The organism is Azospirillum formosense, from assembly GCF_040500525.1.
GTDB lineage: Bacteria > Pseudomonadota > Alphaproteobacteria > Azospirillales > Azospirillaceae > Azospirillum > Azospirillum formosense_A.
Genome location: NZ_CP159403.1, coordinates 1535001 through 1646248 on the forward strand (window position 1 = coordinate 1535001; position 111248 = coordinate 1646248).

The 111248-nt window shown below is 70.3% G+C and carries 105 protein-coding genes, 1 tRNA gene, 2 pseudogenes and 1 riboswitch (2 of these 109 cut by a window edge); of the genes and pseudogenes, 44 read left to right on the forward strand and 64 right to left on the reverse strand.

Annotation, left to right across the window (positions count from 1 at the left end; all coding sequences use genetic code 11):
- Window positions 1-151, forward strand: the end of a protein-coding gene (locus tag ABVN73_RS20120; protein ID WP_353859999.1) for a peptidoglycan DD-metalloendopeptidase family protein. Its footprint begins 1217 nt before the window's first position; only the last 151 of its 1368 coding nucleotides appear in the window; its start codon lies off the left edge, out of view; it ends in the stop codon at window positions 149-151.
- A 13-nt stretch (window positions 152-164) separates the two neighbouring features.
- On the opposite strand, the gene ABVN73_RS20125 is transcribed toward ABVN73_RS20120, so the two are convergent.
- The 5 genes and pseudogenes from ABVN73_RS20125 to ABVN73_RS20145 all read right to left on the reverse strand — a co-directional run bounded on the left by ABVN73_RS20125 (window position 165) and on the right by ABVN73_RS20145 (window position 5597).
- Window positions 165-338 (reverse strand): hypothetical protein, encoded by a 174-nt coding sequence (locus ABVN73_RS20125; RefSeq protein WP_175428775.1) that lies wholly within the window; start codon window positions 336-338, stop codon window positions 165-167.
- Between the two features lie 176 nt (window positions 339-514).
- Entirely contained in the window at window positions 515-1507 is a 993-nt protein-coding gene (locus tag ABVN73_RS20130) for a peptidoglycan bridge formation glycyltransferase FemA/FemB family protein (RefSeq protein WP_353860000.1), read from the reverse strand.
- A 14-nt stretch (window positions 1508-1521) separates the two neighbouring features.
- Complete coding sequence (motA, locus tag ABVN73_RS20135; RefSeq protein ID WP_353860001.1) at window positions 1522-2382, reverse strand: flagellar motor stator protein MotA; 861 nt, start codon at window positions 2380-2382, stop codon at window positions 1522-1524.
- A gap of 279 nt (window positions 2383-2661) precedes the next feature.
- Window positions 2662-4494 (reverse strand): annotated as a pseudogene (locus tag ABVN73_RS20140) (phosphoenolpyruvate carboxykinase (GTP)); the annotation flags it as partial.
- 323 nt (window positions 4495-4817) lie between these two features.
- Window positions 4818-5597 (reverse strand): DUF2470 domain-containing protein, encoded by a 780-nt coding sequence (locus ABVN73_RS20145; RefSeq protein WP_353860002.1) that lies wholly within the window; start codon window positions 5595-5597, stop codon window positions 4818-4820.
- Between the two features lie 384 nt (window positions 5598-5981).
- On the opposite strand from ABVN73_RS20145, the gene ABVN73_RS20150 reads away from it, so the two are divergent.
- The 10 genes from ABVN73_RS20150 to ABVN73_RS20195 all read left to right on the forward strand — a co-directional run bounded on the left by ABVN73_RS20150 (window position 5982) and on the right by ABVN73_RS20195 (window position 14912).
- Window positions 5982-6677 (forward strand): response regulator transcription factor, encoded by a 696-nt coding sequence (locus ABVN73_RS20150; protein ID WP_353860003.1) that lies wholly within the window; start codon window positions 5982-5984, stop codon window positions 6675-6677.
- Entirely contained in the window at window positions 6649-8421 is a 1773-nt protein-coding gene (locus ABVN73_RS20155) for a stimulus-sensing domain-containing protein (RefSeq protein ID WP_353860004.1), read from the forward strand. Before ABVN73_RS20150 ends, ABVN73_RS20155 begins: the two co-directional genes overlap by 29 nt.
- A 153-nt stretch (window positions 8422-8574) precedes the next feature.
- Window positions 8575-8988 (forward strand): hypothetical protein, encoded by a 414-nt coding sequence (locus ABVN73_RS20160; RefSeq protein WP_353860005.1) that lies wholly within the window; start codon window positions 8575-8577, stop codon window positions 8986-8988.
- Between the two features lie 169 nt (window positions 8989-9157).
- The gene (locus tag ABVN73_RS20165; protein ID WP_353860006.1) at window positions 9158-9649 is read left to right on the forward strand and encodes an HPr kinase/phosphatase C-terminal domain-containing protein; all 492 of its coding nucleotides are present in this window, start codon (window positions 9158-9160) and stop codon (window positions 9647-9649) included.
- Window positions 9646-10569, forward strand: a complete 924-nt coding sequence (gene rapZ / locus ABVN73_RS20170) for an RNase adapter RapZ (protein ID WP_353860007.1) — start codon at window positions 9646-9648, stop codon at window positions 10567-10569. The genes ABVN73_RS20165 and rapZ overlap by 4 nt, the downstream gene beginning before the upstream one ends.
- A gap of 112 nt (window positions 10570-10681) precedes the next feature.
- Window positions 10682-11083: a PTS sugar transporter subunit IIA gene (locus ABVN73_RS20175; RefSeq protein ID WP_014199776.1), complete on the forward strand. Its 402-nt coding sequence runs from the start codon at window positions 10682-10684 to the stop codon at window positions 11081-11083.
- Window positions 11084-11087: 4 nt separating this feature from the next.
- Window positions 11088-11429, forward strand: coding sequence for an HPr family phosphocarrier protein (locus ABVN73_RS20180; RefSeq protein ID WP_353860008.1), 342 nt, complete (start codon window positions 11088-11090; stop codon window positions 11427-11429).
- Window positions 11419-13191, forward strand: coding sequence for a phosphoenolpyruvate--protein phosphotransferase (ptsP, locus tag ABVN73_RS20185; protein WP_353860009.1), 1773 nt, complete (start codon window positions 11419-11421; stop codon window positions 13189-13191). The genes ABVN73_RS20180 and ptsP (ABVN73_RS20185) overlap by 11 nt, the downstream gene beginning before the upstream one ends.
- A gap of 447 nt (window positions 13192-13638) precedes the next feature.
- On the forward strand, window positions 13639-14337 hold the full coding sequence (locus ABVN73_RS20190; RefSeq protein WP_353860010.1) for a hypothetical protein: 699 nt from the start codon (window positions 13639-13641) through the stop codon (window positions 14335-14337).
- 8 nt (window positions 14338-14345) lie between these two features.
- Window positions 14346-14912 carry a hypothetical protein gene (locus tag ABVN73_RS20195; RefSeq protein WP_353860011.1) on the forward strand — a complete coding sequence of 189 codons (567 nt, stop codon included), beginning with the start codon at window positions 14346-14348 and terminating at the stop codon, window positions 14910-14912.
- 44 nt (window positions 14913-14956) lie between these two features.
- Here the strand turns inward: ABVN73_RS20195 and ABVN73_RS20200 are convergent, their stop codons facing one another.
- Both ABVN73_RS20200 and ABVN73_RS20205 read right to left on the reverse strand, forming a co-directional pair.
- Window positions 14957-15736, reverse strand: coding sequence for a hypothetical protein (locus ABVN73_RS20200; RefSeq protein WP_353860012.1), 780 nt, complete (start codon window positions 15734-15736; stop codon window positions 14957-14959).
- Window positions 15737-15935: 199 nt separating this feature from the next.
- Window positions 15936-16982: a TerC family protein gene (locus ABVN73_RS20205; RefSeq protein WP_353860013.1), complete on the reverse strand. Its 1047-nt coding sequence runs from the start codon at window positions 16980-16982 to the stop codon at window positions 15936-15938.
- Window positions 16983-17519: 537 nt separating this feature from the next.
- A riboswitch (cobalamin riboswitch) is annotated at window positions 17520-17739 on the forward strand.
- A gap of 115 nt (window positions 17740-17854) precedes the next feature.
- On the opposite strand from ABVN73_RS20205, the gene ABVN73_RS20210 reads away from it, so the two are divergent.
- The 5 genes from ABVN73_RS20210 to ABVN73_RS20230 are packed head-to-tail and all read left to right on the forward strand — an operon-like array spanning window position 17855 to window position 23157.
- Complete coding sequence (locus tag ABVN73_RS20210) at window positions 17855-19783, forward strand: TonB-dependent receptor (RefSeq protein WP_353860014.1); 1929 nt, start codon at window positions 17855-17857, stop codon at window positions 19781-19783.
- Complete coding sequence (locus ABVN73_RS20215) at window positions 19780-20640, forward strand: ABC transporter substrate-binding protein (RefSeq protein WP_353860015.1); 861 nt, start codon at window positions 19780-19782, stop codon at window positions 20638-20640. Before ABVN73_RS20210 ends, ABVN73_RS20215 begins: the two co-directional genes overlap by 4 nt.
- Window positions 20637-21644: an iron ABC transporter permease gene (locus ABVN73_RS20220; RefSeq protein ID WP_353860016.1), complete on the forward strand. Its 1008-nt coding sequence runs from the start codon at window positions 20637-20639 to the stop codon at window positions 21642-21644. The genes ABVN73_RS20215 and ABVN73_RS20220 overlap by 4 nt, the downstream gene beginning before the upstream one ends.
- Window positions 21644-22444, forward strand: a complete 801-nt coding sequence (locus tag ABVN73_RS20225) for an ABC transporter ATP-binding protein (RefSeq protein ID WP_353860017.1) — start codon at window positions 21644-21646, stop codon at window positions 22442-22444. The genes ABVN73_RS20220 and ABVN73_RS20225 overlap by 1 nt, the downstream gene beginning before the upstream one ends.
- Complete coding sequence (locus ABVN73_RS20230; protein ID WP_353860018.1) at window positions 22444-23157, forward strand: hypothetical protein; 714 nt, start codon at window positions 22444-22446, stop codon at window positions 23155-23157. Before ABVN73_RS20225 ends, ABVN73_RS20230 begins: the two co-directional genes overlap by 1 nt.
- An 11-nt stretch (window positions 23158-23168) precedes the next feature.
- Here the strand turns inward: ABVN73_RS20230 and ABVN73_RS20235 are convergent, their stop codons facing one another.
- Genes ABVN73_RS20235 through ABVN73_RS20245 form a run of 3 tightly spaced genes read right to left on the reverse strand, consistent with a single transcriptional unit; the run spans window position 23169 to window position 25431 of the window.
- Window positions 23169-23495 (reverse strand): DUF3325 domain-containing protein, encoded by a 327-nt coding sequence (locus tag ABVN73_RS20235; protein WP_353860019.1) that lies wholly within the window; start codon window positions 23493-23495, stop codon window positions 23169-23171.
- Complete coding sequence (locus tag ABVN73_RS20240; RefSeq protein WP_353860020.1) at window positions 23492-25111, reverse strand: PepSY-associated TM helix domain-containing protein; 1620 nt, start codon at window positions 25109-25111, stop codon at window positions 23492-23494. The genes ABVN73_RS20235 and ABVN73_RS20240 overlap by 4 nt, the downstream gene beginning before the upstream one ends.
- Window positions 25108-25431: a DUF3649 domain-containing protein gene (locus ABVN73_RS20245; RefSeq protein WP_353860021.1), complete on the reverse strand. Its 324-nt coding sequence runs from the start codon at window positions 25429-25431 to the stop codon at window positions 25108-25110. Before ABVN73_RS20245 ends, ABVN73_RS20240 begins: the two co-directional genes overlap by 4 nt.
- 282 nt (window positions 25432-25713) lie before the next feature.
- Here ABVN73_RS20245 and ABVN73_RS20250 point away from each other — a divergent pair, with 282 nt between their 5' ends.
- Complete coding sequence (locus ABVN73_RS20250; protein WP_353860022.1) at window positions 25714-26061, forward strand: hypothetical protein; 348 nt, start codon at window positions 25714-25716, stop codon at window positions 26059-26061.
- A 124-nt stretch (window positions 26062-26185) separates the two neighbouring features.
- Here ABVN73_RS20250 and ABVN73_RS20255 read toward each other — a convergent pair whose 3' ends face one another.
- From ABVN73_RS20255 to ABVN73_RS20265, 3 genes are read right to left on the reverse strand one after another with little or no spacing between them, the layout of a single operon-like run.
- Window positions 26186-26968: an ABC transporter ATP-binding protein gene (locus ABVN73_RS20255; RefSeq protein ID WP_353860023.1), complete on the reverse strand. Its 783-nt coding sequence runs from the start codon at window positions 26966-26968 to the stop codon at window positions 26186-26188.
- A complete protein-coding gene (locus tag ABVN73_RS20260; RefSeq protein ID WP_353860024.1) occupies window positions 26962-27966 on the reverse strand; it encodes an ABC transporter permease subunit in 1005 nt (334 codons plus the stop codon). The genes ABVN73_RS20255 and ABVN73_RS20260 overlap by 7 nt, the downstream gene beginning before the upstream one ends.
- Window position 27967: 1 nt before the next feature.
- On the reverse strand, window positions 27968-29005 hold the full coding sequence (locus tag ABVN73_RS20265) for an ABC transporter substrate-binding protein (protein ID WP_353860025.1): 1038 nt from the start codon (window positions 29003-29005) through the stop codon (window positions 27968-27970).
- A 132-nt stretch (window positions 29006-29137) separates the two neighbouring features.
- On the opposite strand from ABVN73_RS20265, the gene ABVN73_RS20270 reads away from it, so the two are divergent.
- Window positions 29138-29449, forward strand: coding sequence for a hypothetical protein (locus ABVN73_RS20270; protein ID WP_353860026.1), 312 nt, complete (start codon window positions 29138-29140; stop codon window positions 29447-29449).
- Window positions 29450-29464: 15 nt separating this feature from the next.
- Here ABVN73_RS20270 and ABVN73_RS20275 read toward each other — a convergent pair whose 3' ends face one another.
- From ABVN73_RS20275 to ABVN73_RS20295, 5 genes are all read right to left on the reverse strand, one after another.
- Window positions 29465-30664: a hybrid sensor histidine kinase/response regulator gene (locus ABVN73_RS20275; RefSeq protein ID WP_353860027.1), complete on the reverse strand. Its 1200-nt coding sequence runs from the start codon at window positions 30662-30664 to the stop codon at window positions 29465-29467.
- Window positions 30661-33717 (reverse strand): ATP-binding protein, encoded by a 3057-nt coding sequence (locus tag ABVN73_RS20280; RefSeq protein ID WP_353860028.1) that lies wholly within the window; start codon window positions 33715-33717, stop codon window positions 30661-30663. The genes ABVN73_RS20275 and ABVN73_RS20280 overlap by 4 nt, the downstream gene beginning before the upstream one ends.
- Complete coding sequence (locus tag ABVN73_RS20285) at window positions 33717-35234, reverse strand: 5'-nucleotidase C-terminal domain-containing protein (protein WP_353860029.1); 1518 nt, start codon at window positions 35232-35234, stop codon at window positions 33717-33719. The genes ABVN73_RS20280 and ABVN73_RS20285 overlap by 1 nt, the downstream gene beginning before the upstream one ends.
- Window positions 35235-35378: 144 nt before the next feature.
- A complete protein-coding gene (locus tag ABVN73_RS20290) occupies window positions 35379-35705 on the reverse strand; it encodes a DUF2218 domain-containing protein (RefSeq protein WP_353860030.1) in 327 nt (108 codons plus the stop codon).
- A gap of 28 nt (window positions 35706-35733) precedes the next feature.
- The gene (locus tag ABVN73_RS20295; protein ID WP_353860831.1) at window positions 35734-36333 is read right to left on the reverse strand and encodes a PadR family transcriptional regulator; all 600 of its coding nucleotides are present in this window, start codon (window positions 36331-36333) and stop codon (window positions 35734-35736) included.
- 304 nt (window positions 36334-36637) lie between these two features.
- Here ABVN73_RS20295 and ABVN73_RS20300 point away from each other — a divergent pair, with 304 nt between their 5' ends.
- From ABVN73_RS20300 to ABVN73_RS20315, 4 genes are read left to right on the forward strand one after another with little or no spacing between them, the layout of a single operon-like run.
- Entirely contained in the window at window positions 36638-37537 is a 900-nt protein-coding gene (locus ABVN73_RS20300; RefSeq protein WP_353860832.1) for a siderophore ABC transporter substrate-binding protein, read from the forward strand.
- A 36-nt stretch (window positions 37538-37573) separates the two neighbouring features.
- Window positions 37574-38524, forward strand: a complete 951-nt coding sequence (locus ABVN73_RS20305) for an ABC transporter permease (RefSeq protein WP_353860833.1) — start codon at window positions 37574-37576, stop codon at window positions 38522-38524.
- Window positions 38514-39497 carry an iron chelate uptake ABC transporter family permease subunit gene (locus ABVN73_RS20310; protein ID WP_353860031.1) on the forward strand — a complete coding sequence of 328 codons (984 nt, stop codon included), beginning with the start codon at window positions 38514-38516 and terminating at the stop codon, window positions 39495-39497. The genes ABVN73_RS20305 and ABVN73_RS20310 overlap by 11 nt, the downstream gene beginning before the upstream one ends.
- Window positions 39494-40252 (forward strand): ABC transporter ATP-binding protein, encoded by a 759-nt coding sequence (locus ABVN73_RS20315; protein WP_353860032.1) that lies wholly within the window; start codon window positions 39494-39496, stop codon window positions 40250-40252. Before ABVN73_RS20310 ends, ABVN73_RS20315 begins: the two co-directional genes overlap by 4 nt.
- 7 nt (window positions 40253-40259) lie before the next feature.
- Here the strand turns inward: ABVN73_RS20315 and ABVN73_RS20320 are convergent, their stop codons facing one another.
- From ABVN73_RS20320 to ABVN73_RS20355, 8 genes are all read right to left on the reverse strand, one after another.
- A complete protein-coding gene (locus ABVN73_RS20320) occupies window positions 40260-41348 on the reverse strand; it encodes an alpha-hydroxy acid oxidase (RefSeq protein ID WP_353860033.1) in 1089 nt (362 codons plus the stop codon).
- Window positions 41349-41396: 48 nt separating this feature from the next.
- Window positions 41397-42086, reverse strand: a complete 690-nt coding sequence (locus ABVN73_RS20325; protein WP_353860034.1) for a sel1 repeat family protein — start codon at window positions 42084-42086, stop codon at window positions 41397-41399.
- A complete protein-coding gene (locus ABVN73_RS20330; protein WP_353860035.1) occupies window positions 42086-42772 on the reverse strand; it encodes a Fe2+-dependent dioxygenase in 687 nt (228 codons plus the stop codon). The genes ABVN73_RS20325 and ABVN73_RS20330 overlap by 1 nt, the downstream gene beginning before the upstream one ends.
- A gap of 80 nt (window positions 42773-42852) precedes the next feature.
- Entirely contained in the window at window positions 42853-45156 is a 2304-nt protein-coding gene (locus ABVN73_RS20335; RefSeq protein ID WP_353860036.1) for a TonB-dependent siderophore receptor, read from the reverse strand.
- A gap of 506 nt (window positions 45157-45662) precedes the next feature.
- Window positions 45663-47195: a glycosyl transferase family protein gene (locus tag ABVN73_RS20340; RefSeq protein ID WP_353860037.1), complete on the reverse strand. Its 1533-nt coding sequence runs from the start codon at window positions 47193-47195 to the stop codon at window positions 45663-45665.
- Between the two features lie 137 nt (window positions 47196-47332).
- Window positions 47333-47704 carry a hypothetical protein gene (locus ABVN73_RS20345; protein ID WP_353860038.1) on the reverse strand — a complete coding sequence of 124 codons (372 nt, stop codon included), beginning with the start codon at window positions 47702-47704 and terminating at the stop codon, window positions 47333-47335.
- Between the two features lie 21 nt (window positions 47705-47725).
- Complete coding sequence (locus tag ABVN73_RS20350) at window positions 47726-48319, reverse strand: hypothetical protein (RefSeq protein ID WP_353860039.1); 594 nt, start codon at window positions 48317-48319, stop codon at window positions 47726-47728.
- 53 nt (window positions 48320-48372) lie between these two features.
- Window positions 48373-49131, reverse strand: a complete 759-nt coding sequence (locus ABVN73_RS20355; protein ID WP_353860040.1) for a phosphatase PAP2 family protein — start codon at window positions 49129-49131, stop codon at window positions 48373-48375.
- 232 nt (window positions 49132-49363) lie between these two features.
- Here ABVN73_RS20355 and ahcY point away from each other — a divergent pair, with 232 nt between their 5' ends.
- Window positions 49364-50668, forward strand: a complete 1305-nt coding sequence (ahcY, locus tag ABVN73_RS20360; RefSeq protein WP_353860041.1) for an adenosylhomocysteinase — start codon at window positions 49364-49366, stop codon at window positions 50666-50668.
- Between the two features lie 214 nt (window positions 50669-50882).
- On the opposite strand, the gene ABVN73_RS20365 is transcribed toward ahcY, so the two are convergent.
- From ABVN73_RS20365 to ABVN73_RS20385, 5 genes are all read right to left on the reverse strand, one after another.
- Window positions 50883-51470: a hypothetical protein gene (locus ABVN73_RS20365; RefSeq protein WP_353860042.1), complete on the reverse strand. Its 588-nt coding sequence runs from the start codon at window positions 51468-51470 to the stop codon at window positions 50883-50885.
- A gap of 94 nt (window positions 51471-51564) precedes the next feature.
- The gene (locus tag ABVN73_RS20370; RefSeq protein WP_353860043.1) at window positions 51565-52512 is read right to left on the reverse strand and encodes an Hsp33 family molecular chaperone; all 948 of its coding nucleotides are present in this window, start codon (window positions 52510-52512) and stop codon (window positions 51565-51567) included.
- A 113-nt stretch (window positions 52513-52625) separates the two neighbouring features.
- Complete coding sequence (argF, locus tag ABVN73_RS20375) at window positions 52626-53540, reverse strand: ornithine carbamoyltransferase (protein WP_353860044.1); 915 nt, start codon at window positions 53538-53540, stop codon at window positions 52626-52628.
- On the reverse strand, window positions 53540-54694 hold the full coding sequence (locus ABVN73_RS20380; protein WP_353860045.1) for an aspartate aminotransferase family protein: 1155 nt from the start codon (window positions 54692-54694) through the stop codon (window positions 53540-53542). Before ABVN73_RS20380 ends, argF begins: the two co-directional genes overlap by 1 nt.
- A 150-nt stretch (window positions 54695-54844) precedes the next feature.
- Window positions 54845-55648 carry an ABC transporter permease gene (locus ABVN73_RS20385; RefSeq protein ID WP_035678066.1) on the reverse strand — a complete coding sequence of 268 codons (804 nt, stop codon included), beginning with the start codon at window positions 55646-55648 and terminating at the stop codon, window positions 54845-54847.
- Between the two features lie 80 nt (window positions 55649-55728).
- Between ABVN73_RS20385 and ABVN73_RS20390 the strand changes: the two genes are divergently transcribed.
- Together ABVN73_RS20390 and ABVN73_RS20395 are read left to right on the forward strand one after the other, a co-directional pair.
- Entirely contained in the window at window positions 55729-56289 is a 561-nt protein-coding gene (locus ABVN73_RS20390) for a RecX family transcriptional regulator (protein WP_103040682.1), read from the forward strand.
- 86 nt (window positions 56290-56375) lie between these two features.
- The gene (locus tag ABVN73_RS20395; RefSeq protein WP_353860046.1) at window positions 56376-57149 is read left to right on the forward strand and encodes a hypothetical protein; all 774 of its coding nucleotides are present in this window, start codon (window positions 56376-56378) and stop codon (window positions 57147-57149) included.
- A gap of 196 nt (window positions 57150-57345) precedes the next feature.
- Here ABVN73_RS20395 and rpmB read toward each other — a convergent pair whose 3' ends face one another.
- The 5 genes from rpmB to ABVN73_RS20420 all read right to left on the reverse strand — a co-directional run bounded on the left by rpmB (window position 57346) and on the right by ABVN73_RS20420 (window position 62297).
- Window positions 57346-57648: a 50S ribosomal protein L28 gene (gene rpmB / locus ABVN73_RS20400; RefSeq protein WP_149471876.1), complete on the reverse strand. Its 303-nt coding sequence runs from the start codon at window positions 57646-57648 to the stop codon at window positions 57346-57348.
- Between the two features lie 164 nt (window positions 57649-57812).
- A complete protein-coding gene (locus ABVN73_RS20405; protein WP_353860047.1) occupies window positions 57813-58637 on the reverse strand; it encodes a phasin family protein in 825 nt (274 codons plus the stop codon).
- Between the two features lie 196 nt (window positions 58638-58833).
- Window positions 58834-59838, reverse strand: coding sequence for a methylmalonyl Co-A mutase-associated GTPase MeaB (gene meaB, locus ABVN73_RS20410; RefSeq protein WP_353860048.1), 1005 nt, complete (start codon window positions 59836-59838; stop codon window positions 58834-58836).
- A 68-nt stretch (window positions 59839-59906) separates the two neighbouring features.
- Window positions 59907-60464 carry a biliverdin-producing heme oxygenase gene (locus ABVN73_RS20415; RefSeq protein WP_353860049.1) on the reverse strand — a complete coding sequence of 186 codons (558 nt, stop codon included), beginning with the start codon at window positions 60462-60464 and terminating at the stop codon, window positions 59907-59909.
- A 42-nt stretch (window positions 60465-60506) separates the two neighbouring features.
- The gene (locus tag ABVN73_RS20420) at window positions 60507-62297 is read right to left on the reverse strand and encodes an ABC transporter ATP-binding protein/permease (RefSeq protein WP_172428699.1); all 1791 of its coding nucleotides are present in this window, start codon (window positions 62295-62297) and stop codon (window positions 60507-60509) included.
- A 313-nt stretch (window positions 62298-62610) separates the two neighbouring features.
- Between ABVN73_RS20420 and ABVN73_RS20425 the strand changes: the two genes are divergently transcribed.
- Window positions 62611-64668, forward strand: a complete 2058-nt coding sequence (locus ABVN73_RS20425) for a methyl-accepting chemotaxis protein (protein ID WP_353860050.1) — start codon at window positions 62611-62613, stop codon at window positions 64666-64668.
- Window positions 64669-64817: 149 nt separating this feature from the next.
- On the opposite strand, the gene ABVN73_RS20430 is transcribed toward ABVN73_RS20425, so the two are convergent.
- From ABVN73_RS20430 to ABVN73_RS20440, 3 genes are all read right to left on the reverse strand, one after another.
- Complete coding sequence (locus tag ABVN73_RS20430; protein WP_353860051.1) at window positions 64818-65279, reverse strand: SH3 domain-containing protein; 462 nt, start codon at window positions 65277-65279, stop codon at window positions 64818-64820.
- A 134-nt stretch (window positions 65280-65413) separates the two neighbouring features.
- Complete coding sequence (locus ABVN73_RS20435) at window positions 65414-65737, reverse strand: AzlD domain-containing protein (protein ID WP_109069212.1); 324 nt, start codon at window positions 65735-65737, stop codon at window positions 65414-65416.
- An 11-nt stretch (window positions 65738-65748) separates the two neighbouring features.
- The gene (locus ABVN73_RS20440; RefSeq protein WP_353860052.1) at window positions 65749-66477 is read right to left on the reverse strand and encodes an AzlC family ABC transporter permease; all 729 of its coding nucleotides are present in this window, start codon (window positions 66475-66477) and stop codon (window positions 65749-65751) included.
- A 225-nt stretch (window positions 66478-66702) separates the two neighbouring features.
- On the opposite strand from ABVN73_RS20440, the gene ABVN73_RS20445 reads away from it, so the two are divergent.
- Window positions 66703-67590 (forward strand): phytanoyl-CoA dioxygenase family protein, encoded by an 888-nt coding sequence (locus ABVN73_RS20445; protein ID WP_353860053.1) that lies wholly within the window; start codon window positions 66703-66705, stop codon window positions 67588-67590.
- A gap of 69 nt (window positions 67591-67659) precedes the next feature.
- The gene (locus tag ABVN73_RS20450) at window positions 67660-68319 is read left to right on the forward strand and encodes a hemolysin III family protein (protein WP_353860054.1); all 660 of its coding nucleotides are present in this window, start codon (window positions 67660-67662) and stop codon (window positions 68317-68319) included.
- A 53-nt stretch (window positions 68320-68372) separates the two neighbouring features.
- Here the strand turns inward: ABVN73_RS20450 and clpB are convergent, their stop codons facing one another.
- On the reverse strand, window positions 68373-71003 hold the full coding sequence (gene clpB / locus ABVN73_RS20455; RefSeq protein ID WP_353860055.1) for an ATP-dependent chaperone ClpB: 2631 nt from the start codon (window positions 71001-71003) through the stop codon (window positions 68373-68375).
- A gap of 238 nt (window positions 71004-71241) precedes the next feature.
- Between clpB and ABVN73_RS20460 the strand changes: the two genes are divergently transcribed.
- Complete coding sequence (locus tag ABVN73_RS20460) at window positions 71242-71784, forward strand: NUDIX domain-containing protein (RefSeq protein WP_353860056.1); 543 nt, start codon at window positions 71242-71244, stop codon at window positions 71782-71784.
- A 57-nt stretch (window positions 71785-71841) separates the two neighbouring features.
- On the forward strand, window positions 71842-72636 hold the full coding sequence (locus ABVN73_RS20465) for an MOSC domain-containing protein (RefSeq protein ID WP_353860057.1): 795 nt from the start codon (window positions 71842-71844) through the stop codon (window positions 72634-72636).
- A gap of 79 nt (window positions 72637-72715) precedes the next feature.
- On the opposite strand, the gene ABVN73_RS20470 is transcribed toward ABVN73_RS20465, so the two are convergent.
- Both ABVN73_RS20470 and prmC read right to left on the reverse strand, forming a co-directional pair.
- Entirely contained in the window at window positions 72716-73156 is a 441-nt protein-coding gene (locus tag ABVN73_RS20470) for a DUF4167 domain-containing protein (RefSeq protein ID WP_353860058.1), read from the reverse strand.
- Window positions 73157-73442: 286 nt separating this feature from the next.
- A complete protein-coding gene (gene prmC / locus ABVN73_RS20475; protein WP_353860059.1) occupies window positions 73443-74297 on the reverse strand; it encodes a peptide chain release factor N(5)-glutamine methyltransferase in 855 nt (284 codons plus the stop codon).
- A gap of 119 nt (window positions 74298-74416) precedes the next feature.
- Here prmC and ABVN73_RS20480 point away from each other — a divergent pair.
- Window positions 74417-74731 (forward strand): annotated as a pseudogene (locus ABVN73_RS20480) (endonuclease domain-containing protein); the annotation flags it as partial.
- Between the two features lie 78 nt (window positions 74732-74809).
- On the opposite strand, the gene prfA reads toward ABVN73_RS20480, so the two are convergent.
- The 7 genes from prfA to ABVN73_RS20515 all read right to left on the reverse strand — a co-directional run bounded on the left by prfA (window position 74810) and on the right by ABVN73_RS20515 (window position 84796).
- Window positions 74810-75883, reverse strand: a complete 1074-nt coding sequence (gene prfA, locus ABVN73_RS20485) for a peptide chain release factor 1 (RefSeq protein ID WP_353860060.1) — start codon at window positions 75881-75883, stop codon at window positions 74810-74812.
- Window positions 75858-77171: a glutamyl-tRNA reductase gene (gene hemA / locus ABVN73_RS20490; protein WP_353860061.1), complete on the reverse strand. Its 1314-nt coding sequence runs from the start codon at window positions 77169-77171 to the stop codon at window positions 75858-75860. The genes prfA and hemA overlap by 26 nt, the downstream gene beginning before the upstream one ends.
- Window positions 77172-77286: 115 nt before the next feature.
- Window positions 77287-78423 (reverse strand): flavodoxin-dependent (E)-4-hydroxy-3-methylbut-2-enyl-diphosphate synthase, encoded by a 1137-nt coding sequence (gene ispG, locus ABVN73_RS20495; RefSeq protein WP_353860062.1) that lies wholly within the window; start codon window positions 78421-78423, stop codon window positions 77287-77289.
- 118 nt (window positions 78424-78541) lie between these two features.
- On the reverse strand, window positions 78542-79894 hold the full coding sequence (locus ABVN73_RS20500) for a helix-turn-helix domain-containing protein (protein ID WP_353860063.1): 1353 nt from the start codon (window positions 79892-79894) through the stop codon (window positions 78542-78544).
- 217 nt (window positions 79895-80111) lie between these two features.
- A complete protein-coding gene (gene ptsP / locus ABVN73_RS20505; protein WP_353860064.1) occupies window positions 80112-82412 on the reverse strand; it encodes a phosphoenolpyruvate--protein phosphotransferase in 2301 nt (766 codons plus the stop codon).
- 1 nt (window position 82413) lies between these two features.
- Entirely contained in the window at window positions 82414-83535 is a 1122-nt protein-coding gene (locus tag ABVN73_RS20510) for a nitronate monooxygenase (protein ID WP_353860065.1), read from the reverse strand.
- 25 nt (window positions 83536-83560) lie between these two features.
- Window positions 83561-84796 (reverse strand): aspartate kinase, encoded by a 1236-nt coding sequence (locus ABVN73_RS20515; protein WP_353860066.1) that lies wholly within the window; start codon window positions 84794-84796, stop codon window positions 83561-83563.
- Window positions 84797-84952: 156 nt separating this feature from the next.
- On the opposite strand from ABVN73_RS20515, the gene ubiG reads away from it, so the two are divergent.
- Window positions 84953-85714: a bifunctional 2-polyprenyl-6-hydroxyphenol methylase/3-demethylubiquinol 3-O-methyltransferase UbiG gene (gene ubiG, locus ABVN73_RS20520; protein WP_353860067.1), complete on the forward strand. Its 762-nt coding sequence runs from the start codon at window positions 84953-84955 to the stop codon at window positions 85712-85714.
- Window positions 85715-85848: 134 nt separating this feature from the next.
- On the opposite strand, the gene ptsN is transcribed toward ubiG, so the two are convergent.
- The 9 genes from ptsN to ABVN73_RS20565 all read right to left on the reverse strand — a co-directional run bounded on the left by ptsN (window position 85849) and on the right by ABVN73_RS20565 (window position 93215).
- On the reverse strand, window positions 85849-86307 hold the full coding sequence (gene ptsN, locus ABVN73_RS20525; protein ID WP_014198055.1) for a PTS IIA-like nitrogen regulatory protein PtsN: 459 nt from the start codon (window positions 86305-86307) through the stop codon (window positions 85849-85851).
- Window positions 86308-86341: 34 nt separating this feature from the next.
- Entirely contained in the window at window positions 86342-86938 is a 597-nt protein-coding gene (gene raiA, locus ABVN73_RS20530) for a ribosome-associated translation inhibitor RaiA (RefSeq protein ID WP_353860068.1), read from the reverse strand.
- A 123-nt stretch (window positions 86939-87061) separates the two neighbouring features.
- Window positions 87062-88639, reverse strand: a complete 1578-nt coding sequence (gene rpoN, locus ABVN73_RS20535; protein WP_353860069.1) for an RNA polymerase factor sigma-54 — start codon at window positions 88637-88639, stop codon at window positions 87062-87064.
- 16 nt (window positions 88640-88655) lie between these two features.
- Entirely contained in the window at window positions 88656-89480 is an 825-nt protein-coding gene (gene lptB, locus ABVN73_RS20540; protein WP_353860070.1) for an LPS export ABC transporter ATP-binding protein, read from the reverse strand.
- Window positions 89481-89498: 18 nt separating this feature from the next.
- Window positions 89499-90389 carry an LptA/OstA family protein gene (locus ABVN73_RS20545; RefSeq protein WP_353860071.1) on the reverse strand — a complete coding sequence of 297 codons (891 nt, stop codon included), beginning with the start codon at window positions 90387-90389 and terminating at the stop codon, window positions 89499-89501.
- Window positions 90386-91123, reverse strand: coding sequence for an LPS export ABC transporter periplasmic protein LptC (gene lptC, locus ABVN73_RS20550; protein ID WP_353860072.1), 738 nt, complete (start codon window positions 91121-91123; stop codon window positions 90386-90388). Before lptC ends, ABVN73_RS20545 begins: the two co-directional genes overlap by 4 nt.
- A 26-nt stretch (window positions 91124-91149) precedes the next feature.
- Window positions 91150-92178 carry a KpsF/GutQ family sugar-phosphate isomerase gene (locus tag ABVN73_RS20555; protein WP_353860073.1) on the reverse strand — a complete coding sequence of 343 codons (1029 nt, stop codon included), beginning with the start codon at window positions 92176-92178 and terminating at the stop codon, window positions 91150-91152.
- Between the two features lie 200 nt (window positions 92179-92378).
- Window positions 92379-93005 carry a ribonuclease H-like domain-containing protein gene (locus tag ABVN73_RS20560; RefSeq protein ID WP_353860074.1) on the reverse strand — a complete coding sequence of 209 codons (627 nt, stop codon included), beginning with the start codon at window positions 93003-93005 and terminating at the stop codon, window positions 92379-92381.
- Between the two features lie 123 nt (window positions 93006-93128).
- Window positions 93129-93215 (reverse strand) — tRNA-Leu (locus tag ABVN73_RS20565).
- A 228-nt stretch (window positions 93216-93443) separates the two neighbouring features.
- On the opposite strand from ABVN73_RS20565, the gene ABVN73_RS20570 reads away from it, so the two are divergent.
- Window positions 93444-94433: a complex I NDUFA9 subunit family protein gene (locus ABVN73_RS20570; protein ID WP_353860075.1), complete on the forward strand. Its 990-nt coding sequence runs from the start codon at window positions 93444-93446 to the stop codon at window positions 94431-94433.
- A 202-nt stretch (window positions 94434-94635) separates the two neighbouring features.
- Entirely contained in the window at window positions 94636-95811 is a 1176-nt protein-coding gene (locus tag ABVN73_RS20575) for an MFS transporter (RefSeq protein ID WP_353860076.1), read from the forward strand.
- A 27-nt stretch (window positions 95812-95838) separates the two neighbouring features.
- Here ABVN73_RS20575 and ABVN73_RS20580 read toward each other — a convergent pair whose 3' ends face one another.
- Window positions 95839-96639 carry an undecaprenyl-diphosphate phosphatase gene (locus ABVN73_RS20580; RefSeq protein ID WP_353860077.1) on the reverse strand — a complete coding sequence of 267 codons (801 nt, stop codon included), beginning with the start codon at window positions 96637-96639 and terminating at the stop codon, window positions 95839-95841.
- Window positions 96640-97031: 392 nt separating this feature from the next.
- Here ABVN73_RS20580 and ABVN73_RS20585 point away from each other — a divergent pair, with 392 nt between their 5' ends.
- The 5 genes from ABVN73_RS20585 (at window position 97032) to ABVN73_RS20605 (ending at window position 104883) form a co-directional block, all read left to right on the forward strand.
- On the forward strand, window positions 97032-98480 hold the full coding sequence (locus ABVN73_RS20585) for an NAD(P)-dependent oxidoreductase (RefSeq protein ID WP_353860078.1): 1449 nt from the start codon (window positions 97032-97034) through the stop codon (window positions 98478-98480).
- A 128-nt stretch (window positions 98481-98608) separates the two neighbouring features.
- Window positions 98609-103156, forward strand: a complete 4548-nt coding sequence (gene gltB, locus ABVN73_RS20590) for a glutamate synthase large subunit (RefSeq protein WP_353860079.1) — start codon at window positions 98609-98611, stop codon at window positions 103154-103156.
- A 187-nt stretch (window positions 103157-103343) separates the two neighbouring features.
- On the forward strand, window positions 103344-103799 hold the full coding sequence (locus ABVN73_RS20595) for a GNAT family N-acetyltransferase (RefSeq protein WP_353860080.1): 456 nt from the start codon (window positions 103344-103346) through the stop codon (window positions 103797-103799).
- A 101-nt stretch (window positions 103800-103900) separates the two neighbouring features.
- Window positions 103901-104569, forward strand: a complete 669-nt coding sequence (locus ABVN73_RS20600; RefSeq protein ID WP_353860081.1) for a glutathione S-transferase family protein — start codon at window positions 103901-103903, stop codon at window positions 104567-104569.
- Between the two features lie 143 nt (window positions 104570-104712).
- Window positions 104713-104883, forward strand: a complete 171-nt coding sequence (locus tag ABVN73_RS20605) for a hypothetical protein (RefSeq protein WP_014198041.1) — start codon at window positions 104713-104715, stop codon at window positions 104881-104883.
- Window positions 104884-104940: 57 nt separating this feature from the next.
- Here the strand turns inward: ABVN73_RS20605 and chrA are convergent, their stop codons facing one another.
- The 4 genes from chrA to ABVN73_RS20625 form a co-directional block, all read right to left on the reverse strand.
- A complete protein-coding gene (gene chrA, locus ABVN73_RS20610; RefSeq protein WP_353860082.1) occupies window positions 104941-106332 on the reverse strand; it encodes a chromate efflux transporter in 1392 nt (463 codons plus the stop codon).
- A gap of 92 nt (window positions 106333-106424) precedes the next feature.
- Window positions 106425-107783: a sensor histidine kinase gene (locus ABVN73_RS20615; protein WP_353860083.1), complete on the reverse strand. Its 1359-nt coding sequence runs from the start codon at window positions 107781-107783 to the stop codon at window positions 106425-106427.
- On the reverse strand, window positions 107780-108439 hold the full coding sequence (locus ABVN73_RS20620) for a response regulator transcription factor (RefSeq protein WP_353860084.1): 660 nt from the start codon (window positions 108437-108439) through the stop codon (window positions 107780-107782). Before ABVN73_RS20620 ends, ABVN73_RS20615 begins: the two co-directional genes overlap by 4 nt.
- A 5-nt stretch (window positions 108440-108444) precedes the next feature.
- Window positions 108445-108798, reverse strand: coding sequence for a PepSY domain-containing protein (locus ABVN73_RS20625; protein WP_353860085.1), 354 nt, complete (start codon window positions 108796-108798; stop codon window positions 108445-108447).
- A gap of 155 nt (window positions 108799-108953) precedes the next feature.
- On the opposite strand from ABVN73_RS20625, the gene ABVN73_RS20630 reads away from it, so the two are divergent.
- The 5 genes from ABVN73_RS20630 (at window position 108954) to ABVN73_RS20650 (ending at window position 110784) form a co-directional block, all read left to right on the forward strand.
- Complete coding sequence (locus ABVN73_RS20630) at window positions 108954-109109, forward strand: hypothetical protein (protein ID WP_353860086.1); 156 nt, start codon at window positions 108954-108956, stop codon at window positions 109107-109109.
- On the forward strand, window positions 109096-109635 hold the full coding sequence (locus ABVN73_RS20635) for a hypothetical protein (RefSeq protein WP_353860087.1): 540 nt from the start codon (window positions 109096-109098) through the stop codon (window positions 109633-109635). Before ABVN73_RS20630 ends, ABVN73_RS20635 begins: the two co-directional genes overlap by 14 nt.
- A complete protein-coding gene (locus tag ABVN73_RS20640; RefSeq protein ID WP_353860088.1) occupies window positions 109632-110054 on the forward strand; it encodes a DUF1924 domain-containing protein in 423 nt (140 codons plus the stop codon). Before ABVN73_RS20635 ends, ABVN73_RS20640 begins: the two co-directional genes overlap by 4 nt.
- Before the next feature lie 24 nt (window positions 110055-110078).
- Window positions 110079-110513, forward strand: coding sequence for a diheme cytochrome c (locus tag ABVN73_RS20645; protein ID WP_353860089.1), 435 nt, complete (start codon window positions 110079-110081; stop codon window positions 110511-110513).
- A gap of 64 nt (window positions 110514-110577) precedes the next feature.
- Complete coding sequence (locus tag ABVN73_RS20650; RefSeq protein ID WP_014198035.1) at window positions 110578-110784, forward strand: DUF6494 family protein; 207 nt, start codon at window positions 110578-110580, stop codon at window positions 110782-110784.
- Window positions 110785-110905: 121 nt separating this feature from the next.
- Here the strand turns inward: ABVN73_RS20650 and ABVN73_RS20655 are convergent, their stop codons facing one another.
- Window positions 110906-111248: the 3' end of a 3-oxoacyl-ACP reductase gene (locus tag ABVN73_RS20655; RefSeq protein ID WP_353860090.1), read on the reverse strand. 425 nt of this gene lie beyond the right edge of the window; only the last 343 of its 768 coding nucleotides appear in the window; the start codon falls outside the window, past its right edge — the gene reads right to left on this strand; the stop codon is at window positions 110906-110908.

Sequence of the window (111248 nt, forward strand, 5' to 3'; positions counted from 1 at the left end):
CGACAAGCTGGAGGGCCGTGAGCTGCAAGCCTTCGAACAGACCGTGCGGTCGCTGGAGAAGACCTTCGAGCAGGCGCGCAGCGGTCTCCAGCTCGCCCGCACCCCGGGCACGCACGAGGACAAGGGCTGCACCAAGGCGACGACCTGCTGAGGCGCCGCCCCGCCTACTCCTGGTGAAGGAAGCGGCGGATGGCGCTGGCGAGGATCTGGACGCCCTTCTCCTCGTCGTCCGCCATCTTGCGGAGACGGTCGCGCATGGCCTGAACCTGCGGCTTCATCTGGGCCGCCTTGGCGATGGCCAGTTGCGCCTCTTCCGGTTTCATGTCGTTGTCGGCCATGGCGTGCTCCTTCCACTCGCAACCAGGATGAGACAGTCGGCGCCGTCTTTCAACGGTCCCTTCACTAAAGCGAACTTCCGTTCGCTTTAGACTCACATCGCCTCACTTGCCGGCGGGCTTCGGCCGCATGTGCGGCCGGGACCGCCGTCGCGATCCAAAGCGGATTGCAATCCGCTTTAACGGAACAGGCCGACGCTCTCCACCGCCTGGCCGCCGGTCCCCAGCTTGAATTCCGTGACGCCCGGCGCGCTGTCCGGGTTGATGCCGCCGAGGTCGAGCCAGCCCACGCCGCGCGCCTTCAGCGCCAGCGCTGCCCGCCACAGCACCAGCCGCATCGCGCCGCTCTTGCGCCCCGACTCGCTGGACCAGCCGATCTGGTAGGTGGCCGAACCGCCATGGATGTAGAAGAGCGCGCTCGCCGCCGGAGCGGCGGATTTCGAACGGTCCTCCAGCGCGGCGGCCATCAGCACCCCGTCGCCTTTCCCGCCGCCTTTCAGCAGCCCGTTGCGGATGCGCACGGCCAGCGCGCCGGTCATCGGGCGGAACTGTTTGGTCAGGGCCTGCTCATGCTCCTGCTTCATCAGCCAGGGCAGGTTCTTGGCCTCCCAGTCGAGGTCGATGACCAGACCGGCCTTTTCCGCCCCCTTGAGGCGCTGGCGCCAGTCGCGGGCCATCGCCGCGCGCAACTCCTCCTCGCCGCGGGACAGGTCGAGCCAGACCGTGCGGTAGCCGGGGCCGAAGCGGCGGAAGCCGCAGCGTTGCAGCATCGCCTCGGCCTCCGGCCCGGCGGCAAGTTCCGGCAGCAGGCTGGCCCGGTTCAGCGGGTTGTCGGAACAGGCGCGGCGGAGCAGGCGGAAAACCGCCTCCTGAGTCCCCAGATCCGGCTCCGCCCCGTCAAGCCAGAGCGGGCCACGATGGATCTGGCGCTGGTGGAACAGGCGCAGCGTGCGCCGCTCCAGAAGCTGGACGATTCCGATGGGCGCGCCGTCCCGACGGATCAGGCCGAGCCGCGGCACGAAGCCGTGGGTGCGCCCCATGGCGCCGGCGTAGGCGAAGCACTGCGGCAGGGTGGAGCGGGGAACGCGGGCAAAGAGCGCGCCCCATTCACCCACCGTCCCCTCGTTCCACAGGATGGTGACGGCGCCTTCGCTGGAAATCGGTGACGGCATGGGCGGGGCCGGCCTCAGGCGGGCGGCAGGGCCGAGGTGGCCTCTTCCACCTGGGCGAAGCTCGGCCGGTATTCGGGCTCCAGCACGTTTCGCGAATATTCGACCGAGATGGCCGGCGCGTAGCCGGACAAATGCGCGATCAGGCCGATCTTCATCGCCTGATAGTATTTCCCTTCGGCGTGGTAGATGTTTTTCAGGCCGCTGGCGATCGGCGCCAGGAAGCCGTAGGCGACGAGAATGCCGGTGAAGGTGCCGACCAGCGCGCCGCCGATCAGCTTGCCCAGAACCTCCGGCGGCTCGGTGATCGATCCCATGGTGTGGATCACGCCCAGCACCGCCGCCACGATGCCCAGCGCCGGAACGGCGTCGGCGACCGCCTGGATGGCGTCGGCGATCCGCTGGTGCTCGTGGTGCATGGTCTCGATGTCCTCGTCCATCAGGTCGACCAGCTCGTGCGGGTTGTCGGCCCCGAGCGACATCAGACGCAGGTAGGTGCAGAGGAAGGATATGGCGTGGTGGTCGCCGTAGAATTTCGGGAACTGCTGGAAGAGTGGTGAATCCTCGGGTTTCTCGATGTGCTGTTCAAGGGCGAGCAATCCCTTGGTCTTCGCGATCTTGAAGACCTGATACATCATGGTGAGAAGTTCGAGAAAATCGTCCTTCTTGTATTTTGGCCCTTTGAACAGATGGCCGAGTTCCTTGCCGGTGTGTGTCACCACCGCTTTTGGATTGGCGATCAGGAACGCGCCGGCGGCGGAGCCCAGGATGATCATGAACTCGAAGGGCATCCACAGCACGCCCAGATGGCCGCCGCCCAGGACATAGCCCCCGAAGACGCTGAACACCACGACGCCGAAGCCGATCATCACGAACATGTCTTCCGTCCTCCAGCGTCATTTTCCGTGCCTTGGCCGGTCCGCGTCGCGGAACGCCGGCCAGGCGGGGGTGCTTGCGTTCTGCCGGCCCAGTGACGCAGCAATCCCTTGAGTTTTTGTAAATCACCCGGCGTCGGACGCGATCCTAGCCGTGACAAAGGATCGTGTCACGAAAGGAGTACCCGAAAAGCGACCCGCCGCCGTAGCGCGCGCAAAAGAAAAGGGGCCGCCCGCGGGCGGCCCCTCTTCACGCGCTCGGACGATTCGGCGACGGCCGGCTCAGCCGATCCGCCAGGTGTCCGGCGCCTTCTCCAGACGCTTGAGGAGCGCCACGCGCTGCTGCTCGATCTCGTCCGGCAGGTGGCTGCCGAAGCGGTTGAACAGCTCCTCCTGGTCCTTGGCCTCGGCCTCGGCTTCCTTCCGGTCGATGTCCATGATCTTCCGGAACTTGTCCTCGGCGAAATCGAGACCGGCCCAGTTCAGGTCCTGGTAGCGCGGCATGTAGCCGAACGGGCTCTCCGCCGCATCCACCGCACGGCCGCGGACGCGGTCGACGATCCAGCGCAGGACGCGCATGTTGTCGCCGAAGCCCGGCCAGACGAACTTGCCGTTCTCGTCCTTGCGGAACCAGTTGACGCGGTAGATGCGCGGCAGGTTCTCCACCTTGCCTTCCATCGCCAGCCAATGGTTCCAGTAGTCGGCCATGTTGTAGCCGCAGAAGGGCAGCATGGCGAAGGGGTCGCGGCGGATGGCGGCCTGGCCGACGGCGGCGGCGGTCGCCTCCGAGCCCATGGTCGCCGCCCAATAGACGCCCTCGCGCCAGTTGTAGGCCTCGAACACCAGCGGGAAGGTCTTGGACAGGCGGCCGCCGAAGATGAAGGCGGAGATCGGAACGCCCGCCGGGTCCTCCCAGGCCGGATCGATCGACGGGCACTGCGCCGCCGGGGCGGTGAAGCGCGAGTTCGGGTGCGCGGCCGGACGGCCCGACGCCGGGGTCCAGTCGTTGCCCTGCCAGTCGATCAGGTGGGCCGGCGCCTCGTCGGTCAGACCCTCCCACCACACGTCGCCGTCGTCGGTCAGCGCGACGTTGGTGAAGATGACGTTGGCGTTCAGGGTCTTCAGGGCGTTCGGGTTCGACTTGATGCTGGTGCCCGGCGCCACGCCGAAGAAGCCGGCCTCCGGGTTGATGGCCCGCAGCGTGCCGTCCGGCTGCGGCTTCACCCAGGCGATGTCGTCACCGATGGTGCGAACCTTCCAGCCTTCGAACTCGGCCGGGGGGACCAGCATGGCGAAGTTGGTCTTGCCGCAGGCCGACGGGAAGGCGGCGGCGACGTAGGTCTTCTCGCCCTCCGGGCTCTCCACGCCGAGGATCAGCATGTGCTCGGCCAGCCAGCCCTGCTCGCGGCCCATCGAGGAGGCGATGCGCAGCGCGAAGCACTTCTTGCCGAGCAGGGCGTTGCCGCCGTAGCCCGAGCCGAAGGAGACGATCGAATGATCGGCCGGGAAATGCACGATGTACTTGTGCTCGGCATTGCACGGCCACGCCACGTCCGGCTGGCCGGGCTCCAGCGGCGCGCCGATGGAGTGCAGGCAGGGCACGAAGTCGCCGTCGCCCAGGATGTCCAGCACCTTCTGGCCCATGCGGGTCATCATGCGCATGTTGACCGCGACATAGGGGCTGTCGGAGATCTGCACGCCGATGTGGGCGATGTCGGAGCCCAGCGGCCCCATGCTGAAGGGCACCACATACATGGTGCGGCCCCGCATGCAGCCCTCGAACAGGCCGTCCAGCTTCGCCTTCATCTCCGCCGGGGCGACCCAGTTGTTGGTCGGGCCGGCGTCCTCCTTGCGCTCGGAGCAGATGAAGGTCCGGTCCTCGACGCGGGCGACGTCGCCCGGATCGGAACGGCAGAGGTAGGAATTCGGGCGCTTGGCCTCGTTCAGCTTGATGAAGGTGCCCGATTCCACCATCTCGGCGCACAGGCGGTCGTATTCCTCCTGCGATCCGTCACACCAGTGCACCCGCTCGGGCTTGCACTTGTTCGCGATCTCCTCGACCCAGGCCAGGAGCTTCTTGTTCCGCGTGCGCGTTGTTCCGGTCATCCTTTGCCTCTCAACTCGTCTCCGGGTTCGCCGCCCCTGGAATCGGGGGCCGGCGCCCGGAGGTCTGGACGGCTGGCCTTTTCGGCCCTTATCGAAGCCGTCCTTGTTCGGTGGCGGTGTCGTTCCGCCGGCTCAAACCACCGCAGCCCGGCCTGCAGGCCGGACGGCGGTCATCCCGACGCGCCCCCCGGGCGCGCCCGATGTCCTGATTGGCAAGAGAGGGGTGGCCCGAGGGCCACAAACCCAAAACGGCAACGGGTCGGTCCGTTATGGTCCACTGACGTTTTCTCCTGGTTGCGCTCTTTTGCGCGCCGCTTGCCGCGGCGTCGTGGTTAGCCGTCACGATCGTCCGAACCCACCGGGCCATCGGCCGCGCCGGGTGCGCTGCCGGGCGCACTGCCGGCCGCGCGCTGGCGGGCCTGCCGGGCGAGCCCGGCGAGAGTGACCCTAGCGTCTTCGGGGTTTTCCACGCCGTGATCGAAATCAACCCGCGCCATTTCGCCGCTGCGCCGCAGATCGCAGCCGTCGGGATCGATGCCGGTCATCACCCAGGGCTCGGCGCCGTCGGCGGACCGTCCGGCCAGAACCGTGGCGTAAAGCCGCAAGGCGTCGGCGTGGTCGGCGTTCATGTGGTCCAGGATGGCGCCCTCGGCCTCGGCCAGCGCCGCCGGGACGCCGGGCAGCAGCAGGTCGGTCCGGTCGAGCCAGCGCACCCGGCCGAAGCCGGCCACCAGATGGGCGCGCTCCACCGCCACGGCGTAGACGCTGAAATCGGCGAAGCCGGCGTAGAGCGCCGCACCGGGATGGCGCGCCAGGAAGCGGACGCGGTGGCGCGGCTCCTCCGAGCGCTCGGCCCGCCCGAGAACGGACAGGCGCGGCCCGGACAGCGGCTCCGCCAGGCCCGCGGTTCCGTCGAACAGCAGGCCGACGCGCGGGTCCCGCGCGATGTTCTTCGTGTGGTCGGCGAGCGTGGAGAGCAGGAGAAGGGGCGTGCCGTCGAGGTCGAAGGCCACCTGGACCAGCGAGGGATAGGGCCATCCACCCCGGCCATCACTCTGGCCGTCATCCCCGCGCAGGGCGGTGGACAGCGCCGCCAGACCGGCACCACGCATCAGGCGCCTTGCGGCGCCTCCCGTTTGGCCGCCGGCGTCCGATGACGCCGCGGCACCCGGCCCCGAAGGGGTCGGACGGATGGAGGACTCGTCGGAACTCATGCCCTGAAACGAATGCGTTCTCCCGCGCAGCACCGTTTCCCCGGCGCCGCATTGGTGCCATATTGGCCCAGACAAATAGGTTGGGAAAAGCGAAAAGTTGGCTTTTCATGCCTTTGCGCCGCCTATAGGTCGTCGTGGAGCATTCGGAAAGCCCGCATTTCGAAATAAGACGAAACCATATCTTCCGCAGTAGGCGACATCGACGGCCCGGCCATCCGCTTCAGTTGGCCGCCGGCACGGGCCGTCGCCGAAACGGGGCGTGTGATTGGGAACGCGAACGACATGTCTCACACCGTAGCGTTGGTGGATGACGACCGGAACATCCTGACCTCCGTTGCCATGGCGCTGGAAGCGGAGGGCTTCGAGGTGCGCACCTACACCGACGGCGCGGAGGCGCTGCGCGGCCTGACCCAGCGCCCGCCCGACCTCGCCGTGCTCGACATCAAGATGCCGCGCATGGACGGGATGGAGCTGCTGCAGCGGCTGCGCCAGACCAGCCACCTGCCGGTCATCTTCCTGACCAGCAAGGACGACGAGGTCGACGAGCTGATGGGTCTGCGCATGGGCGCCGACGACTACATCAAGAAGCCCTTCTCGCAGCGCCTGCTCGTCGAGCGCATCCGCACCCTGCTGCGGCGCGAGGCGGCGACCCGCGACAAGACCGCGCCGGAACCCGGCGTCCTGCTGACCCGCGGCCCGCTGGTCATGGACGGCGCCCGCCATTCCTGCACCTGGAAGGGCCAGCCCATCGACCTGACGGTGACGGAGTTCCTCCTGGTCAAGGCGCTGGCCCAGCGCCCCGGCCATGTGAAGAGCCGCGACCAGCTCATGGACGCCGCCTACGGCGAGAACGTCTATGTCGACGACCGCACCATCGACAGCCACATCAAGCGGCTCCGCAAGAAGTTCAAGGCCATTGATTCCGACTTTGCGCAGATCGAAACGCTCTATGGCGTCGGTTACCGATACAAGGAGTGAGGTCCGCGCGCCGGACCGCGCCGCCCCGTCCCCCACCACGCCCGTCAAGCCCGGCGCCGCGCCCCGCGCCGCCGCACGGCGCCGGCTGCGCGGCGTGCCGTCGCCGCTGACCCTGCGGATTCTCGCCGTCAACGTGCTGGCGCTGCTGCTGCTGGTCGGCGCCCTGCTCTATCTCGGCCGCTACCAGGACCGTCTGGTCCAGGCGGAGCTGGACGCGCTGGAGACGGAGGCCCGCATCTTCGCCTCGGCGCTCGGCGAGGGCGCCGTGCAGCGGGCCGCCGACGAGCCGGAGGCGGGCCAGGAGAGCTACGAGCTGTCGCCGGAGCTGGGGCGCCAGATGATCCGCCGGCTGGCCCTGGCGACGGAGACGCACACCCGGCTCTACGGCCCGGACGGGCGGCTGCTGTCGGACAGCCGCGTGCTGACCGGGTCACCCGGCAAGATCGAGATCCAGGAGCTGCCGCTGCCGCCCTCCGGCGACCCGGTGTCGCGCGCGGTCAACGAATTCTACGCCCGCTTCATCGACGTGGTGCCGAGCCGGGAGAACCTGCCGCTCTACCGCGAGCCGCCGGGCCACGCCGCCGAATCGGCCGCCCCGCCGCCCAACGTCGAGCGCGCGCTGGCCGGCGAGAACAGCGCGACGGTGTGGCGGCTGGCCTCGCCGGTTGCCCGCTCCAACCTGCTGCTGACCGTCGCCGTTCCGGTCCAGCGCTACAAGGAGGTGCTGGGGGCGGTGCTGCTGTCGCGCAGCGGCACGGTGATCGACGAGGCCATCCGGTCGGTGCGCACCGACATCCTGCGCGTCTTCGCGGTGGCGCTTCTCGTCACGGTCCTGATGTCGCTCTATCTGGCCGGCACCATCGCCCGCCCCATCCGCAAGCTGGCCCAGGCCGCCGACCGGCTGCGCACCGGCCATGGGCGCCACACCGAGATTCCCGACCTCACCCGCCGCGGCGACGAGATCGGGGAGCTGTCCGGCGTGCTGCGCGACATGACGGCGGCGCTGTGGGCGCGCATGGACGCCATTGAGCGCTTCGCCGCCGACGTCGCCCACGAGATCAAGAATCCGCTGACCTCGCTGCGCAGCGCGGTGGAGACGGTCTGCCGCATCCAGGACCCGGCCCGCCGCGAGAAGCTGATGGCGATCATCGCCGACGACGTGCAGCGGCTGGACCGGCTGATCAGCGACATCTCCAACGCCTCGCGCCTGGACGCCGAGCTGTCGCGCGCCGCGCTGGAGCCGGTGGACATCGGCGCGATGCTCCGCACGCTCGCCGACATCCACCGCACCACCGCGGAGGAGGGGGACGAGGAGGACGGCGACGGGACGGCGGCCCCGCCGAGCGTCGTCATCGAGCCGCCGCCCGGCGGATCGCTGACCGTGAAGGGGCTGGAGGGGCGGCTGACCCAGGTCTTCCAGAACCTGATCGCCAACGCCCTGTCCTTCTCGCCCCCCGGCGGGCAGGTCCGGCTGGCGTCGCGGCGCACCCCGGACGGCGCGGTGGAGGTGACGGTCAGCGACGACGGACCCGGCATTCCGGACGGCAAGGAGGAGGCGATCTTCGAGCGCTTCTACACCGAGCGTCCGGCCGGCGAGAAGTTCGGCACCCATTCGGGGCTCGGCCTGTCGATCTCCAAGCAGATCGTCGAAGCCCACGGCGGCACCATCCAGGCGGCCAACCGGTTGGGCCCCGGCGGGGAGACCATCGGCGCCGTCTTCACCGTGCGTCTGCCGCGCCCCTGACGAATTTCCACAGGGCGGATGCGGCATAGTTGCAATTTGAGAAAAGACGTATGGACAAAGTCGTGGGTGCGGCGGATGCTCAACCCCGGTCATTCCCGCGCCCGCGACGGCTGGCCTTTCGACAACCGGATGTCACCAACCGGAAGAGGGGCCATGTCAGACGCCATGTCAGACACCACATCAGACACTAGGTCCGACCTCAAGCCGATCGCCCCCCGCCCGGTCGGCGAGCCCGCCACGGCGTCGGCGCGGGTGATCGATTTCCGCCGTTACCGGCTGGCCCGCCTGATCAACGACGCCAGCGTGCAACAGGGCGAACTGGCCCGGATGATGCGGACGTCGGCCAACGAGCGGACGCAACTGGCGCAGGCGCTCCAGGGCGCCCAGCGGCATCTGGCGACCATCGCCGACAGCTACAGCCATCTGCTGAACCGGCTGGCCCGCGAGAAGGATTTCCGCACCGCCTGCCAGGAGGCCGCGGAGCTGGACGACCTGGACGAGATGATCCGGCGCCGCGACGCGCTGGCCAGCGAGCTGCTGGACATCCGCCGCACCGGAGCCCCCTGACCGGGCCTGTCCTCGGGCTGCGACCGCCCGGGCTGACCCGGGAAACCGGGCGCGGGTCGGCGGGCCATGGCGGCCGCACCGGCGCATTGGAGGCGGATCGGGCGGGAAAAGGATGCATTTTCGGCATCCCATTGACAGAAGCGGCGGCACGCCTCACCTTCGCGGGATCATGGCAACGATTCACGGCACCTGCGTCCTGGTCGGCCCATGGAAGGACGGCCATGGAACCGGCGGCAACCGGGGCGGAACGCCCGTCGGCGTGCTGCTGCGGGGACCGTCGGGCAGCGGCAAGTCCGATCTGGCCCTGCGGATGATCGACGCGGGGGCGCTGTTGGTGGCCGACGACCGGGTGGAGCTGCGCGTGGACGATGGCAGGGTGATGGCGACGGCGCCGGCGGCGCTGGCCGGACTGCTGGAGGTGCGGGGGGTCGGCATCATGCCGATGCCCACGGCCGCGGAGGCGGAGATCGGTCTGGTCGTCGATCTGGTGCCGCGCGCCGCCGTGGAGCGCCTGCCCGGGGAGGAGACCGCGGCCCTGCTCGACCGGCCCCTGCCGCGCCTGGCCCTCTGCCCCTTCGATGCCTCGGCGCCGGCCAAGCTGAAACTGGCCGCCGGCGCCGCGCGGGCCGGCTCGCTGGGAAAGGTGCCGGACCTGCCATGACCGATTCACGCCCCTTGCAGGACCCGCCGTTGGAACGATCCCCAGGACAGGGCGGACAGCTCGTGCTCGTCACCGGCATGTCCGGCGCCGGCATGTCCGTCGCCCTGAAGGCGCTGGAGGATCTCGGCTACGAGGCGGTGGACAACCTGCGCCTCTCGCTGGTCCCGGCGCTGCTGGAGCAGGCCGATCCGCGCCGGCGCCCGCTGGCCCTGGTCATCGACAGCCGCACCCGCGACTTCTCCGCCCACGCCATGCTGGAGGAGGTCGAGGCGCTGAAGGCCCATGCGGAGCTGGAGGTGCGTCTGGTCTTCCTCGATTGCGGGGACGAGACGCTGCAGCGCCGCTTCACCGAGACGCGTCGCCGCCACCCTCTGGCCATCGACCGCCCGGTGCCGGACGGCATCCAGCTGGAACGCGCCATGCTGCTGCCGTTGAAGCAGCAGGCCGACGTGACCATCGACACCACGCAATTGTCGATCCATGACCTGCGCCGCATCCTGGCCGGCAACTTCCAGATCGGCACCCAGGCGGCGCTGCAGGTCTTCGTCACCTCCTTCTCGTTCCGGATGGGGTTGCCTCGCGAGGCGGACCTCGTGTTCGACGTACGTTTCCTGACGAATCCCCACTATGATCCGGATCTGCGACCGCTGACCGGCCTCGACCCCCGCGTGGCGGCGCGGGTGGAGGGGGACCCGGATTTCGCCGAATTCTTCCGTCATCTGACGGACCTGTTGCAGCCGCTTCTGCCGCGCTACAACCAGGAGGGCAAGAGCTACCTGACCATCGCGGTCGGCTGCACGGGCGGCAAGCACCGCTCGGTGTTCGTCGCCGAACGGCTGGCCGCGTGGCTGGACGGGCTGGGGTTGAAGGTCGGGATCAGCCACCGGGAGCTGGAACGGCAGGCCCCGCGGGCCGGCTGACCGCCGAAGGTTGGGCCCGGGGGGAGTTGGAGCGGTCCGGATAAGGGATCGTTCATAAGTGCCGCCATAAGAATGTGGCTTCGGGGGAGGCTCCAGAATTGAAGGATGTCCCATGATCGGTATGGTTCTGGTAACCCACGGGCGCCTCGCGGAAGAGTTCATCGCCGCGCTGGAGCATGTGGTGGGTGAGCAGCAGCAGGTGCGGGCCGTGTGCATCGGCCCAGACGACGACATGGAGCAGCGCCGTCAGGACATTCTGAACTCCGTTGCCGACGTGGACGACGGGTCCGGCGTCGTCGTGCTGACCGACATGTTCGGCGGAACCCCGTCCAACCTCGCCATCTCCATCATGGACAAGGCGAAGGTCGAGGTGATCGCCGGCGTGAACCTGCCGATGCTGATCAAGCTGGCCAGCGTGCGCCGCCAGGAGACGCTGACCCACGCCGTGACCGCCGCGCGGGAGGCCGGGCAGAAATACATCAACGTCGCTTCCTCGCTGCTGTCGGACGGGTGACCCGATGAGTTCTCCAGACGAGAAGGCGCCCGCGCAAGGCGCCCCCGGCATTGACGGGCAGGCTCCGGACCGGAATCCCGAGATCTGCCAGACCGTCACGATCAGCAACCAGCGCGGCCTGCACGCCCGCGCGGCGGCGAAGTTCGTGAAGCTGGTCGCCACCTTCGATTGCGAGATCGAGGTGCGGCGCGGCGAGACGCAGGTGTCGGGCGAGTCCATCATGGGCCTGATGATGCTGGCCGCCGGACCGGGCACCTCGGTGGAGCTGTACGCCTATGGCCGCGAGGCCGAGGAGGCCATGGCGGCGCTCGTGGATCTGATCACCCGCAAGTTCGATGAAGACTGACGTTCCGGCCGCCGGCCAGGGACGGTCGTTGCGCGGGCTGGGCGTTTCGCCCGGCATTGCCATCGGCCCGGCCCATGTGGTGGAGAGCGGCGCCGTCCGCGTTCCCGAATACACGCTCGCCGCCGATCAGGTCGAGGCCGAGGCCGCGCGCTTCGCCGACGCCTGCGGCAAGGCGCGCCGCCAGATCCGCAAGCTGAAGGCCAAGGCGCTGGTGCTGCCCGGCTCGGCGTCGGAGGAGATCGGCTTCCTTCTCGACGCCCACCTGGCGATGGTCACCAACTCCCGCCTGACGCGCGGCGTCGAGCGCCGCATCCAGCAGGAGCTGGTCAACGCCGAGGCCGCGGTCCAGGCGGAGATCGCCACCATCGCCCAGACCTTCGCGGGCATGGAGGACAGCTACCTCGCCGGGCGCATCGCCGACGTGCGCGAGGTCGGGCGGCGGCTGATCCGCAACCTGATGCGGCACGAGTATCAGGCCTTCTCCATGTTGAATCCCGGCGCGGTGATCCTGGCCGAGGAGCTGACCCCGGCGGACACCGCCCTGCTCGACCCGCGCCGCGTCGCCGGCTTCGCCACCGTGCTCGGCGGCGCCGAGGGGCACACGGCGATCATGGCGCGCTCGCTGGGCATTCCGGCGGTGCTGGGGGTCGGCGGGCTGCTGGCCGGGCTGAAGAACGGGATCACGGTCATCGTGGACGGTGTCCAGGGGCGCGTCATCATCGACCCCACCCCCGAGGTGCTGGAGGATTACCGGCAGCGCCGCGCCGAGCGCGAGCGCGAGCGCGAGCAGCTGAAGGGCCTGCGCAAGCTGCCGGCGGTCACCCGCGACAACACCGCGGTGACGCTCCAGGCCAATCTGGAGCTGCCGCGCGACCTCGACCACGCGCTGGAGAACGGGGCGCAGGGCATCGGGCTGCTGCGCACCGAGTTCCTGTTCATGAACCGCGACCAGCTGCCGGACGAGGACGAGCAGTACACCGTCCTTCGCTCCATCGTCGAGGGCATGGGCGGCCGCACCGTCACCGCCCGCACCATGGATGTCGGCGGAGAGAAGCTGGCCGGCTGGATGGCCGGCCGCTACGGCGAGCCGGCGAATCCGGCGCTCGGCCTGCGCGCCGTCCGGCTGGGCCTGCGCGAGCCGAAGCTCTTGGAGACGCAGCTTGCCGCCATGCTGCGCGCCGGCGTCCACGGGCCGCTGCGCATCCTGCTGCCGATGATCTGCTCGGTCGCCGAGGTGCAGCGCGTGCGCGAGATGATGGGCCAGGTGGCCCGCCGCCTGCGCCGCCGCGGCGTGCCCATCGCCGACCCGCTGCCGCCGGTGGGCGTGATGGTGGAGGTGCCGGGCGCGGCCCTGTCCGCCGACGCGCTGGCCTACGCCGCCGACTTCTTCTCCATCGGCACCAACGACCTGACCCAGTACACGCTGGCCATCGACCGCGGCGACGAGCAGGTCGCCTCGCTTTACGACCCGCTGCACCCGGCGGTGCTGCGCCTGATCCAGTTCACCATCGAGGCGGCGCTGCGCGCCCGCATCCCGGTGTCGATCTGCGGCGAGATCGCCGGCGATTCGCGCTACACGGCGCTGCTGCTGGGGCTGGGCGTGCGCGACCTGTCGATGGTGCCGCCGGCCATTCCCCTGGTGAAGCGGCGAATCCGCAAACTGGACCTCCAGGAGGCCACCCGCCGCGCCCGCGTCATCATGGACCAGAGCGACAGCGGGCGGATCGCCGCCCTGCTGGACGACTTCAACGCCGTGGGCTGAGGCAACCCCCCGGCCCACATCAGGCCCTCATCACCCTCACGTCTCTCGCTTGGCGGTCTTCGCCCCGATGTCAGCGGCGGAATTGGCGGCCGCGGGCAGTTCCTCGTCGAAGGCGTGGAGACAGTGCGCGGTGAAGGCGATGCCGGAGGAGGGTTCGGTGCCGGCGTCCGGTCGAGGTTGACTTTCCAGGCCGCGCGGCGTTCCGCCGTCCCGTCCGAACGCGCCGCCGCAGCCCTGATGCGCATTCCGACCCGAGGCCCGCCCCAATCGAACGATCCCGTCGGTTGTTGACAACCCCCCATTGTGAAATACTGGAGCGCCCATCCGCCGAGGCGTGACTCCCGGCGGACAGACCAGAATTGGCGGGCCTGCGTCTTCAGGACCATGGGTCTACGGGAACAGGGAAAGGCAAGCGGGATGCGCTCTGGACGACGGAACGGCGGCGGTGTGCCTGAAGCTGCCTTCGATCTGAACACGGCCTTCGATCGGCGTGACACGCTGTTCACCAGGGCCGCGGAACACATGTCCGACATGGTCGCCAACCCGCCGAACGGCCCCCATGCCTTCGACCTTCTGAACGGCGGCCTCCGCGAATTGTCGAGCCTGATGATCCGGCAGTTGCCCCTGGCGACGGCGCGCGAGGCACGACTTGCCCACACCCTTTGCCAGGAGGGGATCGTCGAGGACGCGAAGGCCCTGGCCCTTGGCGAGGGCGTGGCCCTGTTCCTCGACCGGCTTCAGGCCGCCGCCGACCATGCGGGGATCGGGCCGGCCGCCGACCGGGGACCGGCGCCGGATGCCGGGACGGCGACGCCCGCGCAAAGCCTGGAAGGGGTTCTCGCCACGCTGCGGGCCTGCCGCGCCGCGATGGCAAACGAAGGGACCGGCTCCGAGCGGTTTCTTCCCCTTCTGGACGAGGCCGTGGCGACCCTGGAGTGCCTGGCGCTGCGGGAGGCCGTCGCCCGCTTCGACCACGCGGCGGACGCTTTCGAGGCCGCGATGCCCAAGGCTCTGCCGACCAAGCCGACCGACCGCATGCTGGCCGCCGGAGCCAAGGCGGGAAGCGTCGCCCTGGACGCGGCACGGCGGATCTATCAGGCCATGGCGTCGGAGTTTCTGTCACCGAGGAAAGGGGTCGGGGAGTGACGGCGGCCTTGCCCATCACAACGTCGCCGACGGGGTTTCTCAAGGACCGCATCGCCCGGCCGCTTGGCCGGGGTCTGGTGACGATCCTGCGCGGCCGCCGCGGCGACCCGCCACCCGAACCGGCGGAAACCCGCGTCGACATCCACCGCCAGCCCTTGCGCACGGCGCTGGACTGGCATCTGGAGATGATCGCCCTGTGGAAGCGGCATCCCACCTTCGGACCGGAGCTCCACGACGACCTGAAGCGCACGGGACTGCTGCCCCGTTGCGTCATCCTGACGGCGCAAGACGGCGGGCCGCTGTGCTTCCGCTATATCGGGGACCCGACACGCCGTGTCTTCGGCGACCGCTGGGCCGACCAGAACATCGGCAAGCCCCATCTCGAAGACGTGCACAGCGCCTATGCCCGGGCCATCGACGCGCAGTACCGGGAAGCGGTGGAGGGCGGGGAGCCGGTGTACAACCATCTGGTGATCACCGGGCTTCCCCGCCCGCCGGTCAATTACCGGCACCTCCTGTTCGGCTGGTCACTGGGCCAGCGCCGGCAGGCCCTGCTGGCGCTGATCGATTCCTGACGCGGATCGACCGTCCCGTCAGGCCGCCCGATTAGGCTGCCCGATTAGGCCGCCTGGGCGAGGTCCGCGGCGATCTGCGCCAGATCGCCGAGGAATTGCGCGCGGCTGAAGCGCACGAGGTGCATCGGCAGGGTCTTCAGGCCGATCTGGTTGTAGGTGATGGCCGGCTCCCGGTCGATGTGGCGCGGCCCCATCTTGCGTTCCGCCCACACCGGAACGATGTCCGGGTCGACGACCGAGATGAACCAGGTCGGCGACCACAGCAGCCACGCCGCGAGCTTGTTCGCCCGCTGGCAGATCGGGAACAGGCCGCGGCCCTGGACGTCGGGCCGCGTCCACCCCGCGTTCGTCCACACCACCTGACCGCGCGTGCTGTTGGCGGTGTCGGACGTGCAGGTGCACCATTCACCGTCCGGAGCCTGGGTGGCCGGGTCGTCGTAGAACACCGTCATGGCGTTGAAGCGGTCGCCGATGGACTGCGCGTTGCAATCGTAGAGCAGCCCGGCCTGGGCGGTGACCACGTCGCCGGAGGCGGCCGTCCCGCAGATCCAGAAGGCGTTGGCCGGCGTCAGGGAGCGGCAGGCCGGATGGGCGGCGGGGAGCATCGGCTCCCAGGAGCCCGCGGCCACCGCGGCCTCGTTGACGCGCACCAGCGCCGGCATGTCGAAGACGACGGAGAGCGCGACCCCCCGGCCGGCCGCCAGACCGACGAGTTCGTCGCGGGCGGCCTGGAGCAGGCCGGACAGGGGACCCGCCGGGACGGGGAGAGCCGACAGGGCGATGGAGGCCGGTTGCGTGCCGTTGAACTGCGTGCCGGTAAGCATGGATGTCTCTTCCTTGGGTTGGAAAGGGTTGGCGAAAGCCGCCAAGCGGGGCGCCATCCGCCCCGCACATCCACATCATCGTTTCCTCGAAACCGGCATTACTACTTTTACGAATGTCATGGCCCGGAAACGCACGGGGCGCCCGGTCCACCGGACCGGACGCCCCGCCATGCGCCTGCCGCTCTTCGGATCGGACGGCTTACTGGCCCTTGCCGTCCGAGGACACCGCGGCCGCCTCGCCGGAGGAGGCCGGGGTGGTCCCGCCGGCACCCTTTGCCGGGCTGCCGGGCACCCACCAGCGGGCGGCCTCGCCGTCCGCGGCCTCCGGAGCCGCCTCGCCGCGGGTCTTCAGCATCGAGAAGACGATGGAGCCGCCGACCAGGAAGGCCGTGATGCCCAGGGCCAGCGCCGTCGGCATCTTGTAGATGTCGACCATCATCATCTTGGCGCCGACCACCACCAGAACCAGCGACAGGCCGTATTTCAGGTAATGGAAGCGGTGGATGATCGAGGCCAGCGCGAAATAGAGGGCGCGCAGGCCGAGGATGGCGAAGACGTTGGAGGTCCAGACGATGAACGGGTCGGTGGTCACCGAGAAGACCGCCGGGATGGAGTCCACGGCGAAGACCAGATCGGTGAACTCGATCAGGATCAGCACGAGGAACAGCGGCGTCATCATCCGCACGCCGTCGCGCATCACGAAGAACTTCTGCCCCTCGTAGCCTTCGGTCATGCGGAAGCGGGAACGGACGAACTTGACGATCCGGTTGTTCTCCATGTCCGGCTCGTCGTCCACCGACATCAGCATCTTGATGCCGCTGAAGATCAGGAAGGCGCCGAAGATGTAGATGATCCAGTGGAATTCCTGGATCAGCGCCGTGCCCGCCACGATCAGCACGCCGCGCATCACCAGCGCGCCCAGGATGCCCCAGAACAGCACCCGGTGCTGGTACTGCGGCGGCACCGCGAAATGCGTGAAGATCAGCGCGATGACGAAGATGTTGTCGACGCTCAGGCTGTATTCGATCAGGTAGCCGGTCAGGAACTCCAGCCCCTTCTGCGAGCCCTGGAAATGAAAGACGCCGGCGGCGAAGATCATCGCCAGCGTGGAATAGGCCGCGCAGCGCATCAGCGCCTCGCGGCCGGAGATCACATGGGATTTCTTGGAAAATACGCCAAGATCAAAGGCCAAAAGCACGCCAACGAAGACGGCGAAGCCGGCCCACATTAAAACGATCTGATCCATGGAACTGTCCCTTGCTTCATGCCCTCCGCTCCCGCAAGCGGAGACTTCGATCGTCACATGAGCAGTCCGACATCACCGATGCGCCACGGCGGGGCGGATCGGCCAGAGGGGCCCGGACTGGAATCGCGGCCGCAAGGTCTGCGGCCAACGGAAAAGCGCGCGCGACGGCTTTGCCGCGGCGCGCCAGGACACCCGCCTCCATCGTTTGCCGTGGAGACGTGGCGGTCGGTCAGGATGTTGGTTCGGTGCGGTCCATGTCGATGTCTCCCAAAGGCCCGTCGGGTGCCGTCGTCGGCGGTGGACCTTGTGGGGGAGCGGGACCCAGGGGGAAGGACAGGGCCAGCTTCCGCAAGGCCGCGCCAAGGCGACGGCTCTATGGGAAGTCCGACATCACAGCGCCGGGCGACGCTGCCAGAGGGGCCCGGACCTCGACCGTCATGTAGTCAGACCCTCTCCCGGCGACAAGAGGGGGAGCGGCCATTAAAACCGCGGTCGATGCAGTGGCGGATTGCGGCTTGACCGGAGCCGTCCGGCCCGCGTAGCTTCGCACCCGACGGTTGCCCGAAAGGGCTGAAAATGGGAACACGGTGCGGACCCCGCGGCGATTTGCCGTGCGAGGGTCTTACGCCGGGGCTGCCCCCGCAACTGTAAGCGGCGAGTCGTCCATCGGAATGCCACTGGGATCGCGATCCTGGGAAGGCGATGGGCCGACGATAACCCGCGAGCCAGGAGACCTGCCGTCAGTCGTGGTCACACGCGAACACGTTCGGGCGGGGTGCACCGAAGGTCGTCGAACCGGGAGTCCGTTCGCGGAGCTTCCGGTGGGGCTTCGTTCGCGGTGACGTGCCACCGGCGTCCCGTCCGAGGTCTCAATGAGTGTCCGCGTTCCCCGCCTTCAGCGGACGGCGTCCTTCGCCGCCCTTCTGGGAAGTCTTGCGCTTCCCCTGTCGACCTTCCCCACGCCGGCCTTCGCCGACACCACCGCCATCACGACCCTTCCGCCGGTCTCGGTGACCGCCAACCGCGTCCCCACCGCCGCCGAGGAAACCGGCAGCGCCCTGACCGTCATCACCCGCGAGGAGTTGGAGCAGCGCCAGACCCAGCTGCTGTCCGACGCGCTGCGCGCCGTGCCCGGCGTCGCGGTCAACCGCACCGGCCCGATGGGCACCTTGACCCAGCTCCGCATCCGTGGGGCGGAGGGCAACCAGACGCTCGTCCTGATCGACGGGATCGAGGTGAACGATCCCGCCGCCGGCTCCGAATACGACTTCGCCAACCTGCTGGCCGGCGACGTGGAACGCGTCGAGGTGCTGCGCGGCCCGCAGAGCGCGCTCTACGGCTCCGACGCGGTCGGCGGCGTCGTCAACATCGTGACCCGCCGCGGCGCCGGCGCCCCCCGGTTCCGCGCCGCCGTCGAGGGCGGGTCCTTCGGCACCGCCGCCGGGCGCGCCTCCTTCGGCACCGGGACCGACCGCTACGACCTGTTTCTCACCGGCCAGGGCGTCACCAGCGACGGCGTGTCGGTCGCCGACAAGCGGCTCGGCAACCCGGAGAAGGACGGCTACCGCAACGGCACGCTGACCGGAAACGCCGCCGTCCGCCCGACCGAGCGCAGCGAGATCGCCGTGACCGGCCGCTACACCCGCTTCCGCACCGACACCGATGGCTTCATCGGCGGGCGCGGCGCCGTCGACGACGGAACCAGCACCGCCGGGGAGCAATATTTCGGACGGCTTCAGGGCAAGATCGCCCTTCTCGACGGACAGTGGGAGCACATCGTCGGCCTGACCCATGGCCGCCAGCAGCGCGACTACCGCGACGACGCCAAGACGGTGACCAGCCGCTACGACGGGCGCAAGACCAAGGCCGACTACCAGACCAACCTGACGCTGAGCAGTGGCCCCGCCGAGCATGTGCTGACCGCGGCCATGGAGCGTGAGGAGGACAGGGCGATCAGCCGCAGCAGCTTTTCCAGCTTCGACCGCTCCATCGGCTCCACCGGCCTGGTGGGCCAGTACAAGCTGGGCCTGTTCGACCGGCTGACCCTGACCGGCAGCGTCCGCCACGACGGGAATGACCTGTTCCGCGACGCCACCACATGGCGCACCACGGCGGCTTACCGGGTCGAGGAGAGCGGGACGACGCTCCGCGCCTCCTACGGCACCGGCGTCAAGAATCCCACCCTGTTCGAGCTGTACGGCTACACCGCCACCTACGCCGGCAACCCGACCCTGAAGCCGGAACGGGCGCGCGGCTGGGACGCCGGCTTCGATCAGGCGCTGTGGGGGACGCGGGCCTCGGTGGACGGCACATGGTTCGACCAGCGCATCCGCGACCTCATCACCGGCACCGGGCGGACCTCCGTCAACATGCCGGGCGAGTCCCACATCCGCGGATTCGAGGTCGGCCTGTCGGTCAAGCCGATCGACCGGCTGACCGTCCGCGGCTCCTACACCTGGACGGACGGCGCGGACTCCACGGGCGCGGAACTGGTGCGCCGGCCCAAGCAGCTCGCCAGCCTGACCGTCAACCACCGCTTCCTGGAGGACCGGGCGAACGCCAACCTCGGCGTCGTCTACAACGGGCGGTCCAGCGACTGGGCCTATGATCCCTTCTACAACCGGCAGGTCGTGAGCCTCGCGCCCTACACCCTGGTCAACATGGCCGGCTCCTACGCGCTGTCCGAGGGGGTCGAGGTCTTCGGACGGGTGGAGAACCTGTTCGACCGCCGGTACCAGGAGGTCTGGACCTACGGCGCGCCGGGACGGGCCGGCTATCTCGGGCTTCGGCTGTCGCTGTGAGGCCCACCCTTCTCGGGCTGACCGCCGCCCTCCTGCTGCTCGCGGGAGGGCCGGCGGCGGCGTGGGAGGCGCCGCCCGCCAAGCCGCCCGCCAAGCCGCAGCGCATCGTCTCCCTGAATCTCTGCGCCGACGAGCTGCTGTTGCGGCTCGTCGGGCCGGAGCGCCTCGCCGCGGTGACGTGGCTGGCGCGCGATCCCCGCGCCTCCACCGTCGCGGCGCTGGCGTCGCGGGTGCCGGTCAACCACGGGACGGCGGAGGAGATCCTGCCGCTCAACCCCGACCTGATCGTCGCCGGGCGCCACACCACGCGGGTCGCGGTCGGGCTGCTGACGCGGCTGGATGCGCCGCTGCTGGAGCTGGACGTCCCGCAGAGCGTGGCGGGGGTGGCGGAGCAGATCCGCGGCCTCGCCCGCGCCGTCGGCGAGCCGGAAAAGGGGGAGGCGCTGGTCGCCGAAATGCGCTCCCGTCTCGACGCCCTGCCCCCGGCGGCGCCGGGACCGCGCCCGACCGCGGTGGTGCTGCGGCCGAACGGCTTCGTCGCCGGGTCCGGGTCGCTGGTGGACGAACTCCTGACCCGCGCCGGGTTGGACAATCTGGCCGACCGCCTGCCGCTGGGCAGCCAGGGCGCCCTGCCGCTGGAAGCGATCATCCTGGGCGGCGCGGACGTGCTGATCGTCGACGCCGCACCCGACGCGCCGCCGTCGCTGGCCGGCGCCCTGCTGCACCATCCCGCCCTGAAGGCCTGGAAGCCTCAGGTCCGCACGCTGTCGCTGCCAACCCGCCTGTGGACCTGCCCCGGCCCGCAGATCGCCGAGGCCGCGGAGCGGCTGGCCACCGCGCGGGAGACCGCTCCATGAGCCGGGAGCCCCGCATCCCCTACCCCGCGCTGGTCGCCGGGCTGACCCTTCTGGCGCTGGCACTCTGCGCGGTGTCGGCGGCGGTCGGCCATGTGCCGTTCGACCTCGGCGCCGCCTTGTCCGACTGGCTCGCCGGGCGCCCCACCCTCGCCGCTCTGGTGCTGGCCGAGCTGCGCCTGCCGCGCGCCCTGCTGGGGCTGCTGGTCGGCTTCAGCCTGGGGCTGACCGGTGCCGCGATGCAGGGCTGGCTGCGCAACCCGCTGGCCGAGCCGGGGCTGGTCGGCGTGTCGAGCGCCGCGGCTCTGGGCGCGGTCATCGTCTTCTACAGCGGCCTGTCCGCCGCGCTGTCCCTGGCCCTGCCGCTCGGCGGCATGGCCGGAGCGGCCGCCGCCGCGGTGCTGCTGAACCTGATGGCGGCGCGGGGGGCCGGAACGACCATGCTGGTCATCGGCGGCATCGCCATCAACAGCCTCGCCGGGGCGCTGACCGCGCTGGCCCTCAACCTCGCCCCCAACCCCTACGCGGCGCTGGAGATCGTGTTCTGGCTGATGGGCTCGCTGGCCGACCGCGGAACCGACCAGCTCTGGCTCGTCCTGCCGCCGATGCTGGCGGGCTGGGCGCTCTGCCTGTCCGGCGCCCGCGCGCTCGACGCGCTGACGCTCGGGGAGGACGCGGCGCGCAGCCTGGGCTTCGACCTCACCGGGCTGCGCGTCCGGCTGATCGCCGGGGCGGCGCTGGCGGTGGGCAGCGCGGTGTCGGTCACCGGCGCCGTGGGCTTCGTCGGTCTGGTGGCGCCGCATCTGATGCGCCCGCTGGCCGGGGCGCGGCCCGGACGGCTGCTGCTTCTGGCGGGGCTGGCCGGGGCGTGCCTGACGCTCGCCGCCGACATCGCGGTCCGGCTGCTGCCGACGCGGCCGGAACTGAAGCTGGGCGTGGTCACCGCCCTGATCGGGGCGCCCTTCCTGATCGTCCTGATCGCCCGGCTGCGGCGGGAGGAGGCGTGATGCGCATCGAAACCCACGCCCTGTCCGCCAAAGCCGGCGGGCGCACCATCCTGACGGACGTCAACCTCGCCATCGAGCCCGGCGCCTTCACCGGGCTGATCGGCCCGAACGGCGCCGGCAAGACCACCCTGCTGCGCCTCCTCGCCGGCCTCGCCGAACCGGCGGCGGGCCGCGTCACCTTCGATGGGAAGTCCGCCGCGCAGACCGGACGGCGGGCGCTCGCCCGCGGCATCGCCTATCTGCCGCAGAGCGGTCCGGTGCATTGGCCGCTGCGGGCCGAGGCGCTGGTCCTGCTGGGCCGCCTGCCCCACCGCGGCGCGCTGGGCGGGATCACCGCGGCGGACCGCGCGGCGGTGGAGCGGGCGCTCGCCATCGCCGACGCCGCCCACCTGCGCGACCGGATCGTCGGCACCCTGTCGGGGGGCGAGCGGATGCGCGTCCTGCTCGCCCGCGCCCTGGCGACCGAGGCGCCCGTCCTGCTGGCCGACGAGCCGGTCGCCGCCCTCGACCCCGGCCACCAGCTCGCCTGCATGGCGCTGCTGCGCGACACCGCCCGCCGGGGGAGCGGCGTGGTGGCGGTGCTTCACGACCTGACGCTGGCCGCCCGCTTCTGTGACCGGCTGGTCCTGCTGTCGGGCGGCGGCGTGCTGGCCGACGGGCCGCCCGAACGGGTGCTGACCGACGCCCACCTGCGCGCCGCCTACGGCATCGCCGTCCACCGGGGCGCGGCCGGCGGCGAACCCTTCCTGCTTCCCTGGCACGCCCTGCCATCCCCGACTTGCCAAACGGAGACCCCTTGATGAGCGACCTGACGTCCCTGCTGCGCGACGCGCTGAACGACCCCGCCACCGGCTGGAGCCTCGGCGCCTTCGGCGCCATCGCGGAGTTCATCCGCGACCCGGACGAACCCGTCGTCCTGCGCGACGACGGCCCGGAGCTGGAGGCGCGGACCGCCCGCGGCGGGCTGCGCCTGCGCCCCACGCCGGCCATCCGCCCGGTGCCCTACCGGACGCGCAACGGCAGCCTCGCCGTGGCCCTCTGCCTGCCCCGCCACGTCGGCGCGATGAACCGGCGCGGCGTGATGACCGAGCTGGGCCCCGACTGCGAGGCCATCGCCGAGGCGGACCGCGGCGCCCTGCTGTTCGACCTCGGGCTGGGCGTCTTCCAGACCGACGTCTGCGTGCGCAGCGCCGATCCCGCCACCATCGCCCGCCTGCGCGCGGTGGTCGGGACGGAGCTGCTGGCGCCGGGCAACCCCCTGCCGCCCGACCTGCCGGCGCTCAGCCCCGAGCGCGTGTTCATCGGTCCCTTCGGCCGGATCGAGGTCAGCCAGCCGATCCCGCCGCCCGACGGCCGCAGCCCGGAGGGTCCGCACACCCACGTCCTGCCCAGGCTGCTGGCCCACAACCGGACCCACGCGGCGACCGTCCCGATCCCGGACGGCTGGGTGCCCAGCCTGTACCTGTCCCCGCCCGCGGAGTCCTTCGCCGCGTGGGAGGGGCTGGGGCGCTGAGGTCCTGCCCCTCACCCAAGGAGCGCAGGGAACGGAGCGCAGAACAGCGCCGCGGGGCCGAGCCTCAACGCCGCCCGCGGCGCGTGGGACAGCAGCAGGAGCAGCGCCGCCGCGGCCACCGTCAGCAGCCCCAGCCAGGCCGGAATCCCGATCGCCCACCCCCATGCCGTCACCGCGGGCGGCAGCGACAGCGCGAGCCCCAGCCATCCCGCCCCTCCCAGCAGCCGGCTGGCTCTGGCGGAGGGGCGGCGGGCGAAGACCTGCTCGTGATGGCGGTCCATGGCGAGCGCCAGGGCGAGCAGGCCCGCGTAGGCGACGCACAGCGACGACAGGATCATGCCGACTCCTCCACGACCGCCCCGGCGGGCAGGACGGGAGCCGGCGCCGCCTTGCGGGCGAAGGCCCCCCGCCCGACCTTGCGCGCGGCGAAGCCCAGCAGCAGCCCGAACGCCAGCGCCGTCAGGTCGAAGCCGGCCAGCAGCCAGTTCCCCGCCGGCAGGCTGTTGCCGAGATGCCCGGCGGCGGTGGCGAGGTTCAGCAGCGGCAGCAGGACGAACAGCGCCGCCCCGGCCCACAACTGCTCCGCCCAGCCACGCCGCGACGGGCGCAGGGGGGCGTGCAGCAAGGCGGCGGCCCAGGCCAGGAAGAACACCCCGATCTCCCAGCCCGCGCGCTCCTCCAGCCCCGCCGGCAGCAGGCGGTTGGCCCAGAAATAGGCGGCGACGGCCAGCGGCAGGCCCGCCACGACGCCGATGTTGAGCCGGTCGGCCAGCCGGTGACCGAAGGGCTCGGGACCGTCCGCCCAGGTGTCCGCACGGCCGCGCTGCGACCGCCGCTTGACCACCCAGAGGATCAGCCCGCTGCCCACCATCACCGTCCCGGCGACGCCGGAGACGAAGAACAGCCAGCGCATGCCCGGCCCGGCGAAGCGCGCCAGATGCAGCCCCATCAGGTAGTTGCCGGTCGCCATGGCCGCCGGCTGCGGGTCCGCCGGGGGAAGCTCCAGCGCCCGCCCGGTCACCCCGTCGAACAGCAGGCGCTCCGTCGCGGCGCCGCGCCCGATGGAGTCGGACTCCGCGGGCCGCAACTCGATGGTGGCGTTGGCCCGGCCGGGGTTGGTGACGGTCAGGCTCCCCACCCCGCCACGGTCGGCCCAGCGCCGGTCGGCCTCGGCGAGCAGCGGCGCCACCGACGTCAGCGGGGCGGCCTGCGGCGCCGGACGCGGCGGAGGCGGCGCGCGGCGGAAGCCGCTTTCGGCGAAATAGGCCTGCCGGTTGCCGTCATAGGCGAGGTCGACCGCCCAGGGCATCAGCATCGTCATGAACAGCAGCAGGCCCGAATAGGTGATCATCAGGTGGAAGGGCAGCGCCAGCACCGCCGCCGCGACATGCCCGTCCATCCAGGAGCGCAGCGCCGACTTCTCCGGCCGGAACGTGAAGAAATCTTTGAAGATGCGGCGGTGGGTGATGATGCCGCTGACGATGGCGACCAGCATCGCCATGGTGGCGATGCCGACGATCCAGCGGGCGGTCTCGCGCGGCATCCCGTACAGCTCGAAATGGAAGCGGTAGAGGAAGTTGCCGCCCGCCGTCTCGCGCGGCTCCAGCACCGCGCCGGTCCCGGCGTCGAGCGTGGCGCGCTTCAGCGCGGCGCGGTCGTTCGGCTTGGCGTCCGCCGGGCGCCAGGACACCGACACGGCGGGCGACCGCTCGCCGGGCAGCGAGATGGTCCACTGCGCCGCGTCGGGGGCGATCTGGCCCATGCGCTCCACCGCCCGCACGGCGGTCCCGGCGTCGGGGACGGAGCCGTGAAGCTCCGGCTGCATCCAGACCGTCACCTCCTGCCGGAAATAGGCGATGGTGCCGGTCAGGAAGACGGCGAACAGCAGCCAGCCGAGCAGAAGCCCCGACCAGGTGTGCAGCCACGCCATGGACTGGCGGAACCCGTCCTTCATGACGGCGCCCCCGCTTGCAGGCCGTGCAGCAGCCAGGTTCCGCCGCCCAGAAGCAGCGTCGGCGCCAGCAGGCCGGGCCACACCCGCCGCGACCGGACGGAGAAGGCCCAGACGATGGCCCCGGCGTGGATGGCGAAGGACAGCATGGTGGCGGTGTGGACCGCCTCCGCCCGCGGCATCGGCAGGGCGAGGGCCAGGAACATCGCCGCCGCCGCCGCCAGCGCGTAGCCGCCGCCGATGCCGGCCAGGCCGCGGGACGCCACGTCCAGGCGCCGCTGCCCGTCCGGCCCGAACCTCAGCCGGGAAGAAAGAGTCGTCATGAGAAGGGTCACCCAAGCGTTCAGGACGGTCCGCCGCGTGGCCCCGGGGTTGCTCCGGCGGCGAGCAGGGCGTCCGATCCGGCCCCCGCGTCACGCACGCCGGTCATCATCGTGGAAACGGGGCAAGGCGTCCATAGAAATGAGAATGACTCGCATTCTCTAACACGTCAAGTCCCCGGCAGGCAGGCCCGGCCTGGGCGCGATGGACCAAAAAAACAGTTCCAGACAGCGCTATCGCGATTTAAACTATACTTGTTTTATAGATTTATGGTGAGCGTCCCGATGTTCCGCATCGCCTCAGCCGTGAGCTTCGGCCTGACCGCCCTGTCCATCGGCACGCTGTCCACGCTGCTGCTGTGGAGCGTCACGGCGCAGTGGCCGCATTGGACCCGCCATGGCGAGCCGCTGGCCTGGTTCAACATCGGCTATGGGCTGGAGCGGCTGGGCCTCGATCTGGCCTGGGTGGAGGCCTGCCGCGCCGACCCGTCCTGGCAGACGTTCCACCGCGCCGCCAGCTGGGTTCTCGGCGGCAACCTGACCATTGGCCTGCTGGTGGCGGCGGCGGTGCTGATCCCGCTGTCGGTCCGGGGGGCGAACGCCGTCGAGCGCACGCTCCTCCGCCGCTCCTAAGTGTGAGGTCGATTCGACGCGGCCCCCACCCCGGCCCTCCCCCGCTGACGCGGGAGAGGGAGATTGGTCCCCTCCCCTGCGCCAGCGGGGGAGGGTTAGGGAGGGGGCAACACGCCCCCCACACCTACCAGCTCCCGGCAAGGCCCAGCAATTCCAGCGCCTTGTGGCGCAGCTCCACCAGCACCGGGTCGTCGCGGTGGCGGGGATAGGGGCGGTCGACGGCGATCTCCGCCTTGATGCGGGCCGGGCGCTCGCTGAACACGATGACGCGGGTGGCCATCAGCAGAGCCTCCTCCACATCGTGGGTCACCAGCAGGGCGGTGAAGCCAGCGCGCCGCCACAGCGCGACGATCTCGCCCTGCATCTGGATGCGGGTCAGGCTGTCGAGCTTGCCCAGCGGCTCGTCCAGCACCAGCAGGCGCGGGTCGTTGACCAGCGCGCGGGCCAGCGCCGCGCGCTGCGCCATGCCGCCGGAGAGCTGGTGCGGATAGGCCTTGGCGAAGCCGTCCAGCCCGACCAGCCGCAACGCCTCGTCCACGCGGTTGCGCCGCTGGCGCAGCACGCCCTGCGCCTCCAGCCCCAGCGCCACATTGTCCCAGACGGTGCGCCAGGGGTAGAGGGTCGGGTCCTGGAAGACCACCACCCGCGACGGGTGCGGCCCGGTGATCGGCAGCCCGTCGGCCAGGATCCGCCCCGCGCGGGGCGGCTCAAGCCCGGCGACCAGACGCAGCAGCGTGGACTTGCCGCAGCCCGACGGGCCGAGCAGCGCCACGAACTCGCCCGGCCTGGCGTGCAGGCCGACCGTATCCAGCACGGGCAGCGGCGCGCCGTGCAGGTCGAAGGCGTGGCTGACGCCCTGGACCTCAAGCTCCAGACCGGCCGGCAACTCCTGTTCCAGCGCTACCATTTCAGCAATCCCTTCTGCCAGGCGAGCAGCCGGTCGCGCGCCTTGAACAGCAGCGTGACGAGGCTGGAGCACACCAGCGCCATCACCAGCAGCGCCGCGTACATGTTGGCGTAGGCCGCCCAGCCCTGCGCCCATTGCAGGTACCAGCCGAGCCCGGCCTTGACCCCCATCATCTCCGCCACCACCAGCACCGCGAAGGAGGCGCCGAGCCCCATGAACAGGCCGACGAAGACGTGCGGCATCGCCGCCGGCACCGCCACCTTCAGAACCAGGAAGCGCGGGGACGCGCCCAGCGTGCGGGCGATGTCGTAATAAGCCGGGTTGACGCCGGACACCCCCGACCAGGTCAGGATGGTCACCGGCACGCCGGTCGCCAGCGCGATCAGGAAGACGCTGGCGCTCCAGCTCGACGGGAAGGCGAAGAAGGCGATGGGCAGCCACGCCGTGGCCGGCAGCGGCCCGATCAGCCGCAGCACCGGATGCACCCAGTAGCCCACCGCCCGCGACCAGCCGATGGACACCCCCGTGACGAAGCCGACGAAGGCGCCGATCCCGTAGCCGAGCAGCAGCAATTGCAGCGACGCCACGGTGCATTCCAGCAGGCGGGGCCACTCGTCCAGATAGACCTCCAGCAGCGCCTGCGGCGGCGCGAAGAAGGGACGCGGCAGCAGGTCGAGCTTGGCGGTGACCAGCTCCCAGCCGATCACGCCGAGCGCCAGCACGACCAGCCAGGGGGCGGCGGCGCGCAGCCGCTCCCCCGCCGCGCCGAACAGGCGCAGCAGCGGGACGGCGAAAGCCAGCGCGCCGCCGACCACCGCGAGCAGGCTGGCGAACTCGCCGGTGCGCACCCATTCCTCGCCTTCCGGCCACAGGGCGGTCAGGGCGGCGGCGGCCAGCCAGGCGGCGCTGGCCGCCAGCCCGCCCAGCCACAGGCGCGGGGCGGCAGGGGAACGGTTGCGGCCCGCCACCAGCGCCCCGGCGTCATCGAGGCTGCTCATCTCAGCCCAGCACGTCGGCGTAGACGCGGTCGGCGAACTTCGCCGCGTCGGTGCCCGGCTTGAAGACCTGCACCCCCTTCAGCTCCTCCGCGTAGAGCGCGATCTCGCGCTTGATGTCGGCGCCCACCGGGTTGTGGTCGTGCGTCTGGCTGGACAGCTGGGCGGCGAGGTCCTCGATGCTGCTCTTCGGCGAATATTGCTGGTAGACCTTGGCGGCCTCCACCGGGTTGGCGGCGGCGTAGTGCTGCGCCTCGAACACGGCGCGGGTCACCGCGGCGGCGGCGGCCTTGTCCTCGCGCAGCAGGCTGCCGCGCGCGCCGAGAACGCAGCAGACGCGGTTGGCGAACTCGCCCGACAGGTTGGTCGAGATCTCCACCAGAGTGCCGGACTTCAGGAAATTGTAGGTCACCGGGTCCCAGTGGGCGACGGCCTGTGCCTCGCCCTTGTCGACCGCGATGGCCAGCAGGTCGCCGGGGAAGACGCGCCATTCCACGTCCCGGTTCGGGTCGATGCCCTGCTTGGCGAGCTGGATGGAGAACAAATGCTTGGCCGGGCTGGACAGGTCGCTGATCGCCACCGTCTTGCCCTTCAGCCCGGCAAGGCTAGTGATCCCGCCGTTCTTGGCGGCCAGCAGGCGCATGCAGCCGCCATGCACGCCGGCGATGATGCGCACGTCGAAGCCCTGCTCCAGCGGCTTCAGCCAGCGCAGCGCCATGCCGTGGCCGATGTCCGCCTTGCCGGTGGCCAGCGCCTCCAGGAGCTGCTCCGTCGTGCCGGCGAAGTTGACGAACTCCACGTCCAGCCCGTGCTTCTCGAAGAAGCCGTTGTGCTTGGCCACCGCCACCGGGGCGCCGCACACCGCGCCGGTGTTCCAGGCGAGCTTCAGCGGCTTCAGCGCGGCGGGCGTCGGGGCGGCGACCAGCCGGGACGCCACGCCCGCGAAGGGCAGCGCCACCGCGCCCGCCGCCGCCGCCTTCAGCAGCCGGCGCCGCGAGGGCGCCAGAGTCGAAATCCCCGAACCGTTCCGATGCGTGCTCATGGTCGTCGTCCTTCGATCGGTGCGTATTCACTTACTGTATATGTGAATACATGTTTTTCATGGACTATATTCACCAGCCAAGTTCCATAATGTCAATCCATGAAGTAGAGAATTAACGCACGGAGGGTTCCCATGATCACCGCCATCGTCCGCTACCGCCTGCCCGCCGCGATCGGACGGGAGGAATGCCGGGCGCATTTCCTGTCGATCGCGCCGGGCTTCGGCGACGTGCCCGGCCTGATCCGCAAGCAGTTCATCTGGAGCGGGACCGGCACCGCCGGGGGCGTCTACCAATGGGAAAGGCGGGAGGACGCCCAGCGCTTCTACCAGGGGCCATGGCTGGACGGCATTCGGCGGCGCTACGGCACCGATCCGGAGATCGAGTATTTCGAGACCGTCGCGGTGACCGACAATCCGGGCGGGGTGGTGCTGGTGCCGGAGTGAGGGGGCAGATTTCGCCTACAAATCCGGCGGGGTGCGGGCCGGCAGGTGCAGCGTCGCCAGGGTGCCGCCCCCGCTGCGCGAGGCGATGGTGAAGGTCCCACCCAGCCGGTCCGACGCCAGATTGTCCACGATGTTCAGGCCGAGCCCGACCGAACCGGTGCCGCGGCGGGTGGTGAAAAAGGGCTCCAGGATGCGCCCGGCGGCCCCCTCCGCGATGCCGGCGCCGTCGTCGGCAACGGTCAGCAGGACCGTCTCCGGCCCCGACGCCGCGGCCCCGACCGTCACCAGCCCGTGCCGTCCCGCCGGAAAGGCGTGCTCCAGCGCGTTGCGGACGAGCTGCTCCAGAATCGCGGACAGGATCGCCGGGTTGCTGACCATGCGCAGGTCGGGGGCGCAATCCACCGCCATGCGGTGCCCCAGGGGCTCCCATTGCGGGCGCAGGCTCTCCGTCACCTGCTCCAGGAAGGCCCTCAGCGCGATGGTCTGGCGCAGCCCGCCATGGTCCGCCGCCACCCCCTTGAAGCAGCGCACGATCTCCCCGGCGCGGGCGATGGTGCCGGACAGCAGGGCGGCCAGCTCCCCGGCGCTCGCCAGGAAGCGCTCCAGCTCGGCGCGGCGGAGCTGGTTGGCGGCCAGCCGCTCCGTCATCGCGGCGACCCGGTCGCCGAGGTGGGACGCGCTGCCCAGCGCCACGCCGATGGGCGTGTTGATCTCGTGGGCCACGCCGGCGACCATCTGGCGCAGCGCCGCCATCTTCTCGCGCTGGGCCTGGGCCAGCTTGCGCGTGCGCTCGCGGACCAGCGCCTCCAGATGCTCGTTCTCGTCCTTCAGGCTGCGGTTGGCCCGGCGCAGCGACAGGTGGGTGGCGACGCGGGCGCGCACGATGGCCGGGCTGAAGGGCTTGGTCACGTAATCGACGGCCCCGGTCTCCAGCCCGAAGGCTTCCTCCTCCGAGCTGGACAGCGAGGTGATGAAGATCACCGGGACGTCGGCGGTGGCCGGGTCGGTCTTCAGCAGCCGGCACACCGCGTAGCCGTCGAGACCCGGCATCATCACGTCGAGCAGCACCAGCTCCGGCGGGTCGGCGGAGGCCAGCTCCAGCGCGCGGCGGCCGGAGGTCGCGAAGCGCACCTCGTGCCGGTCCTCCAGCACGCTGGCGAGCGCCCGGATGTTGGCCGTGTCGTCATCGACGATCAGTATGTGACCACCGCTCACGGCGTCGTCTCCCGGTCCCGTTCCCTGGTCCATGCGGCGGACAGCCGCTCCAGCGCCGCGCGTGCGGCGGCGAAATCCAACGCTTCCACCGCCCGCCCCACTTTGTCCACCGCCTCGTCATGGCCGCGCCCGGCCAACAGGCCGCGCAGGGCGGCGAAGCGCGCCGCCGCCGACAGGCTGCCGCTGCGCAACGCCTCCTCCAGCGCGCGCAACGCCTCCTCCAGCTCCTCCCCGACGAGAGGAACCACCGGAATGTCCGGCGCCCGCTCCATGGGGACCGCCACGGGCATCTCCACGCTGCGCAGCGTTTCCGCAGAAGCCAGCGCGGGGCCGAGGGCGGCGGACAGGTCGCCAACGAGCCCCGGCACCGCGTCCCACCGCCCCTCGCGCCCCGCCAGCTCCAGCGCCGCGGCGGCCGCGCTGGCATCCATCGCGCCGACCGTTCCGGCGCTGCCGCGCAGCCCATGGGCGAAGCGTTCCAGAGCCGGCCCGTCCCCCGCGCTGCGCAAATGCTCCAGCCGGACCGGCGCATCGCCGTAGCGGTCGAGGAAATCCAGGATCGCCCGGCGCAGCGTGCGCGCCCTCCCGTTCATCCGCGCCAGCGCCGGGGCGAGGTCGAACCCCTCCAGCGAGTCGGGAAGGATCTCGGGACCCCTGTCGGCCGTCTCCAGGGCCTTGGCGGCCGGCGGAGCCTCCCGCCGCCCGACCGGCTTCAGCCGGCGGTTCAGCAGGGCGACGAGGCGGTGCGGTTCCACCGGCTTGGCGATGTGGTCGTCCATGCCCGCGTCCAGGCAGCGCCGCCGCTCCTCCTCCAGGGCGTGGGCGGTCATGGCGATGATCGGCAGGCGGTCGGGACCGCACCGGCGGCGGATCGCCCGCGCCACCGCGTATCCGTCCATATCGGGCATCTGGACGTCGGTGAGCAGCGCGGCGTAGCCCGCCCCCGGCTCCAGCGCCAGCCGCACCGCCTCGCCGCCGCTGCCCACCGCGGTGACGGCCAGCCCGGCGTCCTCCAGCAGCTCGCGCGCGACCAGCCGGTTCACGGCGTTGTCGTCGGCGACCAGCACGCGCAAGCCGCGCAGCGGCTCGTCCACCTGCAAGCCGGCAAGACTCGGATCGGCCAGGGCGGGCGGTGTCGCCGCGGCGCCGTCCTGCACGCCGACCGTGACCGTGAAGCGGAAGGTGCTGCCCAGGCCGGGCGCGCTGTCCACGGCGATGCCGCCGCCCATCATGACGGCCAGCCGCCGGCTGATCGCCAGCCCCAGCCCGGTCCCGCCGTAGCGCCGGGTGGTCGAGCTGTCGGCCTGGGCGAAGGGCTGGAACAGGCGGGCCACCTGCTCCGCCGTCATGCCGATGCCGGTGTCGCGCACGGCGAAGCGCAGTTCGGTCTCACCCTCACCCGCCTTCCGCTCCGCGACGGTCACGCCGAGGACCACGCTGCCGCTCTCGGTGAATTTCACCGCGTTGTTGACGAGGTTGAGGAGCACCTGCCCCAGCCGCAGCGGGTCGCCCAGCAGGGCGGTGGGCACGTCCGGGGCGACCTCCAGCCGCAAGGCCAGCCCCTTCTCCTCGGCGGACAGGGCGGCGGTGCCGGCCACCATGTCGAGCACGGCGGACAGGTCGAAGGGCACACGCTCCAGAGTCAGCATGCCCGCCTCGATCTTCGAGACGTCGAGGATGTCGTTGATGATGCCGAGCAGCGCGGTGGCCGAGGCGCGGATGCGGGTCAGGTAGCCGCGCTGGCGCGGCGGCGGCCCGGCGCGCAGGGCGAGGTGGCTGAGGCCGAGGATGGCGTTCATCGGCGTGCGGATCTCGTGGCTCATGTTGGCCAGGAAATCGCCCTTGGCGCGCGACGCCTCCTCGGCGCGGTGGCGGGCCTCCTCCACCTGCTGCTGGCGGCGCGCGATCTCGTCGAGGAAGTGGCGGATCGAGCGGGAGATGGTGGCGATCTCGTCGCTGCCGCCGTCGGGCAGCGGCGTCTCCCGCCCCTCGACCCGGTCGAGCACGGCGTCGTTCAGCCGGACCAGACGCAGGGTCAGGAAGCGGCGCAGGTACAGATACACGCCGAGCGCCACCAGGAAGCCCAGCGCGCCCAGCCCGATCAGGATGCGGTTCTGCGTCGCCGCCAGCTCGGACAGGCCGTCCGCCTCGTCCGCCGCCGCCGCGTTGATCCGTTCGAACAGCGCGTGGGCGATCTTCACGACCTCCTCGACCATCACCAGCACCTGGTTGGTCAGCGCCTTGCTGCGGGCGATGGCCGCCTGCCGCTCCATCAGGCTGGGCAGCAGGCCGGTGGGGCCGAGCAGCGCCACCTCCAGCCGCCGGTGCAGGGCGGCGAAGCGCTCCGCCTGCTCCGGCGGCAGCCCGGCGTGGAGTGCCGGCAGGGCCGACAGCGCCGCCGCTGCATCCTTCTGGGCGCGCGCGATCTCGCGCTGGAACCGGCTGTTGCCGGCGTGGGTGCTCTCGTTCAGCACGCGGTTGACGGTGTTGGTCCAGGCGGTCAGCGGCCCCAGCCGGTCCGGCGGCAGCGTCGGCAGCACGGCGGCGACCAGCGCGCCGGCCTCCGCCGACAGGCGGCGGGTCTCGTCCAGCGCGTCGTCGCTGCGCGCCGCCGCGTCGATGCGCTCGGCCACCAGCCGGTCGAGGTCCGCCACCGTCGGGACGAGCGTCCCCAGCACCCCGGCCAGCGTCGCGCCGCCCTCGATGTCCGACAGGGCCTGGGCCGACTGCGTGACCGCGGTCAGGTTGGCGGTCAGCTCGGCCAGGGTGACCCGCCGCTCGGGGTGGCTGGCCGCGCCGCCCAGCCGGGTCGCCTGCGACAGCACCTGCTGCAGGCCGCCGTTCAGCACCGCCCCGGTGGTGATGCGCGGCAGCGCCCCGTTGGACAGGTCCGACAGGGCGTGCCGGAACTGCGCGAGGTCGTAGAGCGCCGCACCCGACACGCCAAGCAGCACGCCCACCATGACCAGCAGCCCCAGCCCGACGCGCCGCCCGACGCCGCCCCGGAAGGGGGCGCGCTGGACCGGCGCGGTCGGGGCGGGCTCCGTCGTCATCAACGCGCGGTGATGCGGCCGTCGATGCGGGGCGACACCGTTCCCCGGTCGGTCAGGTGCTGGGCCATGATCTCCCACAGCAGCTTCCCGCCGGCTCCCGAGGAGGAGGAGGCGACCGGCGACTTCAGCATGCCGTAGCCGTCGCCGCCCTGGGCCAGATAGTTGGGCAGGGCCACCGAGTAGCTGGCGTCCGGGTCGAGCGGCTTGCCGCCCACCGTGACGGAGACGACGCGGCTGCCCGCCGGCTGCGTCAGGTCGTAGACCACCGCCATGTTGGACGGGTGGAGGAAGCTGCCCTTCTGGTTGTCCACCCCGGCGGCGCTGACCTCCAGCGCCTCGCGCAGGGCCTTGCCGGTCAGCGGGACGGCGATGATGGTGTCGCGGAAGGGCAGTTCGCGCTGGATGTCGCGGCGGGTCAGCACGGTCCCCGCCTCGTACTGGCGGTTGCCGCGGATGTTGCCGCCGTTGATGAAGGCCACGTCGGTGTTGAAGTGGCCGCGCATGGCGTCGGCGATCAGCGAGGCGAAGGCGTTCTCGCCGGTGCGCACGGCGGCGCGGCGGGTGTCGAGCGGGGTCGCCGTCGTCCCGATGTTGATGTCCAGCAGCTCCGACAGCCGGGCCAGATAGACGCCGACCCGCTTTTCCATCGCCGGGTCCGGCGGCAGCCCGGCCAGCGGCACGATGTCGGCCCCGGCCAGCGCGGGCGGCGCCTTGCCGTCGCCGTCCAGCCGCAGGACGAAGGCCGACCCCTTCACGTTGACGTGGACGCCGAAGACTTTTCCCTTGTCGGCCTCCAGCACGTCCTTGCCGGTGGCGGAGAGCTGGAGCAGCGCGTCGATGGCGGGCTCGCCGCGCAGCGCCTCCACCGCCTCCGGGGCGTTGTCCAGGATGGCGACCACATAGTTCGCGCCTTGGGCGCGCAGCGCGCGGGCCTCCGCGGCGATCGTGGCGGGTGGGCGCACCTCGATGTCCGGCACGATGTACTGGACGGTCAGTTCGGGCGAGATCGCCGACACCACGCCGATCTTTCCCACCGGCGTGTCGAGCAGAGCCGACGGCTCCAGCCCCTCCATCACCTTGCCGGTGTTGCGGTCGATGGTGGTGGCGCTGACGAAGGGGAAGCGCGCCTCGTAGCTGCGCAGGGTCAGCTCGTCCTTGCCGAAGCCGAGGTCGCGCTTGGTCACCGCCATCAGGTCGGGCTGCAGCTCGTTCAGCAGGTCGATCATGTGGGCGCCGCGATCGAAGGTCGACAGGACGCCCGCGGTCAGCGACGCGCCGCCGTGCAGGAACAGGGTGTTGCCCTCCCCCCGCTTGGCGCGCAGCAGCGTGGCGAGGTTGGCGAGCCCGCCCTCGCCCTCCACCGGCTCGATGTCGGCCATCGTCGAGGTGAAGACGATCGACAGCTCCGCCGCCGACGCGGCCGGCGCGACGGCGCCGAGGGCCGCGACGGCGCAGGCGGCCAGGACGGCACGCCAGCCGGAAAAACACCCCACCCCACCACTGCCGCGATTCGGCATGGTCGCCCCCTCCTGCCATCCCTGTTCCTTCAGGATGGTTCTTCCCGTATTCCGGCGGGGGAGTTCAAGGCATATCCTCGCATGCCGGGGAACATTCCGGTGACAAAATCCCCGATCGCAACAGGGACATGGGGACCGGCCGGATCAGGCCGCCTCGTCCTGCCAGGGGTAGGCCAGCGGAACCTCGCGGAAGGCGAAGCGGTCGAGGTGGCGCTCCAGCGCGCCCTTGAGGGCGGTCAGATGCTCGGCGGAACTGGCGTCCAGCCGGCAGTCCAGCGCGTCCGGCCGGGCCTGGAGCGTCAGGGTGGCGTCGCCCGGCCAATCGGCGCCGCGGGCGTCGCGCGGAAAGACGACGCTCCCCGCCTCCGGCGTGTACTCCACCGTCAGATTGTGCGCCCAGTGCTTGCAGAGCTGCTGGAGATAGCGGCTGCCGTTCGGGGTCGGGACGCGGACGCTGCTGGCGTGTCTCATGATGATCCTTCTGTCTGGCAACGGTGACTCAGGGAAGACGTTCGATGCGCTGGGCCGCCTCGTCGATGATCGAGACGGCGGCGTGCACCGTGTCCGCATCGACGCCCTCGCGCCCCAGCCGGTGCATCAGCACGGCCTTCAGATTCTCCATGGCGCGGCGGATCGGGGCGCCGTCGGTGTGCTCGCGCCGGGTCGCCAGGGCGGCGAGGCGGGTGAACAGCGCCGCGACGGTGTCCGCGTCCTGGGCGAGCTGGGCGGTGCCGTCCGGGGTCACGGCGAAGGGCTTGCGCGCGCCCTCGGCGTCGGCCTTGGCGATGTGGCCCATCTCCTCCAGCAGCGACAGGGTCGGGTAGATCACGCCGGGGCTCGGCACATAGCCGCCGCCGGTCAGCTCCTCGACGGCGCGGATCAGGTCGTAGCCGTGCCGCGGCTCGTCGGCGATCAGCTTCAGAAGGACCAGCCGCAGTTCCGACGCCTCGAAGACGCCGCGGCGGCCGCCGCGGCCGCCGCGGCGCTCGTGGCCCCAGCCGCCCTCCGCGGCGTGACGGCCGGCGCCATGACGGGGACCTTCACCATGAGGGCCGCCATGGGGCCCATCGCCGCGCGGGCCGGGATGATGGCGGCGCATCCGGCCGCAGAAGGGAGTCGGGAAAAACCTCATGACGGTGGCCCCACTGTGTTTCGATCGATCTAAGATATATCGTGATCTATCGGGAAACAAGAGCCCAGGACGCTAAACTCTTCGCCCCTCCCAGAAGAGGAACCGCAGCAATCCCGAGCCACGCCCGGGAAGCATACTGCGAATGCGAGCGATTCGCATTGACGATCCGCGGCAATCCGGACCACAGTGCGCCCGCCCTTCCGGCATAGGCCGTCCCGGCGAAGTTGAAGGAGATTCAAGGATGAAGCTGACCCGACGCCACGCCCTCGCCATGACCGCCGCCGTGGTCGGCCTGGCCGCCCTGGCGCCCATCCCAGGTTACGCCCAGGACATGACGGTGCGGCACGCGCAGGGCGAGACCCGGCTTCCCGCCAAGCTCGACCCCGTCCTGGTCTTCGACATGACCTCACTGGACACGCTGGACGCGCTGGGCGTCGCGATCGCCGGGGTGCCCACCGGGCTGAAGCCGAAGCATCTCGCCAAGTATGACGGGCCGTCCTACGCGAAGATCGGCACGCTGTTCGAGCCGGACTACGAGGCGGTGAACGCCGCCGAGCCCGGCCTGATCATCGCCGGGGGCCGCTCCGCCCCGAAATACGCCGAGCTGTCGCGCATCGCGCCGACGCTCGACATGACGACCGACCAGAACGACTTCCTGAACAGCGCCATCGCCAACGCCGAGACGCTGGGCCGCGTCTTCGGCAAGACCGCGCTGGTCAAGCAGAAGGTGGACCGGCTGCGCGCCTCCATCGCCGAGCTGAAGGCGGTGGCGGGCAACGCCGGCAAGGGCCTGCTGATCCTGACCACCGGCGGCAAGATGAGCGCCTACGGGCCGGGATCGCGCTTCGGCATCCTGCACTCGGAATTCGGCGTCCAGCCGGCCGCCCCCGACCTGAAGGTCGCCAACCACGGGCAGGCCATCTCCTTCGAATTCATCCTGGAGACCAACCCGGACTGGCTGTTCGTGATCGACCGCGACGCCGCCATCGGGCAGGACGGCACCCCGGCCCGACGGTTCCTCGACAACGACATCGTCCGCCGCACCACCGCCTGGCGGAAGAACCAGGTCGTCTATCTGGACGGCGGCAACTGGTACCTCGTCGGCGGCGGGCTGCAGGCGCTCCAGCAGGACGTGGACAATCTCCTGGCGGCGCTGTCCAGGAAGTCCTGACCCGTGAAGCCCCTCCCGCTCGCCGCACGGGCCACAGTGCCGCTGGCCACGCTGGGCATCGGCCTGCTGGCCATCTGGAGCCTGTTCGTCGGCGCCAGCGACGTCGGCCTCGCGACTCTGTTCGGCGACGCTCCGGGGCAGGCCGCGCAGGTCCTGCTGGTCAGCCGCCTGCCCCGGACGCTGGCGCTGATCCTGGCCGGCGCCGCCATGGCGGTGTCGGGGCTGCTCCTGCAGATGCTGGTGCGCAACCGCTTCGTGGAGCCCTCCACCGCCGGGACCGCGGAGTCGGCCATCTTCGGCATGATGATGGTCTCGCTGTTGGCCCCGGAGATGCCGGTGCTCGGACGGATGGCCGTCGCCAGCCTGTGCGCTCTGGCCGGGACGGGGCTGTTCCTGGCGATCCTGCGGCAGGTGCCGCTGCGCTCGCCGCTGGTCGTGCCGCTGGTCGGCATCATGCTGGGCGGGGTCATCACGGCGATGACCGACTTCATCGCCTACCGCCGGGACCTGATCCAGTCGGTGCGCGGCTGGGAGATGGGGGACTTCTCCGCCATCCTGCTCGGCCGCTACGAGCTGCTGTGGCTGAGCGCCGCCCTGACCGTCGTCGCCTATCTGGCGGCCGACCGCTTCACCGTCGCCGGGATGGGGCGGGACGTCGCCACCAACCTGGGCATCGACCACCGCAAGGTGATGGCGCTGGGGCTGGTCATCGTGTCGATGACCACCGCGGCGGTGATCGCGACCTGCGGCATGATCCCCTTCCTGGGGCTGATCGTCCCCAACGTCGTCAGCCTCGTCCGCGGCGACAACATGCGCGGGTCCCTGCCCTGGGTCGCGCTGATGGGGGCCGGGCTGGTGCTGGCCTGCGACATCGCCGGGCGGCTGGTCATCCACCCCTACGAGATCCCGATCGGGACGATGATGGGGGTGATCGGCAGCGCCCTGTTCCTCTATCTCCTGCTGCGGAGGAGCGGCCATGCCGGCTGACCGCCGCGTCCTCTCGCCGATGGTCGTCCTGGGCGGCCTGTCGGCGCTGACCCTGCTGTCGATCGCCCTGTTCATGACGCTGGGCGCGCGGGGCAAGTGGGACTTCATCCTGGCCTTCCGCGGCACCAAGGTCGCGGCGATGGTGCTGGTCGGCTACGCCGTCGCCGTGTCGACCGTCCTGTTCCAGACGATCACCAACAACCGCATCCTCACCCCGTCGGTGATGGGCTTCGACCATCTCTTCCGGCTGATCCAGACGGCGCTGGTCTTCCAGTTCGGCAGCGGGCTGGTGGCGTCGCTCGACCCCCGCCTGCGCTTCGGCGTGGAGGTGGCGTCGATGGTCGTCTTCTCCGGCCTGCTCTACTGGTGGCTGTTCAACGGGGCGGGACGGGGCGACAACCGGCGCAGCCTCCATCTGCTGCTTCTCGTCGGCATCGTGTTCGGCGTGCTGTTCCGCAGCGTGACCAACTTCCTCCAGCGCGTCATCGACCCCAACGCCTTCCTGACCGTGCAGGACCGGCTGTTCGCCAACTTCAACCGGGTGGACGTCGAGCTTCTGGCCGTCTCGGCGCTGGTCGTGCTGGCGGTGTCCCTGGCCGGCTGGCGGTGGATGCGCACCTACGACGTGCTGGCGCTGGGGCGCGACGCCGCGATCAACCTCGGCGTGGACCACCGGCGCGCGGTGATGGGTGTGCTGGTGATGGTCTCGATCCTGGTGTCGGTGTCCACGGCGCTGGTCGGGCCGGTGACCTTCTTTGGGCTGCTGGTCGCCAACCTCGCCTATCTGGTGATCCGCTCGCACCGGCACGCGCTGATCCTGCCGGCCGCGGTGCTGCTCGCCGTGCTGACGCTGGTCGCCGGCCAGCTCGTGCTGGAGCGGGTGTTCGGCTACAACGCCGCGCTCAGCATCGTCATCGAGTTCGTGGGCGGTCTCGCCTTCCTGTTCATCCTGGTGCGGGGTTCGGCCCGATGATCGACGTCAAGAACATCACGAAGCGCTACAACGGCGCCGTCGTCGTCAACGGGGTGTCCCTGTCCCTGCCGGCGGGCGGGGTGATCTCGCTGATCGGGGCGAACGGGGCGGGCAAGTCGACGCTGCTGTCGATCATCAGCCGCCTGCTGCCGATGTCCTCGGGCACGGTGGAAATCGACGGGCTGGACGTGACCGCCACGCCGGGCGAGGTGCTGGCCCGCCGCCTGTCCATCCTGCGCCAGGACAACCAGATCATGTCCCGCCTGACGGTGGAGGACCTCGTCGCCTTCGGCCGCTACCCGCACAGCAAGGGCCGCCTGACCGACGAGGACCGCGGGCACATCCGCAACGCGCTGCGCTATCTAGACCTGGAGCCGCTGGCCGGCCGCTTCCTGGACGAGCTGTCGGGCGGCCAGCGCCAGCGCGCCTTCATCGCCATGGTGCTGTGCCAGGACACCGAATACATCCTGCTGGACGAGCCGCTGAACAACCTCGACGTCAAGCACGCCGTGGCGATGATGAAGCTGTTCCGCCGCACCGCGGACGAGTTCGGCAAGACCATCGTGCTGGTGCTGCACGACATCAACTTCGCCTCCTGCTACTCCGACCGCATCGTCGCGATGCGCGACGGCCGGGTCGTGCACCAGGGACCGCCGGAGGAGATCATCACCCCGGAGGTCATCCGCGACGTCTACGGCGTCGAGGCCCAGGTGATGGAGAACGCCGGCCAGCGCATCGCGCTGTACTACCAGTAAGGTCTTTTCAAAAGCGCGGCGGGTCGAAGATCACCGAACGGTCGATCTCGGCCAGCCGCGCCCGTCCGCTCAGCGCCATGGCGACCTCCAGCTCGGTCTGCAGGATGGTCAGCATGTGGGCCACCCCCGCCATGCCGCCGACCGCCAGGGCGTGCAGCACCGGCTGGCCCACCAGCACCGCGTCGGCGCCCAGCGCCAGGGCCTTCAGGACGTCGGTGCCGCGCCGGATGCCGCCATCCGCCAGGATGGGCAGGCGGCCCGCCGCGCGGGCGGCGACCAGCGGCAGCACCTCGGCCACGGCGGGCAGCGTGTCGAGCGTCCGCCCGCCATGGTTCGACACGATGATTCCCGCCGCCCCGGCCTCGATGGCGGGGTCCACGTCGTCGGGGTTCATGATCCCCTTCAGCAGCACCGGCAGCCGCGTCTCGGCGCACAGCCGGCGCACCGTGTCCCAGGTGGCGGCGGCGTGCAGCATGCCCTGGAAGACCGGGCTGCCGGGGCGCGACGGGGTGAAAGGGTCCGGCGCCAGCCCGGCCAGATTGACCGGCGCGATGCCGTCCGGCAGGCGGAAACCGGCGCGCTGCTCGATGTTGCGCAGACCGCTGACCGGCGCGTCCACCGTCAGCACCAGCGCGCGGTAGCCCGCGGCCTCCGCCCGCCGCACCAGGGTGAGCGTGTCCTCCGGGCGCGGCTGGGTGTAGAGCTGGAACCACAGCGGTCCGCCGGCCGCCGCCGCGACCTCCTCCAGCGTCACGCTGGACTGGGTGCTGACGGTCATCCAGGTGCCGGTGAGGCCCGCCGCCTGCGCGGTCGCCCGCTCCCCGTCGCGGTGGACCAGCCGGTGTAAGGCCATGGGCGCGATCAGGATGGGATAGGGCATCGCCTGCCCGAACAGGGTCGCCGCCGCGCTGGCCCCCGACAGGTCGCGCAGCGCCCGCGGCATCAGGCGCATCCGGTCGTAGGCGTCGCGGTTGGCCTGCCGGGTGATGCCGTCCGCTCCGGTCCCCGCGATGTAGGCGCGGGTCGCCGCGTCGACGCGGGCGGTGAAGTGGCGCTCGTAGTCGGAGAGCGAGACGGTGTCGGCGGGAATGCTCATCGCTGGGGTCCTCAATCAAGATCCCCTCTCCCCTCCGGGGGGAGAGGGCTATGAAGAACGGCTCTCCGCCAGCTCGCCCGCCCTTTGCGCCAGCGCCCTCAGCCGCGGGTCGGGCTGGCCGGCCAGGGCGGCGGCCATGCCGCGGTAAAAGTCGGGAAAGCCGGTTTCCAGCGCCCGCGCGAACCACGCCAGCGCCTCCTCCACCCGCCCGTCCTGGAGCAGCAGCCGGGCGTGGTTGAAACGGCCCCAGCAATCCCCGCCCTCCGCGGCGGCCTGGAAGAGCCGGCGGGCACCCGCCCCGTCCTCCGCCACCGCGCGCCCGGCCTCGTGGAACAGGCCCAGCATGTTCAGCGCCTTCACGTTGCCGCGGCGGGCGGCGGCGGCGTAGAGGCGGTAGGCCTCGGCGTCGTCCGCCGCAACGCCCAGGCCCCGGCAATGCAGGTCGGCCAGATTGAACAGCGCCCACGCATCGCCCAGCTCGGCGGCCCGGCGGTAGTAAGCGGCGGCCTGGACGGGATCGGCGGGCACGCCCCAACCGTGCTCGTGGCAGCGGCCCAGCATGTTGACGGCGCGGGCGTCGCCGCTGCGGGCGGCGATGCGGAACCACTCCACCGCCCGCGCCCGCTCGGCCCCGCCGCGGTCGAGGCATTGCTGCCCCAGGGCGAGCTGCACGTCGATGATGTCCGGCCCGCCCGTCGAACGGGCGGCGGCTGCGCCGTCCCCCATGGCTTGGGCCATCACACCTCCGCCCAGCGCCGCAGAAGGTTGTGGTAGTGGTTGACCAGGGCCAGCACGGACGGGTGCTGGTCGCCCAGCTCCCGGCGCAGGTCGATGATCGCGACGTCGAGGTCGTAGAGCATCGCCCGCAGCCCGTCGTCCTTGACCAGCGACTGCGTGAAGAGGAAGGACGCCCAGCGCGAGCCTCGCGTCACCGGGGTCACCCGGTGCAGGCTGCTGGACGGGTAGACCACCGCGTGCCCCGCCGGCAGCTTCACGCCCTTGGTGCCGTAGGTGTCCTCGACGACGAGATCGCCGCCGTCATACTCGCCGGGATCGCTGAGGAAGATCGTGGTGGAGACGTCGGCCCGCAGGCGCATGCCGCCGGTGCCCGGAATGGCCCGGATGGCGTTGTCCACATGGTTGCCGTAGGTCATGTCCAGGTCGTAGCGGTTGAACATGGGCGGCAGGACGCGCAGCGGCAGGGCCGCGGAGTTGAAGGCCGGGTTGCGGCCCAGCGCCTTCAGGATGACTACGCCCAGTTCGCGGGCGGTGTCGCTCTCCTCCGGAATCTGCAGGTTGTTCTTGGCCAGCACCGCCTGGGAGCCCGCGGTGACGCGGCCGTCGACCCAGGGCGACGCCTCCAGCACCGCGCGGCAGTGGGCGACCTCGTCGGCGGTCAGAACGTCGGGGATTTGCAGAAGCACGGCGAAGGTTCCTTTGAATGAAAAGAGGCCGGACCGGCCCCCGGAGGATGGTCCGGGAACGCGGTCCGGCCCGGCCGGGATCAGAAGGTGACGCCGGCGGTCAGCATGAAGGTGCGGCCCGAGGCCGGCACCGCGCGCGAGGCGTTGAAGGCCGAGGCGTAGTTGCGGTGGTCGGTCAGGTTGTAGGCGTTGAGCGCCAGGGACAGGTTGTTGATCTCGTAGGACACCACGCTGTCCAGCGAGACCGTCTCCGGCACGCGGCCCGTGTTGGCGCTGTCGGCCCAGTATTCCGAGGCGTACTGGATGCCGCCGCCGACCATGACCTTGCCGGGCACGACGCCGGGGGCGAACTCGTAGGTCGACCACAGGCTGGCGTTGTGCTTCGGCACGTTCGGGGCCTCGTTGCCGACGACCGCCGCGTTGGTCCGCGACTCCCTGATCTCGCCGTCGAGGTAGGCGTAGCTGGCGTAGACGCTCCAGCCCTCGGTCACCTTGCCGCTGACCCCGGCCTCGAAGCCGCGGATGCGGGTGCCCAGGCCGGCCTCGGAGAAGCCGTCTGTGACCGTGCCGGTGGCGGGATCGACCGAGTAGGTGTTGCTCTTCTCGATCTGGAACAGCGCGCCGTTCACGCCCAGCCGCCCGCTGAAGAAGTCGGCCTTGCCGCCGACCTCGTACAGGTCGGTCTTCTCCGGATCGAAGTCGCGCCCGTTGCGCGGGGTCTCCGCCGTGCCGTTGGTGAGCTGGGCGGCGATGTCCACGCCGATCGGCTTGTTGGAGCGCGCGTAGGAGACGTAGAGCGACGCGTCCTTCGTCGGCTCGTAGATCAGGCTGGCCGACGGGCTGAGCGTCCGGGTGCTGGCGCTGCCGCCCGCCACCGCCGGGTCGGCGGCGCGGAAGGTGCTGCGGAAGTAGTCCCAGCGCAGGCCGCCCTGCACCGACAGCTGGTCGAACAGCCACACGCGGTCGGTGACGAACAGGCCGGTGTTGGCGACGCTCGATTCCCGCACGCCGGTCGCCGGGTAGGTCAGGAAGGCGTTGGCCGGGTAGCTGTGGCTGGGGTTGCGGATGGTCTGGGTGTTGGTGCGGTTGACCCAGGTGCCGCCGCGCCGCTCGTCCTTCTGGTAGCTGAGGTCCAGCCCGCCGTTGACCTTGTGGTAGAGGCCGAGGAAGGTGCCCTCCGCCTTGGCGCCCGCGACGTTCTGGACGCCCCAGCCCTTCTGCTTGAAGGCCAGACCGCCGCCGGCGCCGTAGGCGATCACCGGGTTGCCGCCGTTCAGGAAGAGCGTGCTGTTGGCCGCGGAGAGCGCCGCCGGGGCGGTGGAGACGAAATCGCGCTCGTAATGGCTGTAGCGGCTGTCGTTGTAGAAGGACAGGTTCTTGCTGACCTCGTGGGCCAGGGTCGAGGTCACGACGTGGTTGTCGGTGTCGTCGCGGTCCTTGTTGCGGACGTAGGACGTGGACCGGTCGAGCCCGAACTCCGGCGCCGGGCGGAACGTGCCGTCACGGCCGCGGACCATGGGCACGCCCATGTCCGGGATCTTGTCGCCGTCGAGGTAGGAGTAGTTCAGGTGCCAGGTCGTCGGGGTGCCCAGCCCCAGGCCCAGATCGGCGGCGATGCCCTTGCGCTTGGCCTCGACCTTGTCGCGGTCGGCCACGTCCTGGTCGTGGTACAGACCGTTGATGCGCAGCGCCGTCGTCTCGTTGATCGGCTGGTTCACGTCCACCGTGGTGCGGTAGGTGGGGCCGGAGCCGACCGACTGCTCGACCTTGTAGCGCTTGTCCAGCCCGGCCTTCTTGGTGCCCTGGTTGATGACGCCGCCGGAGTTGCCGACGCCGAAGCCGTTGCCCGACGGGCCCTTGAAGACCTGCACCGTCTCGGTGTTGAAGACGTCGTGGGTGTAGACGCCGAAGTCCTTCAAGCCGTCGGTGTAGATGTCGCCGCGGGCGGTCAGGCCGCGGATGCGGAACTGGTCGCCGTTCTGGCCGCCGTTGCCCTCGCCGGTCGAGATGGTGATGCCGGGGACGTTGCGCAGAACCTGCTCCAGCGTGGTGGCCTTCTGCTGCTCGATGATCTCTTCCGGAACGACGTTAACGACGCGGGGCGTGTCCTTGACCGTGTCGGGCAGGCGGGAGATGCCGGTGGGCTTGGCGTTCACGTTGCCGGTGTCGGCCGGACGGTCGGCGCCCACCCGCACCGGGTCGAGAACGGTGGCGTCACCGGCCGCGGTGCCAGGCGCGGTCCCCGCGCCAGACCCGGCCCCCGTTCCGGCCGTCTGCGCCTCGGCCACCGTCGCCAGGGTGGAGAAGGACATCGCCAGCCCGGCCGTCGCGGCGGCGCCGGCGATGATGGGTCGGAGGCGGTCGGGGACGTTCGATTGCAACATAAAGGCTCTCCCGAGAAATCGTCGTGGCGGATGCGCCGATCAGCGGCGGGTATCTACCAAGCGGGGAGGCGCCCCCTTCAACGGCGATCATTCAGAATAATTCTAAATTGCAAAATCACCGTCATTCAGCCCCATCGCTTTCAGGGATATGCCGTTTGGTGGAGCCCCGCGACGGGATCTCCGGCGGGTCGCCAGAGGCCTTGGAAAAACGGGTTTTTCATATTCGTCACAATGACTTAAAACGCCTGTTCAGAGGCTTTCAAAGGCCCCCGCGAGGGTCGGCGGGACCGGACTGTTGCAAAGCAGCAACGCCGATAATAAGAATTATTCTCAATACGCAGGTCGGCTGCGGTCCGAACGTCTTTCCTAGGGTCGAGCGTAATCCTGACCGATGCCCGACGGTGAGGGCCACCGCTTGAGGGCCACCGCTTGAGGGCCACCGCTTGAGGACCGTCGCGTGTGGGCCGGCCTGGAGCTAAATGGGTCAGGATCTGCGCTGGACGGCGTCATGCATCAGCCCGGACACCGCGCGGCCGTGGCGTCTGCCCCAGGCGGGCCTTCCAGAGCCCCTCGGCCAGCCGCAGCGCGTCGGCGAAGGCCGGCCCGGTGGCTCCGGGAAGGGCGAACAGGGCGAAGGCCGCGGTGCCGATGATGATGCGTTCGGCGCGCGCGTCGCGCACCGCGCCGGTCCACACGCCCTGCCAATATTCCAGGCTGGTGCCGCGCGGGCGCGGCGTCGGCGGCGGCTCCTCCATGCAGGGGGGCAGGATGAGATCCTCCGCCTCGCCGTTGACCAGACGGTGGATGGAGGAGGGGCGGAAGGGCGAGAACTGGGCGACGTCGCGCACGCTGCCCAGCACGGCCATGTGCTTCCAGCCGAGGATGCGCGCGGCGTCGCGGTGCAGTTCCCGGTAGGTCGGCTTCGCCGCCCCCAGCAGGGACGTTTTAGCCTTGGACGGCTTCAGCAGATGCACCGCCTCGAACACGGCGGAGCGGGTCTGGGTCAGCCGGTGCAGCCCGATCAGCCGGTAGATCTGCGGGGACAGGGCGGCCAGCGGCGCGTAGGCGATCCGCTGCGCCGTCAGCGCCGCCGCGATCTCCCGCGCGTTGGTGCAGACCGGGATGCCCACGGTGGGCGCGATGAACTCGTACCGGCCGGAGGCCGCACTGCAACCCGTGCCGCCGTGCAGCAGCACCCGGTGGCCGGCCTGCGCGACCAGCCGCGCCGCGTGGAAGAACCAGGGCGGGTTGTGGTAGTTGGGCGAGGTGAAACATGGCCAGTCGATGTCCGTCTGGATCGTCCGTCCCAGCCCGGCGGCGACGTGCGCCCGCATCGCCCGCACCATCCCGGCCAGCTCCGGCGCGGTCGAGCCGCGCATCCGCATCATGCCGAGAAGGGCGCCGACCTGGACCGGATCGGCCTCGCCCTCCAGGACGATGGTCATCGCCTCTTCCGCTTCCTCGGCGGTCAGCGGGCGCCCATGACCGCCTCCGGCGACGCCCAGCACGCCGATGTGACGGGCCAGTCGGTCCTGCGCGGGGGCGTCCGGCGCGATTTTCTCCAGCCTGGCGTCGATCTGGGCCGGGGACGGCTGCCCCTCCAGAAGGCCGGCGGGCCGCACCTGCAATGGCGGCACCGCGATGCCGGTCGGTACGTTCCAGCGCGGGTCGAAGGTCTCGTCGACCACGGGGCCATCCGCCAGAGGCTCGAACAGGGCATCGATCCCGCGGGCCAGCGCCTGGACACGCGGGCGCAGCGCTTCGGCGAAGGGGGTCGGTACCAGGCCGCGGCCCGAGCGGATGAACAGGGGATCGCCGAACTCCTCGCGCATCTGCGCCAGGAGCCGGCTGAGCGCCGAGGTCTGGAGTCCGAGGTCGCGGGCGGCCAGCGTGACGTTGCGTTTCGACAGCAGCGCGTCCAGCGCGACGATCAGGCGGCCGCGCGACAGCCGGTCCTCCTGAATGCCGGGAGCGGCCTTGCCCTGACCGGACGCCTCCGGTTCCGGACGCGCCGCGGCGTCCTTCCTCTTGACCGTCATGTGATTTCAGCCCGAATGCGGTTGCCTGGCCGGTTCACGGCTGCATACCATGACAATGATACGCATTTGCATGCCAACGCAACACGGCTGGTCCGCCCTCCGGCCCCGCGACGGACGGGGCCGGAGGCTTGCGTTCCTCAGTCCTCGGACTCCACGGACTTGGGGGCGGCGGCCTGCTCCGCCTGAATCCGTTCGACGATGCGGGTCAGCGCCGCGGCGTCGAGCGGGCTTTCCATGTTCAGATCCTGGGCGAACTTGCGGATCACGCCGATGGCGCGGCGCCGGGTCACGATGTCGACGTCGCCGGGGCGCGTCCGCTCGACCACCGGCCCCTTGTAGTAGCCGCTGCCGACGCGCCATTGCCGCTGCCCGTCCGCCCGCCATTTGGTGCCGTCGGACAGCACCATGCAACGGTTGCCCTCGGTGAAGGCGTCGACGGTGGCGATCCTCTCCGGGCCGGTCTGGCTGTTGTGGATCGTCACCTGATCCCCGACCCTGAACGCTGTCATTCTGTGCTCATCCTCTCTCAGTCAGTCGCGGTCCGGCACCGGACCACCGGAATGGAACCGCGCGCCGTGGTCGCTCTCGCGCCGCTCCTCCACCGCCGCCATCAGCCGGGACTTCGCGGTGGCGCGGCTGTCGGAAGACACCGCCGCCGTCTCGCCCGGTGGCTGGCTCCGCGCGGCGGAACGCACGCCGTTCAGCGCCGCCAGGAAGCCGGTGGCCGGGCGCATGGCCCTGCCGCCCCGCAACCCCGGAGGCGCCTCCACCGGCGATGATGCCGGGGGCTGCGGCTTCCCCGCGGCGACGGGAACGACGTCGGCCTCAGGCTCGTCTCCGGCCTCCGCCTCTCCGGCCGGAGCCCGCCGCTCGGCGGCCTCGGCGTGGGCCAGCGAGGTGGCGCGCTCCACGACCAGCGTCCGGCATTCGCCGTCCAGCGTCTCGTAAACGCGCTTGGCCTCGTTCAGTTCATGCAGGTCTTCCGTTTCCAGCGTGCGGTCCAGCGCGCTGGAGAGCAACCGGAACTCCAGCACGCCCGGCACCCGCGCCTCGTCCACGGCGCGCTTCAGCACGCCGACGGCTTGCAGGGTTTCACGGTCCAAAGTGCCTTCGGGCATCGACATGCTGTGGGTTGATCGGCGGGATCACCCGAAATATCGGCTGAGGCCCGGCGGGGTCAAGTGCGATCCGGCACCGGTCCGGCTTCATCCTCCGGTTCGACGGCACCGCGTCTTTGCAGCCACAGGGCGACCAGCCAGCACAGCGTGGCCCAGCCCGCGCCGACGCACCAGCCCGCCAGGACGTCGGTCGGCCAATGGACGCCCAGATAGACGCGGCTGCACCCGACCAGCAGCGTCACCGCCATCGCGACGACGAGCACATAGGCCTTCTGCCGCCTCCCCTCGACGAAGCGGGCCAGCATGGCGCCCAGGGTCAGGAACACGACCGCCGACAGCAGCGAATGGCCGCTGGGAAAGCTGGCGGTGAAGACGATGTCGCCGTGGGGGACGATGTCCGGCCGCTCCCGCCCGATCTGGTTCTTCAGCAGGCCGCTGATCGCCATGCCGCCGCCGACCGACAGCAGCACCAGGAGCGACGCCCCGCGCTTCCCCTGGAGCAGAAGGAAACCCACCGTCACCGCGGTGATCAGCGACAGGACGGTGATGCTGCCCAGCGCCGTGACGTCGCGCGCCGCGTTGTGAAGCCAGGGCGGCCCCAGCGGCATCGCCGGGTCGCCGGCCACCCGCAGCGCCATCAGCACCGCGCGGTCGAAGGCCGCCGTCTCGCCCTCGATCACCTCGCCGGCCAGCAGGGCGAAGGCCAGGATCAGCCCGGCGCTGACCGCCATCCCGACGAGAAGCCTCAACTCGTGCCGGCCGAGCCTCGTCCAGAAGCCGGGTGCCCTCAATCCTGCCAGCGCCATCGCCCGTCCCATGCCTCCCGTCCGTCACAGACCGGTTATGGGAACGCCGGCCCGCAGGAAAAAGGTCCGCCGGGCCGGAACGGCTGCGGCCGGGCGCCCGGCCCCTGGCATTCGGTCCACAAACATAAAGATATCTTTATGCTTGCGGGGTTCCGAATGCGCTGCTACACCAGCGCCACAGCGGGCCGGTGCGCCCGCCCCTTTTCATTGCTGTACCGCAAACAGCCCCCCAGGAGACTCCCCGATGGCCGCGCCCGCCAACTTCACCGACTACAAGGTCAAGGACATCAGCCTCGCCGAGTGGGGCCGCAAGGAAATCACCATCGCCGAGACCGAGATGCCCGGCCTGATGGCGCTGCGCGCGGAGTTCGGCGAGTCCAAGCCGCTGGCCGGCGCCCGCATCGTCGGCTGCCTGCACATGACCATCCAGACCGCCGTGCTGATCGAGACGCTGACCGCGCTCGGCGCGACCGTCCGCTGGTCGTCGTGCAACATCTTCTCGACCCAGGACCAGGCCGCCGCCGCCATCGCCGCCGCCGGGATCCCGGTCTTCGCCTGGAAGGGCGAGACGGAGGAGGAGTTCTGGTGGTGCATCGAGCAGACCCTTCGTGGTCCCGATGGTTGGACCCCGAACATGATCCTGGACGACGGCGGCGACGTCACCCAGATCATGCACGACAAGTATCCGGAGATGCTGGCCGAGGTCCGCGGCCTGTCGGAGGAGACCACCACCGGCGTCCACCGTCTCTATGAGATGATGAAGAAGGGCACGCTGAAGGTTCCGGCCATCAACGTGAACGACAGCGTCACCAAGTCGAAGTTCGACAACCTCTACGGCTGCCGCGAGTCGCTGGTCGACGGCATCAAGCGCGCCACCGACGTGATGGTGGCCGGCAAGGTCGCCGTGGTCGCCGGCTACGGCGACGTGGGCAAGGGCTCGGCCGCCTCGCTGCGCTCGCAGGGCGCGCGCGTTCTGGTGACGGAGATCGACCCGATCACCGCGCTCCAGGCCGCCATGGAAGGCTATCAGGTCGTGACCATGGACGAGGCCGCGCCGCAGGGCGACATCTTCGTCACTGCGACCGGCAACGTCGATGTGATCACGCTGGACCACATGCGCGCCATGAAGGACCGCGCCATCGTCTGCAACATCGGCCACTTCGACAGCGAGATCCAGATCGAGGCCCTTCGCAACTACAAGTGGGAAGAGGTCAAGCCGCAGGTTGACGAGGTCGTCTTCCCCGATGGCAAGCGCCTGATCGTCCTGGCCCAGGGCCGTCTCGTGAACCTGGGCTGCGCCACGGGCCACCCGAGCTTCGTGATGAGCGCCAGCTTCACCAACCAGGTGCTGGCCCAGATCGAGCTGTGGACCAACGCCGCCAGCTACGAGAACAAGGTCTACGTCCTGCCGAAGCACCTGGACGAGAAGGTCGCCCGCCTGCATCTGGACAAGATCGGCGCCAAGCTGACCACGCTGTCGGCCAAGCAGGCCGAGTACATCGGCGTGAAGGTCGAAGGCCCGTTCAAGCCGGACCACTACCGCTACTAAGCGGGTCCGGACGGATCGGAACGGAAAGGGCCGCCCCACGGGGCGGCCCTTTTTGCGTTTGGGGGGTGTTGAAGGCGGTTGCCCCCACCCTTCCCACGGCTTCGCCGCGGGCCCCTTCCCTCCCCCGCTGACGCAGGAGAAGGAAATCCAGTCCCCTCCCCTGCGAAGCGGGGGAGGGCTAGGGAAGGGGCAAGACCTTCCCTACCGCCGAACCCTACCGCCGCACCATCGGCGCCAGATCCTTGCGGATGCCGGCGTCCAGCCGGGCGTTCAGGTCGTCCATCATGCGGCGGACGAGGTCCTGCAGGGTCGCCTCGCGGTCGGCCACCGAGATGTTCTCCGGCACCGTGGTGGAGTGCGTCACCGTCGCCTTGGTCATGCCGCGGAAGGTCGATTCGCCGGGCAGCTCGCCGTTGACCTCCACCTCGATCCGCCCGTCGTAGCGCTGGGCCTGATCGTTGGTGAAGTAGCCCTTCACCCCGCCGGTCTTGGGAAGCTGGACCTCGACGATGCTGGCGTCGCGGATGGTGACGCGGACGCGGCCCGGCCCGCCCGCGGCCTGCAGCCGCTCGTTGGCCCAGCGGCGCACCGCCTCGGCGGGCGGCAGGGGGATGCGCTGGTCGACGGCGGTGCCGGCCGGCCGGTGGGCGTCCACCACGTCGACGCCGCCCGCGCTCAGGACGATCGGGCCGAAGTTGGAGTAGTCGATGGGCCGGGGCGCCGGACGCGGCGGCGTGCTCTGGCAGGCCGACAGGGCCACGGTGGCGAGAGCGGCGGCGAGAACGAAACGGCGGGTGGGCATGATCGCTCCGGTTGGACAGGACGTCGATAGAACGAAAAACGGCGCGGCACTATAGCCGCGCCGCCTCATGAGCGCATCCGGAACCTGGAGCCCCTTACTTCGCCGTCCCGTAGACCCGGTCGAGGTCCGCGTCGTCGAAGTGGTAGGCGGTGGAGCAGAACTGGCAGACCACCTCGACGCGCCCGTCGTCGATCTTCAGGCTCTGCACCTCGTCGCGCGGCAGGCGGGACAGCATGTCCGACACCCGCTCGCGCGAGCAGCGGCAGCCGAAGCGCAGGGCCTTGGGCTGCCACACCCGAACGCCGTCCTCGTGGAACAGGCGGAACAGCAGGTCGCGGGCCGGCAGTTCCGGGTCGAGAAGCTCGTCGCCGGTGGTGCTGGACAGCAGGACCATGGCGCGGCGCCACGCGTCCTCGTCGCCGGAGCCGAGCACCTTCTCCGTGGCGTCCTGCGGCAGGCGCTGGATCATGATGCCGCCGGCCCGCCAGGCGCCCTTGCCGCCGTCCGGCAGGGTCTCCTGGTCCACCGACACGGTCAGGCCCGTGTCGATCTGCTCCGACTGGCGGAAATAGTGCTGCACGCAGTCGGCCAGCGTCTTGCCGTACAGCTCGACGATGCCCTGGTAGCGCTCGGTGTTCGGCCCCTGGTCCACGGTGAAGGCGATGTGGCCCTTGCCGAGCAGGGCCGGCGCCGGGGCGATCGTCACGTCGTCGCCGGCCTTGGCCAGCGCCTCCTCGTCGAACTGGGCGTAGGCGCGGATGTCGCCGACCGAGGTGATGTCCGCCACCATCAGCCGGACCGGACCGTCGCCCTTGGTCTGGAGCGTGAAGATGCCGTCGTACTTCAGCATGCTGGACAGCAGCATGGCGAGCGTCATCGTCTCGGCCAGGAAGCGGGCGACCGGCTCCGGATAGGCGTGGCGGGTCAGGATTTCGTCCAGCGCGGGGCCCAGCTTCACCATGCGGCCGCGCAGGCGCGACGCCTCGATCTGGAAGGGCAGAACGAGATCGTCGGCGATCGGGTGGACGGAAGGATCGTCCATGATGTCCTCGAAGTTACGACAGGCCATGGCCCGGCGCCACCAGCCCGCTCATCGCGGGGGGCGGCGCCGGGCCATGGCTCCAATTCCAAGGGCTCTTAGCCCCACAAGTGCTCTTAAATAGTGGCGCCGAGGCACCATGCCAGTATGGCCTTCTGGGCGTGCAGGCGATTTTCCGCCTCGTCCCAGACGACCGAGTGCCGGCCGTCGATCACCCCGTCGGTCACCTCCTCCCCGCGGTGGGCGGGCAGGCAGTGCATGAACAGGGCGTCGGGGGCGGCCAGATCCATCAGCGCCTCGTTGACCTGATAAGGGCTCAGGATCGCCGCCCGCTCGTCCACGTCGGTGTTGTGCATGGAGGCCCAGGCGTCGGTGACCACGCAGTCGGCGCCGCGCACGGCCTCCTCCGGCGAGGTGGTGACGGTGATCCGCCCGCCCTCGCGCTTCACCCAGTCCAGCAGTTCCGGCGCCGGGCCGTAGATCTCCGGGCAGCCGAGGCGGATCTCCACGCCCAGGCGCACCGCGACATGGACCCAGCTCACCGCCACGTTGTTGACGTCGCCGATCCAGGCCACCGTGCGCCCCTCGATGGGGCCGCGATGCTCCTCGAAGGTCATCACGTCGGCCATGATCTGGCAGGGGTGCGACTGGTCGGTCAGGCCGTTGATGATCGGCACCGAGGCGAACTCGGCCAGCTCGTGCACGCGCTCCTCGCCCATGGTGCGGACCATCACCGCGTCCACGTAGCGCGACAGCACGCGGGCGGTGTCGCCGATGGTCTCGCCGCGGCCGAGCTGCATGTCGTCGGGCTTCAGCACCACCACGTCGCCGCCGAGCTGGCGCATGCCCACCTCGAAGGAGACGCGGGTGCGGGTGGACGGCTTCTCGAAGATCATCGCCAGTGTACGGCCCGCGAACAGCGAGCGGTAGGCCGGGATGTCCTTCTTGATGGTCGCGGCCATGGCGAGGATCTGGCGCAGGGTCGCCTTGTCCAGCCGGTCGATGTCGAGGAAATGACGGACGGCGGACATCACACCAGCTCCTTGGCGGTCTTGGCGAGGATGGCCACGGCCTCCTCCACCTCGGCCTCGCCGATGTTCAGCGGCGGCAGCAGGCGCACGACGTTGTCGCCCGCCGGAACGGACAGCAGGCCGTTGGCGCGCAGCGCAGCAACCACGTCGCCGACCGCCGGGCCGCAGGCGAGGCCGAGCATCAGCCCCTTGCCGCGCACGCCCGTGAAGACCGACGGGTTTTCGGCCACCAGCCCGGCCAGCCGGTCCTGAAGCAGGCCGCCGATGCGCTGCACATGGTCGAGGAAGCCGGGCTCCAGCACCTTGTCCAGCACGGCGTTGCCGACGGCGGTGGCCAGCGGGTTGCCGCCGTAGGTCGAGCCGTGGGTGCCGGCGGTCATGCCCGACGCCGCCTTCTCGGTGGCGAGGCAGGCGCCCAGCGGGAAGCCGCCGCCGATGCCCTTGGCCACCGCCATGACATCCGGCGTGATGCCGGCCCACTCATGGGCGAACAGCTTGCCGGTGCGGCCCATGCCGCACTGGATCTCGTCCAGGAACAGCAGCAGCCCGTGCTGGTCGCACAGCGCGCGCAGGCCGCGCAGGAACTCGACCGAGCCGGCGCGGATGCCGCCCTCGCCCTGGATCGGCTCCAGGCAGATGGCCGCGGTGCGGTCGGTGATGGCGTTGCGCACCGCCTCCAGGTCGCCGAAGGGCACGAGGTCGAAGCCGTCGAGCAGCGGGCCGAAACCCTTGATCAGCTTCTCCTGCTGGGCCGCCGACACCGCCGCCAGCGTGCGGCCGTGGAAGGCCTGCTCGAAGGTGATGATGCGGGTGCGGGCCTTGTCGCCCTTTTCATAGTGGTACTTGCGGATCAGCTTGGCGCCGCACTCCCACGCCTCGGCGCCCGAGTTCGTGAAGAACACGGTGTCGGCGAAGGTGGCGTCGGTCAGCCGCTTGGCGAGGCTCTCCTGCCCGGCGACCCGGAACAGGTTGGAGGTGTGCCACAGCTTGTGGGCCTGGGCGGTCAGCGCCTCGACCAGATAGGGATTCGCGTGGCCGAGGACGTTCACCGCCACACCGGCGGCGAAGTCGAGGAATCGTCGCCCGTCGGTCGCGTACAGATACGGACCTTCGCCGCGCTCGAACACGATGTCGGCGCGGGCATATGTGGGCATGACGACCGGAATCACAGCGAAAACCTCCGAATGAGGAAAGCCCGGCGGACACCCTCGCCCGCCGGGAACCGTCGAATATCAAGATGTCACTTCAGCCTGTCAACGGATTGGCTACGCCGACCGGCTGAATTCGGCCGAATTCCGGCGGATTTACGCCTTCAGCTTGTAGCCCGTCTTCAGCATGCGCCAGGCCAGCCACCACAGGCCGCCGTTGACCGCCAGCATGACGAGAATCCCGATCCCCAGCGTGCCGTCCGACCGCCCGATGAAGCCGTAGCGGAATCCGTCGATCATGTAGAAGAACGGATCGAAATGGGCGATCCACCAGAAGACCGGCGGCAGCGTCTCCACCGAATAGAAGGTGCCGGACAGGAAGGACAGCGGCGTCACCACGAAGTTGGTCACCGCCGCGATGTTGTCGAACTTCTCCGACCAGATGCCGCCGACCAGACCGAGCAGCGACAGCAGCATCGAGGCCATCAGGGCGTGGAAGATGACGAACTCCGGGTGGGCGATGCGCACCGGGACGAAGGCCCAGATCGCCAGACCGGTGACCAGCCCGACCAGCAAGCCGCGCGTCACCCCGCCCATGACGAAGCCGAAGGCCAGTTCCAGCGGGGCCATCGGCGGCATCAGGATGTCGACGATGTTGCCCTGGACCTTCGCGATCACCACGGAGGAGGAGGTGTTGGCGAAGGCGTTCTGGGCCATCGCCATCATGATCAGGCCGGGGGCCAGGAACTCCAGATAGGGCACCGTGCCGATCATCCGCACCGCGCCGCCCAGGGCCAGCGCGAAGACGGCGTAGAACAGCAGGGTCGTGACCACGGGCGCCCAGACGGTCTGCTGGTGCACCTTCAGGAACCGGCGCACCTCGCGCGCGTAGAGGGTCCACAGGCCGACCCAGTTGACGGCGCCGACCTGGCGGGGCATGGGAGGGAGAGGATGAGTCATCGCACCACGATTCACAGGATTGGACCGGACTTTAGGGCGCGCCGCACGTTCCGGCAACCGCCCCCGGACGGGAGACAGCCATGACCCGCGACCAGCCGCCGGCCCGCAAGCCGCCGCGCCGCGTCACCGCCCAGTATCTGGAGAACGCGGCCCTGCACTATCTCCAGCGCTTCGCCAGCTCCTCGGCCAGCCTGCGCCGCGTGCTGATGCGCAAGGTCGACCGCTCCGCCCAGGCCCACGGCACCGACCCGGCGGAGGGCGCGCGCTGGGTCGAGGACCTGATCGCCCGCTACCTGCGCAGCGGCCTGCTCAACGACACGGCCTACGCGGAGATGCGCGCGGCCAGCCTGCACCGCCGCGGCACGTCGACCCGCGCCATCCGCGAGAAGCTGTCCGCCAAGGGAATCGGCCGCGACGAGGCCGACCGCGCGCTGGAGTCGCTGGACGAAGAGGTGGAGGGCGACCTGAACCTAACCGCCGCCCTGGCGCTGGCCCGCCGCCGCCGGCTCGGCCCCTACCGCCTGCCCGAAAAGCGCGCGGAGTTCCGCGACAAGGATCTGGCGGCGCTGGGCCGCGCCGGCTTCGCCTACGACATCGCCCGGCGGGTGGTGGACGCCGAAGACCCCGACTCGGTGGAGTAACCCCGTCCCCGCCGCGGCCCGTTCGCCCCGCCCGGCTGTTGTTCGGCAAACGCCTTCGGGAACGCCACCGGTTCGGGGAAACAGACATGCGCCACGCCGCCCTCGCGGGCCTCACCCTCGCCGCCGGGCTGCTAGCCCTTGCCGGGACGGCCCGCGCGCAGGACGACGAGCGCATGGCGCTGTCGTCGGAGCTGCCCATCACCGTCGAGGACGCCGCCGCCATCGAGAAGGGCAGCGTCGACGTCAAGGTCCGCGCCTTCTTCGACCGGCTGAAGGGGGACGGCGGACGCAACCGCCTGACCTTCGACCCGGAACTCCAGGTCGGCGTCGCCAACGGTCTGGCGCTGAAGGTCAATCCCGGCTACCGCGTCGGCAACGCCGACGACGCGCAGCAGGGCGACGTCAAGCTGTCCGCCGAATACAACATCCGCGAACCGTCGCAGGGCCGGCTGGGCCTGTCGGTGGAGCCGGTGGTCAGCATTCCCTACGGATCGGGGAGCAAGACGACGGAGGCCGGGATCACCGGGCGCCTGACCCAGCCGCTCGGCACCGCCGCCGCCGCACCGCGCCTGCACGCCAACCTGTCCTGGCGCCACCTCTTCGATCCGGAGCCGGGCGAGCGCGACAACCGCTTCATCATGGCCGCCGGGATGAACGCCCCGGTCGGTCCCGCCACCGCTGTGGCCTTCGACGTGGTGCGCGAGCAATCCCAGGAGCGCGGCAAGGCCGACAACTTCGTGGAGGTCGGCATCCGGCATCTCGTCGGCGAGAACCTCGCCGTGGGAGCCGGGGTCGGCGTCGGGTTCGGTCCCGATTCGCCCCGCTACCGGCTGCTGCTGGGCGTGCAGCGGTCGTTTTAAAGTCGTTGTCCGGAAACGACAAAACGCGCGCAAAGCCTTTCGGCAATGCGCGCGGCACTCTCAACCGGGGTTCGGTGCAACCGAGAGTCGGAGTCGTCCTGGTGTGGGGCTTGACACCCGACCGCGGAGTTTGCTGCCCCGCGGTGACGTCACCAGAATCGCCTGGATGCGCTCCGGCGCCTCCAGGCGGTCAGCCTCAGGCCGCGGCGGCCTGCTGCTTGTCCTGCGCCTTGGCGATGCGGCGCTTCAGGCGGCGCGCGTCCAGGCTGAGGACCTCGTCCTTCGCGTCGAGCAGGAAGGCGTCGAGGCCGCCCTTGTGCTCGATCGAACGGATCGCGTTGGTGGAGATACGCAGGCGCACCATCTGACCCAGAGCGTCGCTCAGCAGCGCGGTTTCCTGCAGGTTCGGCTGGAAACGGCGGCGGGTCTTGTTGTTGGCGTGGCTGACGTTGTTGCCAAACTGCGTGCCCTTACCGGTCACGGAGCACCGACGTGCCATCGGACTGATCCTTTATTTTAGCAAATGAAACCCGGTCCCGGGCAGCATTCCGCCCGAAGGAGGCGGCGTTATAGTCGAACAAGCGCGCGCCCGTCAAGGAAGGAAGAGACGGGCGCGCGCCGATCGACGGTCCCCGGGCCGGCGGGGACCGCGATCCGGTGGAATCACTCGGCGGCGGGAGCGGCGGCCTTCGGGGCCTCCGGCTTCGGCGCGTCCGCCTTGGCGGCCTCGGCCTTGGGGGCTTCGACCTTCGGAGCCTCAGCCTTCACGTCCGCCTTCTTCTCCTCAACCTTCGGGGCTGCCTTCACGTCGGCCTTCACTTCGGCCTTCACGTCGGCCTTCGGGGCCTCCGCCTTGAGAGCGGGGGCGGAAGTCGCCTCGACCTTCGGAGTTTCAGCCTTCACCGGCTCCGCCTTCGGAGCGGGCGCCTCGGCCTTCGGGGCAGCCTTGGGAGCGGCGGCCTTGGCCGGAGCAGCCTTGCGGGCCGCCGGTGCCTTCTTCGGCGCCGGAGCGGGAGCCGGCTCGGCCTTCGCTTCCGCCTTCACCTCGGCCTTCTTCTCTTCGACCTTGGGCGCCTCGACCTTCGGAGCCGCCACGGCGACCGGAGCGGCCTTGGGCGCCGGGGCGGCCGGGGCCAGGGCCACCGGGCTGACGCCCAGCTCGGCGGCGATCTTGGAGGAGACGTCGAGGACGGTCTGCACCTGGTTGACGACTCGGGCCTGGGCGACGGACGCCCATTCGCGCTGCACGGCGACGAGGTCCGCCGGGCTGCGCACCTTGGCGAACTCACCGGCGAGCTGGGTCGTCTCGCCGATGCCGGCGGTCACGCCGTCGAGCAGGCGGCGGCAGCCGTCCTGCATCACGCCGGCGACGCGGGTGGTGCGGGCGGCGTAGGTCTCGGCGTTCGCCTTGCCCAGCGGCGCCAGAGCCAGGGGGCTCAAAGCCAGGGGATTGAAGCGCTCGAAAAGATCCAGAAAGTTGGCGGCCATGTCCTTAAGGTCTCCCGTTGACGACTCGACGCGGAGGCGGTGTCGGACAAGTCAACTCCGGCTCATACCCCAGGAGACTGCGGGCAAACCTCTCGCCCAAGCGCCGCGAAGACGCTCCTTTCCCGCCCATGCCACCTTATGCACGGGAGAATCGCGGCGCAACGGAAATGTTGCGGTGCAGCATACCCGAAAGGACCTACTCCACCGGGCGCCCGAGGAACTTTTCAAGCAGAACGCGTGCAGCGGCGGTGGGGGTGACGGCGCCGCCGGTGACCCGCGCTTCCAGCGCCGGCAGGTCGGCGCGCACGGCGGGATGCGCCTTGAAGGCGTCCACCAGCGTCTCGCGGATCTCGCTCCACAGCCAGGCGCGGGCCTGCTCGGCGCGGCGCGTGGCGCGGACTCCGGACGCCTCGGTGACCGCCTTGTGCTCCCCGATGGTGTCCCACACCGAATCGATGCCGGCCCGGGTGATGGCCGAGCAGCTCAGCACCGGCACGCGCCAGTCGCCGTGGCGCAGCAGGGTCAGGGCGTGGCGATAGTCCGCGACGGTATGACGCGCCGTGTTGGCGAGGTCGCCGTCCGCCTTGTTGACCACCACGAGGTCGGCCAGCTCGACGATGCCCTTCTTGATGCCCTGAAGCTCGTCGCCCCCGGCGGGCAGAAGCAGCAGCATGAACAGGTCCACCATGTCGGCCACCGCCGTCTCCGACTGGCCGACGCCCACCGTCTCCACCACGATCACGTCGAAGCCCGCCGCCTCGCAGATCAGCATGGCCTCGCGCGTGCGGCGCGCCACGCCGCCCAGCGTGGCGCCGGCCGGCGAGGGACGGATGAAGGCGTTCGGTTCGCGCGACAGGTCCACCATGCGGGTCTTGTCGCCCAGGATGGAGCCGCCGGTGCGCTGCGACGACGGGTCGATGGCCAGCACCGCCACCTTGTGCCCCCGCGCGATGACGTGCTGCCCGAACGCCTCGATGAAGGTCGACTTGCCCACCCCCGGCACGCCGGAAATGCCCACCCGCACCGAGTTGCCGGTGTGGGGCAGCAGCGTCTCCAGCAGGGCGTCGGCCTGGGCGCGGTGGTCGCGCCGGGTCGATTCGATCAGCGTGATGGCGCGGGCGAGCGCGCGGCGGTCACCCCGCAGCACCGCGTCGGCGAGCGCGGCGGGGGTGTTGAGGGCGGGGGCGGGATCGGTCGTCATGGCAGGACCCTAGCGGGCGCCGCGGGCGCGGTGAAGCCCCCGCGTCGATCCACCGGCTTCGACGGGCGTCACGCCGGCTTCGGAACCAGACCGTCCAACCAGACTTCCAGCGCGGCGAACAGGGCGACCGCCGTGGCGCAGGCGTCCTGCGCCGACTCGGGTGCCTCCAGATCGCTTTCCAGCCGGGCGAGCAGCGCCTTCCACCGGCCGGCCATGTCGATCCCGGCCGACGCCAGGAAACGCGCGCCGCGCGCCGCGTCGAAGCCCAGCGCGCGGGTGACGTTGGGCAGCATCGCCCGGCCGCCATGGGCGGAGCCGTCGAGCACGTAGCGCGCGGCCAGCCGGGCCGGCACGCCGTCCAGCGCCGGCAGCGCCCCGGCCACCGGCAGGGCGTCCGCGTCCACCCCCAGGTCGGCCAGATCGGCGCGCAGCAGGTCCAGCCGCTCGGCCCCCTCGCCCAGCGCCCGCTCGATGGGGGCGTTGAAGCCGTGCAGGGCGATCAGGGCGTCGCGGTACTCCTCCACGGTGATCGCCGGGCTGGTCAGCGGGCGCAGGACCGCCGCCCGGTCGAGCCGTTCATGGATGTCGCGGGTCGCCTCGCGCAACGCCTGCCGTACGGGTCCCAAGGAAATGCTCCGTCGTGTCGGTTGGATCGGGTGGGAAAGGGCTCAGGTGGGGGCGAGGACTTCGGGAACCGGCTCCGGCCCCTGCGAGGATTCCTGCTGCCGCGCCCACAATGCGGCATAGGCGCCGCCGCGCGACAGCAATTCCATGTGCCGCCCCCGTTCGATCACACGCCCGGCCTCCATCACCAGGATCTCGTCGGCGTCGATCACGGTGGACAGGCGGTGCGCGATGACCAGCGTGGTGCGGCCCCGGCTGACCTCCCGCAGGTTGGCCTGGATCTCCCGCTCGGTGTGGGTGTCGAGCGCCGAGGTCGCCTCGTCGAACAGCAGGATCGCCGGGTTCTTCAGGATGGTGCGGGCAATGGCGACGCGCTGCTTCTCGCCGCCGGACAGCTTCAGCCCGCGCTCCCCCACCGTGGTCTCGTAACCGTCGGGCAACGCCATGATGAAATTGTGGATGTGGGCCAGCCGGGCCGCCTGCTCGACCTCCGCCGGGCTGGCGCCGGGACGGCCGTAGGCGATGTTGTAGTAGACCGTGTCGTTGAACAGCACCGTGTCCTGCGGGACGATGCCGATGGCGCCGCGCAGCGATTGCTGGGTCACCTCCCGGATGTCCTGCCCGTCGATCAGGATGCCGCCGCCCGACACGTCGTAGAAGCGGAACAGCAGCCGCCCGATGGTCGATTTGCCCGCCCCGGACGGCCCCACGATGGCCACCGTCCGCCCGGCGGGCACGGTGAAGCTCACCCCCTTGAGGATCGGGCGCCGCGGGTCGTAGCCGAACTCCACCCCGTCGAAGCGCAACTCGCCCCCCGTGATGGCCAGCGGCGGCGCGCCCGGCCGGTCGGCGACCTCGCGGTCCACCGACAGCAGAGTCACCATCGACTCCACGTCGATCAGCGCCTGCTTGATCTCGCGGTACACCACCCCGAAGAAGTTCAGCGGCTGGTAGAGCTGGAGCAAATAGGTGTTCACCAGCACGAAGTCGCCCAGCGTCATCGTGCCGTTGACGATGCCGCGCGCCGCCATGCCCATGACCACCGCCAGCCCCAGCGAGATGATCGCCGACTGGCCGATGTTCAGCAGCGACAGGCTGCGCTGGCTCTTCACCGCCGCCTGCTCGTAGGAGGCCAGCGCCTGGTCGTAGCGCCGGGCCTCGTGCCCCTCGTTGCCGAAATACTTGACGGTCTCGTAGTTCAGCAGGCTGTCCACCGCCTTGGTGTTGGCCTTGTTGTCGGTCTCGTTCATGGCGCGGCGGAACTGGATGCGCCATTCCGACACGAAGAAGGTGTAGGCGATGTAGCTGCCCACCGTGGCGAAGGTCGCCAGCGCGAACCAGCCGTCGAACATCCGCCACAGGATCACGCAGACCAGCGTGATCTCCACCAGCGTCGGCACGATGGAGAACAGGGCGTAGCGCAGCAGCGTCTCGATGGCGCGGGTGCCGCGCTCCAGCGAACGGGTCAGGCCGCCGGTCTGCCGCTCCAGATGGAAGCGCAGCGACAGGGCGTGCAGATGCTGGAAGACCGACAGGGCGACCTTGCGGATCGTGCGCTGGGCGACGTTGGCGAACACCGCGTCGCGCAGCTCGGCGAAGACCAGCGACATCACCCGCGCCAGACCATAGGCAACGATCAGCCCCAGCGGGATCGTCACCAGCGCCCCGGCGTCGCCCGGCGACAGGGCGTCGACCGCCCGCTTGTAGAAGATCGGCACCCAGACGTTCGCCACCTTGGCGCCGACCAGCAGGACCAGCGCCACCACCACGCGCAGCTTCGTCTCGAAGGAATCCCGCGGCCACAGATAGGGCACGAGCGAGCGCAGCGCCGCCATGTCGCCGGTGCTGGACGCGGCCTCCGCGTAGGTGGGGGCCGGGCTGGGGTTGCTGGTGCGGCGGCGCATGGAGAAGTCCGGGAAATGGGTCGGTTGCCAAAAGCGGCTGCCCTAAACTAGGGCGGCGAGCGCCGCCAACCAAGGAAGACGGGCCGTGCGCCGGTTGCATGGCGGTCCGCCGGAGGATTTTCACACGGTTTGCGGGAATCGGTCTCCGAAAAATTGCACGCGGACGAATGGATAAAACCGTATTAGACTTAAAGCCTATCTCCGTCGGCGAGGGCTGCGGAGCGACTGCCGCATAGGGCCGAACGTGCTGAAGAACCTCTCCCTGACCGCCAAACTGTCCCTGCTGAACGTGCTGGGGCTGTTCATCCTGGCCATCGTGCTGACGCTGGCCTCCAGCCGGGTGTTGAGCGACCGCAGCGCCGCCTCCGCGCAGGAGCAGCGGGAGCGCAGCATGGCGCTGGCCCACATGCTGCTGAAGCAGAACGGCGCCGACTACAGCCTGCGCGACGGCGCGCTCTATGTCGGATCGGTGCGGATCGACGGCGACACCCGCATGGTCGACCAGATCCGCGAGCTGACCGGCGGTGCGGCCACGGTCTTCCGCGGCGACACCCGCGTCGCCACCACCGTGCAGAACGCCGACGGCAGCCGGGCCAACGGCACGAAGCTGGGCGCCGGGCCGGTCTTCGACAGCGTCATCATCCAGCGCAAGCCCTACCGCGGCGAGGCCGACATCCTGGGCGAGCGCTACTTCACCTCCTACGACCCGCTGCTCGACGCCTCCGGCTCGGTGGTCGGCGTGCTGTTCGTCGGGCTGAAGCGGGCCGACGTGCTGAGGGTGGTGGACGAGGTGGAGCGCACCATCCTGGTGGTGGCGCCGCTGGTCACGCTGGCCTTCGGCCTGGTCAGCTTCTTCCTGGTCCGCCGCCAGATGGGCGCGGTGCGGGCGATGAGCGCGACCATGCACGACCTCGCCGCCGACAAGCTGGACGTCGCCGTTCCCGGCCTCGACCGCCGCGACGAGATCGGGCAGATGGCCCAGGCGGTGCAGGTGTTCAAGGACAACGCCATCCAGAAGAAGGCGATGGACGAGGCCGAGCGCGAGCGCCTGGAGGCCGAGCGCCGCGCCGACGAGGCGCAGCGCGCCCGCGAGAAGGCCATCGGCGAGGAGATCGCCGCGCTGATCGACGGCGTGTCCAAGGGCGACCTGTCGCGCCGCCTGGAGCTGGCCGGTAAGGACGGCTTCTACCGGACCATGTCGGAAGGCATCAACCGGCTGACCGACACGGTCGAGGCGGTCATCGCCGACCTCGGCGCGGTGCTCAGCGCGCTCGCCCAGGGCGACCTCAACAAGCGCGTCGAGCGCGACTATGAAGGCGCCTTCCAGACGCTGAAGACCGACGTCAACGCCACATCCGCCAAGCTGTCGGAGATCGTCGGCCAGATCACCCAGGCGGCGGACACCATCGCCTCGGCGGCCGGGGAGGTCTCCATCGGCTCCTCCGATCTCGCGGAGCGGACGGAGCAGCAGGCGTCCTCTCTGGAGGAGACGGCGGCGAGCATGGAGGAGCTGGGGGCGACCGTGCGCTCCAACGCCGACAACGCCCAGCGCGCCAACGGCATGGCGGCCGACGCCCGCACCGCCGCGGAGTCCGGCGGCACGGTGGCGGATTCGGCGATCGAGGCGATGAAGCGCATCGAGGCGTCGAGCCGCAAGATCACCGACATCATCGGGGTGATCGACGAGATCGCCTTCCAGACCAACCTGCTGGCGCTGAACGCGGCGGTCGAGGCGGCGCGGGCCGGCGATGCCGGGCGCGGCTTCGCCGTGGTGGCGCAGGAGGTGCGCAACCTCGCCCAGCGCTCCGCCCAGGCGTCCAAGGAGATCAAGGGGCTGATCCTCGACAGCGACGCCCAGGTCAAGGACGGGGTGGAACTGGTCAAGAGGGCCGGCGACGCGCTGGAGGGCATCGTGTCGGGCGTCCAGCAGGTCGCCGGGCTGATCGCCGAGATGGCCTCGGCCTCCTCGGAGCAGGCGGCGGCGCTCGACGAGATCAACGCCACCGTCTCGCAGATGGACGAGATGACCCAGAAGAACGCCGCGCTCGTCGAGGAGACCACCGCCGCGGCGCAGGCCATGGCCGGTCAGGCCAACGACCTGAAGGGGTTGATCGGCTTCTTCAAGCTGGACCCGCGGGCCGTGCCCGTCGCGGTTGCGACCGCCGCCACGGCGCCGCGGCACGTCGCGCCGGTGGCCCGTACAGCCCGCGCCGCGGCCAAGCCGGCGGCCCGCGCGGTGGCTCATTCGGGCGCCGCGCTCAAGCGCAACGTCAGCGAGGACGACGACTGGAAGGAGTTCTGAGCGTTTTCGTCAGTTGATGCGGACGCTGACGTCGCCCCCTCCCTGACCCTCCCCCTCTTCGAGGTGGAGGGGATGGATGCCGCTTCGCAGAAGGCACCCTCTCCCTCGAAGAGGGGGAGGGCCGGGGTGGAGGCAAGCCGCCCCCCGCCTCAGTTCGCGATCGGCGTCGCTTCGATCTTGCGGCGCGGGGCGGCCTTGATCGAGGGGCCGGCGTTGTCCTCCGGCTTGGCGACGGTCGTCGTCGTGCCGCGGGCGGTCTGGACGGGCGCGCTGCCGCGCAGGCGCAGCAGATGCATCCGCACATAGGCGGTGGACCCCACCGCCTGAACCGCCACCCAATCGGTGCCGCGGGCGCGGCCCAGAACCTTCAAAGGCTGGCCGGGCGGGAAGGTGGCGACGATGGGCGCGCTGTTGCTCGGCTGCGACCGCAGCGCGGTGGTCTTGTCGGTTTCCCAGTCACCGGAAACCGTGTCGAGCCCCGCCGGGGAGGCGCTGGCGGTCCCCTGCACCACGGGCGCGCGGTTGGTCCGCTCGCCCGTCTGGCAGGCGGTCAGCATCACCGTGCAGACCACGGCGAGGGAGACGGGAACGAGGCGCAGGCGTCTGGTCATCACGGACTCTGTCGGGTAGCCCTTTCGATCGGGCGACCATACAGGATGCGCCCCCACCCGCGCCACCGCGCCGCGGCAGAACGGCTATGCACTGTTTGTGGCAGGAAAGTGGCGCCGGCCTTCGCACCCGGCGCCTAGGCGAGGACGCCCAACTGCCAGGCGAAGAAGACGCCCAGCGCCACGGCGATGGTTAGGAGCTGCTTGCCCGTCACCACGCAGGCCAGCACGGCGGCCAGCGCGCCGACCAGCTGGGGGTTCCTCCAGGTCAGCTCCAGCCCCTCGCCGTTCGGGGACAGGATCATCGGCACGATGATGGCGGTCAGCACCGTCACCGGGACGAAGCCCAGCGCCTGCTTCAGCAGCGGCGGGAAGACCACGCGGTCGCCCAGAACGAACAGCGCCGCCTTCACGAAGACGGTGACCGCCGCCATGCCCAGGATCATGACGGTGTTGGTCAGGACGGTCCCGGTCATGCCGCCTCCTCCTCCCGACGTCCGGCCTCCAGCCCGCCGGAGCGCCAGCGCTGCAGGGCCATCCCCACGGCCACCCCGGCCACCACGGCGGCCATCAGCCCCAGCTTGTAGGGCACGTCCTGCCCCAGATAGGCCACGGCGCCCGCCGCCACCGCCGCCGCGAAGTTCGGCAGGCTGGCGAGCTGCGGGACGACGATGGCGATGAAGGTGGCGACCATCGCGAAGTCCAGCCCCAGCGACTGGAGCTGCGGGAAGGCCGCGCCGAACAGCAGGCCGACCAGGGTCCAGAACTGCCAGTTCGCGTACATCGACAGGCAGGAGCCCAGGAAGTACCAGTGCCCGAGCGGCGCCCGCGGGTGCCGGGCGTAGTAGCCGGCCATCACCGCGAAGGTCTCGTCGGTCAGGAAGAAGCCCAGCGTCCAGCGCCAGCGCGGGGGCAGATGGGCGACGTGCGGCAGCAGCGTGGCGGCGTAGAGGGCGTGGCGCAGATTCACGATCAGGGTGGTCAGCCAGATCACCGCCAGCCCGGCGTGCCCGGCCACCAGCCCCAGCGCGATGAACTGGCTGGACCCCGCATAGACCGACAGGGACATCAGCTGCCCCTGCCACGCCGCCAGCGGCCCGGCGGCCACCAGCGTGCCGAAGATCACCCCGAAGGGCGCCGCGCCGATGACCATCGGCAGGGTGTCGCGGGCGCCGGCGGCGAAGCTGGATCGTCTGGTCATGATCGTTCTGCAGCGTCTTCTGGAACCGTTCCATGGAACAGCGTCGGGTTGCGGACCATAGCGCTGCGACGGGCTGTCCGCCCGCCTTTTATTGTCCGGGAGACAAGTCCATCCACCCAGCCCCGCGCGAAATGCCGCATGCGAACGAGCGATGAGAATTTCCCGTTTCCAGAGTGTTTGGTCAGAATCCCCGCACCGATTGCATCTGCCGGGGAGCCTACTCGCGTGAAGGTACCGTTCAACAACAAGGCCCGTTGGATTGACGACGTCATCTGGCATCAAATCCCGCGCCTGAAGATCGAGCCGCGGCGCAAGCTCGCCGCGTCGCTGGTGGCACCCTTCCGGCCCCGAACCCCCGGCTTCACGCCCTCCGAACAGGCGTTGACGCTCAAGACGCAACTGGAGACGCGCGGCTACACCGACGCCTTCCGCCTGATGACCGACGAGCAGGTCGCGGCGATGCGGCGCTATTTCGAGGAGCAGCCCTGCTTCGACGGCGGGCACCGGCAACACGGCTCCTTCACCATCGACAAGGTGCCGTCGCCGGACATCCAGATGGCCCGCTATGTGGAGGAGCAGTTCCTGGCCGCGCCCCACCTGCTGGACACCATCAACCACCCGCTCGTCCTGGAGGTCGCGGAAGCGTTCCACGGCTGCAAGCCGACCATCGACGGCATGTCGGTGTGGTGGTCGCTGGCCCGGCCCAACCCGCGGATCAGCACCCAGAACTACCACCGGGACTACAACCAGGTCCGTCATTTCAAGATGTTCCTGTACCTGACGGACACCGACATGGGCGGCGGGCCGCACATCTACGTCCCGGCTTCCCAGCATGGGCAGGAATTGCTGGAGCGGCGCAATCATTCCGACGCCGAGGTCAAGGCGGTCTATGGCGCGTCGGCGCCCGTCGCGCTGACCGGACGGGCGGGCGACTGCTTCCTGGCCGACAACATCGGGATGCACAAGGCTCTCCAGCCGACGCACAGCGACCGGCTGATCGTCGTCACCGAATACACGCTGCTGCGCAACCGCTTCGGCCCGCTCCAGCCGGTGCTGCCGAATCCGGACCGCCGTTACGACCCCTACATCAACCGGGTCTATCTGCGGAGTTAATGATTCCGATGGGGTCGGCCGGCCGGGGGAGGGCTTTCCAAGCGCCCGCCTTTCCGGCAGGCTGGTCCCATGAAACCCGATTCCTGCTTCGAGTTTCCCGTCCACACGGCGGGGGAGCGTGCGGCGGACGCGGTCATCCACGCCATCGGCGTGATCGCCGGCCTGATCGGCGCGTCCTGGCTGCTGGCCGTGACGGCGGGCCATGTCTCCGCGACCGAGATGGTGTCGCTGGTCGCCTACGGCGCCGGGCTGGTCGGCATGTTGAGCGCGTCGGCCGCCTACAATCTGGCCCCGCCGGGGCGGCGCAAGGCGGTGCTGCGGCGGATCGACCACGCGATGATCTATGTGATGATCGCCGGCAGCTACACCCCCTTCACCCTGAACCGGCTGGACGGCGCCGCGGGAATCCCGCTGGGCGTCGCGGTGTGGGTGGTGGCGCTGGGCGGGGTGGCGCTGAAGCTGTTCGCGTCCTGGCGGTACGAACGGCTGGGCTTCGTGCTCTATCTCGGGCTCGGCTGGGCCATCCTGTCGGTGGCCGAACCGCTGTGGCGGTCGCTGTCGCCGACGACGCTGCTTCTGCTGGCGGTCGGCGGGGTGGTCTACACGGTGGGGGCCTTCATCCACACGCTGGACCGCCTGCCCTACAACATCCCGGTCTGGCACGCGCTGGTCATCGTGGCGGCCTCCTGCCACTTCGCCGCGGTGGCTCGGGAGTTCGTGGTGACGTGACGAACGGGGGGCCTCGCGAAAGGCCCCCCGCCTGCATCACCCGTGGATGCCCATCAATGAACCGTCGTCACCGGCTGCGTCGCCGCGCTGCGCACCTGGGCGGAGACGGGCAGGCCGTTGATGGTCAGCTCGCCGCCTTCCGCCCCCACCTTGACCGTCTGGCCGTCGGCGACGCGGCCCTCCAGGATCATGGTGGCCAGCGGGTTCTGAAGCTCCCGCTGGATCACCCGCTTCAGCGGACGCGCGCCGTAGACCGGGTCGTAGCCGGCCTCGGCCAGCCACTGCGTCGCGGCCTCGTCCACCTCCAGCGTGATGTCGCGGTCGGCCAGCATCCGGATCAGCCGGCCGAGCTGGATCGTCACGATCCCGCCCATGTGGCTGCGGTCCAGGCGGTGGAACAGCAGGATCTCGTCCAGCCGGTTCAGGAACTCCGGCCGGAAGTGGGCGCGCACCACCTCCATCACCTCGTCGCGCACGGCGCCGCTGTCCTGGCCTTCCGGCTGGGCCGCCAGCACCTCGGAACCGAGGTTCGAGGTCATGATGATGACCACGTTGCGGAAATCCACCGTCCGCCCCTGCCCGTCGGTCAGACGCCCGTCGTCGAGCACCTGGAGCAGCACGTTGAAGACGTCCGGATGGGCCTTCTCCACCTCGTCGAACAGGACCACCTGATAGGGCCGGCGGCGCACCGCCTCGGTCAGCGCCCCGCCCTCCTCATAGCCGACATAGCCCGGAGGGGCGCCGATCATGCGGGCGACGGAGTGCTTCTCCATGTATTCCGACATGTCGAGCCGGACCATGGCCGTCTCGTCGTCGAACAGGAACTCGGCCAGCGCCTTGGTCAGCTCGGTCTTGCCGACGCCGGTCGGGCCGAGGAACAGGAAGGAGCCGATCGGCCGGTTGGGGTCCTGCAGGCCGGCGCGGGCGCGGCGGACGGCGTTGGACACCGCCACGATGGCCTCGTCCTGGCCGATCACGCGGGTCTTCAGGCGGGTTTCCATCGCCAGCAGCTTCTCCCGCTCGCCGGCCAGCATCTTGTCCACCGGCACGCCGGTCCAGCGGCTGACCACGGCGGCGATGTCGCTGTCGCGCACCTCCTCGTTCAGCATGCGGTTGGCGGCGCTCTCCTCCGCCGTCTTCAGCCGCTTCTCCAGGTCGGGGATGACGCCGTAGGCCAGCTCGCCGGCGCGGCCCCAGTTGCCGTCGCGCTGGGCCTGCTCCAGCTCGGTGCGGGCCTTCTCCAGATCCTCCTTGATCTTCTGCGCGCCCTGGAGCTGGTCCTTCTCGGCCTGCCACTTGGCGGTCAGCTCGGCGGATTCCTGCTCCAGGTCGGCCAGCTCGCCTTCCAGGTTGGCGAGCCGGGCGCGCGAGGCGTCGTCGGATTCGCGCTTCAGCGCCTCCCGCTCGATCTTCAGCTGGATGATGCGGCGGTCCAGCTCGTCGATGGTCTCCGGCTTGCTGTCCACGGCCATGCGCAGGCGACTGGCCGCCTCGTCGATCAGGTCGATGGCCTTGTCGGGCAGGAAGCGGTCGGTGATGTAGCGGTTCGAGAGGGTCGCCGCCGACACGATGGCGCCGTCGGTGATGCGCACGCCGTGATGCACCTCGTAGCGCTCCTTCAGGCCGCGCAGGATGGAGATGGTGTCCTCCACCGTCGGCTCGGGCACGAAGACGGGCTGGAAGCGCCGCGCCAGCGCCGCGTCCTTCTCGATGTGCTTGCGGTACTCGTCCAGGGTGGTCGCGCCGACGCAGTGCAGCTCGCCGCGCGCCAGGGCGGGCTTCAGCATGTTGGAGGCGTCCATGGCGCCGTCGGCCTTGCCGGCGCCGACCAGCGTGTGCAGCTCGTCGATGAAGACGATGACCTCGCCCGCCGCCGCCTGGATCTCCTGGAGCACGGCCTTCAGCCGCTCCTCGAACTCGCCGCGGTACTTGGCGCCGGCGACCATGCCGGCGAGGTCGAGCGACAGCAGCTTCTTGTTCTTCAGCCCTTCCGGCACGTCGCCCTTGACGATGCGCTGGGCGAGGCCCTCGACGATGGCGGTCTTGCCGACGCCCGGCTCGCCGATCAGGACGGGGTTGTTCTTGGTGCGCCGCGCCAGCACCTGGATGGTGCGGCGGATCTCCTCGTCGCGCCCGATGACGGGGTCGAGCTTGCCCTCGCGCGCCGACTCGGTCAGGTCGCGGGTGTATTTCTTCAGCGCGTCGTAGCCCTGCTCGGCGCTGGCGGTGTCGGCGGTGCGGCCCTTGCGCACCTCGTTGATCGCGGTGTTCAGCGCCTGCGGGGTGACGCCCGCGCGCTTCAGAACCGCGGCGGACGGCGTGCCGTCGGCCATGGCGAGCGCCAGCAGGATGCGCTCCGCGGTGACGTAGCTGTCGCCGGCCTTCTTGGCGACCGTCTCGGCCTGCTCGAACACGCGGGACAGCTCGGGAGTCAGATACACCTGACCGGCCCCGGCGCCCTCCACCTTGGGCTGCTTGTCCAGCTCGGCGTCCACGCCCGACAGCGCCAGGGCGGGGTCGCCGCCGGCCGCACGGATCAGGTTGGAGGCCAGCCCTTCCTTGTCGTCCAGAAGGGTCTTCAGCAGGTGTTCCGGCGTCAGCCGCTGGTGGCCGCGCCGCAGGGCCAGGGTCTGCGCCGCCTGCACGAAGCCGCGGCTGCGCTCGGTGTATTTCTCGAAGTCCATGGTGTGCTCCCTTTCTCGCCGACCGTCCGCGAGGCAGCCCGGTCAGTCCGATCCACGTTACCAGTGCGATCCGCAAGGATGCATGCGTCGCCGTAGATGTGGGAGAGGCCCATCCGTATGCAAGACCCCCCGGTACGCGTGGTTATTGCTTTTGTCGGACCCGCGCCGAAAGGGTGGCTTTCCGCGGCCCTTGGGAAAAGGCTAGGGTTTTGCGCCAATGCCACGGACCCCCGCCTTCATGACGGCCACGCCCACCAGCACCCCGCGCGACCCTTCGCCCAAGGCCCTGCGGCCCGCCCTGACCTCGCCCCTGATGCGGCTGGCTTGGCACGGCCGCAACATGTGGCACTGGGTGGCGCGCCCGCTGACCATGGGGGTGCGGGGGATCATCCTGGACGACTCGGACCCTGGGGGGAACGCGGCCTCGGTCCTGCTGATCCGCCACAGCTACGTCGGCGGCTGGCATTTTCCGGGCGGCGGAGTCGGAAAAGGCGAGACGCTGGTCGAGGCCATGCGCCGCGAGGTGCGGGAGGAGGTCGGGTTGACCGTGGAGAGCGGGCCGCAGCCCTTCGGCGTCTACGCCCGCTTCCGGCACGGCGCGAGCGACCATGTGGCGGTCTTCGTCGCGCAGGGATGGTCGGGAACACCGCAGGCCGACGGGGTGGAGATCCTGGAGGCGCGCTTCTTCCCGCTGGACCGGCTGCCGGAGGACACCTCCCCGGCGACGCGGCGGCGAATCGCCGAGTTGCAGGGTCGGGAGCCCTTGGCCGAGCGCTGGTGACGGTTTTCGATTGCGACGGTTGACAGAAGCGAACCGGTCCCACCATTGTGCGATGCAATGCCCGCGACCGTCGCCGCCATACGCCGCTACCCCGTGAAGGGGCTGAGCGGCCAGGATCTTCCCGCCGTTGACCTCGTCACCGGCCAACCCATCCCCTTTGACCGGCGCTTCGGCCTGCTGCACGGCCCGGCGGCCCTGACCCCGGACGTCGAGGGCTGGCGCCCGAACGAGGATTTCTTCACGCTCGACCGGAACGAGAAGCTGGCGCTGCTCGACACCGAGTTCGACGAGGCCACCCAGACGCTGATCATCCGGCGCGGGGGCAAGCCGGTGTCGCGCGGGCGTCTGGACCAGCCGATGGGCCGGATGCTGGTGGAGCAGTTCTTCGCCGCCTATCTGGCCGGCGCGGCTCCCGGCCTGCCCAAGCTGGCCGAGGCTGGGAATCCGGCGCAGGGCGGCGGTTTTTCCTTCACCGACCGGGAAGAGGCGGCGGTCTCCATCCTCAACCTCGCCAGCGTGCGCGATCTGGAGGAGCGGGTGGCCAAGCAGCCGGTCGATCCGCGGCGCTTCCGCGCCAACCTGATGATCGACGGGCTGGAGCCCTGGGTGGAGCGCCAGTGGATCGGCGCGCTGCTGACCATCGGCGAGGTCACCCTGCGCATCTGCGACCACAAGGATTGCCGGCCCTCCAGCGAGGTCAATCCGGCGACCGGCGCGCGCGATCTCAACACGCTCCCCATCCTGGAGCGCGGCTACGACCACACGCAGTGCGGCGTCTATGCGCGGGTGGTGCATGGCGGCCGGATCGTGGTGGGCGACCCGGTGGCGCTGGCCGAAGACCTGCCGGCCTGAAAACCCGCCAAGCCTGAAACCCGCCGGCCCTGAAGCCGGAACCCCCCGGCCTCAGGACTGACGGTTACCAAACGGATTGTCAGGCGCTCATCGGGGTGCGTTCGTCGGCAGCGGCCTCGGACTCCTCGCCCATCTCGCCGCCGTCCTCGTCCTCCGCCGAACCGCCCAGGCTGGGCTGCGGGCCGAGGCCCGCGGCGCCGGCGTTGCCGCGCTGGCGGTTCTCCGATTCCTGGATCTGGTTGATGATGCGGAAATAGTGCTCCGCATGCTGAAGGTAGTTTTCCGCCTGGACGCGGTCGCCGGACGAGGAGGCGTCGCGGGCCAGCGCCAGATACTTTTCATGGACCTGCCACGCGTTGCCGCGGATGCGCACGTCCGGACCATTGCTGTCGAAGGTCTGGTGACGCAGCGGAACGTTCTGCCGGCGGTTGCCGCCGCCGCCACCGCCGCCGCCACCTCCGCCACCACCGCCGCCGTTGCCACGACCGCGCGAGCGCCTGGAGTTCGGTCCTTGTCTCATTTGGCTCTTATGGCCCCATGTAAGAGAAGTGCAATCCCGCAAACGCCCTGGCTGACCATCCGGTCGCCGGGCCCGCCGCGGAACCAACCGCGGATGGGTCGCAGGGATCAAATCGACGCGCCCAACCGGTCAACGGTCTGCCTTCTCGGACGTCCGCCCAACCGCGCGGGGTTTCCGGAGGCCATGGGTACGCCCTGGGATGATCGTCCCCGGGCCATCGTCGTCCTTGCACCCTACTGGGGACCGCGCGTCAATCCAACCTTTTTTTTGGGGGGATGGCGCGAAATCACGCGCTCCTGCGCCCCAGAACGCACCGCTCCACCTCGCCCAGATCGCGGAAGACGCCCGCCGGCTCCAGCCCGGCGGCGACCAGCAGCCCCGCCACGTCCGCCGCCTGCCCCTGCCCGACCTCCAGCCCGGCCAGGCCGCCCGGCAGAAGCAGGTCCGGCACCTGCGCGGCGATGATCCGGTAGGCGTCCAGCCCGTCGGCACCACCGTCCAACGCGCGCAGCGGATCGTGCTCGCGCACCTCCGGATCGAGGGCGGCGATGTCGGCGCTGGGGATGTAGGGCGGATTGGAGACGACGACGGCGAACCGCTCGTCCAGCCCGGCGCCCCAGTTGCCGGTCTGGAAGCGCGCCCGCTCCGCCAGCCCGTTGCGCGCCGCGTTCGCCGTGGCGGCGGCCACCGCTCCGGGGCTGAGATCGACGCCGAGGCCGGTGGCGTTGGGCAGCTCCGCCAGCAGCGCCAGCAGAATGCAGCCCGTCCCGGTGCCGAGGTCGAGCAGCCGCAGCGGGGCGTTGCGGTCCGGCAGGGCCTTCAGCACCGCCTCGACCAGCGTCTCGGTGTCGGGCCGCGGCTCCAGCGTGTCGGGGTTGAGGGCGAGGTCGATCGTCCAGAACTCCCGGTGGCCGAGGATGCGCCCGACCGGCTCCCGCGCCGCCCGCCGTTCCACCAGGGCGAGGAGGCGCGCGGCGTCGGGTTCGGGGACGGGGTCGTTGGCGCGGGTGAACAGGTCGTGGCGGGTGAGGCCCAGCGCGTGCTCGACGAGCAGGCGCGCGTCGAGATCGGGCGTGTCCACGCCGGCCTCGCGCAGGCGGGCCTCGGCGGTGCGGCGGAGTTGGTGAAGCGTGATGGTCATTGCCCCCTCCCCAGCCCTCCCCCGCCGTTGGCGGTGGAGGGAGCTTGAACGCTGCGTCGCTTTGTCCCCTCCACCGCGCAGCGGGGGAGGGTTAGGGAGGGGCCAACAGATTGCCCGCCATGCCCCGCATCAAGGAAGACACGCGCGACCGCGCCCGAACCATGTGCCATGTCCCGACCGACGCGGAGCGCAAGCTCTGGGCGATTGTGCGGCGGCGCCAGATTGGCGGATGGTACTTTCGGCGTCAGCACCCGATCCCTCCCTACATCGCCGATTTCGCCTGCGTCGAAGCGCGGCTGGTGGTCGAAGTCGACGGCGGCCAGCACGCCGACTCCGCCTACGACTCCACCCGGGACGAGCATCTGCGGCATCACGGCTGGCGGGTCCTGCGCTTCTGGAACAACGACGTGCTGAACAACGCGGAAGGCGTGGCCCGCATGATCGGCGACACGCTCGGCCCCCTCCCCGACCCTCCCCGCCGTTGGCGGTGGAGGGGGAATAGACAACCCGCCCTATTGCAGCTCCGACAGCCGGGCGGCCTCATCCTCGGCCGTCAGCGCGTCGATCAGCTCGTCCAGCGCCTCGCCGGCCATCACCTTCTCGATCTTGTAGAGCGTCAGGTTGATGCGGTGGTCGGTCACCCGGCCCTGCGGGAAGTTGTAGGTGCGGATGCGCTCCGAGCGGTCGCCGGAGCCCACCTGGCTCTTGCGGTCGGCGGCGCGGGCCTTGTCCTTCTCGGCGCGCTCCCGCTCGTAGAGGCGGGCGCGCAGCACCTTCAGGGCCTTGGCCTTGTTCTTGTGCTGGCTCTTTTCATCCTGCTGGCTGACCACGAGGCCGGTCGGCAGGTGGGTGATGCGCACCGCGCTGTCCGTCGTGTTCACCGACTGGCCGCCGGGGCCGCTGGAGCGGAACACGTCGATGCGCAGGTCCTTCTCGTCGATGTGGATGTCCACCTCCTCCGCCTCGGGCAGCACCGCGACGGTGGCGGCGGAGGTGTGGATGCGCCCCTGCGTCTCGGTCGCCGGGACGCGCTGCACGCGGTGGACGCCCGATTCGAACTTCAGCCGGGCGAAGACGTTGCGCCCGGTGATGTTGGCGATGGCCTCCTTGTAGCCGCCGATGCCGGTCTCGCTGACCTCCATCGTCTCGAAGCGCCAGCCCTGAAGCCCGGCGTAGCGGCGGTACATCTCGAACAGCTCGGCGGCGAAGAGGGCCGCCTCGTCGCCGCCGGTGCCGGCGCGCACCTCCAGGATGGCGTTCTTCTCGTCCGCCTCGTCCTTGGGCAGCAGGGAAATCTGCACCCGGCGCTCCAGGGCGGGAATGCGGCGGGTGAGTTCGGCGAACTCCTCCTCGGCCAGCGCCTTCATGTCGGCGTCGCCCGCCGGGTCGGCGATCATGCCGGCCAGATCGGCGGCCTCCGCCTTCGCCTTCTTCAGCTCCGCGATGGCCTCGGCCACCGGGGTCAGGTCGGCGTATTCCTTCGACAGCCGGGCGAAGTCCGCCGGGTCCACCGTCCCCGCCGCCATCGCGTCCCGCAGCTCGTCATGGCGGGCCACGACCCTATTGAACTTCTCGTCCAGGCTCACGTCGCTCGTCCTTATCCAAATCGCTCCCGGCGGGCTCGTCCAGCCGGAACAGCCGGAACAGCAGCCGCTCCGCCGCCGCCCGCTCCGCCAGCCCGGCCCCGTCCGGGTCCGCCGCCATGGCGCGCAACGCCTCCGACGGACCGTGCAGCAGCCTGTTGACCAGCAGCCGAGTCGCCGACGCCGCGTCCAGCCCCCGCTGCTCGTCCAGCAGGCGCCGCCGCTCCGTCTCGAAATGCGTCCGCAGCGCCGCCACGGCGGGCACCGCGGCGCGCTCGGCCCGGTGGCGGGCGAAGGCCGCCAGGGCGTCGTCCACGATGGCCCAGGCCGCCTGGGTCGCCGCCTCGCGCCCCACCCGCCCCTGCAGCGCCACGCGCTCCAGGTCGGCGAGGTCGTAGACGAAGGCCTCGTCCAGCCCGGTCACGTCCGGGTCCACATCGGCGGGGATCGCCGCGTCCACCACGAACACCGGGCGCCGGCGGCGGCGCTTCAACGCCGCCCCCAACTGCTGTGCGGAGAGGATATAGCGCCCCAGACCCGCCGCGGTCACCACGATATCCGCGCTGGTCAGCGCCGAATCGAGATCGGCCCAGGGCGCGAAGTGGCTGTCCATGCGCCGCGCCGCCGCTTCGGCCCGGCGGTCCACCGGGGCGGCGACGATCAGCCGGCCGAGTCCCGCCTCGCGCAGGCCCTCCAGCACCAGGGCGCCCATGTCGCCCAGCCCCATCAGCAGGCCGGTGCAGCGCCTCAGGTCGCCGTGCAGGTCGCGCGCCACCTGGACCGCGGCGGCGACCAGCGAGGTCGCGCCCTCGGCGATCGGCGTCTCGCGGCGCACCCGCTTGGCGGCGCCGTAGGCGGCTTGGAGAAGCCCCTCCAGCTCCGGCCCGGACAGGCCGGCGGCGGCGGCGTGGCGGTGGGCGGCCTTGACCTGCCCCAGGATGTGCGGCTCGCCGACGATCTGGCTGTCGAGCGAGCAGGCGACCGCGAAGACGTGGCGCACCGCCGCCGGACCGGTGAGGGTGTAGAGCTGCCCGGCGAGGTCGGGCTCGCTCAGCCCCACCCGCTCCGCCATGATCCCGGCGATGGTCAGCGCGGCCTCGTTCGGGCGCTCGTGCACCGCCTGCACCTCGACCCGGTCGCAGGTGCTGAGCCACATGGCCTGGGTGATGCCGGCGGCGCCCAGCCGCTCCAGCATCGCCGGCACCTCCGCTTCCTCCGTCGTCAGACGGTCGCGGATCGCGCCGGAGCAGGACCGATGGCTGGCGCCGATGACGAAATAGGAAGCGGTCACTCTGACTCTGGCCCAGGCCGCGGCACGGCCGACAAGGATGGTACGGTTGCCGCGGATTTAAGCACGGATGGCGCGGAGCGTCCCTAGTTCAAATTGTCCGCCCGCGCCGGTTCCGTCACTCGGCGGCCGTCTCCGCCGCTTTTTCGGCCGCTTTGGCGGCCTCGATCTCGGCGGCCTTCTTCTCGACCAGCCCGACGAGATGGTCGACGATGTTCTGGTCCTTCAGCCGGTGGTCGGTGACGCCGGACAGATAGACCTGATGGGTGTTGTTGCCGCCGCCGGTCAGGCCGATGTCGGTCTCGCGCGCCTCGCCGGGGCCGTTGACCACGCAGCCGATGACCGACAGGGTCAGCGGCGTGGTGATGTGGGCCAGCCGCGCCTCCAGCGTCTCCACCGTCTTGATGACGTTGAAGTTCTGCCGCGCGCAGCTCGGGCAGGAGATGACCGTGACGCCGCGCCGCCGCAGGCCCAGCGACTTCAGCATCTCGTAGCCGACCTGGACCTCCTCCGCCGGCTCGGCCGACAGCGAGACGCGGATGGTGTCGCCGATGCCCGACCACAGCAGCATGCCCAGCCCGATGGACGATTTCACCGTCCCGGCGCGCAGGCCGCCGGCCTCGGTGATGCCGATGTGCAGCGGGTAGTCGCAGGCCTCAGCCAGGCCCTGGTAGGCGGCGACGGCCAAAAACACGTCGGACGCCTTCACCGAGATCTTGAACTCGGTGAAGTCATGGTCCTCCAGGATCTTGGCGTGGTTGAGCGCGCTCTCGACCAGCGCCTCCGGGCAGGGCTCGCCGTACTTTTCCAGCAGGTCCTGCTCCAGCGAGCCGGCGTTGACGCCGATGCGCATGGAGCAGCCGTAGTCCTTGGCCGCCTTCACCACCTCGCGCACCCGCTCGGCCGAGCCGATGTTGCCGGGGTTGATGCGCAGGCAGGCCGCCCCGCTCTGCGCCGCCTCGATGGCGCGCTTGTAGTGGAAATGGATGTCCGCGACGATCGGCACCGAGACCTGCGGCACGATCTGCTTCAGCGCCAGCGCCGACTCCTGGTCGGGGCAGGAGACGCGCACGATGTCGGCGCCAACCCGCTCCGCCGCCTGGATCTGCGCCACCGTCGCCGCCACGTCGGCGGTCGGCGTGTTGGTCATCGTCTGGACCGAGATCGGCGCATCGCCGCCGACGAGCACATTGCCCACCCGGATCTGGCGGGACTTGCGGCGAAGGATCTGGCGGTAGGCGCGCACGCTGCTCATGGGCTGTGGCCTCGGGGCATGAATCGGGTCCGGCGCGATCTTGTAGCGCAGCCGGCGTCACGCCTGAAGTGCGGTCCGCCGCGCCGGATTCAAGGGAAAAAGCCGTGGATGGTCCGTCCTAATGGGCGGGAGCGGCGCCGCGCAGGGTCGGGGCGTGCTGGTCCAGCGACACGTCGCGCAGCACCTGCCCGACCGCGCCCATCGGCGCGCCGTCCACCCCGTCGGTCACGACGATCAGGCCGCCGGCGTTGCCGGTGCGCACGCGGATGCCCGAGCGGTCGGGCACGCGGTAGACATCGCCCGGCTTCAGCACGCGGGTGAAGATGATCTCGCCGCTGTTGTCGCGCACCTGGATCCAGCTGTCCTGCGTGGCGCGGAGCTGGATGCGCGAGGCCGCGTTCTGCGTGCCGTAGACCTTCGAGGGCAGCGCCCCGTCCGCGGCGGCGGGCGGCGCGGCGGGGGCCGCGGGCGGCAGGCTGGCGATGGCCGGAGCGGCGGGGGTGAGCGGGGTCGGCTCCTGCGTGGCGCCTTCGGACTCGTCGTCCTCGGCCGGCGGCGGCGGCACGTTCACCATGGCCGAGGAGGCGGCCGAGGGGGCGGCCGGGGAGGAGGCTGACGGGGCGGGCGCCGGAGCCGGGGCCGCGGCGGGGGCGGACGGCTTGGCCGGCGCCGGCAGGGCCGCCACCGGAGCGGGAGGCGCGGCGGGCTTGGCCGGCGCCGCGGGAGCCGGGGCGGACGGCGCCTGGGCGGACGGGGTGGCGGCGGACGGGAGCGGGGCGGCGGGAGCCGGCACCGCCGTGGAGGCCCCGCCGGCCGCGGGCGGAGCGGCCGCCGGAGGAACCGCCGGGGCGGACGGAGCTTCCGCCATCACGGTCGGCACGGACGCCGGGGCGGCCGGCGATTCGGTCGGGGCCGGAAACGCGCCGTTCTGTCCCGCGCTGTTCTGCCCCGCGCCGTTCTGGCCGGCGTTGAAGGGCAGCGTGTCGAGCAGAGAGACCAGCCGGTCGGGCAGCGCCGGGACCAGATCGACCATCGACCGGTCGGTCGCCGACAGATAGTACCAGCCGCCATAGACGATGCCCGCCAGCACCATGGTGCCGAGCAGGACGGTGCCGCCGGGAATGCGGCCTTCCGGCACCGGGGTCGGGAAATAGAGCTGCTGGCTGCGCGTGCGGCCCGCCGCCTCGTCCTTGTAGCGGGTGAGGATGGTGTCCGGGTCGAGCCCCAGGCATTCCGCGTAGGAGCGCAGGAAGCCGGCGGCGTAGGTGGTGCCCGGCAGGTCCTCGAAACGCCCCGCCTCGATGGCCTGCAGGTAGGGGTAGCGGATGCGCAGCATCGTCGCGACCTCGCGCAGGTCGTAGCCGAGGCTCTCGCGCGTCTCGCGCAGGGTGTCGGACACGCTGGGGCCGGTCTGCGCCGCGCCGTCCTGCGCGGGGTCGTAGGAGCCGAAAACCTTGCGCTTGGCCATCATCTCAACCGTACCGTCGCCTCGGATGACTTATGGTCGCACCCCCGGCATGGGTACGCCAGCCGCGGGGTCGGCGCAACCGGGAAAGACCGCGATCCTGCCCTCTTGTATACGCCCTTCGTCCAAACCGCTGTAACAAAACGCCGCCAAGGCGCGCGCCGGCGCCGGATACGGCTCCGGGGTGGAGAAGGCCGCCTTGGGGGTGCCTTCGGGCATGAGTTCAGATGAGGACGCCGTGGTCCTTGGCGAAGCTGCGCAGCTTGTCGCGCAGGCTGTGGTCGCCGCGCAGGTAGAGCCCGTTCATGTACTGGCGCAGCGCCGCCACGTCGAGCGAGCGCAGCATCGTCTTCACCGGCCCGACCGAGGGCGGCGACATCGACAGGGTGCGGAAGCCGATGCCGATCAGCGCCATGGCGTCGAGCGGCCGGCCGGCCATTTCGCCGCAGATGCTGACCGGGACGTTGGCGTCGCCGCAGGCCTCGACCAGCCGCCGCAGCAGGCTGAGCATGGCGGGCGACAGCGGATCGTAGCGCCCGGAGGTGCGCGGGTTTCCGCGGTCGCTGGCGAAGATGTACTGGGTCAGGTCGTTGGAGCCGACCGACAGGAAATCCACCCGCGGCAGCAGGGCCGGCAACTGCCAGAGCAGCGCCGGCACCTCGATCATCGTGCCGACGCGCACGCGGCTGGGCGGCTCGCCGCCCTGCCCCTCCAGCCGGGCGATCTCCAGGTCGAGCAGGCGGCGGGCGGCGTCGAACTCCGCCACCTCGGCGATCATCGGGAACATCACCGACAGCGGACGCCCGGCCGACGCCCGCAGCAGGGCGCGCAGCTGCTGGCGCAGCAGCGACGGGTGGTCCAGCCCGATGCGGATGGCCCGCCAGCCGAGCGCCGGATTCTCCTCGCCCTCGCTGGCCGCGATGTAGGGCAGCATCTTGTCGCCGCCGACGTCGAGCGTGCGGAAGACCACCGGCTTGTCGTCGGTCTGGTCGAGGATGCGCGCATAGAGGTCGGTCTGCGCGTGGACGTCCGGGTAGGTCGAGCGCACCATGAAGGGGATTTCGGTGCGGTAGAGTCCGATGCCCTCCGCCCCGCTGGCCTTCAGGTGCGGCAGGTCGATCAGCAGGCCGCAATTGAGCTGGATGGAGATCGGCACGCCGTCCCGCGTCACCGAGGGCAGCGCGCGGATCGCCTCGTACATCTGCTCCTTGCGGGCGCGCAGGGCCACGGCCTCCGCGAAGGCCATCTGGATGTCCTCCGCCGGGCGGACGAAGGCCTGCCCGTGGTCGCCGTCGACGATCACCGGGTCCAGCGGCTCGATCCGGTTCAGCGCGTCGGGCGCCTGCACCACCGGGATGTTCAGCGCGCGGGCCACGATGCAGACGTGGCTGGACGGCGAGCCCTCCTCCAGGATCACGCCGCGCAGGCGGCGCTGGTCGTAGTCGAGAAGCTCCGCCGGCCCCATGGACCGCGCGACCAGGACGATGTCCTCCGGCAGCGTGCCGCCGTCGGCCTCCGACTTGCGCCCGGCGAGGTGCTGGAGCAGCCGGTTGGTCAGGTCCTCCAGATCAAGCAGCCGCTCGCGGATGTAGGGGTCGGTCAGGTGGCTCATGCGGGCGCGGGTGTCGTTCTGCACCTGCTGCACCGCGCCTTCCGCCGTCAGACCCATGCGGATCGCCTCGCGGATGCGCGACAGCCACCCGCGGTCCTCCGCGAACATGCGGTAGGTTTCCAGGATGTCCTTGGGCTCGCTCAAGCCCGCCAGCGCCGCCGCGTTCAGCAGGTCGTCGATGGCGCTGTGCATGGTGGCGATGGCCGCGTTCAGCCGCGCCAGCTCGCTCTCCGCGTCCTCCGACACCATCTGGCGGATGGTCAGCTGCGGGCGGTGGATCACCGCCAGCCCCATCGCCAGGCCGCCGGTCAGCGCCGTGCCCGACAGGCGCGCCGGCAGCAGCGCCGGGTCGCCGGTGGAGGCGACCTCCTGCGGGTTGACCAGCTCGCCCTGGGCGACCAGCTCGGCCACCACCATGGCGATGGTCTGGAGCGTCTCGACCTCGACCTCGGTGTAGCGGCGGCGGTCCTTGTGCTGGATGACCAGGACGCCGCGGACCTTGCCGCCGCGCAGGATCGGCACGCCGGCCAGCGACAGGAACGGGTCCTCCCCGGTCTCGGGGCGGTAGGCGAAGCTGGGGTGCGACGGCGCGTTGTCCAGCGCGATGGGCCGCGCGTGGCCGGCGATGTCGCCGACGATGCCCTCGCCCACCCGCAGCCGGGTGTTGTGAACGGCGTCCTGGTTCAGGCCGAGCGTGGAGAACAGCTCCAGCACCTCGCCCGCCCGCATGACGTAGCAGGAGCAGACGTCCGCCCCCATCTCCATGCCGATCAGGGTGACGATCTTGTCCAGCCGCTCCTGGCCGGAGCCGGAGCCCGCCATGACGTCGCGCAGCCGCGCCAGCAGGCGGCGCGAGGCGGCGCCGTCGAAGCCCGGCGAGGCGGAGGGGATGTCGCCCACGACGCCGTTCATCTCATGCCGCCCCCAGGATGGTCGAGGGATCGATGGCCGAGGGATCGATGGCCGCTTGGCCGGCGGCCGGTAAATCGCCCGCGTCCGCCTGCGGGCAGCGGGCGGCCAGCGCCGCTTCCGCCTGGGCGATCAGGTCGCCGATGATCTCGGCCACCGGCTGCTCGCGCGTGACCAGCCCGACGCTCTGCCCGGCCATCAGCGAGCCACTCTCCACGTCGCCGTCGATCACCGCGCGGCGCAGCGCGCCGGCCCAGAAATGCTCGATCTCCAGGATGCCCGCGTCGCGCGTCGTCTCGCCGCGGTCCACGCGGGCGATGACCTCGCGCTGAAGCTCCATGAAGCGCTTGGACCCGGCGTTGGCCAGCGCCCGCACGGGGATCACCGGAAAGCGCGGGTCGATCTGCACCGACGCCTGGGCGTCGCGCGCCGAGGCCTTGATGAAGACCTGCTTGAAGCGCTGGTGCGCGATGGATTCGGTGGCGCAGACGAAGCGGGTGCCGATCTGCACGCCCGCCGCCCCCTGCTCCAGGTAGGACAGGATGGCCTCGCCGCGCCCGATGCCGCCGGCCACGAAGACCGGGACCTCGCGCAGTTCGGGCAGGATCTCCTGGGCCAGGACGGTGGTGGAGACGGGGCCGATGTGGCCTCCGGCTTCCGTGCCCTCGATCACCAGGGCATCGATGCCCTGCTTGACCAGCCGCTTGCCGCTGACCAGCGTCGGGGCGAAGGCCATGGCGCGGGCGCCGCCGTCCTTGATCCGCTTGATGGTGGCGCCGCCGGGAAAGCCCCCGGCGATCACCACATGGCTCACCGCCAGCTCCCGGCAGACGTCGATCAGACGGTCGAGGTCCGGGTGCATGTTGATGAGGTTGACGCCGAAGGGCTGGCTGGTCAGGGCCCGCGTGGCGGCGATCTCCGCCGCCAGCAGGTCCGGCGGCATCGAGCCGCAGGCCAGAACGCCGAAGCCCCCGGCGTTGGAAATGGCTGAGACGAGGCGGCGCTCCGACACCCAGCTCATCGCACCGCCCATGATGGCGGTGCGCGTGCCGAGGAAGGCGCAGCCACGCGCCCACAGCCGCTCGAGTCGGGCGCCTGCGACCGCGTCGGACCTGGCGTCGGTCATCGCCGCCCCTCCCCCTTCAACCGGCTCAGGCCGCGTCCAGCCCGTAGGCGGTGTGCAGCGCGCGCAGCGCCAGCTCCGCATACTCCTCGGCGATCAGGACGGAGATCTTGATCTCGGAGGTGGAGATGACCTGGATGTTGATGCCCTTGTCGGCCAGCGCCTTGAACATGCGCTGCGCGACGCCGGCGTGGCTGCGCATGCCGACGCCGATCACCGACACCTTCACCACGTTGGCGTCGGAGACGATGCGCTGATAGTTCAGCTCGGCCTTGGCGTCCTCCAGCACCTTCACGGCGCGGGCGATGTCGGCCTTGCCGACCGTGAAGGTCATGTCGGTGGACTTGCCGTCTTCCGACACGTTCTGGACGATCATGTCGACATTGACGGCGGCGTCGGTCAGCGGACCGAAGATGCTGGCCGCCACGCCCGGACGGTCGGCCACGCCGATGAGGGTGATCTTCGCCTCGTCGCGGCTGTAGGCGATGCCGCTCACAACTTCCTTTTCCACGATCTCGTCCTCGTCAACAACAAGGGTACCGGGAAGCGCGCTGCCGGCGGCCTCCTCGAAGCTCGACAGAACCTGCACGCGCACGCGGTGGTTCATCGCCATCTCGACCGAACGGGTCTGCAGGACCTTCGCCCCCTGCGACGCCAGCTCCAGCATCTCCTCGTAGGTGATCTTGGAGAGCTTGCGCGCCTTGGTGACGATTCGCGGGTCGGTGGTGTAGACGCCGTCCACATCGGTGTAGATGTCGCAGCGGTCGGCCTTCAGCGCCGCCGCCAGGGCGACCGCCGAGGTGTCCGAGCCGCCGCGGCCCAGCGTGGTGATGCGCCCGTTCTCGGTCACGCCCTGGAAGCCGGCGACCACGGCGACCTCGCCGGTGTTCATCCGCTTGTCCAGCTCCGCCGTGTCGATGGACACGATGCGCGCCTTGCCGTGCGTCTCGTCGCTGTAGATCGGAATCTGCCAGCCGAGCCAGGACCGCGCCTGGATGCCGAGCGACTGCAGCGCGATGGCGAGGAGACCCGAGGTCACCTGCTCGCCCGAAGCGACGATGGCATCGTACTCGCGCGCGTCGTGCAGCTTGTCGATGTCGTTGCAGTATTTCACGAGCTGGTTGGTCACGCCGGACATCGCCGACACGACGACGGCGACCTGATGCCCCGCCTTGACTTCCTGCTCGACCTTTCGGGCCACGTTCTTGATGCGGTCGATGTCGCCGACCGACGTGCCGCCGAACTTGAGGACGATCCGCGCCATACCTCACACCATGTCTGGGCCGGCTCGAAAGCCGGCAGTCCGCGCCCCCGCTCTACCGTTGCCGGCGCGGGGCGGCGTATCCATACTCTGTCGCTCACAGCGAGGCAAGTTCGCCCCGCAATTGTTCTCGCAATCCAAGCATACGGGATTTCTTTCATGACCGCGACCGCCGGAACCGCAGGCACCGCAGGCACTGTCGACCCCCAGGACATCGCCCGCTTTTCGGCCATCGCCGCGGAATGGTGGGACCCCACCGGCAAGTTCCGGCCCCTGCACCGGCTGAATCCGCTGCGTCTGGCCTACATCCGCGACACGCTGTGCCGCCGCCTGGGCCGCGACCCGCTGGCGCCGGAGCCGCTGAAGGGCCTGCGCATCGTCGACATCGGCTGCGGCGGCGGCCTGCTGTCGGAACCGATGGCCCGCATGGGCGCCACCGTGGTGGGCGTGGACGCGGCGGAGCGCAACGTCCGCACCGCCGCCGCCCACGCCGCGGAGACCGGCACCCCCGTCGACTACCGCGCCACCACCGCCGAGGCCCTGGCCGCCAGCGGCGAGCGCTTCGACGCCGTGCTGGCGATGGAGGTGATCGAGCATGTCGCCGACGTGCCGCTGTTCGTGAAGTCCTGCGCGGAATTGACCGCGCCGGGCGGCGCGCTCTTCCTGGCGACGCTCAACCGCACGCCGAAGTCCTTCGCGCTGGCCATCGTCGGGGCGGAGTACATCCTGCGCTGGCTGCCCCGCGGCACCCACAACTGGCGCCAGTTCCTGCGCCCCGGAGAGCTGGCCGCCGCCGTGCGCGCGGAGGGGCTGGCGATCCGCGACCTGACCGGCATCACCTACAGCCCGCTGTCCGACGAGTTCCGGCTGAACCCCCGCGACCTCGACGTGAACTACATGGGCTGGGCCGAGCGGGCCTAAGCGTACAGGGCGGCGGCGCGTACGAACGTACATGTGTACGCGCCGCTGCGGCCCGGAAAGGCGGCGGGTGCCGCAAAACAAAAAACGGGAGAGCCGCCGGCTCTCCCGTTTTTCGTGTCCGCAGGAAACGCGTCTTACGCCGCGTGGCTGGCTTCGTGCTGGGTCAGCAGCGCGTAGATCGCGTCCGCCGAGTCCGAACCGCGCAGCTTCTCGCACATGGACTGGTCGCGCAGCAGGCGCGACACACGGGCCAACGCCTTCAGATGGTCGGCGCCGGCATGATCCGGAGCCAACAGCAGGAAAATCAGATCGACCGGCTGCTCATCGATCGCATCGAAGTCGATGGGCCGCTCCAGCCGGGCGAAGACGCCGTGGACACGGTCGAGGTTGGGCAGCTTGCCGTGCGGGATGGCGATGCCATGACCCACGCCGGTGGTGCCCAACCGTTCGCGCTCCAGGAGGACGTCGAAGATCGCCCGTTCGTGCTGGCCGGTCAGCTCGGACGCCTTGCGCGCCAAGTCCTGCAGGGCCTGCTTTTTGCTGCCGGCCTTCAGGTTCGGAAGAATGGCGTGCGGCGTGATGAGATCGAGCATGACGCTATGGGTGTGGTTGGAACAGAGACCGGACTCAGGCGCCGGCCTTCTCCGCCGGGTCCACCCAGCCGATGTTGCCATCGGCGCGGCGGTAGACCAGGTTCAGACGGCCATGGGCGCCGTTGCGGAACATAAGAGCCGGGGCGTCGGCGAGTTCCATGCGCATCACCGCCTCGCTGACCGCCAGGGTCGCGATGGTGGTTTCCATCTCGGCGATCACCATGGGCTGCGCCGCCTCGGCAGCGGCCTCGTCGCTCTCCACATGGGCCTCGTCGGTCTCCGCTTCCAGGATCTGGTAGCGGGCCGGGAAGGCCTCCTGCGCGGGGGCTTCGACACTGTGGTGGTCGCGCAGGCGGCGCTTGTAGCGGCGCAGGCGCTTGGCCAGCTTCTCGCACGCGGTGTCGAAGGCGGGATACGGCTCGGTGGCCTCGGACGCGCTCTGAAGGACGATCCCACGACCGACGTGAACCTGAATGTCGGCCTTGAACAGATGCGCTTCGCGCGTCAGGACGACGTTGGCCTCGATCGGCTTGTTGAAATACTTGCCGACGATGGAGTTCAGGCTGTCCGCGACGTGGCTGCGCAGGGCGTCGCCAACGTCAAGCTGCTTGCCTTTGACGGTCAGTTGCATTTTGGGATGTTTCCAATCTGGTCCGCGATAGACATAGGACGACGGAAGGCCGCCACGTGCGGACGGGGACCATAGTGACGGCGGTATGGGCTGTCAATCAAGGACGGCCCCCTCCCGGCCCGGTTACATGCGTGACATCTTGGCACGGCGTCGCTGCACCGATGACGGAATGCGCATCGCTTCACGATACTTCGCGACCGTCCGGCGCGCAATGTCGATCCCTTCACCACGAAGGATTTCGACGATTTTATCGTCCGACAGCACGTCGTCCGCCTTCTCGGCGTCGATCATCGCCTTGATGCGATAGCGCACAGCCTCCGCCGAGTGGGCGGCCTGCCCGTCGGCCCCCTGGATGGCGGAGGTGAAGAAGTACTTCAGCTCGAACACACCGCGCGGCGTCGCCATGAACTTGTTGGTTGTGACCCGACTGACCGTGCTCTCGTGCATGCCGATCGCCTCGGCGATGTCGCGCAGGATCAGCGGCTTCAAATGCGAGACGCCGTGGATGAAGAAGGCGTCCTGCTGCCGGATGATCTCGCTGGCCACCTTCAAAATGGTGGTGGCGCGCTGGTGCAGCGACTTGACCAGCCAGTTGGCCGACTGGAAGCGCTCGGTGATGTATTCCTTGTCCGCCTTGTTGCGGGCGGTGCCGGAAATGCGCGCGAAATAGCGGTGGTTGACCAGCACCCGCGGCAACGTGTCCGGGTTCAGGTCGATCAGCCAGCCGCCGCCGGGGTTGGCGCGCATCAGGATGTCGGGGGTGACGAGCTGGGCGGGCGTGTGGTCGAAGCTGAGCGCCGGCTTGGGGTTCAGCTTGCGGATCTCCGCCACCATGTCGGCGATGTCCTCGGCATCGACGCCGCAGACCTTCATCAGCGCCGGCAGGTTTCGCGCCGCCAGAAGCTCCAGATGGTCGAGCAGGGCCTCCATCGCCGGGTCGCAGCGGTTCTTCTCGCGCAGCTGGATCGCCAGGCATTCCTTGAGCGACCGCGCGAAGATGCCCGGCGGGTCGAAGCGCTGGCAGGCGGCGAGCACGCGCTCCACCCGCTCCGGTGCGCAGCCGAGCTGCCCCGCCAGGCTTTCGACCTCCAGCCCGGTGATCCATCCGGCCTCGTCGAGCATGTCGATCAGCGCCAGCCCGATGAGCTGGTCGCCGAGGTCCGGCAGATCGATCTTCAGCTGTTCGGTCAGATGGTCGCGCAGGCTCTTCTGGCCGGTCAGCGTGGCTTCCAGGTTGGACTCGTCGTCCTCGAAGCCGCCGCGCCCGCCGCGCTCCTGCCAGGAGCCGTAGACGTCGCTCGCCCCGTCCGTTCCGTCGGAGAAGCGGTCGTCGGAATAGACATTCTCGAAATCGGTGTCGAGCGGCGCGTCGGAGGCCGACCCCATGGTTTCCGACGCGGTCATCTCCACCGTGTCGCGGGTGCGCCCGTCGGTCATCGGCGGCTGGCGCTCCTCCGGAGCGGCGAGATCGACCGCGCCGGGTTCGCCGCCGCCGTCACCGGCCCCGTCGCCCCCGGCCTCGCCACCGCCCTCGCCGGGACCGCCGTCGCGCTCCAGCAGGGGGTTCTGCTCGATCTCGCGGTCGACGAAGTCCGACAGTTCGATGTTCGACAGCTGCAGCAGCTTGATGGCCTGCTGCAGCTGCGGAGTCATCACCAGGGACTGGGTCTGACGAAGATCGAGGCGTTGGCTGAGCGCCATGGGCAGGGAAACCGCACTAGAGGCTGAACCGGTCGCCGAGGTAGACCCGGCGCACATCCTCGTGCGCCACGATCTCCGCCGGCTCTCCCTCCATTAGTACCACACCATCGTGCAAGATGTATGCCCGATCGACGAGGTCCAGCGTTTCCCGCACGTTGTGGTCGGTGATGAGCACGCCGATGCCGCGGTCGCGCAGGTGGCTGACCAGCTCGCGGATGTCGTTCACCGCGATCGGGTCGATGCCGGCCAGCGGCTCGTCGAGCAGGATGAAGTGCGGCTGCGAGGCGAGCGCGCGGGCGATCTCGACGCGCCGCCGCTCGCCGCCCGACAGCGCCAGCGCCGGGGCGCGGCGCAGGTGGGTGATCGAGAATTCCGCCAGCAGCTCGTCCAGCATCTGCTCGCGCGTGTCCCGGTTGGGCTCCACCACCTCCAGCACGGAGCGGATGTTGTTCTCCACCGACATGCCGCGGAAGATCGACGCCTCCTGCGGCAGATAGCCGATGCCCAGCCGCGCCCGGCGGTACATGGGCAGCGCCGTGATGTCCTGCCCGTCGAGCAGGATGGTGCCGGAGTCGGCGGCGATCAGCCCGGTGATCATGTAGAAGCAGGTCGTCTTGCCCGCCCCGTTGGGGCCGAGCAGGCCGACCGCCTCGCCGCGCTGGACGGTCACGGTCACGTCTCGGACGACCGGACGCTTTTTGTAGGCCTTGCCCAGATGCAGGGCGACCAGCCCTTCGCTGGGGCGCACGTCGGTGGCCGGCTGGCTTGCCGGGTGGCCCGACGCGTTCGGGGCGGAAAGGGTCGGACCGCCGAGGTCCCGGTCTTCGATGTCCATGGCCATTGATTCGCTGCCGGGTCGTCAGGGCTTCGCCGCGGGCGTGCCGCCCGGCTGGGCGGTGGGACGGCGGGCGGAGGCCGCGCCACCCGGGGCGCCCGGCTCCTGGCCGGGAATCAGCAGGCCCATCACCCGCCCGCCGGTGGCGGGGCCGGCGATCACCCGGTTGACCTTGGTCTTCATGTTCATCTCGGCGGCGTCGCCATTGAGCTGGTTGTCGTTGCGGGTGATCTTGACGTTGCCCAACAGCACCGCCGTCTCGTCGGCCACCGAATAGACCAGCTTGTCCGACAGCGCGACGTCGGTCGCGGTGGTCACCACCACGCTGCCGGCGCCGTCGATGCGCTCCATCTGCGTCGAGCCGTCGGGCATCTTCTTGAGCTGGCCGATCAGGATGTCGGCGCGCAGCCGGTCGCCGTTGGCGATGCGCACGGCCACGGCGTCGCCGCGGGCCACCGTCAGGTTCTTCGCCTCGTAATATTCCAGCGTGTCGCGCGCCGTCACGATGTCGGTGCGGGTGACCAGCTTGAGGTTGCGTCCCGTGACCACGGCCACCTGCTTGTCCACGTCGTAGACGCCGCGCTCGCCGAAGACCTCCTGGGTCGGGCTGACGATGCGCACGTTGCCTTCGGCGAGAAGCTGGAACACCTCGTTCCCCTTGCCGGGCACCTCGCGGTAGTAGGCGGTCAGAACGTCGGCGTAGACGGTGCTGTCGGCGCGCTTGGCCGAGGCGTTGCCGCGCGCCACATAGGCGCGCACGTCCTGGTGCCACTCGATGGCCTGATCGGCGTTGACCTCGACCGGGTTGGGTCCGCCGCCGAGGCCGGGCAGCCCCTGGGCCGCCGCCGGGATCGACGCCCCCGACAGCAGGAGGAACGCGGCCATCAGCGGGGCCGCAAGGGTGGCTGCACTCAACGCGTCTTTCCTCCCGGGCTTTCGGCGGCCTGGACGTCGGCCTTGGACTGGTTCAGGAACACCATCGTCTTGCCACGGTCGGACAGGCGGAAGCCCTCGGCGTTGATGACGCCCTGCGGCCCCTGGCCCACGACATGGACATCGCCCCAGGCGGTGCCTTTGCGGATGTCGGATTCCGCTTCCTCGGTGGTGAATTCGTTGCCGTCGTCGCGCATGACGCGGACATGGCCCCGCATCTTCAGGATGCCGGTCACCTGGTTGTACCAGCCCTTGTCGGAGCGGATGGTCACCCAGGTGCCATCGGTCTGGGTCATCTCGGCCTCCGGCTGGTCGAGCAGCATGACGTCCGGCTGGTCGGCGATCCGGTCGGCCTTGGCCGCCACCAGCGAGAAGGGCTGGTTGTCCTCGTCCACCGCGACGTAGCGCGGCTTGATCATCTCCAGCTGGCCCTTGTCGGCCGAGATGCGCAGGGTCGGCAGTTCGGTCAGCGAGGGCCAGACGGCGATCAGCGCCATCACCGCCAGCGCCAGAGCCGGCAGCGCGAACTTCATGCCGGTGACGAAGCGGCTGTAGACCCGGCTGACGGGCCGGATCCTCCGGCGCTGGTGGACGCGCTTGCCCGCCTCGCCGTCGGGAGCCGCCCCCGGCATCGCCACAAGCGGCGCGGCCAGGGCAGACGCGTCGGCCCGCCGCTCCTTTGTCTTCACCGTCCGATCCTTCAGGTCGCTGTCCATGGCGCCAACCGTCCTCCGGCTGTCCGTCACGCCGCCCCGGCGCGCAGGCAATCGTGAATGTGCACAACACCGAGCGGCCGGTCCGCCTCCACCACGAACAGGCTGGTGATCTGCTTCGCGTTCATCTCCCGCAGCGCCTCCTCGACCAGCGCCTTGGGCCGGATCGTCTTGGGCCGCGGTGACATGATGCTGTCGGCGCGCTCCGCCCACAGCTCCGGCGTCAGATGGCGGCGGAGGTCGCCGTCCGTGATGACGCCGGCCAGCGCGCCCGCGGCGTCGAGCACGCCGACGCAGCCCAGCCGCTTGGCCGTCATCTCGAATATGACGGTGGAAAGCGGCGTATCCAAGGCGCACAGGGGCATATCCTCGCCCTTGTGCATCACGTCGGTCACCTTCAGCAGCGCCCGGCCGAGCTGGCCGCCGGGGTGGAACTGCTTGAAATCCGCCGCCGTGAAGCCGCGGCGCTCCAGCAGAGCCACCGCCAGGGCGTCGCCCAGCGCCAGCATCATCGTGCTCGACGTGGTCGGGGCCAGCCCCAGCGGGCAGGCCTCCGGGGCCGGCGGCAACACCAGCGCCACGTCCGACTGCTCGGCCAGCGAGGAGCCGGCGCGCCGGGTGATGCCGATCAGCGGGATGTCGAAGCGGCGGGTGTAGGCGACGATGTCCGACAGCTCGTGCGTCTCGCCGGAATTGGACAGGGCGATGACCGCGTCCTGCCGGGCGATCATGCCGAGGTCGCCGTGGCTCGCCTCGCCCGGATGGACGAAGAAGGCCGGCGTGCCGGTGGAGGCCAGGGTCGCGGCGATCTTGCGCGCCACATGGCCGGATTTGCCCATGCCGGAGACGACGACGCGCCCGGTTATCCCGGCCAGCCGGTCCAGCGCCCGCACGAAGGCGCCGTCCAGCCCGTCCGCCAGCGCGGTCAGGGCATCGGCCTCCATCCGCAGGACGCGCCGGGCGCTCGCGACGTCGCGGTCGGCCGCGGCGTCCGGCGCGCCGTCGGCCGGTCGATCGATCAGACTGGATGCCAGGCTGGATGCGGTCAGGCTCGTCAAGGCGGTGCTTGCCTCTTCTGGTTGGCCCATCGGGCCGAAAAAGGGTACCCCGGCTGGCAGCGCGCGTATCCGCGACAACGCGCCAGCCGCCGCGCGGGCAGTATGCCCACCCGCGCGCGTCCGGTCAAATCAACGTCCGGAGGGCTTGACCTATTCCACCGGGGCTCCCGTCCCGGCGCCGGCCCTCAATGAGACAGTCCTCAATGAGACAGAATGTCCGGCTGCTCCCAGCCGCCGAGGTCCAGCTCGCCGCGGGCCGGCAGGAAATCGAAGCAGGCCTTGGCGAGATGGGTCCGCCCCTCGCGCGCCAACATGACGTCGAGCTTCTCCTTGAGGTCGTGCAGGTGCAGAACGTCGGAGGCGGCGTATTTCATCTGCTCCGGGGTCAGCTCCGCCGCACCCCAGTCGGAGGACTGCTGCTGCTTGGACAGCTCCACCCCCAGCAGGTCCTTCACCAGATCCTTCAGCCCGTGCTTGTCGGTGAAGGTGCGGACCAGCTTGGACGCCACCTTGGTGCAGTAGACGGGCTGGCAGACGACGCCGAGATAGGCCTGCATCACCGCCACGTCGAAGCGGGCGAAATGGAACAGCTTGGTGACGTCGGGATCGGCGAGCAGGCGCTTCAGGTTCGGCGCCTCGTACCGGCCCTTGCGGAACTGGACCAGATGCACCGTACCGTCGCCGGGGGAAAGCTGGACCAGGCAGAGCCGGTCGCGGTGGGGGTTCAGCCCCATGGTCTCGGTGTCGATGGCGACGGCGCCGCCACGGGCGAGGGACTTCAGGTCGAGACCGTCCGGCAGGTCGCCGTCATGGAGGTCGATGGGCATTGGGTGGCTTCCCGCTCGTTAGGACGGCCCCCGGCCACGGACCCCAGAAACGACGAACGCCGCTCTGCCACTTGTCCGTCCCGCTGGGGGAGGTCCGTAGCATGCGGCGCAGCCGGGTAGATATGGTGCCCAGGAGAAGACTCGAACTTCCACGACATTTCTGCCACAGGTACCTGAAACCTGCGCGTCTACCAATTCCGCCACCTGGGCTCGGTGTGGGCCGCTTATGTAGCCGTCCGGCGAAGGCCCGTCAACAGCTTTTTTTCACGATCGCGCCGAAAGCCCCGCCGGGCGCGAAATGGGCCGCGGCCGGCGCGTCAGACCCTAGCCTCTTCCGGGAGGTTTCTATATAAGCAACCCCCGATCCGGTCGCCCCGCCCCGCTGGCGCGTGGCCCGGAGGCAAGAATTTGCGGGCCCAACGGCACGGGAGAAGGTCGATGTCCTATCGCTCTGAAGTGGTCACGGTGTTCGGCGGTTCGGGATTCGTCGGCCGCCATCTCATTCGCCGCCTCGCCAAGACCGGCGCCATCGTGCGCGTGGTGTCGCGCCATCCGAACCAGGCCAACTTCCTGAAGACCGCCGGCTCGGTCGGCCAGATCGTGCCGATGGCCGCCGACGTGAAGGACGACCAGTCCGTCGCGCGGGCCATTCAGGGCGCGGACACCGTCATCAACCTGATCGGCACGCTGTACGAGCGCGGGGCCTGGAACTTCCAGACCGTGCATGTCGACGCCCCGGCGCGCATCGCCCGCATCGCCAAGGCCAGCGGCGTGCGCCGTCTCGTCCATGTCTCGGCCATCGGCGCCGACGCCCGGTCGGCCTCGGCCTACGCCAAGTCCAAGGCGGCGGGCGAGCAGGCGGTGACGCAGGCCTTCCCCGGCGCCACCATCATCCGCCCGAGCATCGTCTTCGGGCCGGAGGACGGCTTCTTCAACAGGTTCGCCGCCATGGCGCAGGTTTCCCCGGCGCTGCCGCTGATCGGCGGGGCGACGAAGTTCCAGCCGGTGTATGTCGGCGATCTGGCCGACGCCATCGCCGCCGCCGCGACGCTGGACTCGGCGGCCGGCAAGACCTTCGAGCTGGGCGGCCCGCGCGTCTACAGCTTCAAGGAGCTGATGCAGCTCATGCTGCGCGAGATCCGCCGCAAGCGCTTCCTCGTCCCGGTTCCCTGGAACGTGGCGGAGACGCTGGGCGGCCTGCTGGAGAAGGTGCCGCCGATCGTCGCCCCGCCGCTGACCCGCGACCAGGTGGAGATGCTGAAGACCGACAACGTCGCCGCCGCCGGCGCGCCGGGCTTCAAGGAGCTGGGCATCACCAGCCTGTCGAGCTGCGAGGTGATCCTGCCGACCTACCTGTCGCGCTTCATCGTCGGGGGGAAATCCAACACGATGCCGCGCGACGCCGGGAACCATTCCGGCGCGCACTGACCCTCGACGGGTCTGGCGTCATGGTCTGGCGCCATCGACACGAAAGCCCCGGCCCGCCGCCGGGGCTTTCGCCGTTTCGGGGCCCGGCCATCCCGCATGGCGGCGCCACGCAAGGGTGACCTGCGGCGCGCGGCCTTGATTCCCGCGCCGTCCTGCCGCATCTGGCCCCTTCATCGGGGCGACGGAAGGAGCGTGGGGAGTCATGCAGGCCGCAACGCAGGATTTCACCATACGGGAATTCGCCGACCGCGCCCCGGGGGCCCGGCTGGCCTCCCTGGCGGCCTTCTTCGTCAACGGGTCGGTCTTCGGCGTCTGGGCGACCCAGATCCCGGCGATCAAGGATCACCTGGACCTCAGCCCCGGCGTGCTCGGCGTCGCCCTGCTCTGCCTCGCCGCCGGGGCGTTGACAGCCATGGTCGGCACCGGCCCGCTGCTCGGCCGCGTCGGCAGCGCCCCGGTGATCCGGCTCACCGCGCTGTTGTTCGCCGTGATCCTGCCGCTGCCGGCGCTGATGCCGGACCTGCTGTCCTTGTGCGCGGTGCTGTTCCTGTTCGGGGCGGCGGGCGGCACCATGGACGTGGCGATGAACGCCCACGGCGCCCTGGTGGAACGCCATCTCGGGCGGCCCATCATGTCGTCGCTGCACGGCATGTGGAGTCTGGGCGGCCTGTTCGGCGCCGGGGTCGGCGGGCTGCTGCTGCAGGTCCTGCCGCCGCCGGTCCAGGCCTCCCTCCTCGCCGCGGCCCTGCTGCTTTTGTTCGTCGCGCTGCAGCGCCGCTTCCTGCCCGGAAGCGCCGACCAGCAGGCGGAGCCTTCTGGCCTCGCCCTGCCCGACCGCGGCACGTTGCTGCTGGGCGCGCTGACCTTCCTGGCCTTCATGAGCGAGGGCGCGATCCTGGACTGGAGCGCCGTCTATCTGCGCGAGGATCTGGGCGGGGCCGCGTCGATCGCGGCGCTGGGCTTCGCGGTCTTTTCCGGCGCCATGGCGGTGGGCCGCTTCTGCGGCGACCGGTTGCGCCAGCGGTTCGGCGGACCGCTGCTGGTCCGCGCCGGGGCGGTGCTGGCCTTCGCCGGGCTGGCCGTCGCGCTGACCAGCGGCGGGCCGGTGGTGGCGGTCGCCGGGTTCGGGCTGACCGGGCTCGGCCTGTCGAACGTGGTGCCCGTGCTGTTCAGCGCCGCCGGGGCCAAGGCGGAGGGAGAGGCCGGCCAGGCCATCGCCGCGGTGGCGACCCTCGGCTACGCCGGGGTGCTGACCGGCCCGGCCCTGCTCGGCTTCGTGGCGGAGGCCAGCACGGTGGGCTTTTCCTTCGCCCTGGTCGCCGCGCTGGCGCTGGTCATCGCCGCGGCCTCCTCGCGCGCCGTCGCCCGGCAGGGCTGAGGCGCGCGGGAGACCGGCCCGTTCCGATCACAGATAGAGGAACGCCAGCATCCCCGTGCCGATGGCGATGCGGTACCAGGCGAAGGGCGCGAAGCCGTAGCGCCCGACGAAATCCACCAGCACCTTGACCACCAGCGCCGCCGCGACGAAGGCGGTGACGAAGCCGACCCCGATCAGCAGCGCGGAGTCGACGTTCATCAGGCTCCAGTTCTTGTAGAGGTCATAGACCGTGGCGCCGGCCATGGTCGGGATCGCCAGGAAGAAGGAGAATTCCGCGGCGGTCCGCCGGTCCACCCCCATCAGCAGCGAGCCGATGATCGTGGCGCCCGAGCGCGACACGCCCGGCACCAGCGCCAGACACTGGCACAGGCCGATCTTGAGGGCGAGCGGCGCCGGGAAGCGCTCGATCTGGTGATAGCGCGGGACCGGCACCAGCCGTTCCGCCATCAGGATGCCGACGCCGCCCAGGATCAGCGCGATGCTCACCACCGTCGGGTTGAACAGCACCGCCTTGATGACGCCGTGCAGCGCCGCCCCCAGCACCATCGCCGGCAGGAAGGCCAGGATCACCGCCATGGCGAAGTGACGGGCGCCCGGATCGTCCTTCAGGCCGGTGACCACGTTCCACAGCCGGGCGAAATAGACCGTGCAGATCGCCAGGATCGCACCGAGCTGGATCACCACCTCGAACACCTTGCCCGGCGGCCCTTCGAAGCCCAGCAGGGTGTCGAAAATGATCAGGTGGCCGGTGGACGAGACCGGCAGGAATTCGGTCAGCCCTTCGATCAGGCCGAGCAAAGCGGCGTCCAGATATTGGTCGATCAGCATGCGGCGCGTGGCCTCTGACAGGATGGCGGATGGCAATGTCCGGCTTATAGCAGCGCAACATGGCGAAGGCGACGACCCATGGGGCGATACCCCTAATTGGGCGATAGTCCCGGATCGGTCCTAATTTTCTTGCTTGTTTTTCAAGCACTCCGGCCGTTCCCGGAGGCCTCCGCGACATCGAGTCACGGTTTGGTCAGCTATCCTGTCCTAACGGCGAAAATATGCTCGCGCGGCGCCTTCTCTTGCGGTATATGACGTTCAGACCGCGTGACCGCGGGCTTTCGTTTTCACTGCGGCCACGCCCCTCGCCGTGCCCCACCGGCACGAGGAAGGGTCGCCCGGCCGCCGGCGCCGTCCCCATGCACGGGACACGGGAAGAAGGAGCAGGCGTTATGGCGAACCAGAGGATGTTGGGCTTCGTGCACACCGCGCAGCGGATGCCCGACAAACGCCCGGCCGCGGAGCGCCGCCAGGATTTCGCCGAGATCTACGCCCGCTTCTCCGACGAGCGCGCCAACGAGCAGGCCAACCGCTGCTCGCAATGCGGCGTTCCCTTCTGCCAGGTGCACTGCCCGGTCTCCAACAACATCCCCGACTGGCTGAAGCTGACCTCCGAAGGCCGGCTGGAGGAGGCTTACGAGGTCTCCCAGGCCACCAACAACTTCCCGGAGATCTGCGGCCGCATCTGCCCGCAGGACCGCCTGTGCGAGGGCAACTGCGTCATCGAGCAGTCCACCCACGGCGCCGTCACCATCGGGTCGGTGGAGAAGTACATCAACGACACCGCCTGGGATCAGGGCTGGGTGAAGCCGCGCAAGCCGTCGCGCGAGCTGGGCGTCTCGGTCGGCATCATCGGCGCCGGTCCCGCCGGCCTCGCCGCCGCGGAGGAGCTGCGCGCCAAGGGCTACGAGGTGCACGTCTACGACCGCTACGACCGCATGGGCGGCCTGCTGGTCTACGGCATCCCCGGCTTCAAGCTGGAGAAGTCGGTGGTCGAGCGCCGCGTCAAGCTGCTGGCCGACGCCGGGGTGGTCTACCACCCGAACTTCGAGGTGGGCCGCGACGCCTCCCTGCCGGAGCTGCGCCGCAAGCACGTCGCCGTGCTGGTCGCCACCGGCGTCTACAAGGCGCGCGACATCAAGGCGCCGGGCTCGGGCCTGGGCAACATCGTGGCGGCGCTGGACTACCTGACCACCTCCAACAAGGTCAGCCTGGGCGACACGGTGGAGGCGTACGAGAACGGCTCCCTGAACGCCGCGGGCAAGCATGTGGTGGTCCTGGGCGGCGGCGACACCGCCATGGACTGCGTGCGCACGGCCATCCGCCAGGGCGCCACGTCCGTCAAGTGTCTGTACCGCCGCGACCGCAAGAACATGCCGGGCTCGCAGCGCGAGGTCGCCCACGCCGAGGAGGAGGGCGTGGAGTTCATCTGGCAGGCCGCCCCCGAAGGCTTCACCGGCGACACGGTGGTGACCGGCGTGCGCGCCGTGCGCATCCATCTGGGCGTCGCCGACGCCACCGGCCGCCAGACCCCGCAGGTGATCGAGGGATCGGAATTCACGGTCCAGGCCGATCTGGTCATCAAGGCGCTCGGCTTCGAGCCGGAGGACCTGCCCAACGCCTTCGGCGAGCCGGAGCTGAAGGTCACCCGCTGGGGCACGCTGCTGGTCGACCACCGCAGCAAGATGACCAACATGGACGGCGTGTTCGCCGCCGGCGACATCGTGCGCGGCGCCTCGCTGGTGGTGTGGGCCATCCGAGACGGCCGCGACGCGGCCGAGGGCATCCACGCCTACGCCAAGGCGAAGGCCGAGGCTCCGGTCGCCGTCGCGGCGGAATAAAAGCCGCAACAATCCATAATTCCGCGGGTTCCAGGGGTCCATTTCGGCCCCTGGCGGGGGTGAAGGGGCGAAGTCCCCCTTCCGAACAGACTGCCCCCGTCAAACAGACTGACTGAAAGGGTCCACCGATGACCACCGAGTTGAACCAGGGTGAGCAGTTCGTCGCCGACTTCCGCGCCAACGCCGCGGCGCTGACCACTGCCAACGCCTACAACCCGGAGGATGAGCACGACGCCTGCGGCGTCGGCTTCATCGCCGCGATCGACGGCAAGCCCCGCCGCTCGGTGGTCGAGAAAGGCATCGAGGCGCTGAAGGCCGTCTGGCACCGCGGCGCCGTGGACGCCGACGGCAAGACGGGCGACGGCGCCGGCATCCACGTCGCCGTGCCGCAGAAGTTCTTCAAAGACCATGTGAAGGTCATCGGCCACCGCGCGCCGGACAACAAGCTGGCCGTCGGCCAGGTCTTCCTGCCGCGCATCAGCCTGGACGCGCAGGAAGCCTGCCGCTGCATCGTCGAGACCGAGATCCTCGCCTTCGGCTACTACATCTACGGCTGGCGCCAGGTGCCGATCAACGTCGACATCATCGGCGAGAAGGCCAACGCGACCCGTCCGGAGATCGAGCAGATCATCGTCGGCAACAACAAGGGCGTGTCCGACGAGCAGTTCGAGCTGGACCTCTACATCATCCGCCGCCGCATCGAGAAGGCGGTGAAGGGTGAGCAGATCAACGACTTCTACATCTGCTCGCTGTCCGCCCGCTCGATCATCTACAAGGGCATGTTCCTGGCGGAGCAGCTGACCACCTTCTACCCGGACCTGCTGGACGAGCGCTTCGAGTCCGACTTCGCCATCTACCACCAGCGCTATTCGACCAACACCTTCCCGACCTGGCCGCTGGCCCAGCCCTTCCGCATGCTCGCCCACAACGGCGAGATCAACACGGTCAAGGGCAACGTCAACTGGATGAAGGCGCACGAGACCCGGATGGAGCATCCGGCCTTCGGCACCCACATGCAGGACCTGAAGCCGGTGATCGGCGTCGGCCTGTCGGACTCCGGCTCGCTCGACACCGTGTTCGAGGTGATGGTCCGCGCCGGCCGCACGGCCCCGATGGTCAAGATGATGCTGGTGCCGCAGGCGCTGACCAGCTCGCAGACCACGCCGGACAACCACAAGGCGCTGATCCAGTACTGCAACTCCGTCATGGAGCCGTGGGACGGCCCGGCGGCGCTGGCCATGACCGACGGCCGCTGGGTCGTCGGCGGCATGGACCGCAACGGCCTGCGCCCGATGCGCTACACGATCACCACCGACGGCCTGATCATCGGCGGGTCCGAGACGGGCATGGTGAAGATCGACGAGACCCAGGTCATCGAGAAGGGCCGCCTCGGCCCGGGCGAGATGATCGCCGTCGACCTGCAGGCCGGCAAGCTCTACCGCGACCGCGAGCTGAAGGACCATCTCGCCACGCTGAAGCCGTGGGACAAGTGGGTGCAGAACACCACCCACCTGGACGAGCTGGTCAAGACCGCCTCGCTGAAGGGCGAGCCGTCGGACATGGACAAGGCCGAGCTGCGCCGCCGCCAGCAGGCCTTCGGCCTGACCATGGAAGACATGGAGCTGATCCTGCACCCGATGGTGGAGGACGGGAAGGAGGCCATCGGCTCGATGGGCGACGACAGCCCCATCGCCGTGCTGTCCGACAAGTACCGCGGCCTGCACCACTTCTTCCGCCAGAACTTCTCCCAGGTCACCAACCCGCCCATCGACTCGCTCCGTGAGCGCCGGGTGATGAGCCTGAAGACGCGGCTCGGCAACCTCGGCAACATCCTGGACGAGGACGAGACGCAGACGCGCCTGCTGCAGCTCGAATCGCCGGTCCTGACGACCGCCGAGTTCCGCGCCATGCGCGACTACATGGGCGACACGGCGGCCGAGATCGACGCGACCTTCCCGGTCGACGGCGGCCCGGAGGCCCTGCGCGACGCGCTGCGCCGCATCCGCCAGGAGGCGGAGGACGCCGTGCGCGGCGGCGCCACCCACGTCATCCTGACCGACGAGGCGATGGGCGCGGCGCGCGCCGCCATCCCGGCGATCCTCGCCACCGGTGCCGTGCACACGCACCTGATCCGCTCCAACCTGCGCACCTTCACCTCGCTGAACGTGCGCACGGCGGAGGGTTTGGACACCCACTACTTCGCCGTTCTGATCGGCGTCGGCGCCACCACGGTCAACGCCTACCTCGCCCAGGAGGCCATCGCCGAGCGTCACCGCCGCGGCCTGTTCGGCTCCATGCCGCTGGAAAAGGGCATGGCCAACTACAAGAAGGCCATCGACGACGGCCTGCTGAAGATCATGTCCAAGATGGGCATCTCGGTCATCAGCAGCTACCGTGGCGGCGGCAACTTCGAGGCCATCGGCCTGTCGCGCGCGCTCGTCGCCGAGCATTTCCCGGCGATGGTCAGCCGCATCTCCGGCATCGGCCTGAACGGCATCCAGAAGAAGGTGCTGGAGCAGCACGCCAGCGCCTACAACGAGGAGGTCGTGGCCCTGCCGGTCGGCGGCTTCTACCGCTTCCGCAAGTCGGGCGACCGCCACGGCTGGGAAGGCGGCGTGATCCACACGCTGCAGCAGGCGGTGACCAACGACAGCTACACCACCTTCAAGAAGTACAGCGAGCAGGTGAACAAGCGCCCGCCGATGCAGCTCCGCGACCTGCTGGAGCTGCGCTCCACCAAGGCCCCGGTGCCGGTGGACGAGGTGGAGAGCATCACCGCGATCCGCAAGCGCTTCATCACCCCGGGCATGTCCATGGGCGCCCTGTCGCCCGAGGCCCACGGCACGCTGAACGTCGCCATGAACCGCATCGGCGCCAAGTCCGACAGCGGCGAGGGCGGCGAGGACCCGGCGCGCTTCCGCCCGGACAAGAACGGCGACAACTGGAACAGCGCCATCAAGCAGGTGGCCTCGGGCCGCTTCGGCGTCACCGCCGAGTACCTGAACCAGTGCCGCGAGCTGGAGATCAAGGTGGCCCAGGGCGCCAAGCCCGGCGAGGGCGGCCAGCTTCCCGGCTTCAAGGTGACCGAGATGATCGCGCGGCTGCGTCACTCGACGCCGGGCGTGATGCTCATCAGCCCGCCGCCGCACCACGACATCTACTCGATCGAGGATCTGGCCCAGCTCATCTATGACCTGAAGCAGATCAATCCGGACGCCAAGGTGACGGTGAAGCTGGTCAGCCGTTCCGGTATCGGAACGATTGCCGCCGGCGTCGCCAAGGCCAACGCCGACATCATCCTGATCTCCGGCAACAGCGGCGGCACGGGTGCCAGCCCGCAGACCTCGATCAAGTTCGCCGGCCTGCCCTGGGAGATGGGCCTGTCGGAGGTGCATCAGGTCCTGACGCTGAACCGCCTGCGCCACCGCGTGCGGCTGCGCACCGACGGCGGCCTGAAGACCGGCCGCGACATCGTGATCGCCGCCATGCTGGGCGCGGAGGAGTTCGGCATCGGCACCGCCAGCCTGATCGCCATGGGCTGCATCATGGTCCGCCAGTGCCACAGCAACACCTGCCCGGTCGGCGTCTGCGTGCAGGACGACAAGCTGCGCCAGAAGTTCGTCGGCACGCCGGAGAAGGTCGTCAACCTCTTCACCTTCCTGGCGGAAGAGGTGCGCGAGATCCTGGCCGGGCTGGGCTTCCGCTCGCTGAACGAGGTGATCGGCCGCACCGACCTGCTCCATCAGGTCAGCCGCGGCGCCGAGCATCTCGACGACCTCGACCTGAACCCGCTGCTGGCCCAGGTCGATCCCGGCGAGAACGCCCGCTACTGCACGCTGCAGGGCCGCAACGAGGTGCCGGACACGCTGGACGCCCGCATCGTCGCCGACGCCCGCCCGCTGTTCGAGGAGGGCGAGAAGATGCAGCTCGCCTACAACGCCCGCAACACGCAGCGCGCCATCGGCACGCGGCTGTCCTCGATGGTGACTCGCAAGTTCGGCATGTTCGGGCTGCAGCCCGGCCACATCACCATCCGCCTGCGCGGCACCGCCGGCCAGTCGCTGGGCGCCTTCGCGGTGCAGGGCATCAAGCTTGAGGTGATGGGCGACGCCAACGACTATGTCGGCAAGGGCCTGTCGGGCGGCACCATCGTCGTCCGTCCGACGACCTCCAGCCCGCTGGAGACCAACAAGAACACGATCATCGGCAACACGGTCCTCTACGGCGCGACGGCGGGCAAGCTGTTCGCCGCGGGCCAGGCCGGCGAGCGGTTCGCCGTCCGCAACTCCGGCGCCACCGTGGTGGTCGAGGGCTGCGGCTCCAACGGCTGCGAGTACATGACGGGCGGCACGGCGGTCATCCTCGGCCGCGTCGGCGACAACTTCGCCGCCGGCATGACGGGCGGCATGGCCTACGTCTACGACGTGGACGACAGCCTGCCGCTCTACATCAACGACGAGAGCGTGATCTTCCAGCGCATCGAGGTCGGCCATTACGAGAGCCAGCTCAAGCACCTGATCGAGGAGCATGTGACGGAGACGCAGAGCCGCTTCGCCGCCGAGATCCTCAACGACTGGGCGCGTGAGGTGACCAAGTTCTGGCAAGTCGTGCCGAAGGAAATGCTCAACCGCCTGGAAGTCCCGGTCCATCTGCCGAAGGCCATCTCGGCGGAGTAAGACCCAAGCAATAAGTCTCAGGTCGATTGTGCATACGCGAACGGCGGTCCGGGGTAACCGGGCCGCCGTTTTTCACGCCCGCCACGGCACGGGCGTCCTTTTCATGGCGCCGGTTCTTGGAATAATCTGGTGCGGAATGGGTTGTTAGGACCGCCTGGGAGCATCCGCAACCACACGGGAGGGCGTCATGCCGGCAGAGGGCGGCTCGCGCATCAACATTCGCTTCGCCACGGCGGCCGACGGGCCGCGCTGCGCCGACATCTTCCTGCACGGGCGCCGCGCCGCCTTTTCCTGGCAACCCGAGGACCGGTTCGGCCTGGACGACTATTACGACTGCGTCGACGGGGAGGAGGTGCTGGTGGCGGAGGCCGGAGGCGGCGTGGTCGGCTTCATCTCCGTCGATGTGGCGGACCGCTTCATCCACAACCTGTTCATCGCTCCGCTGTGGCGGGGGCGGGGCATCGGCAGCGCGCTGCTGCGCGAGGCGCTGACCCTGCTGCGCGGCTCCGCCGAACTGGCCTGCGCCTCGCGCAACGCGGCGGCCCGCGCCTTCTACGAGCACAACGGCTGGACCCCGGTCCCCGGCGCTGAAAGCGGAGGGCATGCGGAGCCTCTGGTGGTCTACCGCAAATCCGCCCTTTGACACCCTCTCGGCACGGTTAATCCATAAGCCGAAGGAGCGGCGTCACAGGCCAAAGCGCAGACTGTTTTCCACGCTCCCCATACGCTACAGTCCGGCCCGGCATGCGGACACTCCATCACCATCCCCTCCATCCCTTGTCCCGCGTCGCGCGGGTGATGCTGGCCGAGAAGGGTCTTCCCTTCGAGTCGGTCATCGAGAAGCCGTGGGAACGGCGCGAGGACTTCCTGATGCTGAATCCCGCCGGCGAGCCGCCGGTGCTGGTGGAGGAGGACGGAACCGTCGTGGCCGGCGGGCTGCCCGTTCTGGAGTATCTGGAGGAGGCCTACCCCGACGTGGCGCTGATGCCGCGGGAGGTGGCGGCCCGCGCCGAGGTGCGCCGGATCGTCGACTGGTTCACCCGGACCTTCGACCGCGAGGTGACCGAGAATCTGGTCGGCGAGAAGCTGATCAAGCGGCTGTCCGGCCAGGGCCACCCCTACGCCCCGGCGATCCGCGCCGGGCTGGCGAACATCCAGTACCACATGGAATACATCGCCTTCCTGTCGGAACGCCGCCCCTGGCTGGCCGGCTCCAGCTTCACGGTGGCCGACATCGCGGCGGCGGCGGCGCTGTCCTGCGTCGATTACGTGGACAACGTGCCGTGGGACAAGGTGCCGGAGGCCAAGGACTGGTACGCGCGGATCAAGTCACGCCCCAGCTTCCGCGGCCTGCTGTCCGACAGCATCCCCGGCTGCCCGCCGCCCCGCCATTACGCCGATCTGGATTTCTGATCCGCCGACTTCGGCGGGAAGGAACGCGGCCCCGGTCAACCCCCGCGTTCTGTCCGACCGGGATAGGCCCCGCCAATGGATGGAACCCCACCCGTACCGGTCTGTTTCGCTTTGGTTGCAGACCGGCTGAGGAGGATGGGGGCATGGCCCAACACGACTACGTCCGTCACACGCTCGATTGCCTGGAGGAGGCGCAAGCGGCCCTGCGGCTTGCCCAACGCAAGGGCCAGATCGCGCCGGAGGACGAGGACCAGCTGTCCCGCCGCCTCGAAGGAATCACCGAACGCATCGCCCAGGTTCAGGAGATGCATTGAGCCGGGCCCGGGCCGCGCCGTCCCCGGCGCGGCCCGCGGCGACCGTCACCCAGCGCCTTACGCCACCCCGGCCATGCGCAGCGCCACGCCGGCCAGCGCGCAGGCGCCCAGGGTAGGCAGCATCCCCGCCTTGAAGCGGAACACCGCCAGCACCGCCACGACGGTCAGCGCCAGCGCCGGCAGGTTGACGCTGGCGAGAACGGGCAGGTCCAGCCCCATCCCAGCGACGGACACCGGCTCCAGCCGGGCGAACAGCGTGTGCAGGGCGAACCACAGCGCCAGATTCAGGATCACCCCGACCACCGCCGCGGTGATCGCCGACAGGGCGCCGCCGAGCATCCGGTTGCCGCGCAGCGCCTCCACATAGGGCGCGCCGAGGAAGATCCACAGGAAGCAGGGCACGAAGGTGACCCAGGTCGTCAGCAGCCCGCCCAGCGCCCCGGCCAGCAGCGGCGGCAGCGCCCCCGGATCGCGCATCGCGCCGAGGAAGCCGACGAACTGCACCACCATGATGAGCGGTCCCGGCGTCGTCTCCGCCATGCCCAGCCCGTCCAGCATCTCGCCGGGATGGAGCCAGCCGTAGGTCTCCACCGCCTGCTGCGCCACATAGGCCAGCACGGCGTAGGCGCCGCCGAAGGTCACCACCGCCATCTTGGAGAAGAAGACGGCGATGCCCGTGAACACGTTGTCCGGCCCCAGCGTCAGCAGCAGAGCCAGCACCGGGCCCAGCCACAGGGCGAGGCACACCGCCCCGACCCGCAGCGACCAGGCGGCGGAGGGGCGCGCGTGGTCCGGCGTCCCCTCGCCCAGAAGGCTGGTCCGGTGGGCGGACGGGTCCGGCCCGTGCGGCACCGGCCGGAAGGCGGCGTGGCCCAGCCGCGCTCCACCCAGCCCGATCAGGGCGGCGGTCAGGATGATCAGGGGGAACGGGACGTCGAAGGCGAAGATCGCCAGGAAGGCCGCCGCCGACAGGGCGACCATCGCCCCGTTCCTCAGCGTGCGCCGCCCGACGCGGACCACCGCCTCCAGCACGACGGCGAGGACCGCCGCCTTCAGCCCGAAGAACAGCCCCTGCACCGCCCCGGTGTGCCCCAGCGTCGCGTAGAGCAGGCTGAGCGCCATGATGGACAGCGCGCCGGGCAGGACGAACAGGACGCCGGCGATCAGCCCGCCCACCGTCCGGTGCATCAGCCAGCCGATGTAGACGGCCAGCTGCTGCGCCTCCGGCCCCGGCAGCAGCATGCAGTAGTTCAGGGCGTGGAGGAACCGCTCCTCCCCGATCCACCTCTTCTCGTCCACCACCACGCGGTGCATCATGGCGATCTGGCCGGCCGGCCCGCCGAAGCTCAGCGCCGCGATCCGCGCCCAGACCCGCACCGCCTCCCACAGGCTCACCCCGTGGCCGGCGGTGTCCACACCGGGTGCGTTGGCGCTGTCCGCCTGGGTCATGCGTCGTCTCCGGAGCACGCGAAGGGGCGCCATTCAGACCACAAGGGACGGTCCGCCGCCAGCGCGGAGATGTGACGGTCATGTTGCGCCGGTCAGGACGCCGCCGCAGGCAGCACCAGCTCCACCCGCAGGCCGCCGAGCGGCGAGTCGCCCAGACGCAGGTCGCCGCCGTAGAGCCGCGCCACGTCGCGCACGACGGCGAGGCCGAGCCCGCTGCCCGGCGTGCTTTCGTCCAGCCGCACGCCGGGGGCCAGCACGGCGTCGCGCCGGTCGGCGGGCAGGCCCGGCCCGTCGTCCTCGACCACCACCGCCAGCATGCCGCCCGCCTCCAGCCGCGACGCCACCTCCACCCGCGACCGCGCCCACTTGAACGCGTTGTCCAGCAGGTTGCCCAGCATCTCGTCGAGGTCCTCGCGCTCCCCGGCGAAGACATGCTCGAGCGGGACGCGGACGGCGACCGTCACCCGTCCTCCGCCCCGGCCCCCGCCCTGGAGCTTTTCCATCACCCGCGCCAGCGCCCCCGCGCTGTCGGCCACCGGGGTGGCGACGCCGGGCAGGCCGCGGGCGGCGGCGGCGCGGGCGCGGGCCATGTGGTGGTCGATGTGGCGGCGCATCTCCGCCACCCGCCGGGCGGCCGCCTCCCCCTCCGCCTCGTTCGCCAGCACGGCGAGGTTCGTCTTCAGCGCGTGGGCGAGGTTGCCGGCCTGGAGCCGCGCCCGCACCACCACCTCCTCCGAATGGTCCAGCAGGGCGTTCAGGTCGTCGAGCAGCGGCTGCACCTCGCGCGGGGAGTCACCGCCGAAGCGCTTCCGGCGCCCCGCCCGCACCGCGGCCAGCTCGGCGCGCAGCCGCACCAGCGGGCGCAGCCCCACCGACACCTGGACCACCGCCGCGGCGATCAGCGCCAGCGCCAGCGCCCCCAGCGACAGCCAGAGCACCCGGTTGAAGTCGGCCACCACCGCGCTCAGCTCCGCCTCGTCCTGCGCCACCGCCATGCGCAGGGGTGCCGTCCCGTTGGGGAGGGTCACGGCGCGCTCCAGCACCGACAGCCGGCGCCCGGCGGGGCCGACGACACTGTGGCGGTGGATGTCGCCGTCCGCCACCTCGTCCGGCGGCAGGGCCAACGCCTCGTCCCACAGCGAGCGGGAGCGCAGGGCGGGCGCGGTCGCCGGCCCGACCTGCCAGTACAGCCCCGACAGCGGCCGGCGGAAGCGCGGGTCGCTGAGCGGCTGGCGCAGCACCGGCGCGCCGTCCGCCCCCAGCTCGGTCAGCGCGGCGAGCTGGTCGAGATGGTTGGCCAGCTCCGCCTCGAAGCGGCGGGCCACATGGTCGCGGAACAGGCCCGACAGCACCAGCCCGGCCAGCGCCAGGGCCAGCGCGATCCACACCGCCGCCCCGGCCAGCAGGCGGAAGCGCAGCGACCCGGTCAGCCGCCGCCACCCCCCTCTCACGGCGCCTCCAGCTTGTAGCCGAGCCCGCGCACGGTCTTGATCAGGTCGGCGCCCAGCTTGCGGCGCAGGCGCCCGACGAAGACCTCGATGGTGTTGGAATCGCGGTCGAAATCCTGGGCGTAGATGTGCTCGGTCAGCTCCGTGCGGGAGACGAGCTGCCCCTTGCGGTGCATCAGGTAGTCGAGCACGCGGAACTCGTGCCCGGTCAGGTCCACCGGCCGCCCGTCCAGCGTGACCCGGCCCGAGCGGGTGTCCAGCACCACCCTGCCGCAGGCGATCTCCGCCGAGGCGTGGCCCTTGGAGCGGCGGATCAGCGCGCGGATGCGGGCCAGCAGCTCCTCCATGCTGAAGGGCTTGGCCAGATAGTCGTCGGCCCCGGCGTCGATGCCCTGGACCTTCTCCGTCCAGGCGCCGCGGGCGGTCAGGATGATCACGGGCGTGGCGATCCCGCCCGCGCGCCAGGAGCGCAGCACCGTCAGCCCGTCCACCCGCGGCAGGCCGAGGTCCAGCACGACGGCGTCGTAGGGTTCGGTCTCGCCGAGGAACTGCGCCTCCTCGCCGTCGGCGGTGCGGTCCACGGCGTAGCCCTCGCCCTCCAGCCGCTCGGCGAGCTGGCGGGCGAGCGCCGGATCATCCTCGACGACGAGCAGGCGCATAGCGCTCACCTCTTCCCATGATGGCCGCCCTCGCCCTTCCCGTTGCGTCCGCGCACCCGCAGCAGGTCGCCGGTCGCGGCGTCGTATTTCAGCTTCAGGACGCGGCCTTCGGCGGTGATGGTCTTGATCTCGTAGACGATCTGTCCGTCCTCGTCCTTGAACTCGACGTCCAGGATGTCGCCGGGGAAATCGGCCTGCGCGCGGGCCAGGATGGCCTCCAGCGGCAGCGCGCGGCCCGAGCGGAACGCCTCCCGCGCCCGTTCATGGTCGCGGTCGCCATCGTCGCCCGCCACCGCGTTCCCCGGCAGGGCGGCGGCGAGGAGAACCAGGGACAGCAGGGCGGTGCGGAGGGCGTTCATGGTCGGGACCGGCGGGCGAATGGACCTTCCCAGTTAGCACAAAGCCGGCTGAACGGCACCTGAATGGGCCGCTCAGGCTCCGTTCAGCGTGGACGGCGCAGTCTCCGCGGCAACCGACACGCCCCCCTTGGGGAGCGCCGCTTTGGAGACCGCCGATGATCCGCAGGATGCTGACCCACACCGCCGCCGCGACGCTCGTCATCGCCGTGGCGGCCTTCGCCTTCCAGGCCCTGTCCGACGGGGGCGGCATGACCCGCACCGCCTGGACGCTGGCCGCCGCCATCGCGGGGGGCGATCATGACGTCGACTGAACCCCGCCCCGAACAGGCGCGCCGCACACCGGGCCGGCTGCTGTTCCTGTTCGCCTTTCACGCCGCGCTGTCGGGCGCCTTCATCGTCGCCTACCTGACCGGGGACGAGGACACCTACGCCATGCACCAGGTCGCCGGCTACACGGCGCTGGCCGCGCTGGCGGTGCGGCTTCTGGCCGGGGCGCTGATGCCCATGGGACCGCTGCGCCTGCCCCGCCCCTCCCTGGCCGCCACGCTGGACTGGCTGCGCCGCGCCGCCTTGGGCGAGGCGCGGGCCTGGGGACAGCGCAGCCCGCTGCTCGCCTGGATGGCGCTGGCGCTGCTGGCCGTGGTGGGGGCTGCCGCGCTCAGCGGAGCGGTCGCCGACTTTGTCATCCCCTTCGAAAAGCTGCACGAGGCGCTGGGCGAATTCTCCCTGCCCGTCGTGCTGGCTCATGCCGCCCTGGTCCTGGCCCTGCTCGGCCTGAAGAAGGCCGCGGGCCGGCGGGCCCGCTCCACCCCCCGCCACGAGGTCATCGCCCCATGATCCGCTTCCTTCTGCCGACGCTGGCCATCTTCGCCGTGGGTGGGGCCATCGCCGCCACCGCGAACCCGGCGCGCACCGCCCTGCTCGACGGCTACGCCGCCCAGGCGACGGCGCAGTCGCCCGCCTTCGCCGGCTTCTCCGCCGAGCGTGGGCGCGCGCTCTATCTCGGCCCGCACGGCGGCGGCAAGCCGGAGACCAACGCCTGCGCCGCCTGCCACACCCCCGACCCGACCGCCCGGGGCCGCCACCAGCGGACCGGGCGCGGGATCGAGCCGATGGCCGTCTCCGCCAACCCCAAGCGCTTCACCGATCCGGTGGAGATGGAGAAGCGCTTCGACCGCGACTGCCCCAACGTCCTCGGCCGCGCCTGCACGGCGCAGGAGAAGGGCGACTTCATCACCTACCTCGCCGGCCAGTGAGGCCAACCAATGAGGACCCCCGCCATGCCCCGCCGCTTCGCCGCCGCGACTGCCCTCCTGCTGCTGCTGCCCGGCGCCGCCGCGTCGGCCAACGAGTTCGAGCGCGTCCGCCCCGTGACCAACGACGCCACCCGCAAGGAGTGCGGGGAATGCCACATGGCCTTCCAGCCCGGCCTGCTGCCGGCGGGAAGCTGGACCCGGATCATGGACGGGCTGGACGACCATTTCGGCGAGAAGGCCAGCCTGCCGCCCGGCCCGGCGGCGGAGATCCGCGCCTATCTGACCGGCAACGCCGCCGGGCGCGGCGACCCCGCGCTCCTGCGCATCACCGAGCAGCGCTGGTGGCTGCGCGAGCACCGCTTCCGCCCGGAGGTCTGGCTGCGCAGGGACGTGCTGTCCAAGGCCAACTGCGAAGCCTGCCACCGCAACGCCGCCCGCGGCCTCTACGAGGACGACTGAGGGGGCGGGACAAAGCGTTGCCGCGACGGTTGTCTTTGGGAGCGATCAGAGAGGGAGGAGCATCATGGACCACGACACCTTCAACATGGGCATCCGGAAGTACCTGAAGGTCGTCGGCGTCACCTCGCAGCGCGAGATCGAGCGCGCCGTGACCGAAGCGATGGAAGCCGGAAAGCTGAAGGGCAACGAAACGCTCCAGGCCCGCGTCGTGCTGACCGTCGAGGGCATCGGGCTGGAGCACGAGATCAAGGGGGAGATCGCGTTGGAGTAAGCGTCGGCACTGGTTGCCCCCACCCTCCCGCTTCGCGGATCCCTCCCTCCCCCGCTGCGCAGGGGAGGGCCAGAATCCCCCTCCCCTGCGCAGCGGGGGAGGGTTGGGGTGGGGGCAAGGGTCACCCCATCACCAACCCGCCATCCACATACAGCACCTGCCCCGTCATGAACCGGCTCCAGCCCGAGGCCAGGAACAGCACCGGGCCGGTCACGTCCTCCGGCGTGGCGATGCGGCGCAGGGGGGTCTGGGCGACGATGGCGTCCTTCACGTCCTCCTTCGTCGCCCGGCTGGCGTCGGTGGGGTAGACCAGCCCCGGCGCGACGCAGTTGACGCGGATGCCCAGAGGCCCCAGCTCCGCCGCCAGATTGCGGCTGAAGCCGACCAGCGCCGCCTTGGCCGTCGTGTAGTCGTGATAGGGCACGGTGGGCCGGGCGACGAGGTCGGTCGCCATGTTCACGATG

What these genes read in the sequence shown, in the direction of transcription:
- ptsP (WP_353860009.1), top strand. Translation starts at nt 11,419, where the DNA reads ATGAAGACTGACGTTCCGGCCGCCGGCCAGGGACGGTCGTTGCGCGGG.
- ABVN73_RS20465 (WP_353860057.1), top strand. Translation starts at nt 71,842, where the DNA reads ATGCCCGCGACCGTCGCCGCCATACGCCGCTACCCCGTGAAGGGGCTG.
- ABVN73_RS20220 (WP_353860016.1), top strand. Translation starts at nt 20,637, where the DNA reads ATGAGCCGGGAGCCCCGCATCCCCTACCCCGCGCTGGTCGCCGGGCTG.
- ABVN73_RS20645 (WP_353860089.1), top strand. Translation starts at nt 110,079, where the DNA reads ATGCCCCGCCGCTTCGCCGCCGCGACTGCCCTCCTGCTGCTGCTGCCC.
- ptsP (WP_353860064.1), bottom strand. Translation starts at nt 82,412, where the DNA reads ATGAACGGCGTCGTGGGCGACATCCCCTCCGCCTCGCCGGGCTTCGAC.
- ABVN73_RS20270 (WP_353860026.1), top strand. Translation starts at nt 29,138, where the DNA reads ATGATCACCGCCATCGTCCGCTACCGCCTGCCCGCCGCGATCGGACGG.
- ABVN73_RS20290 (WP_353860030.1), bottom strand. Translation starts at nt 35,705, where the DNA reads ATGAGACACGCCAGCAGCGTCCGCGTCCCGACCCCGAACGGCAGCCGC.
- ABVN73_RS20230 (WP_353860018.1), top strand. Translation starts at nt 22,444, where the DNA reads ATGAGCGACCTGACGTCCCTGCTGCGCGACGCGCTGAACGACCCCGCC.
- ABVN73_RS20430 (WP_353860051.1), bottom strand. Translation starts at nt 65,279, where the DNA reads ATGACCAGACGCCTGCGCCTCGTTCCCGTCTCCCTCGCCGTGGTCTGC.
- ABVN73_RS20175 (WP_014199776.1), top strand. Translation starts at nt 10,682, where the DNA reads ATGATCGGTATGGTTCTGGTAACCCACGGGCGCCTCGCGGAAGAGTTC.
- ABVN73_RS20450 (WP_353860054.1), top strand. Translation starts at nt 67,660, where the DNA reads ATGAAACCCGATTCCTGCTTCGAGTTTCCCGTCCACACGGCGGGGGAG.
- rpoN (WP_353860069.1), bottom strand. Translation starts at nt 88,639, where the DNA reads ATGGCGCTCAGCCAACGCCTCGATCTTCGTCAGACCCAGTCCCTGGTG.
- ispG (WP_353860062.1), bottom strand. Translation starts at nt 78,423, where the DNA reads ATGAGCAGCGTGCGCGCCTACCGCCAGATCCTTCGCCGCAAGTCCCGC.
- chrA (WP_353860082.1), bottom strand. Translation starts at nt 106,332, where the DNA reads ATGACCCAGGCGGACAGCGCCAACGCACCCGGTGTGGACACCGCCGGC.
- ABVN73_RS20625 (WP_353860085.1), bottom strand. Translation starts at nt 108,798, where the DNA reads ATGAACGCCCTCCGCACCGCCCTGCTGTCCCTGGTTCTCCTCGCCGCC.
- ABVN73_RS20225 (WP_353860017.1), top strand. Translation starts at nt 21,644, where the DNA reads ATGCGCATCGAAACCCACGCCCTGTCCGCCAAAGCCGGCGGGCGCACC.
- ABVN73_RS20280 (WP_353860028.1), bottom strand. Translation starts at nt 33,717, where the DNA reads ATGACGACGGAGCCCGCCCCGACCGCGCCGGTCCAGCGCGCCCCCTTC.
- ABVN73_RS20210 (WP_353860014.1), top strand. Translation starts at nt 17,855, where the DNA reads ATGAGTGTCCGCGTTCCCCGCCTTCAGCGGACGGCGTCCTTCGCCGCC.
- ABVN73_RS20515 (WP_353860066.1), bottom strand. Translation starts at nt 84,796, where the DNA reads ATGGCGCGGATCGTCCTCAAGTTCGGCGGCACGTCGGTCGGCGACATC.
- ABVN73_RS20370 (WP_353860043.1), bottom strand. Translation starts at nt 52,512, where the DNA reads ATGGACGATCCTTCCGTCCACCCGATCGCCGACGATCTCGTTCTGCCC.
- ABVN73_RS20640 (WP_353860088.1), top strand. Translation starts at nt 109,632, where the DNA reads ATGATCCGCTTCCTTCTGCCGACGCTGGCCATCTTCGCCGTGGGTGGG.
- ABVN73_RS20510 (WP_353860065.1), bottom strand. Translation starts at nt 83,535, where the DNA reads ATGACCGACGCCAGGTCCGACGCGGTCGCAGGCGCCCGACTCGAGCGG.
- ABVN73_RS20145 (WP_353860002.1), bottom strand. Translation starts at nt 5,597, where the DNA reads ATGCGTGGTGCCGGTCTGGCGGCGCTGTCCACCGCCCTGCGCGGGGAT.
- ABVN73_RS20125 (WP_175428775.1), bottom strand. Translation starts at nt 338, where the DNA reads ATGGCCGACAACGACATGAAACCGGAAGAGGCGCAACTGGCCATCGCC.
- raiA (WP_353860068.1), bottom strand. Translation starts at nt 86,938, where the DNA reads ATGCAACTGACCGTCAAAGGCAAGCAGCTTGACGTTGGCGACGCCCTG.
- ABVN73_RS20460 (WP_353860056.1), top strand. Translation starts at nt 71,242, where the DNA reads ATGACGGCCACGCCCACCAGCACCCCGCGCGACCCTTCGCCCAAGGCC.
- ABVN73_RS20600 (WP_353860081.1), top strand. Translation starts at nt 103,901, where the DNA reads ATGCGGACACTCCATCACCATCCCCTCCATCCCTTGTCCCGCGTCGCG.
- ABVN73_RS20355 (WP_353860040.1), bottom strand. Translation starts at nt 49,131, where the DNA reads ATGGGACGGGCGATGGCGCTGGCAGGATTGAGGGCACCCGGCTTCTGG.
- ABVN73_RS20580 (WP_353860077.1), bottom strand. Translation starts at nt 96,639, where the DNA reads ATGCTGATCGACCAATATCTGGACGCCGCTTTGCTCGGCCTGATCGAA.
- ABVN73_RS20560 (WP_353860074.1), bottom strand. Translation starts at nt 93,005, where the DNA reads ATGCCCATCGACCTCCATGACGGCGACCTGCCGGACGGTCTCGACCTG.
- ABVN73_RS20260 (WP_353860024.1), bottom strand. Translation starts at nt 27,966, where the DNA reads ATGAGCAGCCTCGATGACGCCGGGGCGCTGGTGGCGGGCCGCAACCGT.
- ABVN73_RS20285 (WP_353860029.1), bottom strand. Translation starts at nt 35,234, where the DNA reads ATGCCGAATCGCGGCAGTGGTGGGGTGGGGTGTTTTTCCGGCTGGCGT.
- ABVN73_RS20635 (WP_353860087.1), top strand. Translation starts at nt 109,096, where the DNA reads ATGACGTCGACTGAACCCCGCCCCGAACAGGCGCGCCGCACACCGGGC.
- ABVN73_RS20365 (WP_353860042.1), bottom strand. Translation starts at nt 51,470, where the DNA reads ATGCCCACCCGCCGTTTCGTTCTCGCCGCCGCTCTCGCCACCGTGGCC.
- ABVN73_RS20205 (WP_353860013.1), bottom strand. Translation starts at nt 16,982, where the DNA reads ATGGATCAGATCGTTTTAATGTGGGCCGGCTTCGCCGTCTTCGTTGGC.
- ABVN73_RS20605 (WP_014198041.1), top strand. Translation starts at nt 104,713, where the DNA reads ATGGCCCAACACGACTACGTCCGTCACACGCTCGATTGCCTGGAGGAG.
- ubiG (WP_353860067.1), top strand. Translation starts at nt 84,953, where the DNA reads ATGACCGCGACCGCCGGAACCGCAGGCACCGCAGGCACTGTCGACCCC.
- ABVN73_RS20630 (WP_353860086.1), top strand. Translation starts at nt 108,954, where the DNA reads ATGATCCGCAGGATGCTGACCCACACCGCCGCCGCGACGCTCGTCATC.
- ABVN73_RS20395 (WP_353860046.1), top strand. Translation starts at nt 56,376, where the DNA reads ATGCGCCACGCCGCCCTCGCGGGCCTCACCCTCGCCGCCGGGCTGCTA.
- ABVN73_RS20390 (WP_103040682.1), top strand. Translation starts at nt 55,729, where the DNA reads ATGACCCGCGACCAGCCGCCGGCCCGCAAGCCGCCGCGCCGCGTCACC.
- ABVN73_RS20295 (WP_353860831.1), bottom strand. Translation starts at nt 36,333, where the DNA reads ATGCGCCGCCATCATCCCGGCCCGCGCGGCGATGGGCCCCATGGCGGC.
- ABVN73_RS20130 (WP_353860000.1), bottom strand. Translation starts at nt 1,507, where the DNA reads ATGCCGTCACCGATTTCCAGCGAAGGCGCCGTCACCATCCTGTGGAAC.
- ABVN73_RS20300 (WP_353860832.1), top strand. Translation starts at nt 36,638, where the DNA reads ATGACCGCCGCCGTGGTCGGCCTGGCCGCCCTGGCGCCCATCCCAGGT.
- ABVN73_RS20310 (WP_353860031.1), top strand. Translation starts at nt 38,514, where the DNA reads ATGCCGGCTGACCGCCGCGTCCTCTCGCCGATGGTCGTCCTGGGCGGC.
- ABVN73_RS20155 (WP_353860004.1), top strand. Translation starts at nt 6,649, where the DNA reads ATGGCGTCGGTTACCGATACAAGGAGTGAGGTCCGCGCGCCGGACCGC.
- lptB (WP_353860070.1), bottom strand. Translation starts at nt 89,480, where the DNA reads ATGGCCATGGACATCGAAGACCGGGACCTCGGCGGTCCGACCCTTTCC.
- ABVN73_RS20570 (WP_353860075.1), top strand. Translation starts at nt 93,444, where the DNA reads ATGTCCTATCGCTCTGAAGTGGTCACGGTGTTCGGCGGTTCGGGATTC.
- ABVN73_RS20650 (WP_014198035.1), top strand. Translation starts at nt 110,578, where the DNA reads ATGGACCACGACACCTTCAACATGGGCATCCGGAAGTACCTGAAGGTC.
- ABVN73_RS20420 (WP_172428699.1), bottom strand. Translation starts at nt 62,297, where the DNA reads ATGGCGGCGCTGCGCTCGCTCGTGCCCTATCTGTGGCCGCGGGATTCC.
- ABVN73_RS20325 (WP_353860034.1), bottom strand. Translation starts at nt 42,086, where the DNA reads ATGGCCCAAGCCATGGGGGACGGCGCAGCCGCCGCCCGTTCGACGGGC.
- prmC (WP_353860059.1), bottom strand. Translation starts at nt 74,297, where the DNA reads ATGACCATCACGCTTCACCAACTCCGCCGCACCGCCGAGGCCCGCCTG.
- ABVN73_RS20180 (WP_353860008.1), top strand. Translation starts at nt 11,088, where the DNA reads ATGAGTTCTCCAGACGAGAAGGCGCCCGCGCAAGGCGCCCCCGGCATT.
- motA (WP_353860001.1), bottom strand. Translation starts at nt 2,382, where the DNA reads ATGTTCGTGATGATCGGCTTCGGCGTCGTGGTGTTCAGCGTCTTCGGG.
- ptsN (WP_014198055.1), bottom strand. Translation starts at nt 86,307, where the DNA reads ATGCTCGATCTCATCACGCCGCACGCCATTCTTCCGAACCTGAAGGCC.
- lptC (WP_353860072.1), bottom strand. Translation starts at nt 91,123, where the DNA reads ATGGACAGCGACCTGAAGGATCGGACGGTGAAGACAAAGGAGCGGCGG.
- rapZ (WP_353860007.1), top strand. Translation starts at nt 9,646, where the DNA reads ATGACCGATTCACGCCCCTTGCAGGACCCGCCGTTGGAACGATCCCCA.
- ABVN73_RS20575 (WP_353860076.1), top strand. Translation starts at nt 94,636, where the DNA reads ATGCAGGCCGCAACGCAGGATTTCACCATACGGGAATTCGCCGACCGC.
- clpB (WP_353860055.1), bottom strand. Translation starts at nt 71,003, where the DNA reads ATGGACTTCGAGAAATACACCGAGCGCAGCCGCGGCTTCGTGCAGGCG.
- ABVN73_RS20380 (WP_353860045.1), bottom strand. Translation starts at nt 54,694, where the DNA reads ATGCCCACATATGCCCGCGCCGACATCGTGTTCGAGCGCGGCGAAGGT.
- meaB (WP_353860048.1), bottom strand. Translation starts at nt 59,838, where the DNA reads ATGACGACCGATCCCGCCCCCGCCCTCAACACCCCCGCCGCGCTCGCC.
- ABVN73_RS20345 (WP_353860038.1), bottom strand. Translation starts at nt 47,704, where the DNA reads ATGACAGCGTTCAGGGTCGGGGATCAGGTGACGATCCACAACAGCCAG.
- ABVN73_RS20200 (WP_353860012.1), bottom strand. Translation starts at nt 15,736, where the DNA reads ATGCTTACCGGCACGCAGTTCAACGGCACGCAACCGGCCTCCATCGCC.
- ABVN73_RS20265 (WP_353860025.1), bottom strand. Translation starts at nt 29,005, where the DNA reads ATGAGCACGCATCGGAACGGTTCGGGGATTTCGACTCTGGCGCCCTCG.
- ABVN73_RS20470 (WP_353860058.1), bottom strand. Translation starts at nt 73,156, where the DNA reads ATGAGACAAGGACCGAACTCCAGGCGCTCGCGCGGTCGTGGCAACGGC.
- ABVN73_RS20585 (WP_353860078.1), top strand. Translation starts at nt 97,032, where the DNA reads ATGGCGAACCAGAGGATGTTGGGCTTCGTGCACACCGCGCAGCGGATG.
- ABVN73_RS20385 (WP_035678066.1), bottom strand. Translation starts at nt 55,648, where the DNA reads ATGACTCATCCTCTCCCTCCCATGCCCCGCCAGGTCGGCGCCGTCAAC.
- ABVN73_RS20245 (WP_353860021.1), bottom strand. Translation starts at nt 25,431, where the DNA reads ATGACGACTCTTTCTTCCCGGCTGAGGTTCGGGCCGGACGGGCAGCGG.
- ABVN73_RS20335 (WP_353860036.1), bottom strand. Translation starts at nt 45,156, where the DNA reads ATGTTGCAATCGAACGTCCCCGACCGCCTCCGACCCATCATCGCCGGC.
- ABVN73_RS20315 (WP_353860032.1), top strand. Translation starts at nt 39,494, where the DNA reads ATGATCGACGTCAAGAACATCACGAAGCGCTACAACGGCGCCGTCGTC.
- ABVN73_RS20440 (WP_353860052.1), bottom strand. Translation starts at nt 66,477, where the DNA reads ATGACCAGACGATCCAGCTTCGCCGCCGGCGCCCGCGACACCCTGCCG.
- ABVN73_RS20405 (WP_353860047.1), bottom strand. Translation starts at nt 58,637, where the DNA reads ATGGCCGCCAACTTTCTGGATCTTTTCGAGCGCTTCAATCCCCTGGCT.
- ABVN73_RS20255 (WP_353860023.1), bottom strand. Translation starts at nt 26,968, where the DNA reads ATGGTAGCGCTGGAACAGGAGTTGCCGGCCGGTCTGGAGCTTGAGGTC.
- ABVN73_RS20350 (WP_353860039.1), bottom strand. Translation starts at nt 48,319, where the DNA reads ATGTCGATGCCCGAAGGCACTTTGGACCGTGAAACCCTGCAAGCCGTC.
- gltB (WP_353860079.1), top strand. Translation starts at nt 98,609, where the DNA reads ATGACCACCGAGTTGAACCAGGGTGAGCAGTTCGTCGCCGACTTCCGC.
- ABVN73_RS20620 (WP_353860084.1), bottom strand. Translation starts at nt 108,439, where the DNA reads ATGCGCCTGCTCGTCGTCGAGGATGATCCGGCGCTCGCCCGCCAGCTC.
- ABVN73_RS20340 (WP_353860037.1), bottom strand. Translation starts at nt 47,195, where the DNA reads ATGACGGTCAAGAGGAAGGACGCCGCGGCGCGTCCGGAACCGGAGGCG.
- ABVN73_RS20150 (WP_353860003.1), top strand. Translation starts at nt 5,982, where the DNA reads ATGTCTCACACCGTAGCGTTGGTGGATGACGACCGGAACATCCTGACC.
- ABVN73_RS20250 (WP_353860022.1), top strand. Translation starts at nt 25,714, where the DNA reads ATGTTCCGCATCGCCTCAGCCGTGAGCTTCGGCCTGACCGCCCTGTCC.
- argF (WP_353860044.1), bottom strand. Translation starts at nt 53,540, where the DNA reads ATGTCCGCCGTCCGTCATTTCCTCGACATCGACCGGCTGGACAAGGCG.
- ABVN73_RS20235 (WP_353860019.1), bottom strand. Translation starts at nt 23,495, where the DNA reads ATGATCCTGTCGTCGCTGTGCGTCGCCTACGCGGGCCTGCTCGCCCTG.
- ahcY (WP_353860041.1), top strand. Translation starts at nt 49,364, where the DNA reads ATGGCCGCGCCCGCCAACTTCACCGACTACAAGGTCAAGGACATCAGC.
- rpmB (WP_149471876.1), bottom strand. Translation starts at nt 57,648, where the DNA reads ATGGCACGTCGGTGCTCCGTGACCGGTAAGGGCACGCAGTTTGGCAAC.
- ABVN73_RS20160 (WP_353860005.1), top strand. Translation starts at nt 8,575, where the DNA reads ATGTCAGACGCCATGTCAGACACCACATCAGACACTAGGTCCGACCTC.
- ABVN73_RS20165 (WP_353860006.1), top strand. Translation starts at nt 9,158, where the DNA reads ATGGCAACGATTCACGGCACCTGCGTCCTGGTCGGCCCATGGAAGGAC.
- ABVN73_RS20240 (WP_353860020.1), bottom strand. Translation starts at nt 25,111, where the DNA reads ATGAAGGACGGGTTCCGCCAGTCCATGGCGTGGCTGCACACCTGGTCG.
- ABVN73_RS20595 (WP_353860080.1), top strand. Translation starts at nt 103,344, where the DNA reads ATGCCGGCAGAGGGCGGCTCGCGCATCAACATTCGCTTCGCCACGGCG.
- ABVN73_RS20320 (WP_353860033.1), bottom strand. Translation starts at nt 41,348, where the DNA reads ATGAGCATTCCCGCCGACACCGTCTCGCTCTCCGACTACGAGCGCCAC.
- ABVN73_RS20500 (WP_353860063.1), bottom strand. Translation starts at nt 79,894, where the DNA reads ATGATGGCCAAGCGCAAGGTTTTCGGCTCCTACGACCCCGCGCAGGAC.